Annotated in this window: 105 protein-coding genes, 1 tRNA gene and 1 pseudogene (1 of these 107 cut by a window edge); 49 read left to right on the forward strand and 58 right to left on the reverse strand. The window is 62.7% G+C overall.

What is annotated here, in order from left to right:
- The 6 genes from ACTIFK_RS01780 to ACTIFK_RS01805 form a co-directional block, all read left to right on the forward strand.
- On the forward strand, nt 1-68 hold the 3' end of the coding sequence (locus ACTIFK_RS01780; RefSeq protein ID WP_439541319.1) for a LysR family transcriptional regulator. The gene continues 853 nt to the left of window position 1, outside the view; only the last 68 of its 921 coding nucleotides appear in the window; its start codon lies beyond the left edge, outside the window; its stop codon occupies nt 66-68.
- A gap of 258 nt (nt 69-326) precedes the next feature.
- Nucleotides 327-1,526, forward strand: a complete 1,200-nt coding sequence (locus ACTIFK_RS01785) for an NAD-dependent formate dehydrogenase (protein WP_439541320.1) — start codon at nt 327-329, stop codon at nt 1,524-1,526.
- Between the two features lie 55 nt (nt 1,527-1,581).
- Entirely contained in the window at nt 1,582-2,094 is a 513-nt protein-coding gene (locus tag ACTIFK_RS01790; protein ID WP_439541321.1) for an HPP family protein, read from the forward strand.
- Nucleotides 2,095-2,219: 125 nt separating this feature from the next.
- The gene (locus ACTIFK_RS01795) at nt 2,220-3,599 is read left to right on the forward strand and encodes a sensor histidine kinase (protein WP_439541322.1); all 1,380 of its coding nucleotides are present in this window, start codon (nt 2,220-2,222) and stop codon (nt 3,597-3,599) included.
- Nucleotides 3,596-4,264 carry a response regulator gene (locus ACTIFK_RS01800; protein ID WP_439541323.1) on the forward strand — a complete coding sequence of 223 codons (669 nt, stop codon included), beginning with the start codon at nt 3,596-3,598 and terminating at the stop codon, nt 4,262-4,264. Before ACTIFK_RS01795 ends, ACTIFK_RS01800 begins: the two co-directional genes overlap by 4 nt.
- Nucleotides 4,265-4,570: 306 nt before the next feature.
- The gene (locus ACTIFK_RS01805) at nt 4,571-5,593 is read left to right on the forward strand and encodes a phenylacetaldoxime dehydratase family protein (protein WP_439541324.1); all 1,023 of its coding nucleotides are present in this window, start codon (nt 4,571-4,573) and stop codon (nt 5,591-5,593) included.
- A 128-nt stretch (nt 5,594-5,721) separates the two neighbouring features.
- Here the strand turns inward: ACTIFK_RS01805 and ACTIFK_RS01810 are convergent, their stop codons facing one another.
- The 10 genes from ACTIFK_RS01810 to metB form a co-directional block, all read right to left on the reverse strand.
- Complete coding sequence (locus tag ACTIFK_RS01810; protein WP_439541325.1) at nt 5,722-6,624, reverse strand: RlpA-like double-psi beta-barrel domain-containing protein; 903 nt, start codon at nt 6,622-6,624, stop codon at nt 5,722-5,724.
- 213 nt (nt 6,625-6,837) lie between these two features.
- A complete protein-coding gene (locus tag ACTIFK_RS01815) occupies nt 6,838-8,145 on the reverse strand; it encodes a porin (RefSeq protein ID WP_439541326.1) in 1,308 nt (435 codons plus the stop codon).
- 31 nt (nt 8,146-8,176) lie between these two features.
- A complete protein-coding gene (locus ACTIFK_RS01820; RefSeq protein ID WP_439541327.1) occupies nt 8,177-10,861 on the reverse strand; it encodes a nitrate reductase in 2,685 nt (894 codons plus the stop codon).
- A 3-nt stretch (nt 10,862-10,864) separates the two neighbouring features.
- Nucleotides 10,865-11,191, reverse strand: a complete 327-nt coding sequence (gene nirD, locus ACTIFK_RS01825; protein ID WP_439541328.1) for a nitrite reductase small subunit NirD — start codon at nt 11,189-11,191, stop codon at nt 10,865-10,867.
- Nucleotides 11,192-11,195: 4 nt separating this feature from the next.
- The gene (gene nirB / locus ACTIFK_RS01830; protein WP_439541329.1) at nt 11,196-13,646 is read right to left on the reverse strand and encodes a nitrite reductase large subunit NirB; all 2,451 of its coding nucleotides are present in this window, start codon (nt 13,644-13,646) and stop codon (nt 11,196-11,198) included.
- Nucleotides 13,647-13,667: 21 nt separating this feature from the next.
- Nucleotides 13,668-14,960: an MFS transporter gene (locus tag ACTIFK_RS01835; RefSeq protein ID WP_439541330.1), complete on the reverse strand. Its 1,293-nt coding sequence runs from the start codon at nt 14,958-14,960 to the stop codon at nt 13,668-13,670.
- A gap of 277 nt (nt 14,961-15,237) precedes the next feature.
- The gene (locus ACTIFK_RS01840) at nt 15,238-16,467 is read right to left on the reverse strand and encodes a CmpA/NrtA family ABC transporter substrate-binding protein (RefSeq protein WP_439541331.1); all 1,230 of its coding nucleotides are present in this window, start codon (nt 16,465-16,467) and stop codon (nt 15,238-15,240) included.
- Complete coding sequence (locus tag ACTIFK_RS01845) at nt 16,464-17,072, reverse strand: ANTAR domain-containing response regulator (protein ID WP_439541332.1); 609 nt, start codon at nt 17,070-17,072, stop codon at nt 16,464-16,466. Before ACTIFK_RS01845 ends, ACTIFK_RS01840 begins: the two co-directional genes overlap by 4 nt.
- Nucleotides 17,073-17,264: 192 nt before the next feature.
- A complete protein-coding gene (locus ACTIFK_RS01850; RefSeq protein WP_439541333.1) occupies nt 17,265-17,405 on the reverse strand; it encodes a hypothetical protein in 141 nt (46 codons plus the stop codon).
- A 37-nt stretch (nt 17,406-17,442) separates the two neighbouring features.
- Nucleotides 17,443-18,624 carry a cystathionine gamma-synthase gene (metB, locus tag ACTIFK_RS01855; protein ID WP_439541334.1) on the reverse strand — a complete coding sequence of 394 codons (1,182 nt, stop codon included), beginning with the start codon at nt 18,622-18,624 and terminating at the stop codon, nt 17,443-17,445.
- A 104-nt stretch (nt 18,625-18,728) separates the two neighbouring features.
- On the opposite strand from metB, the gene ACTIFK_RS01860 reads away from it, so the two are divergent.
- Both ACTIFK_RS01860 and ACTIFK_RS01865 read left to right on the forward strand, forming a co-directional pair.
- Complete coding sequence (locus ACTIFK_RS01860) at nt 18,729-19,211, forward strand: MarR family winged helix-turn-helix transcriptional regulator (protein ID WP_439541335.1); 483 nt, start codon at nt 18,729-18,731, stop codon at nt 19,209-19,211.
- Nucleotides 19,212-19,263: 52 nt separating this feature from the next.
- Nucleotides 19,264-20,181, forward strand: a complete 918-nt coding sequence (locus ACTIFK_RS01865; protein WP_439541336.1) for a ketopantoate reductase family protein — start codon at nt 19,264-19,266, stop codon at nt 20,179-20,181.
- Here ACTIFK_RS01865 and ACTIFK_RS01870 read toward each other — a convergent pair.
- The 8 genes from ACTIFK_RS01870 to ACTIFK_RS01905 form a co-directional block, all read right to left on the reverse strand.
- The gene (locus ACTIFK_RS01870; protein ID WP_439541337.1) at nt 20,160-21,704 is read right to left on the reverse strand and encodes an FAD-dependent oxidoreductase; all 1,545 of its coding nucleotides are present in this window, start codon (nt 21,702-21,704) and stop codon (nt 20,160-20,162) included. The genes ACTIFK_RS01865 and ACTIFK_RS01870 overlap by 22 nt on opposite strands.
- Nucleotides 21,705-21,740: 36 nt before the next feature.
- Complete coding sequence (gene folE, locus ACTIFK_RS01875) at nt 21,741-22,364, reverse strand: GTP cyclohydrolase I FolE (RefSeq protein ID WP_439541338.1); 624 nt, start codon at nt 22,362-22,364, stop codon at nt 21,741-21,743.
- Complete coding sequence (locus tag ACTIFK_RS01880) at nt 22,348-22,671, reverse strand: plastocyanin/azurin family copper-binding protein (protein ID WP_439541339.1); 324 nt, start codon at nt 22,669-22,671, stop codon at nt 22,348-22,350. Before ACTIFK_RS01880 ends, folE begins: the two co-directional genes overlap by 17 nt.
- A gap of 11 nt (nt 22,672-22,682) precedes the next feature.
- The gene (locus tag ACTIFK_RS01885) at nt 22,683-23,204 is read right to left on the reverse strand and encodes a DUF4142 domain-containing protein (RefSeq protein WP_439541340.1); all 522 of its coding nucleotides are present in this window, start codon (nt 23,202-23,204) and stop codon (nt 22,683-22,685) included.
- Between the two features lie 79 nt (nt 23,205-23,283).
- Entirely contained in the window at nt 23,284-23,973 is a 690-nt protein-coding gene (locus ACTIFK_RS01890; RefSeq protein WP_439541341.1) for an RNA polymerase sigma factor, read from the reverse strand.
- A 203-nt stretch (nt 23,974-24,176) separates the two neighbouring features.
- Nucleotides 24,177-24,449, reverse strand: a complete 273-nt coding sequence (locus ACTIFK_RS01895) for a hypothetical protein (RefSeq protein WP_439541342.1) — start codon at nt 24,447-24,449, stop codon at nt 24,177-24,179.
- A 336-nt stretch (nt 24,450-24,785) separates the two neighbouring features.
- Nucleotides 24,786-25,322, reverse strand: coding sequence for a formaldehyde-activating enzyme (locus tag ACTIFK_RS01900; RefSeq protein WP_439541343.1), 537 nt, complete (start codon nt 25,320-25,322; stop codon nt 24,786-24,788).
- 54 nt (nt 25,323-25,376) lie between these two features.
- Entirely contained in the window at nt 25,377-27,254 is a 1,878-nt protein-coding gene (locus tag ACTIFK_RS01905; protein ID WP_439541344.1) for a DUF1989 domain-containing protein, read from the reverse strand.
- On the opposite strand from ACTIFK_RS01905, the gene ACTIFK_RS01910 reads away from it, so the two are divergent.
- On the forward strand, nt 27,228-27,707 hold the full coding sequence (locus ACTIFK_RS01910) for a hypothetical protein (RefSeq protein WP_439541345.1): 480 nt from the start codon (nt 27,228-27,230) through the stop codon (nt 27,705-27,707). The two genes, ACTIFK_RS01905 and ACTIFK_RS01910, sit on opposite strands and share 27 nt — an antisense overlap.
- Nucleotides 27,708-27,805: 98 nt before the next feature.
- On the opposite strand, the gene ACTIFK_RS01915 is transcribed toward ACTIFK_RS01910, so the two are convergent.
- From ACTIFK_RS01915 to ACTIFK_RS01925, 3 genes are all read right to left on the reverse strand, one after another.
- Entirely contained in the window at nt 27,806-29,170 is a 1,365-nt protein-coding gene (locus ACTIFK_RS01915) for an NAD(P)-binding domain-containing protein (RefSeq protein ID WP_439541346.1), read from the reverse strand.
- Between the two features lie 66 nt (nt 29,171-29,236).
- The gene (locus ACTIFK_RS01920; RefSeq protein WP_439541347.1) at nt 29,237-30,355 is read right to left on the reverse strand and encodes an aminomethyltransferase family protein; all 1,119 of its coding nucleotides are present in this window, start codon (nt 30,353-30,355) and stop codon (nt 29,237-29,239) included.
- Nucleotides 30,356-30,456: 101 nt separating this feature from the next.
- Nucleotides 30,457-32,250 carry an APC family permease gene (locus ACTIFK_RS01925; RefSeq protein ID WP_439541348.1) on the reverse strand — a complete coding sequence of 598 codons (1,794 nt, stop codon included), beginning with the start codon at nt 32,248-32,250 and terminating at the stop codon, nt 30,457-30,459.
- Nucleotides 32,251-32,595: 345 nt separating this feature from the next.
- Between ACTIFK_RS01925 and ACTIFK_RS01930 the strand changes: the two genes are divergently transcribed.
- Both ACTIFK_RS01930 and ACTIFK_RS01935 read left to right on the forward strand, forming a co-directional pair.
- Nucleotides 32,596-33,324: a hypothetical protein gene (locus ACTIFK_RS01930; protein WP_439541349.1), complete on the forward strand. Its 729-nt coding sequence runs from the start codon at nt 32,596-32,598 to the stop codon at nt 33,322-33,324.
- A 61-nt stretch (nt 33,325-33,385) separates the two neighbouring features.
- Complete coding sequence (locus tag ACTIFK_RS01935) at nt 33,386-34,099, forward strand: FadR/GntR family transcriptional regulator (RefSeq protein ID WP_439541350.1); 714 nt, start codon at nt 33,386-33,388, stop codon at nt 34,097-34,099.
- Between the two features lie 19 nt (nt 34,100-34,118).
- Here the strand turns inward: ACTIFK_RS01935 and ACTIFK_RS01940 are convergent, their stop codons facing one another.
- The 6 genes and pseudogenes from ACTIFK_RS01940 to ACTIFK_RS01965 all read right to left on the reverse strand — a co-directional run bounded on the left by ACTIFK_RS01940 (nt 34,119) and on the right by ACTIFK_RS01965 (nt 44,113).
- On the reverse strand, nt 34,119-35,474 hold the full coding sequence (locus tag ACTIFK_RS01940) for an ABC transporter substrate-binding protein (RefSeq protein WP_439541351.1): 1,356 nt from the start codon (nt 35,472-35,474) through the stop codon (nt 34,119-34,121).
- 184 nt (nt 35,475-35,658) lie between these two features.
- Nucleotides 35,659-36,705: a D-alanine--D-alanine ligase family protein gene (locus ACTIFK_RS01945; RefSeq protein ID WP_439541352.1), complete on the reverse strand. Its 1,047-nt coding sequence runs from the start codon at nt 36,703-36,705 to the stop codon at nt 35,659-35,661.
- Complete coding sequence (locus ACTIFK_RS01950) at nt 36,702-37,841, reverse strand: putative zinc-binding metallopeptidase (protein ID WP_439541353.1); 1,140 nt, start codon at nt 37,839-37,841, stop codon at nt 36,702-36,704. Before ACTIFK_RS01950 ends, ACTIFK_RS01945 begins: the two co-directional genes overlap by 4 nt.
- 354 nt (nt 37,842-38,195) lie before the next feature.
- A pseudogene (locus ACTIFK_RS01955) lies at nt 38,196-38,309 on the reverse strand (integrase); the annotation flags it as partial.
- Nucleotides 38,310-38,475: 166 nt separating this feature from the next.
- Nucleotides 38,476-39,849 (reverse strand): hypothetical protein, encoded by a 1,374-nt coding sequence (locus ACTIFK_RS01960; protein ID WP_439541354.1) that lies wholly within the window; start codon nt 39,847-39,849, stop codon nt 38,476-38,478.
- Nucleotides 39,850-40,378: 529 nt separating this feature from the next.
- Nucleotides 40,379-44,113, reverse strand: a complete 3,735-nt coding sequence (locus ACTIFK_RS01965; RefSeq protein WP_439541355.1) for a cadherin-like beta sandwich domain-containing protein — start codon at nt 44,111-44,113, stop codon at nt 40,379-40,381.
- Nucleotides 44,114-44,469: 356 nt separating this feature from the next.
- On the opposite strand from ACTIFK_RS01965, the gene ACTIFK_RS01970 reads away from it, so the two are divergent.
- Nucleotides 44,470-45,336 carry a hypothetical protein gene (locus tag ACTIFK_RS01970; protein ID WP_439541356.1) on the forward strand — a complete coding sequence of 289 codons (867 nt, stop codon included), beginning with the start codon at nt 44,470-44,472 and terminating at the stop codon, nt 45,334-45,336.
- Between the two features lie 386 nt (nt 45,337-45,722).
- Here ACTIFK_RS01970 and ACTIFK_RS01975 read toward each other — a convergent pair whose 3' ends face one another.
- A complete protein-coding gene (locus ACTIFK_RS01975) occupies nt 45,723-45,947 on the reverse strand; it encodes a hypothetical protein (RefSeq protein WP_439541357.1) in 225 nt (74 codons plus the stop codon).
- A 420-nt stretch (nt 45,948-46,367) separates the two neighbouring features.
- Between ACTIFK_RS01975 and ACTIFK_RS01980 the strand changes: the two genes are divergently transcribed.
- The 5 genes from ACTIFK_RS01980 to ACTIFK_RS02000 all read left to right on the forward strand — a co-directional run bounded on the left by ACTIFK_RS01980 (nt 46,368) and on the right by ACTIFK_RS02000 (nt 50,015).
- Nucleotides 46,368-46,730 carry a type II toxin-antitoxin system RelE/ParE family toxin gene (locus ACTIFK_RS01980; protein WP_439541358.1) on the forward strand — a complete coding sequence of 121 codons (363 nt, stop codon included), beginning with the start codon at nt 46,368-46,370 and terminating at the stop codon, nt 46,728-46,730.
- Nucleotides 46,727-47,023 carry a helix-turn-helix domain-containing protein gene (locus ACTIFK_RS01985; protein ID WP_439541359.1) on the forward strand — a complete coding sequence of 99 codons (297 nt, stop codon included), beginning with the start codon at nt 46,727-46,729 and terminating at the stop codon, nt 47,021-47,023. Before ACTIFK_RS01980 ends, ACTIFK_RS01985 begins: the two co-directional genes overlap by 4 nt.
- Before the next feature lie 252 nt (nt 47,024-47,275).
- Nucleotides 47,276-48,703, forward strand: coding sequence for a dihydrolipoyl dehydrogenase family protein (locus ACTIFK_RS01990; RefSeq protein ID WP_439541360.1), 1,428 nt, complete (start codon nt 47,276-47,278; stop codon nt 48,701-48,703).
- A gap of 17 nt (nt 48,704-48,720) precedes the next feature.
- Nucleotides 48,721-49,410 carry a TIGR04283 family arsenosugar biosynthesis glycosyltransferase gene (locus tag ACTIFK_RS01995; RefSeq protein WP_439541361.1) on the forward strand — a complete coding sequence of 230 codons (690 nt, stop codon included), beginning with the start codon at nt 48,721-48,723 and terminating at the stop codon, nt 49,408-49,410.
- On the forward strand, nt 49,407-50,015 hold the full coding sequence (locus ACTIFK_RS02000; protein ID WP_439541362.1) for a TIGR04282 family arsenosugar biosynthesis glycosyltransferase: 609 nt from the start codon (nt 49,407-49,409) through the stop codon (nt 50,013-50,015). Before ACTIFK_RS01995 ends, ACTIFK_RS02000 begins: the two co-directional genes overlap by 4 nt.
- Nucleotides 50,016-50,041: 26 nt before the next feature.
- On the opposite strand, the gene ACTIFK_RS02005 is transcribed toward ACTIFK_RS02000, so the two are convergent.
- The 8 genes from ACTIFK_RS02005 to ACTIFK_RS02040 form a co-directional block, all read right to left on the reverse strand.
- Nucleotides 50,042-50,905, reverse strand: a complete 864-nt coding sequence (locus ACTIFK_RS02005) for a phosphate ABC transporter ATP-binding protein (RefSeq protein ID WP_439541363.1) — start codon at nt 50,903-50,905, stop codon at nt 50,042-50,044.
- Nucleotides 50,902-51,795, reverse strand: coding sequence for a phosphate ABC transporter permease PstA (gene pstA, locus ACTIFK_RS02010; protein ID WP_439541364.1), 894 nt, complete (start codon nt 51,793-51,795; stop codon nt 50,902-50,904). Before pstA ends, ACTIFK_RS02005 begins: the two co-directional genes overlap by 4 nt.
- Complete coding sequence (gene pstC / locus ACTIFK_RS02015; RefSeq protein ID WP_439541365.1) at nt 51,788-52,657, reverse strand: phosphate ABC transporter permease subunit PstC; 870 nt, start codon at nt 52,655-52,657, stop codon at nt 51,788-51,790. Before pstC ends, pstA begins: the two co-directional genes overlap by 8 nt.
- A gap of 30 nt (nt 52,658-52,687) precedes the next feature.
- Entirely contained in the window at nt 52,688-53,527 is an 840-nt protein-coding gene (locus ACTIFK_RS02020) for a phosphate ABC transporter substrate-binding protein (RefSeq protein WP_439541366.1), read from the reverse strand.
- 2 nt (nt 53,528-53,529) lie between these two features.
- Entirely contained in the window at nt 53,530-53,826 is a 297-nt protein-coding gene (locus ACTIFK_RS02025) for an ArsR/SmtB family transcription factor (RefSeq protein WP_439541367.1), read from the reverse strand.
- 151 nt (nt 53,827-53,977) lie between these two features.
- Nucleotides 53,978-55,066, reverse strand: coding sequence for a hypothetical protein (locus ACTIFK_RS02030; RefSeq protein WP_439541368.1), 1,089 nt, complete (start codon nt 55,064-55,066; stop codon nt 53,978-53,980).
- 282 nt (nt 55,067-55,348) lie between these two features.
- Nucleotides 55,349-56,209 carry a DUF547 domain-containing protein gene (locus ACTIFK_RS02035; protein WP_439541369.1) on the reverse strand — a complete coding sequence of 287 codons (861 nt, stop codon included), beginning with the start codon at nt 56,207-56,209 and terminating at the stop codon, nt 55,349-55,351.
- Nucleotides 56,210-56,281: 72 nt separating this feature from the next.
- Complete coding sequence (locus ACTIFK_RS02040; protein WP_439541370.1) at nt 56,282-57,259, reverse strand: radical SAM protein; 978 nt, start codon at nt 57,257-57,259, stop codon at nt 56,282-56,284.
- A 434-nt stretch (nt 57,260-57,693) separates the two neighbouring features.
- Here ACTIFK_RS02040 and ACTIFK_RS02045 point away from each other — a divergent pair, with 434 nt between their 5' ends.
- From ACTIFK_RS02045 to ACTIFK_RS02105, 13 genes are all read left to right on the forward strand, one after another.
- A complete protein-coding gene (locus ACTIFK_RS02045; protein ID WP_439541371.1) occupies nt 57,694-57,900 on the forward strand; it encodes a hypothetical protein in 207 nt (68 codons plus the stop codon).
- A gap of 201 nt (nt 57,901-58,101) precedes the next feature.
- The gene (locus ACTIFK_RS02050) at nt 58,102-59,100 is read left to right on the forward strand and encodes a hypothetical protein (RefSeq protein ID WP_439541372.1); all 999 of its coding nucleotides are present in this window, start codon (nt 58,102-58,104) and stop codon (nt 59,098-59,100) included.
- A gap of 118 nt (nt 59,101-59,218) precedes the next feature.
- Nucleotides 59,219-60,088 (forward strand): glycosyltransferase family 2 protein, encoded by an 870-nt coding sequence (locus ACTIFK_RS02055; protein ID WP_439541373.1) that lies wholly within the window; start codon nt 59,219-59,221, stop codon nt 60,086-60,088.
- Nucleotides 60,085-60,630: a rhodanese-like domain-containing protein gene (locus ACTIFK_RS02060; protein WP_439541374.1), complete on the forward strand. Its 546-nt coding sequence runs from the start codon at nt 60,085-60,087 to the stop codon at nt 60,628-60,630. Before ACTIFK_RS02055 ends, ACTIFK_RS02060 begins: the two co-directional genes overlap by 4 nt.
- Nucleotides 60,631-60,689: 59 nt before the next feature.
- Nucleotides 60,690-61,739 carry a methyltransferase domain-containing protein gene (locus tag ACTIFK_RS02065; protein ID WP_439541375.1) on the forward strand — a complete coding sequence of 350 codons (1,050 nt, stop codon included), beginning with the start codon at nt 60,690-60,692 and terminating at the stop codon, nt 61,737-61,739.
- A 40-nt stretch (nt 61,740-61,779) separates the two neighbouring features.
- The gene (locus ACTIFK_RS02070) at nt 61,780-62,934 is read left to right on the forward strand and encodes an FAD-dependent oxidoreductase (RefSeq protein ID WP_439541376.1); all 1,155 of its coding nucleotides are present in this window, start codon (nt 61,780-61,782) and stop codon (nt 62,932-62,934) included.
- A complete protein-coding gene (locus ACTIFK_RS02075) occupies nt 62,931-63,755 on the forward strand; it encodes a TVP38/TMEM64 family protein (RefSeq protein WP_439541377.1) in 825 nt (274 codons plus the stop codon). Before ACTIFK_RS02070 ends, ACTIFK_RS02075 begins: the two co-directional genes overlap by 4 nt.
- A 906-nt stretch (nt 63,756-64,661) precedes the next feature.
- Nucleotides 64,662-65,873, forward strand: coding sequence for a tyrosine-type recombinase/integrase (locus ACTIFK_RS02080; RefSeq protein WP_439541378.1), 1,212 nt, complete (start codon nt 64,662-64,664; stop codon nt 65,871-65,873).
- 14 nt (nt 65,874-65,887) lie between these two features.
- Nucleotides 65,888-66,451: a hypothetical protein gene (locus ACTIFK_RS02085; protein ID WP_439541379.1), complete on the forward strand. Its 564-nt coding sequence runs from the start codon at nt 65,888-65,890 to the stop codon at nt 66,449-66,451.
- A gap of 151 nt (nt 66,452-66,602) precedes the next feature.
- The gene (locus tag ACTIFK_RS02090) at nt 66,603-67,058 is read left to right on the forward strand and encodes a helix-turn-helix transcriptional regulator (RefSeq protein WP_439541380.1); all 456 of its coding nucleotides are present in this window, start codon (nt 66,603-66,605) and stop codon (nt 67,056-67,058) included.
- A gap of 125 nt (nt 67,059-67,183) precedes the next feature.
- Nucleotides 67,184-68,383 carry an ABC-three component system protein gene (locus ACTIFK_RS02095; protein ID WP_439541381.1) on the forward strand — a complete coding sequence of 400 codons (1,200 nt, stop codon included), beginning with the start codon at nt 67,184-67,186 and terminating at the stop codon, nt 68,381-68,383.
- Entirely contained in the window at nt 68,376-68,903 is a 528-nt protein-coding gene (locus ACTIFK_RS02100) for a three component ABC system middle component (protein WP_439541382.1), read from the forward strand. Before ACTIFK_RS02095 ends, ACTIFK_RS02100 begins: the two co-directional genes overlap by 8 nt.
- On the forward strand, nt 68,903-70,888 hold the full coding sequence (locus ACTIFK_RS02105; protein WP_439541383.1) for a DUF3732 domain-containing protein: 1,986 nt from the start codon (nt 68,903-68,905) through the stop codon (nt 70,886-70,888). Before ACTIFK_RS02100 ends, ACTIFK_RS02105 begins: the two co-directional genes overlap by 1 nt.
- Nucleotides 70,889-70,919: 31 nt before the next feature.
- Here the strand turns inward: ACTIFK_RS02105 and ACTIFK_RS02110 are convergent, their stop codons facing one another.
- Complete coding sequence (locus ACTIFK_RS02110) at nt 70,920-71,597, reverse strand: hypothetical protein (RefSeq protein WP_439541384.1); 678 nt, start codon at nt 71,595-71,597, stop codon at nt 70,920-70,922.
- Nucleotides 71,598-71,817: 220 nt separating this feature from the next.
- Between ACTIFK_RS02110 and ACTIFK_RS02115 the strand changes: the two genes are divergently transcribed.
- From ACTIFK_RS02115 to ACTIFK_RS02125, 3 genes are all read left to right on the forward strand, one after another.
- Nucleotides 71,818-72,501: an AAA family ATPase gene (locus ACTIFK_RS02115; protein WP_439541385.1), complete on the forward strand. Its 684-nt coding sequence runs from the start codon at nt 71,818-71,820 to the stop codon at nt 72,499-72,501.
- 307 nt (nt 72,502-72,808) lie between these two features.
- Nucleotides 72,809-73,015 (forward strand): ribbon-helix-helix domain-containing protein, encoded by a 207-nt coding sequence (locus ACTIFK_RS02120; protein WP_439541386.1) that lies wholly within the window; start codon nt 72,809-72,811, stop codon nt 73,013-73,015.
- On the forward strand, nt 72,993-74,063 hold the full coding sequence (locus tag ACTIFK_RS02125) for a replication initiator protein A (protein ID WP_439541387.1): 1,071 nt from the start codon (nt 72,993-72,995) through the stop codon (nt 74,061-74,063). The genes ACTIFK_RS02120 and ACTIFK_RS02125 overlap by 23 nt, the downstream gene beginning before the upstream one ends.
- A gap of 750 nt (nt 74,064-74,813) precedes the next feature.
- Here ACTIFK_RS02125 and ACTIFK_RS02130 read toward each other — a convergent pair.
- The 3 genes from ACTIFK_RS02130 to ACTIFK_RS02140 all read right to left on the reverse strand — a co-directional run bounded on the left by ACTIFK_RS02130 (nt 74,814) and on the right by ACTIFK_RS02140 (nt 76,691).
- Complete coding sequence (locus tag ACTIFK_RS02130; RefSeq protein ID WP_439541388.1) at nt 74,814-75,134, reverse strand: hypothetical protein; 321 nt, start codon at nt 75,132-75,134, stop codon at nt 74,814-74,816.
- Between the two features lie 123 nt (nt 75,135-75,257).
- The gene (locus tag ACTIFK_RS02135) at nt 75,258-76,304 is read right to left on the reverse strand and encodes a DNA cytosine methyltransferase (protein WP_439541389.1); all 1,047 of its coding nucleotides are present in this window, start codon (nt 76,302-76,304) and stop codon (nt 75,258-75,260) included.
- Nucleotides 76,305-76,511: 207 nt separating this feature from the next.
- A complete protein-coding gene (locus ACTIFK_RS02140; protein WP_439541390.1) occupies nt 76,512-76,691 on the reverse strand; it encodes a hypothetical protein in 180 nt (59 codons plus the stop codon).
- Between the two features lie 333 nt (nt 76,692-77,024).
- On the opposite strand from ACTIFK_RS02140, the gene ACTIFK_RS02145 reads away from it, so the two are divergent.
- Together ACTIFK_RS02145 and ACTIFK_RS02150 are read left to right on the forward strand one after the other, a co-directional pair.
- Entirely contained in the window at nt 77,025-77,873 is an 849-nt protein-coding gene (locus tag ACTIFK_RS02145) for a type IV toxin-antitoxin system AbiEi family antitoxin domain-containing protein (protein WP_439541391.1), read from the forward strand.
- Nucleotides 77,863-78,783, forward strand: a complete 921-nt coding sequence (locus ACTIFK_RS02150; protein WP_439541392.1) for a nucleotidyl transferase AbiEii/AbiGii toxin family protein — start codon at nt 77,863-77,865, stop codon at nt 78,781-78,783. Before ACTIFK_RS02145 ends, ACTIFK_RS02150 begins: the two co-directional genes overlap by 11 nt.
- A 144-nt stretch (nt 78,784-78,927) precedes the next feature.
- On the opposite strand, the gene ACTIFK_RS02155 is transcribed toward ACTIFK_RS02150, so the two are convergent.
- From ACTIFK_RS02155 to ACTIFK_RS02190, 8 genes are all read right to left on the reverse strand, one after another.
- Nucleotides 78,928-79,005 (reverse strand) — tRNA-Pro (locus ACTIFK_RS02155).
- A 72-nt stretch (nt 79,006-79,077) separates the two neighbouring features.
- On the reverse strand, nt 79,078-79,803 hold the full coding sequence (locus ACTIFK_RS02160) for a 4'-phosphopantetheinyl transferase family protein (RefSeq protein ID WP_439541393.1): 726 nt from the start codon (nt 79,801-79,803) through the stop codon (nt 79,078-79,080).
- A 98-nt stretch (nt 79,804-79,901) separates the two neighbouring features.
- Nucleotides 79,902-80,438, reverse strand: a complete 537-nt coding sequence (locus ACTIFK_RS02165) for a MerR family transcriptional regulator (protein WP_439541394.1) — start codon at nt 80,436-80,438, stop codon at nt 79,902-79,904.
- Nucleotides 80,439-81,100: 662 nt separating this feature from the next.
- Nucleotides 81,101-81,424 (reverse strand): integration host factor subunit alpha, encoded by a 324-nt coding sequence (locus tag ACTIFK_RS02170; protein WP_439541395.1) that lies wholly within the window; start codon nt 81,422-81,424, stop codon nt 81,101-81,103.
- Nucleotides 81,425-81,612: 188 nt separating this feature from the next.
- The gene (locus ACTIFK_RS02175; protein ID WP_439541396.1) at nt 81,613-82,590 is read right to left on the reverse strand and encodes a beta-ketoacyl-ACP synthase III; all 978 of its coding nucleotides are present in this window, start codon (nt 82,588-82,590) and stop codon (nt 81,613-81,615) included.
- A gap of 29 nt (nt 82,591-82,619) precedes the next feature.
- Nucleotides 82,620-83,702, reverse strand: coding sequence for a phosphate acyltransferase PlsX (gene plsX, locus ACTIFK_RS02180; protein ID WP_439541397.1), 1,083 nt, complete (start codon nt 83,700-83,702; stop codon nt 82,620-82,622).
- A gap of 261 nt (nt 83,703-83,963) precedes the next feature.
- A complete protein-coding gene (locus tag ACTIFK_RS02185) occupies nt 83,964-84,494 on the reverse strand; it encodes a YceD family protein (RefSeq protein ID WP_439541398.1) in 531 nt (176 codons plus the stop codon).
- Nucleotides 84,491-85,066 (reverse strand): ubiquinol-cytochrome C chaperone family protein, encoded by a 576-nt coding sequence (locus ACTIFK_RS02190; RefSeq protein WP_439541399.1) that lies wholly within the window; start codon nt 85,064-85,066, stop codon nt 84,491-84,493. Before ACTIFK_RS02190 ends, ACTIFK_RS02185 begins: the two co-directional genes overlap by 4 nt.
- Before the next feature lie 128 nt (nt 85,067-85,194).
- On the opposite strand from ACTIFK_RS02190, the gene ACTIFK_RS02195 reads away from it, so the two are divergent.
- Complete coding sequence (locus ACTIFK_RS02195) at nt 85,195-85,761, forward strand: outer membrane protein assembly factor BamE (protein WP_439541400.1); 567 nt, start codon at nt 85,195-85,197, stop codon at nt 85,759-85,761.
- 147 nt (nt 85,762-85,908) lie between these two features.
- Here ACTIFK_RS02195 and ACTIFK_RS02200 read toward each other — a convergent pair whose 3' ends face one another.
- The 6 genes from ACTIFK_RS02200 to ACTIFK_RS02225 form a co-directional block, all read right to left on the reverse strand.
- Nucleotides 85,909-88,065 carry a sodium-translocating pyrophosphatase gene (locus tag ACTIFK_RS02200; protein ID WP_439541401.1) on the reverse strand — a complete coding sequence of 719 codons (2,157 nt, stop codon included), beginning with the start codon at nt 88,063-88,065 and terminating at the stop codon, nt 85,909-85,911.
- 359 nt (nt 88,066-88,424) lie between these two features.
- Nucleotides 88,425-88,763, reverse strand: coding sequence for a hypothetical protein (locus ACTIFK_RS02205; RefSeq protein ID WP_439541402.1), 339 nt, complete (start codon nt 88,761-88,763; stop codon nt 88,425-88,427).
- 172 nt (nt 88,764-88,935) lie between these two features.
- Complete coding sequence (locus tag ACTIFK_RS02210; protein ID WP_439541403.1) at nt 88,936-89,283, reverse strand: RidA family protein; 348 nt, start codon at nt 89,281-89,283, stop codon at nt 88,936-88,938.
- 153 nt (nt 89,284-89,436) lie between these two features.
- Entirely contained in the window at nt 89,437-90,009 is a 573-nt protein-coding gene (locus ACTIFK_RS02215; RefSeq protein ID WP_439541404.1) for a GDYXXLXY domain-containing protein, read from the reverse strand.
- Entirely contained in the window at nt 90,006-91,103 is a 1,098-nt protein-coding gene (locus ACTIFK_RS02220) for a DUF2157 domain-containing protein (RefSeq protein WP_439541405.1), read from the reverse strand. Before ACTIFK_RS02220 ends, ACTIFK_RS02215 begins: the two co-directional genes overlap by 4 nt.
- 288 nt (nt 91,104-91,391) lie before the next feature.
- A complete protein-coding gene (locus ACTIFK_RS02225) occupies nt 91,392-91,583 on the reverse strand; it encodes a hypothetical protein (protein ID WP_439541406.1) in 192 nt (63 codons plus the stop codon).
- A gap of 200 nt (nt 91,584-91,783) precedes the next feature.
- Between ACTIFK_RS02225 and ACTIFK_RS02230 the strand changes: the two genes are divergently transcribed.
- The 4 genes from ACTIFK_RS02230 to ACTIFK_RS02245 are packed head-to-tail and all read left to right on the forward strand — an operon-like array spanning nt 91,784 to nt 96,486.
- Nucleotides 91,784-93,181, forward strand: coding sequence for a cytochrome ubiquinol oxidase subunit I (locus tag ACTIFK_RS02230; RefSeq protein WP_439541407.1), 1,398 nt, complete (start codon nt 91,784-91,786; stop codon nt 93,179-93,181).
- A 3-nt stretch (nt 93,182-93,184) separates the two neighbouring features.
- Nucleotides 93,185-94,207, forward strand: a complete 1,023-nt coding sequence (gene cydB / locus ACTIFK_RS02235; RefSeq protein WP_439541408.1) for a cytochrome d ubiquinol oxidase subunit II — start codon at nt 93,185-93,187, stop codon at nt 94,205-94,207.
- A 30-nt stretch (nt 94,208-94,237) separates the two neighbouring features.
- Nucleotides 94,238-94,960 carry a hypothetical protein gene (locus tag ACTIFK_RS02240; protein WP_439541409.1) on the forward strand — a complete coding sequence of 241 codons (723 nt, stop codon included), beginning with the start codon at nt 94,238-94,240 and terminating at the stop codon, nt 94,958-94,960.
- Nucleotides 94,948-96,486: a sensor histidine kinase gene (locus ACTIFK_RS02245; protein WP_439541410.1), complete on the forward strand. Its 1,539-nt coding sequence runs from the start codon at nt 94,948-94,950 to the stop codon at nt 96,484-96,486. Before ACTIFK_RS02240 ends, ACTIFK_RS02245 begins: the two co-directional genes overlap by 13 nt.
- A 98-nt stretch (nt 96,487-96,584) precedes the next feature.
- On the opposite strand, the gene ACTIFK_RS02250 is transcribed toward ACTIFK_RS02245, so the two are convergent.
- A complete protein-coding gene (locus ACTIFK_RS02250; protein ID WP_439541411.1) occupies nt 96,585-96,947 on the reverse strand; it encodes a response regulator in 363 nt (120 codons plus the stop codon).
- 183 nt (nt 96,948-97,130) lie between these two features.
- On the opposite strand from ACTIFK_RS02250, the gene trmFO reads away from it, so the two are divergent.
- The 3 genes from trmFO (at nt 97,131) to ACTIFK_RS02265 (ending at nt 100,640) form a co-directional block, all read left to right on the forward strand.
- Nucleotides 97,131-98,561, forward strand: a complete 1,431-nt coding sequence (gene trmFO / locus ACTIFK_RS02255; RefSeq protein WP_439541412.1) for a methylenetetrahydrofolate--tRNA-(uracil(54)-C(5))-methyltransferase (FADH(2)-oxidizing) TrmFO — start codon at nt 97,131-97,133, stop codon at nt 98,559-98,561.
- Between the two features lie 382 nt (nt 98,562-98,943).
- Nucleotides 98,944-100,128 (forward strand): GNAT family N-acetyltransferase, encoded by a 1,185-nt coding sequence (locus tag ACTIFK_RS02260; protein WP_439541413.1) that lies wholly within the window; start codon nt 98,944-98,946, stop codon nt 100,126-100,128.
- A gap of 80 nt (nt 100,129-100,208) precedes the next feature.
- Nucleotides 100,209-100,640, forward strand: a complete 432-nt coding sequence (locus tag ACTIFK_RS02265) for an HIT family protein (protein WP_439541414.1) — start codon at nt 100,209-100,211, stop codon at nt 100,638-100,640.
- 37 nt (nt 100,641-100,677) lie between these two features.
- Here ACTIFK_RS02265 and ACTIFK_RS02270 read toward each other — a convergent pair whose 3' ends face one another.
- Complete coding sequence (locus ACTIFK_RS02270) at nt 100,678-101,202, reverse strand: hypothetical protein (protein ID WP_439541415.1); 525 nt, start codon at nt 101,200-101,202, stop codon at nt 100,678-100,680.
- 177 nt (nt 101,203-101,379) lie between these two features.
- Entirely contained in the window at nt 101,380-102,396 is a 1,017-nt protein-coding gene (locus ACTIFK_RS02275; protein WP_439541416.1) for an alpha/beta hydrolase, read from the reverse strand.
- A gap of 702 nt (nt 102,397-103,098) precedes the next feature.
- Between ACTIFK_RS02275 and ACTIFK_RS02280 the strand changes: the two genes are divergently transcribed.
- Entirely contained in the window at nt 103,099-103,743 is a 645-nt protein-coding gene (locus ACTIFK_RS02280) for a pyroglutamyl-peptidase I family protein (protein WP_439541417.1), read from the forward strand.
- A 46-nt stretch (nt 103,744-103,789) separates the two neighbouring features.
- A complete protein-coding gene (locus ACTIFK_RS02285; protein ID WP_439541418.1) occupies nt 103,790-105,145 on the forward strand; it encodes a TIGR03808 family TAT-translocated repetitive protein in 1,356 nt (451 codons plus the stop codon).
- A gap of 58 nt (nt 105,146-105,203) precedes the next feature.
- On the opposite strand, the gene ACTIFK_RS02290 is transcribed toward ACTIFK_RS02285, so the two are convergent.
- Nucleotides 105,204-105,875, reverse strand: a complete 672-nt coding sequence (locus ACTIFK_RS02290) for a hypothetical protein (protein WP_439541419.1) — start codon at nt 105,873-105,875, stop codon at nt 105,204-105,206.
- A 367-nt stretch (nt 105,876-106,242) separates the two neighbouring features.
- Here ACTIFK_RS02290 and ACTIFK_RS02295 point away from each other — a divergent pair, with 367 nt between their 5' ends.
- The 4 genes from ACTIFK_RS02295 (at nt 106,243) to ACTIFK_RS02310 (ending at nt 115,235) form a co-directional block, all read left to right on the forward strand.
- On the forward strand, nt 106,243-108,360 hold the full coding sequence (locus ACTIFK_RS02295) for an AsmA family protein (RefSeq protein WP_439541420.1): 2,118 nt from the start codon (nt 106,243-106,245) through the stop codon (nt 108,358-108,360).
- Nucleotides 108,361-108,565: 205 nt separating this feature from the next.
- On the forward strand, nt 108,566-110,086 hold the full coding sequence (locus tag ACTIFK_RS02300; RefSeq protein WP_439541421.1) for a M23 family metallopeptidase: 1,521 nt from the start codon (nt 108,566-108,568) through the stop codon (nt 110,084-110,086).
- A 55-nt stretch (nt 110,087-110,141) separates the two neighbouring features.
- Nucleotides 110,142-114,194 carry a M4 family metallopeptidase gene (locus tag ACTIFK_RS02305; protein WP_439541422.1) on the forward strand — a complete coding sequence of 1,351 codons (4,053 nt, stop codon included), beginning with the start codon at nt 110,142-110,144 and terminating at the stop codon, nt 114,192-114,194.
- Between the two features lie 51 nt (nt 114,195-114,245).
- Nucleotides 114,246-115,235, forward strand: a complete 990-nt coding sequence (locus tag ACTIFK_RS02310; RefSeq protein WP_439541423.1) for a hypothetical protein — start codon at nt 114,246-114,248, stop codon at nt 115,233-115,235.
- The last annotated feature ends 108 nt before the right edge of the window (nt 115,236-115,343 follow it).

The following is a 115,343-nucleotide window of genomic DNA, read 5'->3' on the forward strand; positions in this document are numbered from 1 at the left end:
TCATGGCGAGCGCGACACGCCTCAATCTTGAACGCGACTTCGGCAGCGCCAAGCTCGAACCTGCCTGATTGATCCGCTCAATCACGCCGTTAAGCAGATCAATTTGACCTGCCGGGCCGCAGATCTCACACATGCCGCGTCGCAACGGTCCGTTTCAGCAGAAAAAAATCAACCGTTGCGGTGAGGAAGCGCGAGGAGCGACGCACGAGCGGCCTGAACGAACGGCCTGATCGCGCATTCGTCCTTTAGACATCGTTCGATTCGATCGACCGGCACCCGCCGGCCGAAACGCTGCCTCTTGGCCCATGTCATGATGGAGAACCTCAATGGCTAAAATCGTATGTGTGCTCTACGACGATCCCGTCACCGGGCATCCCAAGTCCTACGCCCGCGATGATATTCCCAAGATCACCAAATATCCCGACGGACAGACGACGCCCACCCCATCGGCGATTGACTTCAAGCCCGGCGAGTTGCTTGGCAGCGTCTCGGGCGAACTCGGCCTTCGCAAATTTCTGGAGAAGGCGGGCCATACTCTGGTCGTCACCTCCGACAAGGACGGCGCAAACTCGAAGCTCGACCAGGAGCTGCACGATGCCGAGATCGTCATCTCGCAGCCGTTCTGGCCGGCGTACATGACGGCGGAGCGGATCGCCAAGGCGCCCAAGCTCAAGATGATCGTGACCGCCGGCATCGGCTCGGATCACACCGATCTGCAGGCTGCCATGGATCGCGGCATCACGGTCGCGGAGGTCACCTACTGCAATTCGAACAGCGTGGCCGAGCATGTCGTGATGCAGATGGTCTCGCTCGTGCGCAACTACATCCCGTCCTACAACTGGGTCATCAAGGGCGGCTGGAACATCGCCGACTGCGTGGCGCGGTCCTATGACATCGAAGGCATGCATGTCGGCACGGTCGCCGCTGGCCGCATCGGCCTGCGCGTTCTCCGCCTCTTGAAGCCTTACGATGTCCATCAGCACTACATGGATCGTCACAAGCTGCCGGATGCGGTGGAGAAGGAGCTGAACCTCACCTATCACTCCAGCCTCGAAAGCCTGACCAAGGTTTGCGATGTCGTGACGTTGAACTGCCCGCTCCACCCGGAGACGGAACACATGATCAACGACAAGTCCTTGAAGAACTTCAAGCGCGGCGCGTACCTCGTGAACACCGCGCGCGGCAAGCTCTGCGATCGTGACGCCATCGTGCGCGCGCTCGAAAGCGGCCAACTCGCGGGCTATGCCGGCGACGTCTGGTTCCCGCAACCGGCGCCGCAGGACCATCCGTGGCGGTCGATGCCGCACCACGGCATGACCCCGCACATTTCGGGCACCTCGCTCTCTGCCCAGGCCCGGTATGCGGCTGGTACGCGCGAGATCCTCGAGTGCTACTTCGCGGGCACGCCGATCCGCAACGAGTACCTCGTTGTGCAGGGTGGCAAGCTGGCGGGCGTCGGCGCCCATTCCTACAGCGCCGGCAACGCAACCGGCGGCTCGGAAGAGGCGGCCAAGTTCAAGCGCTAGAACCCAAGCCGGCGGGCGGGCATTCCACCTGCCGGCTTTTCTCTCCGAGGGCATGATGACGAGTGTTGATCAACCGCTACAGGGGCGGCGGAGCACGACCCGCATTGCAGCGTGGCTTGCGGTGCGCCCATGGCGAAACGCGATCATGGCTGGCGTGGGTGGCGCGCTTGCCATCGGAGCGCTGGCTCTCGCGAACGACGCCGCGGTACTTTCGCTCCTTATTCCGCCCTTCGGCGCGAGTTGCGTGCTGGTCTTCGGGGCGCCAGCCAGCCCCTTCGCACGTGCACGCAATGTCATCGGCGGGCACCTCGTTTCGGCGGCGGTGGGTTTGCTGATGGTTGCTCTTTTTGGCGCCGGTCCCCTGGGGCTCGCTCTCGGCGTCGGACTGGCCATTGCGGCCATGATGCTGAGCGACACGGTTCATCCCCCGGCGGGGGCCAATCCTGTCGTGGTTGCGCTTCTCAATCCCGGTTGGACGTTCCTACTTGCGCCAATCCTCATTGGCGCGACGACGATCGTGGTCCTCGGATTGGCCTATAATCACCTGCGATCGCGCATCACGATCTGAACCGCGCTCGCCGAGCCAAGCCGTACTTTCCCAGCCGGTCTACCGGGCATTTTGCCCGCAGAGAGGCCGGAGACCTTCTCATCCGCGATGGATATGCCACAATCCCTCAAAACCGGAGGGAACAGATGCGCCTTCTGCCGCTGTTGATTTTGCGCCTGATGGGCGTGGTTCTTCTTTGCCTGGCCCTGGCCATCGGCTGCCTGATCTACGATGCGCATCGCTCGATCGAAAGCGACGTCTCGGCGACCGCGGCGCGCGTCAACAGCCAACTGCAGGGTCTGTACTGGCACCGTTTGCTCTTGCGCAACGGCATGGAGGGCGGAAATCTGATGCCGCTGCCCGAATGGAAGTCGGTCTCGACGCAAAGCATCATCTCTCCCGGCGTTTGTGTGACGTTCGCGCCTCCTGGTTCAGATCAACAAACGCTTTGCAGCCAAGTCGAAGTGCTAGGCCCGCCGGCGCCGCAGTGGTTCGCAACGGCGTATCTCGGTCTGCTCGGGCGGCACGAAGCCATCGCGCAGCCGCTCTCCCTTCGCGATGCGACGGCCGGCGTTGTTGCGACGAGCGCCGAACCGGATGCGGCGCTGCGTAGGGCCTGGCGGGAAGTTTCAACGGTGGTCAAAATTTCGGCGATGATGGCTGGGGGCATAGCCATCCTGGCGGCCTTCATCGTCGGTCACGCCCTGTTGCCGGCTCGCGCCATCATCGATGCACTTCGCAGGCTTGAGGAAGGACAACTCGCGCTGCGGCTTACAAGGTTCAGAAGCACGGAGTTCAATCATATCGCGAACGCGGTCAATCGGCTGGCCGCGACGCTGTTCCAGACCCACTCGGAGCGCTTGGCCCTGACGAACCGGCTCTTCCAGGTCCAAGAGGACGAACGTCGAGCGCTCGCGCGCGATTTGCACGATGAGTTCGGTCAGGCCCTCACGGCCACATCGGCGCTTGCAACGCTGATAGAAAGCGGCGCACCGGCTGACCGGCCCGATATCGCGAAGGACGCGCGCTCCATTGCAAAAGCGCAATCGCATATGATGGATGCGCTGCGCTCCACCCTCGTGCGGTTGAGATCTCAAAGCATCGAGGAGGTCGGCTTGGAGGCGAGCCTCCGGCAGCTCATCAACGACTTCAATGCGCAGTCGAACACCGGCACCGTGTTCAAGTTGCAGATGTCGGGCAGCATTGCCGATCTGCACAAGCGCATCGCGGTCGATCTCTACCGGATCGTGCAGGAATGTTTGACGAACGCGTCGAAGCACGGCCGGCCTACCGAAGTGAGCGTCCGCCTCGAGCATGTCATGGATCGTGCGCCGCACGTCTCCTTGACCGTCGAAGACAACGGCGGCGGCGACGTCAGCAAGGTTCGGACCTCGTCGGGACACGGGATTCTCGGAATACGCGAAAGGCTTGCGGGACTCGGAGGAGCCCTCTCGATCGGTAATGCCCCGCGTGGACTTCGCATCCTCGCGATCGTGCCTGTTGGGCCGCCGGCTGCATTCGCATGAGCGGCGTATCCATCCTGCTTGTCGACGATCATCCGGTGGTTCGCGAGGGCTATCGCCGCCTGCTCGAGCGTCGTCCGCAATTTTCGGTGTGTGCCGAAGCCGAGGATGTGACGGCAGCGTATGCCGCCTACAAAGCGCACAAGCCCGACGTCGTCGTTATGGATTTGACTTTGCAAGGCGCGAGCGGGCTCGAAGCCGTGCGCCGCATCCGCGATTGGGACAAGGACGCGCGGATCCTCGTGTTCACCATGCATGCCGGTTCGGCCTATGCGCTGAAATCCTTCGAAGCCGGTGCGAGCGGCTACATCACCAAGAGCAGCCCTCCCGGCGATCTGATCAAGGCCGTCGAGGTCGTGGCCCGCGGGGGCCGCGCGTTGAGCGATGACATTTGCCAGGCGCTCGCGGCGGATCAATTGAGCGGCGCGAACCCCGCGATTGGAGAACTGTCGCCGCGCGAGACGGAAATTCTCAGACTTCTGGCCACAGGCCTGAGCAGCGACGCGATTGCCCAGCTTCTCAATCTAAGCCAGAAAACCGTCCGTAATCACCATTACACGATCAAGGCAAAAATCGGCGCCGAGAATGATGCGCATCTCGTGTGGCTGGCTCTCAGCGCAGGACTGATCAGTCCCGATATGCTCGCGGGAATGACCACGCAGCAATGAGCGGGCAAATTGCCTAGCTGGGCCGGGCACGCTGCTCTGGTGCGCTTTCTCAATTTCGCCAAATATTGGACGTGGGCCTCAGTCCACGCATTCGGCCGAGCCGGTGCCCGACACTGGCTGCCCGACACTGGCATGCCCATGCGATGGGCGATCGACGAACCGCTGGAAGGAGGCGCGCTCACTAAGCTCACAACAAGACGACGCGCTATATTCGCTGGTATATGACGTGTTGCCGCCATCAACCGGCGGTCAAAAAAACAAATCGGGAGGACGACAATGCCTTTGGACTCTTCAATCCCCAGTCACTTGAGATGCCCACGTAGCCGCCACCGTCGCGTCAGCGACACGTGGAAACCGCCCTACCCCGCATTTTCGGCGCTGGTCGATCCGTCCGTCGAGCAGATCGTGATGGCCTACTTCGGCGTTCAGTCGAAGGGCGACGACATGCGCGCGAAGACCTGCGCTGCCTTTCAGACAATCCGAGACAGCCTGAAGCTGACTGACGGACCTGAACGTCACGACCTCGTGCAGTTCGTCGACGCAGACGGCTACTTGAACCTGATCGTCGTCGCCTATTGGCAAGATCCAAAGAAGCATCAGAACTGGACCAACTCGCCCGACATCGCCGGTTGGTGGGCCTCCGACGACCGGCTTAACGAGGGCGTCGGTTACTTCCGGGAAGTCCTCAGCCCCCGCATGGAGCAGTTCGAGACGATCTACACGCACGACAACGGACCCTTCGAAGGCGTCAGCATTCTCTTCGGCAATATGAGCCAACCGATCTTCGAGCACGGGTACTGGGGTTCTATGCGCGATCGCCTGCCGGTCTCACAGAACGACACCATGGAGCCGACCGGCCAACTGACGGTATCGCAAGGCCAACCGAAAGCCGGAGGCCGCGTCGTCATCCGTGGCCACCAGAATTTGTGCTTGATCCGATCAGGCGAGGATTGGAGCCGAACGAAGGACGAGGAGCGCCGCGTTTGGTACGAGGACATCGAACCCGTGCTGCACCAGGGTATGAACTTTCTCCGGGACGACGGCCTCGAGGTCGGCTGCTACACCAACCGCTACTGCCATCACATGGATGAGGATGGCAATCTGCTGGAAAAGGGGTTTGGCGTCAGCCTTTGGAACTCCCTCGCCGCTCTCGAGCACTGGGGTGAGTCCCATCCCACCCATCTGCAAATTTTCGTAACGTTCATGCGCAACGTGCACAAGTTCACCGATCTCACGCTCTATCACGAGGTCTCGGTGTTCGACGCGGCCAACCAGCATTTCGAATACATCAACTGCCATCCGAAGACCGGCGTGCTTCGCGCGGTCTAGTGTGAGAAGCGAAGAGCGGCGTCGCTCGCAATGAGCGGCGCCGTTTTCAAGCACAAGACTCTAATTTATGCGGCAGGACGCGATCCGGACGCAGCCTCCGCTACGCAATAGGAGGCCGGCGTCAAACACTACCGATCCTGAGTGGACACCTGACGGCCGTCCGCTTCGCTCGTCGCGCCGCCGGTCGAAGCAAGTGACCGCTGGGCCCTGAAGGTGGCTCGGGTCACGAGACGTGGGCCCTGCACAAGTCGCACGCCCCGATTCATCAATCGCGGAGGGGAGCGCAACATCACCAGCTCGCGGGCGAGCGAGGGTGAGACCGCGAGCTGCGGTTTGGGCACGAGGCCATTCTCCAGCGCGGCCGTTTCCATATTCTCGCCGTCCTCACGGACGTCGAAGCGCCCCTGAGCCGCCTCGAGCGCGATGTCGACGGTCTCGAACCTGCCTAGGTAGCCCGGAACCGGTGGGTACTCACGCTTGCGCACGTAGCTCGCCTCGCCCTTCGTCGGCGATTGCAGGACATTGATGACAAGTGCCGCCACACCCTGCTTGCGGAAGCCGAGCTTCTCCGCGGCGGCGCGCGATACGTCGAGCTTGCGCTTTCCGCTGTAGGGGCCGGCGTTGGTGACCCGCAGCACGGAGGCGTCGCCGGTCTTTGGATTGTAGGCGAGGATGACGGTGCCGTCCGGCAGCAGCGGGCTCGCGGCGTTATCGGGGAGATCGGGGCGGAACACGGCGCCTGAGCTTGTCAGTCCGCAGGGATTCAGGCGGTCGAGACGGCAACTGTCGTAATAGGAGGCGAGCACATAGCCGCGCCAGCCGACGAGCGTATCGGTCTGCGCCAGCGTCCCGACGCGATGGCAAAACCCATGGAAGCAGTAGCGGGCGCCGGGAGACTTTGCCTCCGCAGTCGGCACGGCCGCCCCGCCAACGACGAGGACCGCGCCAGCGCTGACAAGGGCCGGCAGCGCAAGCCGCCACCCAGTGGCAAACGAGGCTGCAGCACGCAGCGGATACTTCTTTCGTGACATATGACGCGAGCCGATTCGCTAAGATCAGTTTTCCGACTTGCGGGACAACCGTGGCAAATGTTTGAGCAGACTCGCTCAAGCACGGTAAACGCACACTTAATGACCCGTGCGAAATGGCGTTCGCACATCGCCCTAAGTGGCCTCTAAATTGGCGAGATCTCGTCTCGCGAGGGCGAGGCGAGACGTCAATCCGCGGGAGCGGAGCGCTCTCCCTCAAAAATTGATCATGGCGCCGGTCGACACGGTGCGCAGATCCTCAAGCTGGCCTATCGCTCCGGCACCCGTGATGTCGGCGCTCTGCTGGCGGAATTTGATCCAGAGCGACATCGACGCCGCATCGAGTTCCTGCACGACGCCGCCGCCCACGCTTTCGAGTTCGCTCGACGTGATGGCGAGCGCAAGCGCGGCCGGTCCGAGCTGATCGCGATACCGGCCGTAGTCGCCGTAGAGAACAGTCGCGCCGAGAGCGGTCCATTTCTTCCTGACGCCAGCCTTGACGTACCAGTGCTCGCCGTCGGGTGGCGTCACATTGCCTGCGAGGATCGTGCCGCCATTGTCCTCATGGCCGTAGGCGCCATGGAGGAACAGTCCGCTCGCCAGGTGCTCGGCGTAACCGCCGGCCTGGACGTAGCTGGTATCTTTCTTGAGGATGCTTGCGACAGGGACCGTCAGGCCCTCGTCCGTGCTTTCGGAATAGCCGACGCCGAAAAGAACCTTGAACCCGGCGAACTCGCCCGCGTAGCGGCCGGCAAGCTGCCAATCATCGTCCTCGCCCCAACTCGCGGATGCGCTGAAGCCCGCCATGACAGGCGTGTCGTAGCGCACCGCGTTCATGACCAGGCCATCGCAGTCGCCGCCGAGCGGCGCGTTCTGCGCATAGCAGTAGCTCAGCTGTCCCCACGTGAGGGATGCTGGCGCCAGATCGCCGCCTCTGCGCACGATGAACTGCGGGAAGCCCGAAAGAAACGTCTCGTTGTCGATGACCTGCGTACCCGATTTGTCGGTGAACATGGCCGCGCTTTTGGCCGCCGGTGCGAGCTTGCCGACGCTTACCGTGCCGAGCGCCTTGCTCTGGACGTACCAGTAGGACATCTGCAGGTTCAGCCCCTGGCTGAAGTTGGCGTTGTTCTGGTCAAGCGCCGCCGTGCCGCTGCGGCCGAACGGATTGTCCTGCAGATTCTGAATGCGCATCATATAGCCGGCCGTCCAGCCCGGCGCGATCACCGCCTCGCCGTTGAGCTTGACGTGGCTCGCCTGTGTGGGGCCGAGCCCATGCAGGTAGACGTTGCTTTCGCCGCCATCGTCCCACCACGTGATCTCCTGCGCCACATAGCCGGAGATCGCCAGCTTCACTTTGCGCGTGCCTTTGCGCGCTGTGGTCGCCTCGAGCTCCGCGATCCGCTCCTCGAGGTCGGCGCAGCAATCCCCGCCGAGGTCGGCCGCCTTCGCGCTCCCCGCGACGGCGCAGAACGACAAGGCGATGACGAGCATCGACATCGGAGGTGCAGACGGTCTGGTCATTCGGGATATCCACATCGGCTTTCAGGTGCTCTCAGTTGGCGGTGGCGATCAGTGGCCGGCTGGCGGCCGCCCGCTGTTCGTGAATGATCCTGTTGATCTCGGGGCGGCAGGATCCGCAGTTGGTGCCGGCCTGGGTGGCCTCGCCCACAGCCGCGACGGTGCAGCAGCCGCTGGCGGCGGCGCTACGAATTTCGTGCGCCCCGATGCCGAAACAGGCGCACACAATTGCACCTCGATCGACGCTGCCGGCGCCCGGGCGGCCTGCGAGAACTGCAGTGCGCTTGCCGAGCGCCGGATCGGCTGCTGCGAGCTGCGCAACGGCCCAATCGCGGGAGACGGCCACCGGCTCGGGCGCCAGGAACAGTAGCCCCGTGAGGTGGCCGTTGTCGTAGGCCGCGAAACGCATGCGGCCGGTCTCGGCGTCGTGGTAGACGACGGGCTCGCTCAAGCGGCCGAAAAGCTCACGGGCATACGCTGACCAGTCTGCGGGATTGCTCGCGAAAGCAAGCTCGGCACGCCAGCCGCCGCTGCACTTGGCCGTCGCCCAGTACTCGGCAGAAATCTTGGCCGGCCTGCGCCGAAACACAGCGAAGCCGTATGTCGCCGCAACGAAGCGCTCGATGCGCGCGGGGACATTCTTCGACGCCGGCTGGCCGGAGACCGGATCGGCGATGCCGGGGACCAGGCAGTTGATGCGCGCGCTCGACGCGAACTGGTCGTTCCAGTGCATCGGCACGAAAATCGAACCCGCCTGCTGACGCGAGGTCAGAAGAGCGCGGACGAGCACCGAGCCACCGAGCCCCGTCGACACGCGCACGAGATCGGCGTCACCGACGCGGGACCGCGCGGCATCGCCGGGATGAATTTCCACGAACGGCTCGGCGTAATGCTGAGACAGGCGCTGGCTTTTGCCGGTGCGGGTCATCGTGTGCCAGTGGTCGCGAATGCGCCCCGTATTGAGGGTCAGGGGGAAGCCCGGCGGCGGCGGCTCGCGGTCTGCAAGCTGGACAGGGATCAAGCGGGCCTTGCCGTCGGGAGTGAAGTAGCGGCCATCGGCAAACATGCGTTGGGCTCCAGCGCGGCCTGCCGGCCGCGGCCACTGGAACGGCGCGAGATCCTCGTAGGCGGCGGGGCTCAGGGTTGTGCATGCGCCGATGTCGAAATCGCGCGAGCCGTCGTTTTCGAACGCCGACAGCGCGGCATGCTCGGCAAAGATTTCGTCCGGCTCGGCGTAGGAAAACGCATCGCGATGACCCATGCGCTTGGCCACCTCGGAGATGATCCACCAATCGGGACGTGCCCCGCCCGGCGCACGAAGAAAGCTGCGCTGGCGCGAAATCCGCCGTTCCGAGTTCGTGACGGTGCCGCTCTTTTCGCCCCATGCGAGCGCGGGGAGCAGCACGCCGGCGTGCCGGCAGGTGTCGGTATCGGCCGTCACGTCGGACACGACGACGAACGGACAGGCCGCGATGGCATCCTTGACGTTGCCGGCTTCGGGCATCGACACGACAGGGTTGGTCGCCATGATCCACAGCGCTTTGATACGGCCGTCGGCCACGGCGCGAAACATGTCGACGGCTTTGAGACCCGGCCTCGTCGCGATCGTCGGCGCGCGCCAGAAGCGCTGCACGCGGTCGCGATCTTCAGCCACCTCGATCGCCATGTGGGCCGCAAGCATGTTGGCGAGGCCACCGACCTCACGCCCTCCCATCGCGTTCGGCTGTCCGGTGACCGAAAACGGCCCCATGCCCGGCTGACCGATGCGGCCCGTCGCCAGATGGCAATTGATGATCGCGTTGACCTTGTCGGTGCCTGACGACGACTGATTGACGCCCTGGCTGTAAACGGTGACCGTGCGGCCGGTGGCGGCAAACAGGCGGTAGAACTCTTCCAACGCGGTCAGGGACAATCCTGTGCGTTGCACCACAGTGTAAGGATCGAGCAAATCGGCGGCGCGCAGGGCGTCGGCAATGCCCGACGTGTTCTCGGTGATGTAGGTCGCGTCAAGCGACCGGAAACGCCCCATGTAACTCAGCAGCCCGAGAAACAGCGCGACGTCGCCGTCCGGCTTGATGGCGAGATGCAGGTCGGCGATGTCGGCCGCGGCCGTGCGGCGCGGATCGATGAGGACGACCTTCATCTCCGGCCGCTTCTCCTTTGCCGCCGCGATCCGCTGATGGAGCACCGGGTGGCACCAGGCGAGGTTGGAGCCGACGAGCACGATCAGGTCGGCCAGCTCCAGATCCTCGTAGCAGCCGGGCACCGTGTCCGAGCCGAACGCGCGGCGATGCCCGGCGACGGACGAGGCCATGCAGAGGCGCGAATTCGTATCGATGTTGGCCGAGCCGATGAAGCCTTTCATCAGCTTGTTGGCGACGTAGTAGTCTTCGGTGAGGAGCTGGCCGGAGACATAGAAGGCGACCGAATCCGGGCCGTGCTCGCGGATCGTCTCGTTGAACCGCGCGGCCACGAGATCGAGCGCTGCGTCCCAGCTCGTTCGCTCGCCGGAGACTTCCGGGTAGAGTAAGCGTCCCTCGAGGCCGATCGTTTCGGCGAGCGCCGAGCCCTTCGAGCAGAGCCGCCCGAAGTTCGCGGGATGGTCCGGATCGCCGCGCACGCTGACTGCGCCACCTGCGTCGACGTCCGCCAGCACGCCGCAACCGACGCCGCAATAAGGGCACGTCGTCTTCACGCAGATCGGAGCGGCCATGTCCATGGGTCAGGCGGCCTCTACGGCGACATTGCTCGCAATGTAGATCTGGCCGCCTTCGACCTTGAGCGGAATGGTGCGCACGCAGCCTTCGTCCGCGCCCTGCGCCTTGCCCGTTTCGAGCGAGATGACCCAGTTGTGCAGCGGGCACGTCACGGATGCGCCATGCACGATGCCCTGGCTCAACGGACCGCCCTTGTGCGGGCAGCGGTCGTCGATCGCGAAGACGCGGTCATCCCCCGTGCGGAAGACGGCGACCTTCCCGGCCGGCGTTTCAATGCAGCGCGCGCCGCGCTGCGGGATATCGGCGATCTGCCCAATCGAGACCCAGTGCATGATGTCACTCCGCTGCCTGAGGGAGCCCGACCGCCGCGAGCGGCCGGAACTCGTGCTTGTGGAGACCCGAGACGCGCTCCGACCAGGGGTCGACCTGGGCGAACTTCTGCGAGTAGACGAAGCGGTCGAAATAGGCGCGGCGGCGCTCCTGGTCGTCGAGGATCTGACGGCGGATCTCGTCCGAACCGACACGCTTGGCCCACTTGTAGATGCGCTCGAGGTAGCGCCCCTGCTCGCGGTACATCTGCGTGAGGGCGACGATGACCTCCAGGGCCTCATCCTCGGTTTTGACGAGGCCGAGCACCTCGGTGCCCTTGATGTCGAGGCCGGCCGCGCCGGCAAAATGAATCTCGTAACCACTGTCGACGCACACGACGCCGATATCCTTGCAGGTCGCTTCGGCGCAGTTTCTCGGGCAGCCCGAGACAGCCATCTTGAGCTTGGCGGGCGTCCATGAGCCCCACATAAACTTCTCGATGCGCACGCCGAAGCCGGTCGAATCCTGCGTGCCGAAGCGGCACCAGTCGCTCCCGACGCAGGTTTTCACCGTGCGCAGGCCCTTGGCGTAGGCGTGACCCGAGACGAAGCCGGCCTTGCCGAGGTCGGACCAGACGGACGGCAGATCCTCCTTTCGGATTCCTAGCATGTCGATGCGCTGGCCGCCGGTGACCTTCACGGTCGGGATCTGGAACTTGTCCACGACGTCCGCGATCGCGCGCAGCTCCTTGGCGTTGGTCACGCCCCCCCACATGCGCGGCACCACGGAATAGGTGCCGTCCTTCTGGATGTTGGCGTGCACGCGTTCGTTGATGAAGCGCGACTGGTAGTCGTCGGCGTACTCACCGGGCCAATCGCAGACCAGATAGTAGTTGAGCGCCGGGCGACACTTGGCGCAGCCGCACGAGGTTTTCCACTCGAGCTCCTGCATGACGGCATCGATGCTTTTGAGCCCCTTGGCCTTGATCAGGCGTCGCACGTCGTCGTGTCCGAAGGACGTGCATGCGCACATCGGCTGGACGGCGACGGGATTGTAGGCATCGCCGAGCGTGCACTTCATGACCTGCTCGACGAGGCCCGTGCACGAGCCGCACGAGGCCGATGCTTTCGTGTGCGCCCGCACGTCGTCGAGCGTGGTCAGGCCCTTTTGCTGGATCGTCTCGGTGATCTTGCCCTTACATACGCCGTTGCAGCCGCAGATTTCTGCGTCATCGGGCAACGCTGCAACGGCCGCCATAGGGTCCAGCGGCGAACCGCCCTGATAGGCTTGGCCGAAAATCAAAGTGTCGCGCATCTCCGAGATGTCGACGGCCTTCTTCTTAAGATCGTTGAACCACGCGCCGTCAGCCGTCTCGCCGTAGAGCACGGTGCCGACGATGCGGTTGTCCTTGAGCACGAGACGCTTGTAGACACCTGCCGCCGCATCGCGCAGCACGATCTCCTGCCGGTCGTCACCGTCCGCGAAATCGCCGAGAGAGAACACGTCGATGCCGGTGACCTTGAGCTTGGTGGGGGTGTCGCTGTGGACGAAGCCTGGCACCGTTTCACCGGCCAGCTTGGCGGCTGCGACCCGCGCCATCTCGTAGAGGGGCGCGACGAGGCCGTAGACGTGGCCGCCGACTTCAGCGCATTCGCCGAGGGCGAGAATGTCGGGATCGGACGTTTGCATGTGGTCGTCGACGACGATGCCGCGATTGGTGTCGAGGCCAGTCTCCTTAGCCATCCACGCATTGGGCCGGATGCCCGCAGCCATGACGACCAGCGTCGCCGGGATAACGCAGCCGTCCGCAAGCGCGACGCCTTCCACCCTGCGCTCGCCGAGGATTGCCTTGGTCGATGCCTTCGTGATGACCTTGATGCCGCGGTTCTCAAGCTCGCGTTCGAGCATGTAGCCCGCCGCCGGATCGAGCTGACGCTCCATCAGGCTTGGCATGAGATGCAGCACGGTCACGTCCATGTCGCGAGCCGCGAGACCGGCCGCGGCTTCCAGGCCGAGCAGGCCGCCGCCGATGACGACGGCCTTGGCCCGCGATTGGGCGGCAAGCAGCATGGCGTTGACGTCGTCGAGATCGCGATAGGAGAGCACGCCGGGAAGCGTGTTGCCCGGCACGGGAAGAATGAACGGCTCCGAACCGGTCGCAATGACCAGCTTGTCGTAGGGCGCCGTCACCCCCTTGTCGGAGACAATCGTCCGCGCCGCGCGATCGATGGCGACGACCTTGTGGCCCTTGTAGAGGGTGATGCCGTTCTTGATGTACCAGCCGTCACCGTGAATGATGATCTGCTCATAGTCCTTTTCGCCGGACAGCACGGGCGACAGCATGATGCGGTCATAGTTCACGCGCGGCTCGGCGTTGAAGATGGTGATTTCGTAACGGCTCGGGGCTTTCTCGAGCAGGTGCTCGAGCATGCGTCCCGGCGCCATGCCGTTGCCGATGATGACGAGCTTTTCGTTCATGGTGCGGTGCCTCCTTGCTCGCTATTCGGCTGCGACGACGGATTGACGCGACAGGCTTTGTTCCGCCCTGGAGCCGCCCGGCTGCAGGCGGCGGACGGTGACGTCCATCCACACCAGCAGGCCCGCAACAATGACGAACAGGAGCATGAAGCAGCTCGACCAGACGCCCGTGAGATCGTTGAGCGCACCGAAAGCGATCGGCAGCACGAAGCCACCCAGCCCGCCGATCATTCCGACGAGGCCGCCGACCGCACCGACGTTGTTGGGGTAATAGGAGGCGATGTGCTTGAACACCGCGGCCTTGCCGAGGCTCATGAAGAAGCCGAGCACGAAGGTCGCGACGATGAAGGCGCCGACACCGATCTCGAAGTGCGAAGAGATATCGCCCTTGATGCCCCGCACGACGTAGCTGGTCGGCGGCAGAGACAGGACGAGGGTCGCGACCGCCGAGACGGCCAGGCTCCAGTACATCACGCTGCGCGCGCCGATACGGTCGGAGAGCACGCCGCCATAGGCCCGGAAGACGCTTGCCGGGATCGAATAGAGAGCGCCAATCATGCCGGCCGTGGCGATATCGAAGCCGTAGACGCCGATCAAATAGCGCGGCAGCCAGAGCGCGAGGGCGACGAACGCCCCGAACACGAAGAAGTAGTAGAACGCGAAGCGCCAGACACGCGGATCGCGCAACGCGGACAGCTCGAGCATGAACGGCTTCGCGGCCGCACCCGATTGACGCCGTTCGAGAAGCACCGGATCATCCACAGTGGTGACGAAGAACGTCAGCGCCATGACGGCCAGCACGACGGCCCAGATCACGGCGACCGTCTGCCAGCCCCATGCGAGGAGGACGAACGGCGCGGCGAATTTGGTGACAGCGGCGCCGACGTTGCCGACGCCGAAGATGCCGAGCGCCGTGCCCTGCTGCTGCTGCGGGTAAAAGCGTGACACGTAGGCGACGCCGATGGCAAACGACCCGCCGGCGAGTCCGACGCCGAGGGCTGCCACCAGCATTTGAGAATACGTGGTGGCGAATGCCAGCAGCAGGGTCGCCGCGCTTGTGGCGAGCATCGTGACGGTGAAGACGACGCGGCCGCCGAAGCGGTCGGTCCAGATGCCGAGAAAAATGCGTGACAGCGAACCGGACAGGATCGGCGTGCCGATCAGCAATCCGAATTCGGTTTCGGACAGTCCCAACTCGTCCTTGATGCGCACGCCAATGATCGAAAAGATCGTCCACACGGCAAAACACACCGTGAAAGCCAGGGTCGACATCCACAAAGCGCGTCCCTCCGCGCTCGACATCCCCAGTTGCATCGATCGGCCTCCTGCTGAAACAGCCAAAAAAAAAGCTGCCGGCCAAACCCCTGCGCAGTGCGCAATGGCTTGAACGGCAGCTTTGCCTGATGGGCGCCCATCGTTGGGCACCGGAGCCGTTCCTGAGCCGCCCGCGCCAATCTTTGGCGCTGCAGCATTTCTCAGAAACGACCTGATATCGGAGTCTTACGCGCGCCGACGGATCATCGGCAAGTCCAAAGAATAGACAAAACACGCTTCAGCGGCACAAAATTTGTGCAGCGCACGCAGAGGCCCCTCAGCGCTTCTGGGCGTCGATGTAGGCGTCGAGCCGGTCGGGATCGAACAGCGCGCCATCGAAGAATCCATCCGGGCCGAGCATCAGACTTGCTCCCGCCGAACCGACCGGCGTTGGCGCGACGAGCGCGCCTTCCACTTTGGCGTTCGCCGCGGGAAGCGCGATGCCGAGCGGCTTCAAGGCGCTGCGGTAGACGTCCGGCCGATACGTTTCGCGCGTGATCGCGACGTTCTCAGGCGTGTGCGCGACCTGTCCCCACCGCACCATCTGCGAATAGAACCAGAGCGCGTGGCTCTTCCAGGGAAACGTCGCCGCCTTGGCGAACGGCACGAAGAAGTCCTGCACCTGCTGGATTTCTCCGCCGCCGACATCGAGCGCGCCCGAGAGGCCGTGCAGCATCCACTCAGCGGTACGGTCGATGACCGCCCGCGCGGCCAGGATCTCCGCAAGCTCGCGATGGTTCTGGGTCGCACCGCACCACTGCGCGGAGCGGCACAGGGCGCGCAGCAATGCGGCGAGAGCGTCCGGCTCGCGTTCGGCCCAATTGGCCGCGACACCCAGCACCTTCTCCGGGCTCGAGCGCCAGAGCGCAGCCTTGACGGTCACGATGTGGCCGATGCTCGCCTTTGTCGCGGCGGTGCTCCAGGGCTCACCGACGCAATAGCCATCGATCGAACCGCTCGCGAGCGCGTCGGCCATCAGAGGCGGCGGCACGAACACGATCTCGACGTCCCGCTCGGGGTCGATTCCGCAGGCTGCAAGCCAATAGCGGAGTTCGTAGTTGTGTCCGGAGAAGGGATGGACGACGGCGAAGCGCAAGGCCGCTTCCCGCGTGCCCTCCTGGTTCGTGATCACGCCTCGCAAAGCGCGCCCCGCAACAGCGGGGTCGAGCCCGGCTTCGGCACCCTGCGCGCACATGCGGCCCCACAGCGCATTCGAAACCGTGATTGCGTTGCCACCGAGACCGAGCGCGATCGGCGCGATCGTCTTCGTCGCGAGCGGTGCGAGGCCGAGGTTCGCCGCAATCGGCATAGGAGCCAGCATGTGCGCGACTTGGAAATGCCCGACAGCCATGCGGTCGCGGATGTTGGCCCACGAGGTTTCGCGCACGAGTGTGAGATCGATTCCTTCCGTGGCCGCGAAACCCTTCTCCTTCGCGACAACCAGAACTGCGCTGTCGAGCAATGGCATGAAGCCGGCGACGACCTCGTATGAACGGCGCTCGCTCATGTGTCCTCCGGCGGAGCCAACAGGCCGGCGGCCGTGATCAAGCTCTCGGCAATCTCGGAAATCTTGCGGTTCTGATTCATGGCCGTCTTGCGCAGAAGCGCGTAGGCTTCCGCTTCCGGCAAGCCGCGCGTCTTCATCAGGATGCCCTTGGCGCGGTCGACGAGCTTACGGCTCTCGAGCTGGGATCGCGCCTCTTCCAACTCGCGCGACATGCGCGCGAATGCATTGAAGCGGCTGATGGCCATGTCGAGGATCGGCTTGACGCGCTCGCGCTTCAGTCCGTCGACGACGTAGGCCGAGACGCCCGCCTCCACCGCCGCTTCGATCGCCGCCTGGTCGGAGCGGTCGACGAACATCGCAATAGGCCGCTTCACGACGCGCGAAAGCTGGAACATGCTCTCCAACACGTCGCGATTGGGGTTCTCGAGATCGATGACGATGACGTCCGGCGAGAGGTCGGCAATGCGGCGCGCAATGCCGGCGACGTCATGCACGATGGTCAGCTTTGTGTAGCCCGCGTCGCGCAGCCCATCCTCGATGACCGCGGCGCGCAACCGGTTCTCATCGATTATGAGAATGGACAGTGTGATTTCTGCTTCGGACATCCGGTCGCTCTATCAGAGGCGCAGCGCCTTAGCATGAAACATCGCCGCGCAGCAAATCCTCAGCGTGGAGCCCAATCCTTGCAGCTTCCCGGTCGTTAGCTGATTTGCCCTCCAGAATGACACGTCGATCCACAACCAACGAAGGACCGGCATCGATTTCTTCGCGCACCTCAGGCTTTAGACGCCTGCTCACTACCACAACGGTGCAACACCAAAATGCACGGCCAGGAAACCGGCAACGAGGATGCCGTGGAAAATGAGCACTTTGACGGGCTCGATCTCGGACGCTCCGGCTTTGCGTTCAAGATCTTGTTTGCTGGGGTCGAATAGCATGATCGTCCTCCTCCTTCTCAGCCGCTCCATGTCCCCCCTACGAGGCATGTGCTTCTCTCGCTTCCGCCGCGGCGTCGAGCGCACCTTCTAGATCTTCGATCAGGTCGCTTTCCGCCTCGAGGCCCACCGAAATCCGCAAAAGGCCGTCGGTGATGCCGGCGGAGCGTCGCGCATCCGCATCCATGCCTGCGTGAGTCATCGTCGCGGGGTGCGCCACGAGGCTCTCCACCCCGCCGAGCGACTCGGCGAGCGTGAATACCTGCACCGCCTCCACGAAACGGCGGACGGGTTCTATCCCGCCGGTGAGCTCGAAGCTCAGCATCGCGCCGAAGCCGCTTTGCTGGGCCTTGGCAATAGCGTGCCCTGAATGAGACGGCAGCCCGGGGTAGTGAACCTTCGCGACCGCCGGGCAACCTTCGAGGTACTTGGCAATGGCGAGCGCGGTCTGCTGCTGTTGCGCCACGCGCGGAAAAAGCGTCCTGATCCCCCGAATGGTCAGATAGGAGTCGAACGCGGAGCCCGTGACCCCGACCATATTCGCCCATGCAGCCAGGACATCGGCATCCGCCTTATCCTGGCAAACAACCGCACCTCCCACGACATCCGAATGCCCATTGAGGTACTTTGTCGTCGAATGGACGACGTAGTGCGCGCCCAGAAGAAGAGGCCGTTGCAGCGCGGGGGACAGGAAGGTGTTGTCCACTACGACTTTTGCCCCGCTCTCCCGGGCGCGTTTGGTGATGTGCCGGATATCGACCACCCGCATCAAGGGATTGCTGGGCGTCTCGATCAGCACCATGGTAGGCGACGCGGCGAAGGCCGCATCCAATTGCTCTGGATCTCCCAGGTCGGCGAACATCACGTCGAAATGCTTGAGGTCGCGGCGCGCGGAGAGGAGGCGGTGCGTTCCTCCGTAGCAATCATGCGGTGCGACGAGAAGGTCATGGGACCTGAGCTGACTGAACGCGAGATCGACCGCCGCCATTCCCGACGAGACGACAACCGCCCCCTGCCCGCCTTCCAGCTCCGCCAGAGTCTCGGCCAAGAGCGATCGCGTCGGATTTGAGGTGCGGGAATAGTCGTGGGCGCGCGCGCGCTCGAAGCCTTCGAAGGAATAGGTCGTCGAAAGGTAGATCGGCGGGACCACCGCGCCGAAGGCGGTATCCGACGCAATTCCATTTCGCGCCGCGACCGTTTGTGGATCTTTCCGTTTTGTCATATGCGTCGCATCTCACGTCAGCCGCAAACGAAGCCGACCGCCAGTCGGCGATGGATCCGCCGCGCAGGATACTATATCGTAACACGATAGATCAAGAGGGCACCATGGCGAAAGCCGCTGCACAGGGCAAGTTTGCAAGGACTAGCTATGAGGCCCTCGCAGACTTCCGCCACGCGCTGAGACGTTTTTTCGCTTTCAGCGAGCAGGCTGCGGGTGGTGCCGGTCTCAGCCCACAGCAATATCAGGCGCTGCTGGCAATCATGGGCGCCCGGAATGACCTCGGTATTGGCGACATCGCCGAGCGGTTGATGATCCGGCACCACACCGCCGTTGAGCTCGTCAATCGTCTTGAGAAAAATGACTTCGTGACCCGGATCAAGGACCCGCGAGATGCGCGGCGCGTTTGCGTGAAGCCCACGGCCACGGCGGAGCGGCTCATGAAAGGCCTCGCGTCAGCGCACCTTCAGGAGTTGAAAGGGATACGCCCGGTTCTGCAGCAGTTGCTCGACCAGTTCGAGCCAGCGCCGGCGGAACCCGAAAAACGCACGACGGGCGGCCCGCGCTCGCGGAGAGGCATGACACCATGACGAAACCGCAGCCTCACCACGGGGCCGATGACCCGGCCTCGCTCCCCCCGCCATGAAGATCCTCATTCTGGGCGCGGGCGCGGTTGGGGGGTACGTCGGGGCCAAACTCCAGACGGCCGGTGCCGACGTCGTGTTTCTGGCTCGCGGGCGACGGCTGGACCGCCTGTCGGAGCAGGGTTTGATCATCGACAGCCCGCTCGGCAGTTTCTCGACGCCGGCGCGAACGACAAGCGCACCCCATCGCGGTCCTCCACCGGACCTCATCGTCATCGCATGCAAATCCCCGGCGCTGGACGACGCCCTTGAGGCGATCGCGCCGGCCGTCGGCCCCGCGACCCGCATTCTCTCGTTCCTGAATGGTGTCGCGCAACTTGAGACCATGCATCGGCGGTTTCCCGACGCGGAGCTGCTTGGCGGGGTCGCACACGGCGCGCTCACGCTCCGCGACGATGGGACCATCGCGCATCTCTCGCCGTTCTTTTCCGCGATTGTCGGGCCCGTGTCCGGGCATTCGGATCCGGTGGCGGAAAGCCTGATCGCGCTCTTAAGCAAAGCCGAGACCGACGCCCGGCTGAGCCACGACATCCGGCAGGACCTGTGGAACAAGTTCGTGTTCCTGACCACGCTGGCCGGCGCGACATGCCTGATGCGCGCCAGCATCGGGACCATCCTGGCGTGCGCGGATGGGGAGCGCTTCATCGTCCAGCTGCTGGACGAATGCCTGGCCGTGGCGCGCGCGGAAGGTTTTGCGCCCGACGAAGCCTCGATGACCGCCTACAGAAAAACGCTGACCGAGCCGGGGTCGACGCAGACGTCCTCGATGTTCCGTGATGTCCAGAGCGGGCGGCAGACCGAGGCCGATCACATCCTGGGCGATATGTTGCGCCGGGCTACGCACCACGGCATCGACGCGCCGCTCCTCAAGATCGTCAACGTCCATCTTCAATGCTACGAAGCGACGGTGGCGTAGGACCGATCGGCGCGCTCGAGTGCGAGCTCAGCCTTCAGGCATTCCAGATCGCGGTTGATCGACGCGACTGCGAGCGTGCGGCCGTTGCTGCGATAGCGCACGATGCAATCCTTGGCACCGATGTCGCCATCGACCGAGAGTTCGTCCCAGTGCTCGGCGTGGCCGACATAATTGATCTGCATATCGTAATGCTGACTCCAGAAGAACGGTACGGCATCGAAGGCCTGCCGCTCCCCCAGCATATTGAGGGCCGCCGTCTGCCCCTGGCGTTCGGCGACGACCCAATGCTCGACCCGAATGTTCTGCCCCGTATGCGGATCCGGCCAACGCGCGATATCGCCGGCGGCAAAGATGCCGGCGATGCTCGTTTCGAGGTATGCATTCACGAGCACGCCGCGATCGACGACAAGGCCTCCGCCTTCGGCCAACGAAAGACGCGGGCGAACGCCGACGCCAGCGACAATCACGTCGGCTTGCAGCTTGACGCCGCTTTTCAGCATCGCACCGCCGGCATCGAATTCGACGGCGGTATCCTCAAGATGAAAAATGACGCCGTGCTGCTCGTGAATGTCGCGCACAAGTCGGCCGATCTCGGAACCCAGGATTTTCTGCATGGGGATCTTGTCGGGTGCCACGACATGCACCTCTAGCCCGCGCGCGCGCAGGCTCGCGGCGACCTCGAGACCGATAAAGCTGGCACCGACGACGACGACGCGCTTCGCTGTCTTGGCGTGCTCGATGATGGCGCGGCAATCGGACAAACTGCGCAGCGTGTGGACGTGGGGCAGGTCCGCGCCGGGGATCGTGAGCCGGACAGGCTCAGCGCCCGTCGTAAGCAAAAGGCGGTCGTAGGGAACCGCCGCGCCCTCCGCAAGGACGACCTCACGCGTCCCCGTTCGCAGTCCGGTCACTTTCGCCCCAAGGCGCAAATCGATGCGAGCATCGGCATAGAAATTGTCGGGCCGCAGCGGCAGCCAATCCTCTTCAGCCGAACCCGCGAGGTAATCCTTGGAGAGGTTCGGGCGATCGACGGGCGGAGCGGTGTCGTCGCTGAGCATGACGATGCTGCCGGCAAATCCGCGTCGCCGCAGCATCTCGGCCGCGGCGAAACCGGCGGCTCCCCCGCCGATGATGACGATCCGGGCGGGGGTATCGGTCGCGACTTGCCGGATTTGCGGGGCGCGCTCGTGCTTGTCCTTCACGACGATGCGGCCGTCGCGCTGGTCCACGATCCAGCAGGACAACGGGCTGAAGGCCGGGGCGTGCACGGCCTCGCCGGTCCGCACGTCGAAACAGGCGTGATGCCAGGGGCACCGGATTTGCGCGCCGACCACGAGGCCGTCGCCGAGGGGCGCCTGATAGTGCGTGCAGTGGGCATCGACCGCATAGACGGCGCCGTCGACATGCACGACGAGAACGTCCTGCTCTCCGACATGGCCAACCAGCTTGCCATCGACGAGGTCCGTGACGGCGACGCCAAGCGTCAAATCTGGCCCCGAGGGCGCTCCGTTCTGGCTGGACATGTGATGCTCCGTCGTGGCGGTTGCACGCTCGCGGTATCAGGTGGCGAGCGCGAGGAACTCCTGGCGCACTTGCGGGTCGTCGCGGAAGCTCCCCAGCATACGCGTCGTGACGAGCTCCGTCCCGGGCTTGTGCACGCCGCGCGTCGTCATGCATTCGTGGGTTGCGCGGATGACGACCCCCACTCCTCTGGGCCGCAGGACCTCGTCGAGCGTATTGGCGATCTGCGCCGTCATTTTTTCCTGGATTTGCAGGCGCTTCGAAAACGCATCGACGACGCGCGCGAGTTTGCTGATGCCGACCACACGGCCGTCCGGTATGTAGCCGACCCATGCGCGGCCGATGATCGGGGCGAGATGGTGCTCGCAATGGCTTTCGAAGCGAACGGCGCGCAAGACGATCATCTCGTCGTAACCGTCGATCTCGTCGAAGGTCTTGCGCAAGATGGCCGCCGGGTCGAGCGCGTAGCCCGAGAAGAACTCTTCGAATGCTCTCGTGACGCGGGCGGGCGTCTCGAGCAATCCGGGGCGCACGGGATCGTCGCCCGCCCACCGGATGATCGTTCGGAACGCGGCCTCGGCCTCGTTGCGGGTGGGCTTGGCAAAACCCGAGGTCACGGTCTCGCATTTGTCGGCGGTTCGTCTGCTATTTGGCGATGACATGAACGGTTCCCGTCATTCCTGGATGGATCCGGCAGTAGTAGGAGAAGGTTCCGGCGCGCGGGAATTGGAGTTGGGCCGATTTCTCAGCGGGAATGGCCACGTCCCAGGCTTCGGACGTCTCCGTTGCCGTGTGATCGATGAAATCCTCGTTGACCCATTCGACCGTATCGCCGGGCTGCACAGTGATGTCCGCAGGCACGAAGGCGAGGTTCGTTATTTTCACCCGGACCAATTCACCGCCCTGAGATGGGAAAACCAGCGCCAGCTGGAACAGTCCGGCGAGTGTCGCGCCCATGGCTCCACGCATGTGTCCCTCCCCTAATGGCTTGCGCGCGCCAGCATCTCGGCGTGCTGGAGGTGTCCCTCGAAAATCTTGAGACCGGTTTCCAGCAAGCTCTTGAGCTCAGCGTTGCCGGACGATGGGATGAGCGTCGTCTTGAGCGCCTCGTTGACCGTCTTGTGATAAGCGACCTCGTTGGCGACGTAAGCCTTGTCGAACGCCGCGCCCGAAAGCTTGACAAGTTCGCCGTGCTTTGTTTCGGCTTGCGTGACCAGCGCCTTGCTCGTGTCGTTGTCCTCGGGCGTGACGCCCAGCTTCTTGACGAGGGCCAGCGCCTTGTCGTTCACGGCCTGGTGGTCGCGCACCATGTCGCTTGCAAAGGCGCGCACTGTCTCGCTCTTGGATTTTTCGAGCGCGAGCTTCGCGGCCTTGATATCGAGATCGCCGGCCGTATAGGCGATGTGGGCGATCTGCGGATCTGAGGGTTTGTCGGCTGCGGTGGCGATTGCCGTCGACAGGACGAGACCGGCAGCCAGGCCGACCATCTGGAATCTCAGCATTGTTGTTCTCCGTGCGTTGGGCCCGCGGCCCTGTTGCATTCACGGAGCATTGGATGGGAGTTGCGGAGAAAGGTTCCCGCTAGAAGCCGAGGCGGCACACGACGGCATCCGTAATTCGCTCGCAGCGCTTTCCGTCGAATGGGAAAACGTCGCCGAAGTGCGGTCCAAGGTGTTCCGCGAGCGCGTCCTTGAGAAGCTTGCGCGCACGATGCAGGCGGGTCTTCACGGTTTCCGGCAAAAGATCGAAGGCCGCTGCCGTTTCCTCGACGCTCATTCCCTCGACCACGCGTGCGACGAGCACGGCGCGGAAATCTTGCGGCAGCGCATCGATGGCGCTTTCGACAATGCGGCAAAGCTCTGTTTGCGCCATGGCGCGCTCCGGATCAATTGCTGGGCGGGACGAAGCCGGAAACGGAATGACATCCGCCATCTGCATCTGGCGGCCATCGCGGCCAATGGCGGAAATCGGCATGTCGATGCGGCGGCGCACGCGCTGGAACGCCTCGTTGAGAACGATGCGGGTCAGCCACGTCGCCAATGTGGACTCGGCGCGGAACGTGCCGAGTGCCGCGAAGGCTCGCAGGTATGCCTCCTGCAGGACGTCTTCGGCCTCGCTGTCATCCGCGACGATGCTGCGCGCCGCACGATAGAGACGCCGGTTGTAGCGTTGTATGAGGGTCCGCACGGCCAATTGATCGCGCGCGAGCGCCCTGGAAACAAGTTCGGCGTCGGACGCCGTTTCGAGCGGCTCTGGCTTATGCTTGTGCATGGGGTGCACTCCGGACGATGATAATTCATAGCCCGATTGGATGCAGACCGGTCGAAAAGGTTCCCGGTAACCGGCGCGACCTCGCACGAGATGTCGCGATGCCGGTCTCGGGATGCTGGCCTGGGATGGCAAACAGCGCGCTTAGAGTTGTCGAGCGCGGGTTCAACGCGCTCGGCCAGATGCATGGCGGCAGATCAACGGTCTCACCGGACCGCGCCTTTTTGTGTATCCAACATCCGGTAGATGATGCCGGGCGGCAAAACAAATTCGCCGTCTTGCAGCATCGTCGGATCGTAGGATCCATTGTTCGGGGCGGTTACACCGGCATAGCAATACGATCTGCCCCACTCGTCGCGGACAATCTCGCGGACGGGGGTGTCCGCGTAGTTGGCTATGACGGGGCCTGCTGGCGTCACGTTGCGCAAAATGAGGGGCTCAACGAACGCCAAGTCATTGAAATAAACGCTATGCGGCATGGCTCACCTCCCGAACGGGTGAGCGCGCCGTCTCGTGAGACACGCGATGCCGATCAACCAAATTCGCAGAGAACGAGTGGTGCGGTGTCGTGGGGTTGTCGATGCGCATGGCTGCCACCTCCAAATGAGATGGGGCCGTCCCCTTTTGAGCCTTAGCGCAGGTCGTCCAGCGCCCACCCATTCTATCTAAGCGGGGATCGCTGGCAATCAAGCTCTCGGGTATCTCCGCCGCCGCCAATCGCGCATTTGTGCAGCGCCGAAGAAAAAAACGAGAGCGGCGAGGGGGGAGGAGTTCGCCGCTCTCTAGGCGCACGTGCTGGGAGGTTCCGTGCGCCGTTAGTCGAGGACGCCCTCAAGGGCGTAGTGGGAGATTTTGGTCCGGTTGGCGATCAGTTCCTCGACAGTCGGCTCTCCCTTCATGGCACGGCCGATGGCAATCTTTGCCGCCGTGTAGTTCGTGCGGTAGAGATCCTTCTTGTCGAGGTTCTTGTCGTCGGCGCAACGCGGATCGAGCCAAACGGTGATGATCATACAGACATCGTTGGCGATCTCGGCCGGGAGAATGCCCTCCTTGAGGCAATCGACGATCGCATCGCCGATCGCGGCCTGAACGACGCCGCCGAATAGTCCGATGTAGGCCTCGCTCGTGATCGTGACCTTGGAGGTCATCATTGTCGCCGGCCGGACCATCTGGTTGAGATCACGGATCACGAAAAACCGCGTGTGACCGACGGTCTGTCCCATCATCGACGCGAACGCTGTGCCAACCGGCCCCTTGACGGAGCCGATCACGATTTCAGGCATCGCGTCGGTGACTTGACCCTCGGCGGCCAATACCGTCGCTTCGCCGGCGCGGAACCAAATATCCGTCATGTTATCCTCGTTACTTCCTGCTGTGTGTTGGACTGAATGGACGGGTGTCCAAACCTACATGCGCACCCGCTTCTTCTCGGGGTCGTAGAACGGGAATGGCACGACGGTCGCCTTCAACCGCTTTTGCATGCCATCGAGCCGCCCGACTTCCAGCGCGCCACCCATTTCTGAATGGGCAACATCGACCCGACCGAAAGCCAAGGTCTTTTTCAGGAGCGGCGATCGAATCGCGCTGGTGACGATACCGACCATTGCGCGCCCGACGTAAACGGGGTCGCCGTGCGACGGCTTTTCATTGCCGGCGATCTCCAGGCCGACGAGCTTGCGCAGCGGATTGGCGCGACGCTTCTCCAGCGCCGCCTTGCCGATGTAGTCCTCCTCCTTCTTCTGCGGCACCGTGAAGGCAATTCCCGCTTCGAAGGGATCGGTGGTGGAGTCGAAATCGTGGCCGCCAAAGACAAGGCCGGATTCGATGCGAACCATGTCGAGCGCGTCGAATCCGAAGGGCTGAATACCCATCGGCTGCCCCGCCGCCATGACCGCGTCCCACACCGTCGCTGCATCTTTGGGATGGCAGAACAGCTCATAACCCAGCTCTCCGGTGTAGCCGGTCCGCGAGATCAGCACGGGCGTGCCCGCGTGCCCGCCGATACGCCCCGTTGTGAAGCGAAACAGTCCGAGTTCCTGGATGGTGGGCCGGCCGGGCGGGGTCTGGATGATCTCCAGCAGGATTTCACGGGAGCGCGGCCCCTGAACCGCCACGTTGTGGATCTCAGACGTCGCGGTTTTCAGATGGACGTTGAAATTGGACTTGGCCGCCTGTTCCTTCAACCAGATCAAGCTGGCGTCATCGCCGCCAATCCAACGGAAGTTGTTGTCGCCCAATCGGAACAAGGTGCCGTCATCCACCATGCCGCCATGCGGGTAGCACATCGTCGTGTAGAACACCTGACCGACCGACAGCTTGCGGACATCGCGCGTCACAAGGCCTTGCAGGAACTCCTCGGCGTCCGGGCCCAGCACCTCCATCTTGCGCAGGGCCGAGAGGTCCATAATGACGGCGCGTTCACGGCATGCCCAGTATTCCTCGATGGCCCCGGCGTTGGCGAAGCAGTGCGGCACCCAGAAGCCGCGGTATTCGCCGAAGTTGCGCGTCAATGCCGACGTGCGGGAATGGAAACCGGATTCGCGGGTGAATTGGACGGCGGCATCAGCTGTCATTCTGTATCCGATCGAACGTTTGAAGGTTGCGTCTTTGGGGTAGACCCGGACCTGGATTTCCGTCAGGCGCCAGCCATTGGAAGGATCGATGTCGGAGGGACACGATGAGGCCGCGCAAACGAGATCGGCGAGCGCGCGCATGACGACATAATCGCCAGCCCGGGACCACGGCTCGTCCGACCAGATGTTGTTATGGGCGTCGACGTTGGTGTTGTAGAAGAAGTTGATTGCCGGCCAGCCCGCGTGGTCGCCGATCGAATAGTTCCTCAACTGCACATTGAAGTTTTCCGTACAGTTGGGATGGCCGAAATAGCCCATATCCTCGTAATAGCGGGTGGTGCACGCGAGATTGAACGTGTCGTGGCGGCCGACCGTATCCTGCACGATCTCGACCAGCGGATTGCGATCCTGGTCGTAGAATTTGGAGTGGAGGCCCGGCTTGGGATAGGCGGCGCCGGTGAGGGTGCGCGTCGTGACGGCATCGAGCCCTTGCGTGCGCCCTTCATCGAGCGCCTTGCGATTGAAGGCCAGGAAGTCCGAACACTGGCGGCCCTGCACGTCGATAATTTGGATGAACTCGCCCTCGAAGACTTCAAACTTCTCGGCGCTGGCAACGTTCACGCGAATGTCCAAACGGGGCTCGGCGATCGGATCGGGCAAGCTGACGTCACCGAGCATGCGCGGATGGGCGCGCTGAATGAAGACCAGCACGTCCGTCGCGGGGGACTGGTCCCAAACAACCATCGGCGTGGCGGGCGCGCCAAGAACGACAAACACGGATTTCTCGGCTTGAAATCTGACCAGATCGCCTACGACGGACTCCGGACCCAGAACCGTCGCGGCATGAGCGCGGCCGATATCCAGTCCACGGCGATACAGTCCGAAGCGAACGCGTGCGGCGTCTTCGCTGTCGCCTTGAAGGCATTGTTGAATGCCGGTCGCCTTCGCTTTCCCCGCCAAGCCAAGGGCGGCGAGGTCGCTCTTGCCGCCGCTACCGAAGACAACCACCTCGACGGATTGGCCGCCTTCGAGCGGGCTGAGTTCGATGCGATCGCCTTTGTCGAGTTCAAAGCCGGCTGTTCCGCCTCCCTTCAGCACGAAACGTTCAACACCCGGATCGAGAGAGGGACTGCCGGCCACGAAGACCTTCGGCCGGGCGCGTGAGGTGAGAATGGCGTCAGTCATTTGTCCTGATCTCCAGCACAATAGGTACGCTGGCCGCGCCACGCGGCGCGGCCAGATCGAAGCGGTGAACCGTGCAACTATTCGGCCGCCGCGGCCTTGCTCGGCTGGTCGAGGAACGTCTCCAGCGAGTCATCGAGCGCACTGAGCCACGGCGTGTGGTGCACGGGCGCCAACGTACCGGTCAGAGTCGATTTGAACGCCTGGTCGCGGTAGGTGAGGATGTTGTCCGACTTGTGGTGTTCCCACACCTTGAACATCCTTGCCACCTCGTCGACATCGAGGCGCGGATAGTCCGTCTCCTTCAGGAGATCGCGAACGAACTCGGTCTGAAAATCGATCGCCTCGAAAGCGTCTTTGACGCTCTCCTCGGAGGCGATCCATTTCTGGATGTCGTCCATCATGACGCCGGGGTTCGGAAGCTGGATCCGCCCAAGCACGACGTCACGTGCGTACCACGCTTCCGCGTCGAACATGTTGAACGTGTAGTACTGATCCTGAATGCCGATATACATGCACTTCGGATTGTTCCACCAGAAAATGCCCTTGTAGAGGTTCGGCGGATAGAGGCGATTGCGCGACTTCAAGCGCAACGCATCATCCAGGAACGGGAAGTGATTGGAGTAGCCGGTGCAAAGGATGATGGCGTCGAAATCTTTCTTCGTGCCGTCCTTGAAGTAGCAGGTCTTGCCTTCGACTTTTTCGAGGAGCTCGCGCTCGTCAAGCGACTCTGGCCACTTGAACCCCATCGGCTTCGTGCGCCAGCAGAACGTGACGGACTTAGCGCCGTACTTGTAGCACTGAATGCCGATGTCCTCGGACGAATAACTCGAACCGATGCACAAGACATCCTTGCCGGTGAATTCGTCGGCGGAGCGGAAGTCATGGGAATGGAGCGTACGCCCCAGGAATTTGTTGAGACCCGGAAACTCCGGCGTGATGGGCGTCGAATAATGACCGCATGCCACGAAGACGTAGTCGAATTCCGAGGTCGACAGTTCGTCCGTCGTCAGGTCCTTGACCGCGACCGAGAACTTTTCGCTGTCGGCGTCGTACGTCACCCAACGCACTGCGTGGTTGAGCTGAATGTAGTGCGTGATCCCGCTGCGATCGATGCGGCCCTTGATGTAGTCATGGAGAACGGCACGCGGCGGATACGATGGGATCGGCCGGCCGAAATGCTCCTCGAAAGAGTAGTCGGCGAACTCAAGGCATTCCTTGGGACCGTTCGACCAGAGATAACGGTACATGCTGCCGTGAACAGGCTCGCCGAACGTATCGATGCCCGTGCGCCACGTGTAATTCCACAAGCCGCCGTAGTCGCTCTGCCGCTCGTAGCAGACGATCTCTGGAATCTCCGCCCCTTTTTTGCGGGCGCTTTCGAACGCACGGAGAACAGCGAGGCCGCTTGGTCCTGCACCGATGATTGCAATGCGTTGTCTCATAATATTTCCCTTTCGCTCGGATTTATCGAGTGCACTTCACGTCTTGTGTTGTGGCGCGAGGCGGGTTTACGCGGATGCGCCTTCGGGATGCGTGCGGCGGCGCAGTGGATCGTAGAACGGCATCTGCACCACGGTTGCGGACCACTCGCGGTCGTCGGCAATCTTGAGCTCGGTGCCGATCCTGGTATGGGACGGCTCGATCTGGGCCATCGCCAGCGACTTCATCAGGTGCTGGCTGTACGTGGTGCTGGTAATGACCCCGACCTGCTTGCCGCCGGCCATGACTTTCGCGCCGGGCGCGATGGCCTTGTCGGCGATGACTTCCAGGCCGGTGATGAGGGAGCGTTCCTTGCCCTTCTTGGCGGCGAGCGCGCTCTTGCCGATGAAGTCCGGCTTCTTGAGATCGATGCTCCAGTCGGCGCGGACCTCCCATGGCGTCGTGTCGCCGTGGGTCATGTCGTAGGGGAAAAAGAGCAGGCCGCCCTCGACGCGAACGATGTCGAGACACGCCCACGACACCGGCATGACACCTTTGTCCTTGCCCACTTTCAGAATCTCGTCCCACAGGAACGGCGCGTCCTTCGACGAGCAGAACACCTCATAGCCACGCTCGGCCGAGTAGCCGCCCCGGGCGAGACGAACGTCCTTGCCGAACAGCTTCGACTTGGCATGATGGAAATAGGGTAGCGCCGACAGATCGAGCGGCGTATGCGGCGCCAGGATTTCCAGGGACAGCGGACCCTGCAGCGAGAGGATATGAACGTCGTTGTCGGCCTCGACCTTGACCTCGTACTTGCCGGCTTCGGCCGCGAAGGCTTTATCGAGATTGCCGCCGCCATGCGAAATCCGGAACTCGGCCGGTCCATCGACATAGACGATGACGTCGTCGATCAACGCGCCGTTCTCGTCGACGATGTTGGAGATGTGCGAGTCACCGGGCTTCGCTTTGGAAATGTCCGATGTCAGCACGTGATTGAGGAAGGCGAGTGCATCCTTTCCCGACACGTTGATCATCCGCAGCGCGGAGACATCGAACAAGCCGGCGCGATAGCGCACTGCCGCCGTCTCATCATAAGGATCGGTGCGATAGTTCTGGGGAATCGGCATTCCATTCCACGAAACGACGCCTAGGTCGGCACCCAAGGCAATGTGGCGATCGTTGAGGGCGGACTGTCTCTTACTCATGTGAGTTTTCCATTTTCGCTAGCACGAACGTGTTTTGGCTGAACGTTTTGCTTACTGGGCGGACCGAGGCCGTTGCCTCGGTCCGCCCAGTGGCCTGGCGGCTACGCGGGAAGCTGGAAGAACCAGTTCGAAATCAGCACCACAGCAAGTCCGGCGATGAGCGTGAGGTAGGGCAGCATGCCCGCCTTGCGGCGACCGACGTCGGCCTGGGTCAGCCCGAGATCGCTCAGCATGTGCGCCGGGAAAACACCCTTGTCCTGCACGTAGTGGCGGAACAAGAACACCGGGATGATGAGCGCTGCCGTTCCAAGCCCGGCCCAAAGCGCAATCGGATTCCAGACCTTGGCGCCCGCACCCATGAACACTGCGTTCACGAACGCCAGGATCGTTCCGGCGGCAAGCACCCACGTCGGCGCCCGCCACGGACGGGGAACATCCGCGTTGTCGATGCGGTGGATCCAGCCCGAGTTCAGATTGAGGAAGTTGAAGATGATGTAGCCGCAGTTGGAAACGGCGAGGATGAAGAAGAAGCTCGTCGCGTCAGCGCAAGCGATCGCGAGGATCCCCAAGTTGACGAGCAAATCCGTCCACATGGCTGCCGTGGGTGCGCCATGTGAATTGACGTGGCTCAGGTACTTCGGCAACCAGCCGTCGCGCGAGCCCTGATACAGCGTGCGCGATGAGCCTGCCATGGCGGTCATCAGGCACAGCATCAACGCCAGGATCATCATCATGACGAGGAGACTGGTGATCCAGCCGCCGTGACCGACCATGGTGCCCATGGCTTCAGCCACACCCGATCCATCGACAATGGACGGCGCGAGCATGCCTTCGAGGCCCAGCACACCTTGGAAGGTGAAGGGGACGAGCGTGAACAGAGCGAGGCACAGCAGGCCCGAATAGAAGATGGCCTTGAAGGTATCGCGGCCCGGGTCACGGAACTCGCTGGTGTAGCAGATCGCCGTTTCAAAGCCGTACGTCGACCAGGCGGCGATAAACATGGCGCCGAGGATCAGCGTCCAGCCCGCGACATCCCATGCACCCATCTCGGGGGCGTAGGCCGCCTTGAGTGGCGTCAGCGGCGTATAGTTCGACCAATCGATCTGGCCTGTGAGGATGGGAACGATCCCGACGATGAACATAGGGATGATCACGGCGAGGCCGATGAACTTTTGAACGCTCGCGGTGCCGAGAATGCCGCGATGCTGAATGGCGAAGGTGACCAGCATGAGCACCGCGCCGATGAAGAAGGCGGCATTGAACGAGAACGCTACCGGTCCCAGCGTCCCATGGAACAGAGTCCAGTTGCGGACGGCGGGCGTCAGCGCGGCGATCGCGTCAGCCGACAAAAGCGCGCCGATGGCATCTGCCGCGGCTTTGCCCTGGTTGGCGGTGAGCCACTCAGCGACGCGGGGAGAGTCCGCGGCGATAGACGAGGCATGAGCACTGATCCATGCCGCGACTTGCGCGGAATCGGCCGGCGGCACCGGTGCAAGCGCGTTGAGGATATAGGCCGCGGCAATGGAACACCCGAGCGACAGCACGGGTGTCCAAGCAAACCAATTACACCACACGGATAGCGGGGCGATAATCTTGGAGTAGCGCACCCAAGCCGCCGCGCCGTAGATCGAGGCGCCGCCGGACTTGTTCGGGAACAGACCGGCGATCTCGGCGTAGGTGAAGGACTGGATCAGTCCCATGATCATCGAAACGAACCAGACGAGAAAGGCGAGCTTTCCCGCCACGCCGGCGATCCCGCCGATGGAAAAGAGGACAAGGGCGGGAACGCCGCTGGCGACCCAGAATGCTCCCCTCCAATCGATTGCCCTGATGAGTTGACTGGAAGAGGCGGCGTCTGCCCTCCCATCCACTGCAAGCGTTCCCGGTACGGCCATCGGCGCAGCTCCTGAAAAATGCGGCTTCTCGTTCTCCGTGTCGTTCGCTCCGTTGCGGTCCCCCACAACCAAGTCCCCGGATGAACCAGTTTGAACCAATATAAACCACCGGTTTCCAGATGTGTCCATTTTACGCAGGCCTGCTATGCGAGCAAGCCCGAAAATTTGGCCAGTCCGCCCAATTTGTGGGCTGAAATACGGAAAAAAACGTTATTTTATAGGCTTACGCAGTATGCTGCATTGCGAGACTACTTTGGTTTTAATTGGTTTGAATAGGTTGAAATATAAATTTGTTCTGATACATTCGGATCTTACGGGCTTGGCCGTTCGACGTGGAAAATCGCCATGGAAGCCACGAAATGTGAGCGGCTGACGCATGTCTGGGCAGGCACGACGCTCGATGCCTTCTGTTTCATGGCCAAGGGACAGAGCGAAGCCGCCGCCCGGACTTGGGTCGAGGCGTGCGATCTGCTTGGCGAGCACCCGCATGGCGACGCGGTAGCTGCTGTTGCGCTCTCCAACGCGGCTGTGGGCAACGTTCTCTTGCATCGCTCCGCTGCCGCCCGGGCCGCTTTCCTCGCGTCCGAAGACTGTTGGCGCGCTGTGGCTGCGACGATCGAAACGCGAGAGCTGCCCGTCGCGACGACGAGTTCATCGTTCCACTTCAGACTTGCCGCGCGCGATACGGAGTCCTTCACGCGGCTCCGGCGCAAACGCTACGTGCAGCTGTGCCAAGCGGGACGGGAGATTGCCCGTTTCAATAGTCTTCAGGCGGGCTTGAACCTCAGCACGGCCGTGCTTGCGGATCGCATTCGGGACCTTCGAACCTGTCTCACGCAGGCCTTTGGCGCGTCCTGCGCGGAGATGGCTCTCCTATCAGAACGCGATGAAGACTCTGGGATTGCGCGCGCGTCGCTCCATGAAGCGAAGACAAAGACATTCAACCGGATCGTCGAGGCAGCAAAACCACCCCTGGATTTCTGGACACGACTCGACTGCGCAGTGAGACTGGCAGCGCTGTTGGCACCGCCTTGTGCGGGTCACTCAATCTCCCAGGCGGCCCACAGACGCTAAGGCGAACAAAGGATCGAGCATGCAGCTACCCTGGCTCACAGATGTCACGAGACACCCCTTCGTGCCTCTTCAGGTGAAGGAGATCGCGACCAAAATCTTCGATCGAATTGCCTTGTCGCAGTACCCCTACGGAACGCGCATTCCCGCCGAACGCGACCTCGCCGAAGAGTTCAAGCAATCGCGCGCGACCATTCGGCATGCCCTCGACTTTCTTGCGGCCTACGATGTGGTCGTACGAAAGCCGGGCAGCGGGACATTCGTCAGCTACCAAGCGCCCGCGCCTGCGGAGGCCGTCGCTGCCTCCACCGTGACGTCCGCCGGATATCCAACGATAAGCCAGCTGGCCGAAACAGCATCGCCGTTCGCGATGAACATCGCCGGCTCGATCATCGAGCCGGAGATGGTGCGGCTGGCCACCATCTACATGTCGTCACGCGATATCGCCGAGCTGGCGCAGCAGGTCGCCATGCTCGAGACGGTGGTGACTGAGGCGGACACCTTCGCGGCGCTCGAGGAAGGGTTCATGATGATCATCGCCCGCGGCACGCACAATTCTCTGATCGTCGCGATGTACGCCATTTTGCACGAGGTTCGGCGGCACCCGCAGTGGGCCGCAAGCCGCCGCGAGATGCTGACGCCGGCAAGGATCCGCAACAACCAGCACCTGTTTCGCTCGCTGTACAATGCGATCGAACGCAGAAACGTCGAGACGGCCGTTGAGCTGATCACGCTGCATGTCTCGAGCACGCATGAGACGATGATCTACGAGTCGTGATCGGAAGACGCGGCCAGCCCTACGTCGACGACGCAAGGGATTCGCGCTGATCCCACATCAAATCGAGGGAGCGCAGGTGTCTGACCAGCACCGCTTTGTGCTTCGCCCACCAATCCTGCATCGATACAAAATCTTGGATGCGCGCACGTCCGTCCACGATGGCCACGACGGGCCAATCGCCGACGAGGGCATTGTCGATGCCGAAGAGGTCCTTGCCCCACCATATCGCCTCGCCGAAGGCATGGTGGCCAACTCCGCCCACCTTCATCATCGACAGCACGGAGAACGGCTCGAACGTTCGAGCCCGCTGTACGGCTGATTTCCAGAGTTCGAGGGTGGAGGCATATTCCCAGGACACGGCGCTCCACGAGCCCGGGAAGCGCCTGCAGAATTCATCGTAGAAGGCGTTGGGGTCATCAAAATTGATTTGCGGCTCGTTGAGGCGCTGATCGTCGAAATCCGGGAATTGAAATACAAACCCTTCCATGAAGGACGGGCTGGTTCGCTCGATGAGCTCCGGGTAGTTGTCGCACGTACAGGAGAGCAGCTGACCTTTGAAGCCGCGGTTGAACGCTTCGATCGTGAGGGCGTGAACGAACGGCTCGTACACGGTGTCCCAACAGAGGATGTCGGGTGAAGCGGCCATCAACCGCTCCACAATTGTCCCGAAGTCTTCCATGTCGGGGTCGAACAGGCATTCCGCCACAAGCTCGATTCCCGCCGCCTCGAAGGCCGCGCGATAGGTTGCAATCGACGGCAACCCCAACAAATCGCGTTGGGCGCACATCGCTGCCGTCTTCAGATGGGGCTTGGTGCGGCGAAGCCAGTCCACGCCGGTGACGTTGTAAAGAGGATGCACCTCGCTCGGCGCAACCAGGGTCGGGCTATCCGGCGAGAGGTCGCTCGGCAGTAGCGTGGCGACCAGCATCCGATATTGGCTGACGAGCCTTCGCACCTCGGGGGAAATATCGTCACCGCCGATCATCAGCAGCAACTTCACCCCGTCTTCGAGAATGAGCTTGCGCGCGCCTTGCAGAGCCAGCTTCGGTTGATACATCGTGTCGAACTGAATGAGTTCGATCATGTACTTCCGGTTGCCGACTTTCAGACCTCCGGTGCTGTTGATGCGATCGATCCAGATCATCGCACCGTTGAGGCCCGGAACCGCCCAAGACTTCAGCGCACCCGTCAGGGGCGCCAGGAAGCCGATGCGAATCACCGTTTTGGAACTGAGACCGACGTCTCGCATGGCAACCGCGAGAGCTGATGCGACCGCACTTCTGGGCTTTAGGACCATAGACAGTTCTCTGCAAGGATAGGCCGGCGGGCGGTTGCGGGCACCGATGATATACCCGATCGTCCCGGAAACGGTCATCCCCCATCTCCGTCGGGATGCATTCGCGCCAACCCCGACGGCTCAGGTCTCCGGCTTGAGACGCCCGATTTGCGGTTTCAGGCGCTGTTCGCGCGGGCTTTGGTCATCGCGGATGTCTGCACATGGGACCTTAGCGACCCGAGCGCTGCGCCACGGACAACCCGCGCGGCCGATGCCACTTTTATCAAATGATCATGCGTTCGGGATCGTAGCTCATTCCGAAGCGAATAAGCCGTTCGATCAACTCAGGGTATTCGATGCCCGCGGCCTCCGCCGCACTGGCGAAGTCCTCGTCCGAGGCGATCTGCGGATTGGGGTTGGCTTCGAGAAGATAAGCCTCCTCGCCATCCGTGACGCGAAAGTCCAGCCGCGCGTAACCGCTGAGGCCAAGCAGCCGATAGATGTCGCGCGACAGCTTCTGCAATTTCGCGGCAAGTTTTTCACTGATCTCGGCCGGGCCTGTCATCACGCCAGCCTGATCCTGATAGTCCGGATCCCATTTGCCGCGGCCCGTCGCGATTAACGGTGATCCCGCAGGCCGGTTCTCGACGAAGAACTCCCACGGTGGCAATACCGTCACGCGCTCGTTGCCCATCATGCTGACATAGATTTCCCGGCCTTCGATGTACTCCTCGGCCAGCGCCGCCGATGATGCGGTGCGATGTATGAAGTCCACGCGCTCCATCAGTTTGACGTCGTCGCGCACGATCGACGCCCCCGAGATCCCGATCGAGCCCTCTTCTGTCAGCGACTTGACGAAGAGCGGAAACGCCAAGGTGCTGGGACGCTTTGTGGTGCGCCTCATGGGGAAGATGGCGAACTCCGGCACCTTCATCCCGTCGTAGGCGAGGATTTTCTTGGTCAGGGCCTTGTCGCGGGCGAGCGTGAGGCCGCGAGGGTTGCAGCCGGTGTAAGGCTGACGAAGCATCTCCAGGAAGCTGACGACGTGCTGATCGAAGTGCCCGACGTGGTTGAACTCCTCGGCGAGGTTGAAAACGATATCCGGTTTGTGGGCTTCGAGTGCGTTGGTGATCGTCGAGAGATCATTCGAGATCCCAACCAGCACGAGAGTATGACCGAGCGACTCAATGGCTTGTTTGACGTCGTATTCGGTTTTCCGCAGCATCCGCTCTTTGCCGCTGAGGTCGTTCATGTCCCCGTTCGGCAGCAATCGCTCGTCGGCCAGAAGAACGACCGTCAGCTTTTTCTTGGATCTCTTGATCGTAATCATAGCGGTAGTCTCGGGCTGTTCCGAATTATAGAGACGGTCGCGCGGGAAACGAGTCGCAAAACCCTCCTGACCGTTTCCGCCTTCGGACGCGTCTGTCTCAGCTTCAAAATGCGCGCTCGATGAGCGAGTTGGCGCAACACCTGATCGACGACGTAGGCCGGAACCCCGAGCGGCTTCGCTGTACGCCTGCGCAGCCGCGTCCGGTGTTCTGCCAGCAGGGCCGCTGCCGACATGTTCCCGCGCGCGCGACTTCCGGTGCCGCTCGCCTCGAAGATCCGCTGTAGCACGCCATCGAATTCGTCTTCGGCGTCTATGGCGTAAAACTCCCGCTTTTCTTCATAGTGCTCGGCGAGCGTCCGCGTGGATTCCTTCAATTCGTTCGCAATCCGCCGTGGCTTTATCTGAGGTTCGACGTCACGGAGATCGCGCATCCATGCATCGACCGCGCACAATTTCTCATAAGCCGGCCAATCGCGGTACTTCCGGCGCCAGCCGTTCTTGGAGCGAAGCCACACGGCGAACGTCTCGGCAAAATCCTCGACCGGGTGCGACTGCGCGTACCACGCGTTGAGATGCTGGACGAAATCGCGGCTATCCGAGTCCGCAACGTAGTCCGTCGGATACGCCCGTTTTGGCGAACCGAACACCTTGCGATATTCGCTCATTTTGCGAAGCTGAAACGCCTCGTCTACCGCATGTCCGGTTTCATGCCGTACGATGCTTAGTGCATCCTCCAGAGACGCACCTTCGGCTTCCAGCATCATCTTGCGCTCGAGGCGGATCAAACGCGGATGCAGCAGATAGAACGGCACGGCGAACCCAACGACCTCGTCGGGATTGTACCATTGCTCGGAGATCCAGAGGGTGGGGCGGAAGCGGATGCCGCGCGCGGACAGATCGTCGAACACAGAGTGCGCCCGTTGCTCGATCACGGAACCCTTCAGCCGGAGCGGCAAGTCGCAGAACCGCAGACGCAGCAGTTCGCTATCTGGCATACGATCTAGGCGCGATGCTCGTGTGGTCATGCTGCTCCAAGAAAAATGGCTCTGGCCGCCAGGGCGACCATAGAATGCGGATGCTCCCGAGTCGTTAGACCACGGCACACACCTGCAACACAAAAAAAATGATGCCGCCACGTGAAAAATGCAATCTGCGTCAATGAATTAGCCTTCGCGAGCCGAACGCGACGGCAATCCAGGAAAAAATTGCAACACAATAACATCGCACACATCGCTGGCGGCGTGTCGGGCCGGCCAGGCGTTTGGTGTCCATTTGTATCGGTAAGCGAACTTCACGGGAAGGCGCTGTAATTGCGCGATGGGATCGAGCGGTATTGCTAGTGCAGGCAGCGTCTTCTTCGTCTGCTAATGGCCCTTCACAGACATGGCCGCTTAGACGGTTCGTCCCAAAAGCCGACATTGGTGCCTTGGCCGGTCGGCGCCCCCCCGTGCACTCGCCGACCAAGTCTGCTTATGAGGGTAGCGCTGCCGTCAGATTTCGATCTTCTCAGCAATCTCGATTGCATCGTCGACCTCGATGCCGAGGTACCTTACCGTGCTCTCGATCTTTGAATGCCCGAGCAAGAGCTGGACGGCGCGAAGATCCGTCGGGTGGTTACCAACCGACGATTGTGACCCTGAGCGGACTTCAGCACTTCACTTGAGAACGGCTTCCTGGTCGGCGCTCTTCGCGTTCTGCTCCTGCATATGAAGCACAGGACGTGCGAGAGGATCAACGTCGGGCTTTTTCAGCGCGACCGCTCGACGTGTCTCAGTCCAGCGCCGAGGCTCGCTGCTCTGTTCTCAGCGTGCGGCGCACGAAATCATCGAGTGCGTTGTCGCTTTGGGTCGTGGTCACGGTGTTCGAAGGGGCGTACCACCCCTGGGTCGTCAGCACGGGTGGCATGACCGGCTTCCGGTAGAACTCCCGATACCAGGCGCCGATCAGCGTGCTGTTGCCGGGCGTCACGTGGCGGAGCTCGAAGGGACCGCCGTCACCCCAGTAAATTTGGCGATCCTTGGCGAAGGAGCTTCCGCGTCCGACGATCAGATGCAGGTATTCGGCCGGCAACTCCGTCACCTCGGTGAACTCGCGTGTTCCATGCTGCTGCTTGCCCGCGTAAAGCATGAGGCGCCGGTCGCCGTTCTCCCTGAGGATGACGCGCTTAGCTCCTGTCAGTTCGAGAATGCGCTCCAATCGGGCGCGCGTGCGGTCCTCGTAGAGGATGGTATCGGGCGTAGGATGGGGCGGCGCAACTTTCGCGATGGCTGCCAGCTCCGTCCGCTCCCGAGGGTCATGCTCCTTCGCCGCTTCGTAGGCGGCGAGCCACAACGCAAATGGTCCGAGCGCGAGCACGACGAGGGCGGCCGTTGCGATATTTGGGCGGGAGACAAGCCTCCATAACGCCAGGATCGGCATCGTGTAGAGCACGTACGTCGGCAGAACTATCCACGTAAACGTGACGATGAAGCCGATCGGCGAGAGCGCCTTCTCCGGGCCTTCCCCGAAGAGAAGCGCGAGGCCTGTTACGATCGTGCCGGCGAGGAAACACCATTGGAGCCCGGGTGGGGTCGATCTCTGCTCGCCGGTCTCGATCTCTTCCGCTCCGCTCTCGAATCCCATTTGCGGGGCGCTGCGGGCTCGAACGACGACGAACGACGCAACAGCGAGGAAGGCCGCCATCAGATACGGCGCCAGACCCACGAACTGCATCACGGTCTGAAATCCGGGAGCGTGCACCGCGATGATGAAAAACGTCGGGACGGTCCGGATCATGTGCAGGATCGCGCAAAGGCAAAGCAGCGCCGCGAGCACCGTGAGCGCAACGAGCTCGGCGCGCGATCGCTTGTCAGCCCTCCAAGAACACAAGGGAGCCGACGGCATAAGCGACAGCAGCGCGATGCACAGCAGCGTGAAAATCGCGTAGAGCGGTCCGGGGATGCCCCAGATGGCTCCGCCCGAGAAGCGATAGCTGAACGGGGTCGCGCCGAGCACCCCGAAGGCGCTGTCGCCAACCATCATGATGGGAATGAAGAGGCCCGCGATAGCCGGAAGTCCTGCATCGCGGGCACGGCGCAGCGATATGCCGGCGAGTGACGCGACGAATATCAAAAAAACGAATGGCTTGAAAACAATCACGGTCACGACGCCCAAGGCATCGCAGCCGCCGGGAGTGCTGCCGCACCCCGTTATCCACGCTAGGCCCCAAAGTAGAAAGGGCAGCCCGACAATCGAAGCGAAGAACAATCCGATCCGCCACGCGGCCGCGCGCCGAAAAGACGTGGGTTCGAGCCGTCCATGCAGTTGAAACATGTGTATTCCCTCAGCTCCGCCTACGCTAGCAGACTGCCGTAAGGACCAATTTTAAGCTCTCGCTCAAATTCGAGATTGGTTGTTCAGCATCTGTTAGGGATGCAAGCTTCCCCGGGATCAGGAGGGCGCCGGGCAAACGTCAAAGCGGGGTCAGCGATATCAGGCCGATCAGCATGGCGAGTGCTTTGCATGACGAGATTAGCGCCTGATCCAAGACAGCATCGGTCTTGCGCAGCCAGATGTCACGCGTCGGACCCTCGCGCTTGCGACCACTCTTGGCCCGATCATGCTCCGAAAAGAACGCGACCTTAGATCGCTGCTGCTAAGATCGCTAGAGACCCGAATCGGACGTTGGAAAATTTCAGAATCGGACGGTGCCGCCGAGCTTGCCGCCGGTCGCCACCTGCCCCTCGCTTTCGAGGCTGAGCAGCAGCGCCGCATCGAGATCCCAGCTCATTCCATCCGATAGGGAGAAGCCCGTCGTCAGCGAGCCGAACAAGCCGCTGTTGTCGAGCGAGGCGACACCGGCCGTAACACCGAGACGCGGAACGAGCACGAGACCACTTTCGAGCAGGTATTGCTTCTCGAAGTCAGCACCGACGCTGACACGGATCTGCTCCTCCGTGAAACCTGCAATCAATAGCCGGTCGCCCGCCGGGCTTCCTATGCCATAGTCCTCGACCTGCTCGTTCAAGTAGACGGCGCCCAACTTCGGCGTGACCAGCGTTGTCTCGTCTGCTCTCCATTGGCCCGCGATCTTGGCCGACCACATCCAGCGGTTGGTTTCGAACGTGCCGTTGAAGAACGCGGTGCCGATGTCATTCGAGGAGCCTCCATAGAGGAGGTTGGTATCGATAATGACGCCTTGAACGATCTCGAGCGAAACGTAAGGACCGGCGAGCCAGCCTGTGCCTCGAAGTACGGACTCGTCATCGGAGGGGTCGGTCATGCGGTCGACATGAAGCGAGATGCCGATCAGCGTGGCGGGCGTGAGCAGGTAGTCGGCGCCCACCGAAAACATGCCAAAGCTGCCCCATCCACCGTCGGTCTCATCGCGCTTCTGGGCCATCAGCGTGCCGTCGATCCAGACGTTCAGCGGTTGCATCGCTCCGGCGCCGTTGTTCCTGGCCGCGCGTAGCCCGACAAGGCTCGTCGCGATGCCGAGGTTGACGCCTTCTTCCCCGGAAGGTGTCACGCGTGTCTCGACACTTCTGGACGCCTTGGTCATGCGGCGGCGCTCGAGAAGCCCAGGCGTCTTTGCGTTGGTGGCGATCAGGTTTTGCCGCGCCTTCACGAAGTCGCGCACCTTGCCGTCGAAGTCGACAGCAACGGCGCCGGGATCGTAGGCTACGTTGTATGTGACGATGCCGACGTTGGAGGTCCCGAGCGCGCTGGTCAGAACAAAGCTGACTTTGGCCTGTCCTTTGAAGCCAGGCGTGGGCTTGAACTTCAGATAGTAGCCGAACGGCCCGGAGGGAGTGGCCGCCGCCAGCTCCCCCTGGATGATCGTTGCGGTTCCGGAATTCTCGGGTGAGACAGCGACGATCTTCGCGTCGGTGAACGGGCCACCCGTTGCGTCGCTATTGAGATAGACGTTCGGCGGCGGGGGACCCGCAGGTACCGATTGGGTCTTGTCGGTCACCGTTATGGCGCGCGGCATTACCCTCAGCGTGTAAGAGGCTGATCCGGAACCGCCGGCCGAGTCCGTGACCGAGATCGTGAAGCTGTAATTACCTTGGCTGATAGTCGCGAGTGGACCTGTGAGCTCGCCGGTCGACACGTTGAGCGTCAGACCGGGAGGCAATGCGCCGGCCGAAATGGAGAAGATCGGAGTGTTGTTGGAGTTCGCGGTCGTCGTGATGCCGGCCGCGTAAGCCTCGCTGGCCATGGCATCGGGCAGCGCGCTGCCTGCCGGCGTGAATGTGATGGACACCGGTGGGGCGGCACGCGTTACGGTAACTGTGTAGGTCTTCGTGGAACCGTTCTCCGCCGTAGCGACGGTGGCAATCGTATTCGCACCCACGTTAAGGGAAATCGCGCCCGACGGACTGCCGGACGCGACCGTGTTGCCATTGACCTTCACCGTCGCATTTGCATCGTCGAGCGTCGGTGTGAGGGTGAGCGAGGCAACGCCGTTGGCGACGGTCGTGGCATAACTGATGGTGTTCGCGGCAAACGACGGCGTCAGCGTGCCGGCGCTTAGGCCGAGACCGGACAGATCGGCATTGGCGGATGCCGCCCCGGACTGCCGTGTCACAGCGACCGTGTACGTCTTCGTTGTCGTTCCGTCCTGGGCGGTCACCTCAGTGGTAATCGTATTGTTTCCCACGTTGAGTGGGATCGCGCCCGACGGACTTCCGGACGCGACCGTGTTGCCATTGACCTTCACGGCCGCATTTGCATCGTCGAGCGTCGGTGTGAGGGTGAGCGAAGCAACGCCGTTGGCGACAGTCGTGGTATAACTGATGGTGTTCGCGGCAAACGACGGCGTCAGCGTGCCGGCGCTTAAGCCAATGCCGGACAGATCGGCATTACCGGACGCCGCCCCGGGCTGCCGTGTCACAGCAACCGTGTAGGTTTTGGTGTTACTTCCGCTGCGGGCCCTGACGACGACCGAAATGGAGTTTTGCCCGACAGCAAGCGCAATGGGAGCGGAGGCTGCGCCGGAAGCCACGACGCTGCCGTTGACGGTCACTTGGTTCAGTGTTGCCGCCGTGGGCGTAACGGTCAGCGACGTCACGTTATTCGCGACGGAAGACGTATAGCTTGAGACGCCTTGGTCGTAGGCGGGAGACAACGCACCGTCGCTGAGGCTGATACCGGTCAGTGTTGGAATGAGATAGGTCGCAGTTATCGTGACCGTATAAGTTTTAGGCGTCCCATTTTCCGCAGCCACCCTGAAGTTGACAACGGTCGTCCCACTGGACGAGAGGGATTGATTGAATTGGGCTCCCGATGCGCGGCCTGTCCCGTTGACTGTCAGCGAGGCGTTGGCATCCGACAGCGTCGGCGTAAACCGGATTACCGACGTATTGGTCACGGTCGCCGTATAACTTGTGATATTGCGGTCGAATGCAGGTGAAAGCGTGGTGCTCGTCACGGCAAGGTTGGACAGATCGTTGTCGCCCGCCCCGGCATTCGGTTGGCGCGTGAGAACCGACGTGTAGGTCTTTGTCGTGGTTCGATCCTGAGCCGTGACGACCGTGGTGATCGTGTTCGGTCCGTACTCGAGCGACATGGTCGTCGATTGTCCCGGTGCGATGGGGCTGCCGTTGACTGTCACCGTGGCACTGGCGTCGTCAGCCGTTGGCGTCACCGTCACCGTCGACACCCCGTTCGCCACCGACTGTGCGTAGCTCGTCGTGCCGGAAGAGAAACCGGGCGTCAGTGCGCCCGTGCTCAGACTAAGATTCGACAGGTTCGCATTTGTCGCCGGGGCCGTCGCCTGCCGGGACAGGGTCAGAGTGTACGTCCTGGTCGCTAAGCCCGAAGCCGAGGTGACGACGATCGTGATCGTATTGGCGCCAATCGCCAATGGGACAGCAATCGACGGTCCGGTTACGGTCGTGCCGTTGACAGTGACGGTGGCCGCCGGTTCATCAGTGGTGGGTGTCAGCGTGATCGACGAGACCGAATTCGGAACCGACGCCGTGTAGTTGGCGGTGAGATAGGAAAACGAGGGAACGAGAACGCCGTTGTTTGGTGTCAAGCTCCAGAGATAGGTATTGTTGAGGGGTTGGAGACACTGGATCGCAACCGTCATGGGTTCGATCCGAAGTGAGACCGTGCCCAAGCCGGTCACCGTTGTCATGCCCTGACCGGACGTCGTGTCGACGGGCGTGTCGACAGTTCCGAACACCTTCAGCGATCCCCCTCCGGGGGATGTGATGTCATAGGCTAGCCTTTCTCCGGGCTTGAAATTTGAAGGGTCATAGACGAACGTACCGCCACTCTGCGTGTACCCGGCGCTGAACGAGGCGTTGACATAGTCACACGTCGTCGACGGCGTCTGAGCCAAGGCCGATGCCGACGATCCGGACGCCGCAACGAGCGCCAGCAGCGCACCAAAGACGAACCTCAATGCCCGCGCGCTCATGCGTCCCCAAAAGCCGCTTCGTGCATTGCGGGCGAAGCCTCCCCGTCGCCGCGAACACAGGTTCCGCGGCGTACTTCTCGAATGTCGATCTGGATGTCACCCTGCAGCACCGTAGCGACTGCGGGGATGACGACGCGGACGCGCGCGGCGGCCCTCGATGGGCACACTGCGGTGAGCTGACAGTTGATCAGCAATCGATTCGCTGCGCGGTCAGAAACGCACCTGATCCGTTTTTCGTCGATTGACAGGATCTGATGGTCCGTAGGGCCGCACCCCTTGCCTCCCGCACCCGAATAGCCGTAGACAGAGCGTCGTGGCTGCACACCTCTTTCCTGTGTGCGATTCCTGACAGCCGAGTGGATCAGATCAGCGCAAACACCGCCGCTCCGAAGACTAACGCCTTGCTTGCGGAGGCGGCCGCCTTGCGGGCATCGACGGCGTTTTACAGCGCCGTGCGCGCGTACACTGAAGGACTTGCGCGCTTCCGCGAGGCACCGCGCCTCGTCAACAAGATGATCTCATACGAGAAGCGCTTCCGCGTGCTCGGCTATCTCCTCTACCTGCAGGCCGATCGGGAAATCTTCGGTCCGACTGGCGGGGCAACTTACGCTCGCCTCCTTGAGCTGTGCACGCGTCGCAACGAGGTGAGCCCGCGCGTGCTCAAGACGACGCTGGCCATGTTGCGTCTAACGCGCTTCATCGAGACCGTAAAAAGTCCGACAGACTCGCGCTCGAAGTACTATCGCCCGACGGCCAACATGCTGGCATTTATCGACAGCTGGCTTGGCTATGCCGTGGGCGCACTCGATGCGCTGCAGCCGTCTGCCCGGCGGGCTGAAGCCATGCGCGACGATCCGACCTTCGCCGACCGCTTTTTCGTGTCAGGCGGCCGCGATCACATCGACGGCACGCCTCCTGCGGATCACATGCCGGAGTTCATCGGCTATTTCGGCTCGCGCGAGGGAGCCGCTGCCGTCGTTCTGGCGGTGATGCTGGCCCAGTTCGATGGCACGCCCGTGCTGAGCCGTGCTCAGATCGCAAAGCGGTTCGGCCTGTCCAAGACACAGGTCTCGAGCGTCATCGCGGAAGGGGCCGGGATCGGTTTTCTCTCGGTGGACGACTCCGGCGTCCCGGCGCCGACCGATTATCTGCGCGAGAGCTACGCCAATTGGATTTCGATCGAGCTCGCCTTCTATGCTCGCCACATGCAGCGCATCTCTTGAGCGTTCATGTCCGGGACTAGTGGAGGAGTGAAACGTTTTTCTGATCCGCACTGCCCTCTTCCGCTTTCTCGGCAAGTCCGACATAATTTCTCTCGAGATAGATACGCCAGACGCTTGCCCTTCTTCCTGATCTGCGCTGCATCCCAATCGACATCGGGCCATCTCAGCAGACACTCGCGCAGCCGCAATCCCGTCGCCTTGGCAAATTCCAAGAACGGCTCATAGTCATCTCGCGCAGCATCGTCGAGCTTATCGCCCTCCTTGCCGACGAGCTCGCGCACCCTCTCCTGTGACTCTTCCAGAAAATGCAATTGTTCGGTTCCTGGCGAAACTGCACACCCCACGCCTTCGCCCGCGTGAAGAGCTTCTTCAGAACCTCTGTGCTGCTACGATTGACCGTCGCGCTGGAGATATAAGGCGCCGTTTCCGGATCCGCGTTCTTGCTTCGCAAGATCTTGTGCCGACGCCACGGCGTCATCAGTCACTTCCGTCAGCAGCTTGGTTTCGCCGAAATAGCCCACAAGGCGCCTCAGGTCGCGCCAGGTGTTGTCCGCGCCCGAATGATACTGGCCAACTTCATTCCAATACCGATCGGCCGCATCGTTGATCAACAACGACGTTGAGGAGGTACGCCGCTCAGACAGACGCTGCTCCGGCGCTCGTCTCGCACTACCTCCTCGGCAGCACGCCGCGAGGTTCGTCTGGTTGAGCCAAAAACCGCTGCCCGTCTATCTGGAAGTCATACTGATAGAACCGGGAACCCCTCTGCCGGTAGGTTCAATGCCGATTGGGTGATCGACGAATTTACACGGCCGCACTGGATCAGTGAGCTTCCGCGATCACCTCCCCGCTCAAGGAATGCGGCGGATTCGCTACTCATTGGCAGTGATCGACGGGACAGGTGTGGTTCTCCGGAGAGTTGGTCGAGATACTGCGAGGGTGGACGGTCAGCGGCGATGGCGGCGTTTACGCAGTCGTGCCACCGGGGACGCGCTTGACGCAAGCGTACTATATATGGTACGGTCTCTTTAATGGTACGAGAGGTCGACCCAACACCGCGCAAGATCCCGCTTCGGTTCTTCCGCACAGGCACCGGAGCAGAGCCGGTTAAAGACTGGATCAAGGGCCTCGACGCCGCCGATCGCAAGGCGGTCGGAGTGGACCTCATGCAAGTCCAGTTCGGTTGGCCCGTCGGCATGCCGTTATGCCGATCGCTCGGCAGGGGACTTTGGGAAGTGCGCACCGATCTTAGCGACGACCGCATATCCCGGGTCATCTTCTGTTTTTCTGATGGCGAGTTGATTGCTCTCAACGGCTTCATAAAGAAGACACAGAAAACCCCGCCTGCAGAGATCGAGACGGCGCTGAAACGCAAGAAGGAGTACGAACGATGACGACAAAGGCAAAGAAGAACCCACACCGTGGATCAAGTCTCGACGACCTTCTCAAGGAAGAGGGCGTCTTCGAGGAGTTTCAGGCGGCCGCCATCAAGAACGTCATCGCCTTTCAACTTTCAAGGGCGATCGAGGACAAGCATCTGACAAAGACGCAAATGGCGTCCCGCATGAAAACTTCGCGGGCGCAGCTCAATCGACTGCTCGATCCCAAGGACGGCAATGTCACGCTCGAGACCTTGCAGAAGGCGGCCGCAATCCTAGGTCGCGAACTCAAGGTGGAGCTGATTTAGGAGCGCGCCCATGGCGCAGCGATCCTCGCCGCGAAGCCAAGCTTCGCGTCGTCTTCCCCACCCCGATGCGTCCGACGCCACAACTTGCGTTTCATATTCCCTATCTTGTCTGCTTTTGCAGACGGCGCATTCAAAGCTATTTGATAAATCCGTCGCACGCGTCGTACCTAGCGAGGCCGCGTGCGATCAACTAGCATTCCCTCGGGCCACTCGCTGGAGATTGGTCGTTCGTTGACCAGCCCGGGAGGCCACGTGTCAGAAAATCTGAAGGCAGACATTTGCGTCATCGGAGGCGGTTCGGCGGGCCTCTCCGTGGCAGCAGGCGCCGCGCAGATGGGCGCCCGCACGGTGCTTATTGAAGCTCATCGCATGGGCGGCGATTGTCTCAACACCGGCTGCGTACCGTCGAAGTCGCTGCTTGCGGCGGCCAAGGTGGCGCATACGGCGCGAAGTGGCCATCGCTATGGCCTTACCCTGCATGACGCGCAAATCGATTTCGCAACGACCAATCGCTACGTCCACAGCGTTATCCAGACAATCGCTCCGCACGACTCGGTCGAGCGCTTCACCGATCTCGGCTGCCGGGTCATCACATCACGCGCCTCGTTCATTGATCACCGCACAATTGGGGCCGGCGACGTCACAATCCGCGCTCGCCGCTTCGTGATCGCGACCGGCAGCGGCCCGTCCATTCCGCGTATCCCAGGCCTCGACAGTGTTCCGTATTTCACGAATGAGACCATCTTCGAGAACACCGTTCTGCCATCGCACCTGATTGTCATAGGTGCAGGTCCGATCGGGTGCGAGTTGGCCCAGGCGCATCGCCGCCTGGGAGCAGCGGTTACGCTCATCGACGCCGGCCGAATGCTGTCAACGGACGACCCAGAAGCCGTCGAAGTCATCCGCAAACAATTTGCGGCCGAGGACATCCCTACGTTTGAGGCGGCGGCAATCACGCGGATCGAAAAGACCGGCGAAGGCAACGCCGTCGTTCTGCAGCACGAGGGACGCGAGAAAACCATCCGAGGCTCCCATCTCCTGATCGCAACCGGGCGCCAGGTGACTATCGATGGGCTCGGTCTTGACAAGGCTGGCGTGGAGGCCACGCCCAAAGGCATCAAGGTCGACGCTCGCCTACGCACCACGAACAAGCGCGTGTTCGCCGCCGGAGACGTCATCGGGGGCCACCAGTTCACCCACGTTGCGGGCTATCACGCCGGCATCGTGCTGCGAAATGCGCTGTTCCGCCTGCCCGCCAAGAACGCTCCGAAAGCCTTGCCGTGGGTCACCTACACCGATCCTGAACTCGCTCAGGTCGGACAGACCGAAGCGGCCGCGCGCGAGATCCATGGAGACCAGGTCCGTATCCTGCGCGCGGACTTCGCCCACAGCGACCGGGCGCAAGCCGAAGGCCGCACGGACGGCTTCCTCAAAGTGGTCGTTGGAAAACGGGGGCGGATCCTCGGCGCGACACTGGTCGGCGCACATGCGGGCGAATTGCTCCTGCCATGGATCCTCGCGATTTCGAAGGATCACAAGATCGGCGACATCGCGTCCCTGATCGTGCCATACCCGACGCTCTCCGAGATCAGCAAACGCGCGGCGGGGAGCTACTTTACGCCGGCACTGTTCTCCGCGCGAACCAGGAGACTTGTTCGCTTCCTCGGATTGTTCGGATAAAGCACGGGACGCATTCTGTGGTGAATATCGGCACGCTCGACATCTCGGTCGTTATTCCGACCCTGGAAGCTGGAGCGACCCTTTCCGAGACGCTGGGAATGCTGGGCAGCGTGGAAGAAATCGTTGTTGTCGATGGCGGCTCCCGCGACGGCACGCAGGACGTTGCGATCCGACACGGCGCCCGCTTTGTCCGAGCTGCAAAGGGCCGCGGTTATCAGCTTGCAGCAGGAGCGGATCTGGCTCGCAGCGAGTGGCTACTTTTCCTCCATGCGGATACGCACCTGGAACCCGGCTGGAAATCCGCCGTCACCGACTTCATTGCCAGTCCTCCCAATAAGGAAAAGGCTGCCGCTTTCAGCTTCACGCTCGACGACATGTCTCCGCAGGCGCGGCGCTTGGAATGGATCGTCGCGCTGCGCGCGCGGACCCTGGGGCTTCCCTACGGAGACCAAGGATTGTTGATCCACCGGGATCTCTACAGGGCTGTGGGCGGCTATCCATCTTGGGAGCTCATGGAAGATGTCGATTTGGTCCGTCGCATCGGTCGCAAACGATTGGTGATCTTGCCGATCGCAGCGAATACCTCCGCCTTCCGCTGGAAGCAGGAGGGATGGTTCACGCGCAGCGCACGCAATCTGTTCTGTCTTTCGCTCTACTACCTCCATGTGCCGCCGCGGCTGATCGCGCGCATTTACGGTTCGTCATGAAGACCAACTGCCATCTGGTCATCTTCACGCGCTATCCTAGGCTTGGCACGGGAAAGCGTCGCCTCGCCGCTCAGACCGGCGCGGTCGAGGCGCTCCGATTCCAGCGCGTGAGCCTAGCCAACACTTTGCTGAAACTGGGCAACGACGCCAGATGGTCGACGTGGCTCGCGGTGACGCCAGATCATTCAGGCCCTTGGCCATCCCGATACGGCATCGTGCGGCAGGGCACGGGCGATCTCGGGCAGCGCCTGATGCGCGTGACCAATCGCCTGCCCACCGGGCCCGTGCTCATTATCGGCAGCGATGTGCCCGGCATCCCCCCCGACCTGATCGCAAAGGGCTTCAGCCTGCTGGAAGGCCAAGACGCCGTCTTCGGTCCTTCGAGCGATGGCGGCTACTGGGCCGTCGGGCTGCGGCGAAGACCAAACGCGCCAAATCCGTTTCATGATGTCCGCTGGTCGACCGCGCACGCACTCGCCGACACGATGCGAAACTTGCAGGGACGGAACGTCGCCCTCCTACCCAAGATCGACGACGTCGACGACATTGCATCTCTCGCACGCTATCCGAAGTGGGGCATGCTCCACGGCAGCCGTCCTGGCTGATGCGTCCCCTACGCAAATCGCCTCGGCTAGCCGCGTGCACCGCTCACATACGCTGCCGTACGTTCGTCCCGGGGAGACTCGAACAGCCGCTTACAGTGATCGAACTCGACCAGCGTGCCCGCTCGATCCTTGACCCAGAAGAACGCCGCGTAGTTCGCAATGCGACGCGCCTGCGCCAAATTGTGGGTGACGATCACGACCGTGTAGCGCCCCCTGAGGCTCTCAACGAGATCCTCCACCACGGCAGATGAGATTGGGTCGAGCGCACTGCAGGGCTCATCCATCAGCAGCACCGACGGCTCAAGCACCAGCGCGCGCGCAATACAAAGACGTTGCTGCTGGCCGCCGGACAACGCTTGTGCCGGCGCATCGAGCCGATCGGAGATCTCGTCCCAAAGGCCCACGTCCTTGAGCGAACGCTCGATGCGATCGTCGATTTCGCGAGCGTTGCGCAGGCCGTGCTCGCGAAGTGGCAGTGCGAGGTTGCGCCGGATCGACAAGGGGAAGGGGTTAGGCCGCTGGAAAATCATGCCGACGTCGCGCCGCAATGCGTGAACGTCGACGCCCGGCGCATGAATATCGCCGCCTTCGCGCAGAATGCGTCCCTGCACCTGGCAGCCGGGAACCAAATCCGTCAGCCGGTTGATGCTCGAAAGCAAACTCGTCTTGCCGCAGCCGGAAGGCCCGATTAGCGCCGTGATGCAGCCGCCGAAGATGTCGAGGCTGATGTTGCGTAGAACCTCGTTTTGCCCGTAGCTCAGCGACAGAGCCTCAATCCGAATCTGCGGAACGGGCTCGCAACAAGGCGGCCCCGTAACGAGCGGTCCCAGCGTAAAGGCCTCTCCGGCTTTGCTGTCCGGCACGAGATCGCCGACGAAGGATGTGTTCATGAGCGTGAGGGCTTTCGATCTAGGGCGCGATTGGCAAGCCACAGAGCGGCGCTGTTGATGACAATAAGGAGAGCGATGAGGACCAGCGCACTGCCGTACGCGTTCGGATCTCCTCCGGCGACATTCATGGTCAAGTCATAGATATGGACCGAGATCGCGCGGCCCGAGTCGAAGACCGATCGCGGCATCCGATCGACGTATCCGCTCGTGAAGATGAGAGCCGCCGTCTCGGCCATGGCCCGCCCGATCCCAAGCATCAAGCCCGCGACGAGCGCCGGCGCAGCCGCCGGGATCAAGATCCGCACGATGGTTGTGCTGCGGGAAACGCCGAGCGCCGCCGCACCAAGGCGCCATTCGTCCGGCACCATCCGCAGCCCCGACTCCGCGGTCCTGATGACGATCGGCAGGATCATGCACGCCAGCGTCAATCCGCCGGACAGGATCGAGAAACCGAGCCCCATCCAAACGCAGAAGAACGCGTTCCCGAACAATCCGAACACAATGGACGGCACGCCCGCAAGGACATCGAGGCTGAGACCGACGCCGCGAACTTTAGCGCCGCCCTGTCGAGCGTATTCGGACAGGAGCGCGGCGGTCGCGAGGCCCAACGGGAACGCGACGGCGATGGCGACGACGAGAATGAGCACCGTCGAGACGATGATGGGAGCGATGCCGCCGCTGCGGCCGGCACTCTTCGGCGCGCTCGTTAGAAACGCCCAATCGACACGGCTGGCGCCGCGCCACAGGATGTCGCCAAGTAGCCAGAGAAACACTCCGATGATGAGCAGCGATGCCAGCCAGACGAAGCTCTGGAGCGCGAGGTTCCTCCAGAAGAACGTCGGCGTCGACCCGGTCCGCGCCGAGCCCGGGTATATGATCGCATCAGGCATGGACGACCTGACCTCCGCTGCGCCGCGCCGCTGCCGCAAGTGCCAGCACGAGCAGCGTGAGAGCGAGACCGGATACGAAGAGCGAGGCTCTGTGCGTGCCGGTGGCGTACGCCATCTCAAGAGCAATGTTGGCCGTCAGCGTGCGCACGGGATCGAACAGGCTCGACGGCAACTGCACGACATTGCCGCTGACCATCAGAACGGCCATCGTTTCGCCGAGCGCTCGCGCAGAGGCAAGCAGCACTCCGGCCGTAATGCTGTTGCGCGCCGTTGGCAACGCGACGGCAAGAATGATCGCTTCACGCGACAGGCCAAGCGCGGAAGCTCCTGTCCAATACGACTGCGAGACCGACGTCAGCGCGGCCTCCGTCGTCAGGGCAATGGTCGGCAGGATCATCAGGGCGAGCACGACGCTGCCGGCGAGAAGGCTGGTGCCAGGCGCGCGCAGTTCGTTGATCAACGGAACAAGCGTCGTCAGTCCCCACAGGCCCAGCACGACCGACGGAATACCGGCTAAAAGCACGACAGCCCATCGGAAGAGGCGCGCGACCGGGCCCTTCGCATAGAAGCGGCAGAAAAGCGCCAGCGCGACACCGAGAGGGGCCGCAATAAGCACGGCGAGCGCGGACATCGCCACCGAAGCCGCCAACATCGGCGTCAGGCCGAATGTGCCTTCGAGCGGATGCCAGGAGCTGTCCACGACGAACGACGTGACGCCGACCGCGGACAAAACCGGCCAAGCTTCTTTGGCCAGAAAGAGCAGAATAAGGAGCAGCAATCCGGCGGCGATCGCGGCAGACAGCGAAAGCGTCCACAGCAGCCGCCGGTCGCGGACGTTGGGAGACAGCGTCTTGACCATCATACGATCGCGGTCGACACGAAGCCGCCACCACTACTGCAAAGGCACAAAGAACTGTTCCTTGACGAGATCGTGGACGTCCTTTGACTGCGCGAAGTCGATAAAGCTTTTGACCGTGCCTTCCGGCGCAGTTTTGACGACGAGATTAAGCGGACGCGCGAGAGAAAATGTCTCGTTGCGGACGTTCTCGACAGACGCAGCGACGCCCTTGAGCGGCAGCAGCTTGATTGGCGTACCCTGTCCTGCTTCGAACTCAGCCGTGCCGATCGAGACGTAGCCGATGGCATTGGGGTTGCCGGCCACGGTCTTGATCCCTTGCTGATTGTCGCCGATCACAACGCTGGCCTTGATGTCGCTGTTCTTCAGTTTGAAATAGTGGGTGAAGAGATCGAGCGTGGACCGGCCTTCGGCTTTGTTGACGACCGTGATGGGAGCGTCCTTTCCGCCGACGTCTTTCCAATTCGCGATCTTGCCGAGATAGATGTCGACGATCTGCTCGTCGGTCAGGACTGAGACCGGATTGTCCGTGTTGAGGATGATGCCGACGCCATCGCGCGCGATAGTGAAGGCCGTCAAATCCGTCTCGTCGTCTTTCAGCTTGCGCGACACGAGGCCGATCGCGGCAAGACCCGCGCGGACATCGGCGACGCCACGCGCCGACCCGCCGGTCTGCACATCGATCCGCAGATCAGGGTTCGTCTCTTCCAAGCGCTTGCCGATTTCCGATGCCAGCGGCGCAATGGTGCTGGCCCCAGTAATCGTCAGCTGGCCCGAGAGAGGCGCGGCGGTGCTGGGCTCTTCTGCGGCAAAAGCGGTGACAGCGAGCAGAGTCAGAGTTGCGAAAGACAAACCAAGGGCGGCTTCGCGGATCATAGTCACGAACCTTCAGATTTGATGTTGAAGCTGAGTGTGCAGCAACCGAAGTCGAGCACGGGACTGTTGTGGCCATTTCTGACCGCAGGTGACAGCGAGTAGACGATCGATTTTCCCTCGCGCCGCGTGACGACGATCCCCGCCTGCCGCAAGACGCGGAGATGATGGGAGAACAGCGTCGGCTCGAGGTTCAACTCGCTATTGATCTCGTTGACCCGGCGCGCACCGAAGAATAGTTGCTCCACAACGGCCAATCTCGTTTTGTCCGAAAGGGCTTTCATGATGTCGGCGCAGGACACAAGCGATCACCTGGAACTGGAGTGAGGGGTCAGTCGGGCCACGCACATGGTGCGGCCCTTAGTTGAACGCTAGTTCCATTGAACCGCGCTTTGTCCAACTAAGAATTCATGCAAAGCTTATTGGGACGACGACGCACAATGTGTAGCGGAATCACGCATCAACACGGATTTTCTGCCGGCTGCGGCGAGTGACGGCATAAGTCGCGAGCGCGACGCCGATCTCGAGCGGCCGCACCCAATCCGGATGATCGTGAAACCCCGGTCCGGTCAGTCCGAGAGCTCCTGCCGTCAGATACGAAATCGAGATCGCCGGCAGGATGGACCACGTGAGCGCGTTCGATCGCAGGCAAACCCAAGGGACGACCCAGAGCAGGTACCAAGGGTTGATGACCGGAGCAAAAAACAAAAGCGCCATCAGCCACAGATCCGCAGGCGGAACCGTCTCCGGCTCCTTGGCCCGCCAGCGTAGGGCAAGGGCCGTGGCCAAAGCAGCACCGAGCAGGAATCCGAGCGGTCGCGCAGCTGGATCTCCGAAGACCGCCTTTAGCCCCGCGAACCCGAACGAATTGAATTCCCACCAGCGCGAGAAGACCTGCAAGCCCTCGAACTCGGTGGCGCCGGCCACGACAAACGGCAAGTAAAGCGGTGCGAGCGCGACGCCCGCGCCGAGCGCGGCCAGATACCATTTCCTTTGCAGAAAACACGGCGCGACAATGATCGCAAAAGGCTTGCACGCCAGCGCCAGTCCGAGCACGGCTCCGCTCCCAAGCAAGCGCCCGCTCCTGACGAGCGCATAGCTGGCAAGCATCAATGCCACGCCGACGATGTCCGCATGCGCATTCATCGACACTTCAAAGATCACGAGCGGGCACAGCGCATACCGTAGACCGGCAGCTGGTCCCGCGATCCGCGCGATCATCGCCCAAATGGCGAGATCCGCAGCGATGAAGATCGCCTTAAGCGCGGTGAGGCTCGCCGGCGCCGCCCATGCCGCAAAGCCAAACACGTATTGCAGCGTCGGCGCGTAGATGGTGGGAACGGCAGGATTGTTGACCTGTGCGAGGATGGCCGTCCAGATGTCATCCAGGCTGGCGTCGTCGGAGTATGCTGCAGGGGCGTACCCATATGGCGTGCCGTCCTGCAGTAACCGGTATCCGTCCCAAAGGTATCGCGCCCAATCGTCTTCGTAGATCGGAACTGTCCAGAGGCCAACGACGCGAAGCACAAGTGCGCACAGCACACCAGCAGCCAATGTTGCCCGCGTTGGAACAATCGCAGCAAACCAGCCAAAGCCCAACCACGCGACGAATAGGCTGAGCGAAAAGCGCCAGGCTTCAACCGGTGGTGTTTGCGAAAGCCACGCAAGGCTTGCGAAGGCCGTAAGGATCAGCACAGGCGCAAACATTGCCCACTGGATTTGCCCGGCCGAAAGGAGCGGAAGGGATCGAGACGATGTTGAGGCGTGAGGCTGCACGATTACGCCGCGCGCAGACACGGCGGTGGCAACCGGGTCCCTCCCCCGCTAGCGGCCGACGTCATTCAGAGCCCAATCGTAGAAATGGTCATTGACCGCAGTTACCGTATTGAGCTGCGTCGCGAGCGGCTCAGCCGCGTACTTTTTGAGGTGAGCGATGACGCCGTCATCGTCTCCGCCGAAGTCTTCGATGAACCAGGAATAGATCGACGACACGCGCAGCTTGCCATCGGCGAGCCGGACACCGCGCGAATGATTGATGAACTCACGGGCCGCCGCATCGAGCTGCGTCTCCAGCTGCTCCCCGGTGAACGCCTCCGTGCGCAGGTTCGGACAGCCGATCGACGCGCAGTTCAAGGCGTAGTGCACACGCGGATCCTTGAAGATCGGCCTGAGCAGGCCGTGCTCGATATCGTCGAGGCTGATCGGCGTGCCGGAAATCTCGACAACCTTCTTTTTCCACGGCCCGCCGGTCACGACCGAAAGAACCGTTCCGCCGAGCGAAATGTCCTTGATCGAGGCGACGGGGTAGTGGTCGAGAACGATCTCGATCGTCTTCGCGTTGTACAAATTGGCAAGCAGTGCGAACTGCTCCGGCCGGTCGAGGGTCGCGGGATCCACGCGCGTGATCGCCGCGATGTAGGCGCGCAGCGGCGCAAGATCTGTCGCCCGGAAGCCCGCGTAATCGACCTCGTTGAGACCGCTGGCATTGCGCTTCACGTGCTTCGCGAGCAAGCCACTCCAAGCCGAATGATCGACCTTGATCGTAGAGCCCGCCGCCGCCGTCGCAAACAGGCCGTCCGGCTCTTGCGCCGCGGATGGCGTAGCGTTTGAGGCCATCACAAGCGTGGCCACCATGCACATCGCACGCATGCCCGGCGCGCGCCAAGTCTTTGCTTTACTCAGCACTGTCATCCCCCCAACACGTCCCTCTAGATCTGCGATTGAATCAAAAGTTTCAAACGGATGCGTCCGCAAGCATCAGCCATCGACGCGACACGACGCCTTGCCCAGCACGCAAAATCTCGAGCAGTGACGATGATTGAGCGTCACCGTCGTGCGCGCTTCCTCGAGTGTGGCTCCCACTTCGAAGGCCGCCGCGTACGGAATGAGCGTGCAGGCCACGACGGTCGGCTCCGCGCTGCCTTTCCGCTTGAGGACCATTCTCGACGACGCGCACATGACCTGCTGCGGCTTCATGCCGAGAATGTCCCAGCAGCCCTCGCTGATCTCGACGACATCGTCGTCGGCGGCCATCTCGGGAAAGAGCACCAACCGCGACGGATCGTTGGCGTCGATGCGCAGTCCGAGATCTGAGAACAATCGATCGTAGCCGCGCCGCGCTTCGGGTTCGTCAACGGTCCGTGCCTTGCGCGCCGCAACCGAAACGTCGAACCCGTTCTCGCCGAGCCACACGAGCCCGTCGAGCGCGCGCTGCCAGGTGTGCGGACCGCGAATGGCCTCATGTCCCTCCTGCTCGAAATGGTCGAGCGACACGCGGAGCGCCAACCTGTTCGGAAAACGCCCCCCGAGCGCCAGCAGCTTGTCCTGGAAGCGTTGCATTGGCCGCATCGCGTTGGTCAGCACCAGCACGCGGTATCCGAGCGACAGGCTGTCCTCCAGCATGGCCAGCAGATCGGGGTTCATGAACGGCTCGCCGCCGGTAAACCCGATCTGGCTCGGCTTGTCGGAAAACTGCGTGGCCTCCTGAAGAAAGCGCAGAACCTCGGCGCGCGAGAGATAGACGAGCTGGTCGTTTTTAGGCGACGAGTCGATGTAGCAGTTGACGCATTCGATGTTGCAAAGCGTGCCGGTGTTGAACCACACAGTGTCGTAACGCTCGAACGGCACCTTCGCGCGCGGCTGCGATTTGACAGTAAAATCAGGGTCCGAAAACTTGACCGGATCTGCGTGCTTCCTGGCGCCAATAGCGTCGGCCTTGACTGTTTGAAGCGTCATCTTTCCCTTACTTCCGTGGCAAGAGTATTCCCCTACGCGCGTGCCCCAGGAACCGTTTAGAATGACGCCGCCGAGCGGCAAAAGAAGAAAACTGAAAAAGCTTAGATGCATCCTGCGGCGCGGCAATGTACGCAGCCGTTCAATTGAACCAAAACTCAATTAAAACGTAGTGCTAGAAGTGTTGCAGTGGTGTTGCGTCATGGGAAAACCGCAATCGGAAATTTGGCGCAGATAGCAGAAGTTGATCGATGCATGTCTGTTATCATCGGCAATATGCTGCCTTAAGGGTCCAAATAATATAACGCGCACGGATTCTTCATATCTTTATCGAGAACCAGTATTTCGGCAGGCGCATTCAAGTGTTTAGAGGTCTTCTCCAGCAGGTCGCTGCGACTCCCCAAGGGTCGGGGCGACGGTCTTGAGGAGAAGAAACAATGCGAATTATTGCCAAGGCAGCTGTCGTTGCTTTCGCGAGCGTAGCCTTAGCGTCTACCAGCTTTGCATCCGGCGGATATACCGGTGGGTTCCGTCCGCCAGTGGTCAAGAAGCCCGCCAAGCCGGGGCAACCCTCTGAGACCCAGAGCCCGAAGAAAAAGAAGAAAACAGGCGAGCTTACCGTGCAGGCCGCACCGATCGGCTAGCGCGACACTCACCGCCGCGTAACACGACGCCAAGCGGCGACGAGATCTTCTCTCTTTCTCAAAAGCACCACCTGCAGCATCGCGAGCGCGCTCGCCGGTGAGCGGCTGGTCGCGCCGGCAAACCAGCATGGTTCGGCGCGAAGCGAGGAGAGAACACGAAGCACCAGGGGACTTTAGTTAAGAGTTTAACGGGGGACTACAATGAGGAACTACACTGTAGGGCGCATTGCCGAGAAGGTTTGGCTGAGGTCAGCTCTGGCGATCGCGCTGTCGCTGCCGGTTGCGGGCGCAGCCCACGCAACGAGCGCCTACCTGCCAGCCAAGGGCCAGCTGGAACTCTCGCTCGGCACGAAGTACGAGGATTACGATCGCGCTTGGCAGGGAACGACTTACAACAGGTACACGCGCGTCACGACGATCCAGGAATATCGCGCGGCGATTTCCTATGGCATTACCGACAGGCTGTCGCTTGATGCGAACGGCGGTTACGGCACGCTGACTGGCGGTCTCGGCGGCAGCGCCACTTGCGCCACCTTATCGTATGACACCCTGGCAGGCCGCGATTGCCAGAACCCGATTCCGCAAGGAACCCGCGATGGCTTCCTCGACACGCACATCGGACTTCGCTACGCGCTCCATACCGAAAATCCGGACCAAGTGAACAGCTTGCCGTCGGTGTCCATCTATGGCGGCGCGATCCTTGAAGGCGACTACTACCCGCGTCCGCAGGCCTTGGGCGATGGCAGCAGCGGCTGGGAAACCGGCGTCGGGCTCGGCCGCTATTGGTCCAACATCGGGTTCGGCCTCAACGCTGACCTGAACTACGCGAACGTCAGCGGCGTGGTCCCGGATTACATTTTTGGTTCGGTCGGTGCATTCAAAACGCTTGGGCAATTCTTTGTCACCGGCACCTATCGCTATCAGCACAGCCTGAGCGGTTGGGATTCGGGCAAGGGACCGTATGTCGTGCCGGCCGGCACGCCACCCAACAGCTTCGTCAGAGACAATATCCGCATCGTGAATGCGCTTGGCCGTCAGGAAAACTTCCAGACCTGGGAAGCCGGCCTCGGCTACATCTTCGAAAGCGGCACCTCGGTTCACGGCACATATGCCGAAGTGTTCGAAGGCCGCAACACGGCTCAGCGCGAGACGTACCAGCTGTTCGTCACAATCCCCACTCAGATCCTCGGCGGCAATTGAGACCAAGAGCCATAAAATAAGTCAGATCCGGCCTCCTCGAGCGCAATCGCTCGGGGCGGCCGGATCAATTGCATACAACGCCACTTCGTCAACAATTGGGTAGTCAGAGTTGTCAATTGTGCAGCCAAACAGCACCGCGTTTCGCCTGTCCGACTTCGCCGGCGCACCTATCGTCCGCGCCGAGACCGCCGAATATGCATCGGCCGAACGGCAGCAGTCCTCTTCGGCAGGGCGTGGTCTAATGCGGCCTACCATGACTGCCGCCCAGATTCTCGTCGTGATCCCGACGCTCAACGAAGCCAAGTCCATCGGACCGACAATCGAACGGCTTCGCCGTCAGGGTTGTGTTGACGTGCGCGTGATCGACAACGGATCTAGTGACAGTTCCGCCGATGCCGCCAGTGCCGCAGACGCCGAAGTGATCGCCGAGCCGGTGAAGGGCTACGGCATGGCCTGCTGGCGTGGTCTGCAAGACCTGCCGCACCACTCTCAATGGATTCTGTTTTGCGACGCCGACGGCTGCGACGACATCGAGGCGTTGCCGCGCTTCATTGAAGCAGCCAACAGCGGCGCCGATTTCGTTCTCGCCAACCGTTTGGCCACAAAGGCCGGGCGCAAGAACCTCACGCTGCCGCAGCGTTTTGGAAATCAGCTCGCGACAAAACTGATCCGCCTGATCTGGGCCGCGCGATTCCATGATCTGGGTCCGATGCGGCTAGTCCATCGCGCGCTGTTGGATGAAATCGCCATGCAGGATCGGGGCTTCGGCTGGACGGTCGAGATGCAAATTCGGGTCGCCCAGCTCGGTGCACCCTATGCCGAGATCCCCGTTGCCTATCACGCAAGGCAGCATGGCAAATCGAAAATTTCAGGCACCATCCGAGGCGTTGCCATGGCCGGCAGCGTCATCCTTTCGACGATCGCGTATCACGCGGTCTCACGACACCAGCGGACCAATTCTCAAAAGAGCGGCGGAGACACACGATGATCAAACCCATTTTTGCTGCGGCAGGCATCGCACTCGGTTTCGCGATCGCTTCTTACAGCCTTGGTATCGGCCCGATCGGCGCAAGCGATGAGCAGCTGGATCTCAACGAGCTTGTCGTCACGGTGAAAGAGGAATTCCCGGATGTCACCCACATCGACACGGATGGCGTCGTCAAGCTCGTGTCGAAGCAAGACGGCAACCCGGTCCAGATCATCGATGTTCGTGAGCCGGAGGAGTTTGCAGTCAGTCACCTTCCCGGCGCCATCAACATTCCGCCTGAGACCGAGGACGACGCGTTGATCGCCGCGGTCAAACCGGATCAGCCGGTCATCGTTTACTGCTCAGTCGGCTATAGGTCTTCAATCCTCGCGCAACGCTTGCAGGCGGCGGGCCGCACCAACGTCTCCAACTACATCGGTTCGATATTCGCTTGGGCCAATGCCGGTCAGCCCTTGCAGTCGGCGAGCGGAGACGCAAAAACCGTGCACCCCTATGATAGGAAATGGGGCCGCTATCTGAAGCCCGAGTATCGGAGCTTCTAGGCATCGTCTCGCGGAGGCACGCTGGTCTCGCGCAAACTCTCAGCGTTGGCAGGAACGACATGCACATCGATATCGTCAAAGATTACTACGGCAAAATTCTGCGCGGCACCGGAGACCTCCGGACGAAAGCCTGTTGCACGCCGGACTCGATGCCGGACAGCGTGAAGGAATTGCTGAAGAACGTCCACGACGAGGTGCTGGCGAAATTCTACGGCTGCGGCCTGGTTGTTCCTGAGCTTCTGCAAGGCCGCCGCGTGCTCGATCTCGGCTGCGGCTCCGGGCGGGATGTCTATGCCCTGGCCCAGCTTGTGGGCCCCGAGGGTGATGTCATCGGCGTCGACATGACACCCGAGCAACTGAAGACCGCCCGCGATCACGTCGGCTGGCACATGGAGCGCTTTGGGCACAAGCGGCGCAATGTCGAGTTTCTTCAGGGCTTCATCGAAGCACTGCCGGCGCTCGGACTCGAGCCCGGCTCCTTTGACGTGATCATCTCGAACTGCGTGGTGAACTTGTCGATCGACAAACCCGCTGTCCTGAAAGGCGTGCTGGATCTCCTGAAGCCCGGCGGCGAGTTCTATTTCGCCGATGTCTACGCCGATCGTCGTCTTCCCGATGACGTTCGCGACGATCCGGTCGTGTATGGAGAATGCCTCGGCGGCGCGCTTTATTGGGGCGACTTCCTGAGACTTGCAAAGAGTGCCGGCTTCAGGGATCCGCGCCTGGTCACCAGCCGCCCGATCGAGATCGACGATCCGAAGATCCAGGGCAAAGTCGGATCGGCGCGCTTCTACTCGGCGACGTACCGCCTCTTCAAGATTCCCGAGTTCGAGGAGACTTGTGAGGATTACGGCCAGGCCGTCACGTATCTGGGCGGCATTCCCGATGCACCGCACACATTCACGCTCGACGGACACCACGCCATTGAAAAGGGCCGGATCTTCCCGGTCTGCGGCAACACGTGGCACATCCTAAAGCAAAGCCGCTTTGAACCGCACTTCCGGTTCCACGGCGATTTCTCGACCCACTTCGGCATCTTTCCTGGCTGCGGAACGAACATCCCGTTTGTTGCGCGCACGTCCGCTGACGGCAGCATTCCGTGCTGCTGAGCGGCGGTGAGTGTCCAGGCGCAGAGACAATGAGCGACAAATGAAGAGACTTCTGTTGGTCGGCGCCGGGCACGCTAATGCTCAGGTGCTGCGATCTTTGGCAGACGCACCGTTGCCGGGTGTCGAAGTGACCGTCGTGACGCCGAACGTCCTCGCCCCGTACTCGGGAATGGTCCCGGGGTGGCTGAGCGGCGCCTATGACTTCTCCGAGATCTGCGTCGACTTCGGCCCGCTCGCGGCGGCCGCCGGAGCCAAGATCGTCGTTGGCGAACTCCGTGAGCTTGCCCCTGATCAGCGTCGCGCCACCTTGGCCAACGGCATGACGCTCGACTACGATGTGCTGTCTCTCAACGTCGGATCGACTCTCAATCCGCCCGATCTGTCCGGCAAGCTCGTCTTGTCGCTTCGCCCGCTTGGCCGACTGCGCCAATCCTGGGAGACGCTGCTCGCTGAGATCGCAAACCGGCCCGCCGAGTCGTCTTTCACAGTTACAGCCGTCGGCGGTGGCGCCGCCGGGGTCGAAGCGCTGCTCGGTTGCCTCGCCCGCCTCCGCGCGCTGCAGCCGAACCGCGAGATCAACGGCACGCTCGCCACGCGAGGAGAAACGCTTCTTCCGGGCCTTGCGCCCGGCGCAGTCCGAGCTGCACACAAAACGCTGACCAAGGCCGGCGTGACGGTTCTGCTCGGCAGCGAATTTAATGACAAAATTGCCGATGAAAGCGATCTCATCCTCTGGGCGACCGGCGCCCAAGCTCACAGTTGGCAGCGTGCGAGCGGGCTTGCCCTGAGCGAGCGCGGTTTCATCCGCGTGGATTCTGAGCTCCGCTCGGTATCCCATCCGGATGTGTATGCCGTCGGCGATTGCGCCGAATGGGATAAGCCGCTTCCAAAAGCCGGCGTCTACGCGGTTCGAATGGGGCCGTTTCTCGCGCGCAACCTACGTGCATCGCTGGGAGACGGCGTGAGCGAAACCTACAAGCCGCAACGAAATTTCCTCGTGTTGTTAGCCACGGGCAATCATCGCGCCATCGCCTCGCGTGGCGGATGGTCGGCGCACGGGGCCCTTCTTGGGCGCGCGCTTTGGCATTGGAAAGATCACATCGACCGGAAATTTCTAAATCGTTTCGTCTTTCGCGCGTCCCCAAAGGTGGCGCCTCACAGCCAAACAGAACGTATCCTCGAGGGGCAACAATGAGCGAGACGTCGACACAGAGCCCGGCGCTTCCTCCGCCGCCCGCGACACCTCGCTCAGCAATCGCCCGCTGGCTGCCGCTCCTGCTGCTCGTGACCGCCACCGTGCTGGTGTTCGCGATGGGATGGCACAAGCTGCTCTCGTTCAAAACGATCGGCCTCAACTACGAGGCGATCCGCTCGTACATCGACGGCAATCTTCTCTATGCCATTCTGATCTACGCCGCGATCTACATCGCCGTAATTTCCATGTCATTGCCGGGCGGGGCGATCCTCACGCTGTCGGGCGGTCTCCTGTTCGGCTGGCAGATCGCTGCTCCGGCAACCATCGTTGCTGCGACCATCGGAGCGACGATCATTTTCCTCGTGGCCCGCTATGCGGTCGGAGACTCCGCTGAGGCGAAGGCAGGCCCCTGGGTCGGGAAGCTCAGCGCGGGCTTTCGCGAGAATGCCTTCAACTATTTGCTGTTCCTGCGGCTCGTACCCGCATTCCCATTTGTCGTCGTCAACTTGGTCCCGGCGCTTCTCGGCGTTCCGCTCGCGACCTATGTCCTGGCGACGTTCTTCGGCATCATCCCGGCCACAACCGCCTTTTCCTTCTTGGGATCGGGGTTGGGCAGCGTCGTGGAAGCGCAGAACGCTCTTTACACGGCCTGTATCGCAAACAACGCCGCCAGCCCGGATGCGTGCGTCTACTCAATTGATACGCGAGCGCTTGTCACGCCGCAGTTGCTGATCGCGCTTGGCCTTCTCGCCGTCGTCGCCCTTATCCCGGTCGCCTACAAAGCCTGGTCAAATCGTGAGGCCTCAAGCGACCGAGCGTGACTGCACGGGATTTCTGAACCGGTGCAATCTGGCCCTAAGCGGACAACGAGCGCGACTTCGCCCAACGACTGCTTATGGCCCTTCTCGGAACTCAGCGATGTCCGAGATGTCGTCCGCTCTAAAAGTGCCAGCGGACGCATACGAAGGTTATTATAGATCACATCTTGGGCTGCGCCCCACGCGCTCGAAGGTGCCGATGCATGGGCTCCGGTAGTGATGCTCGAGCGGAACCCGGTGATCGTGATCGCGCATGCGAAGTTCTCTGCGGTCATCAAGCACACTGCGCTTCAAATCGTACGAGCCGGTCTTGCCGAGGAACTTGTCTTCTTCCCAGTTGGTCGCCGGCCCGGATCGTCCTCGACGTGACCCCTCCTCCGCATTGGGCGACCGGCGCGACTGATCACGCGCACTAGCTGGTCAAACCTTCGAGCCTCTCAGAGAGCGACGCAGATAACGGAACCGGAAGAGCGTTGATGTGGCCATAATCCGCTTTCGTTACAAATGCAGGCTCGGGGACGCACTCAGCGGCCCGACCGCGCGTACGGCCGTCGAGACATCGAAGACACCATGGTCCCGCTAGACTCGCTTGACAGATTTTTTGTTTCGGCTTAGCGCGAACAAATCATGATCAAACGGCGAGAAATTACGTTAGTTCGCCGATTCTGAACACTCTGGCCTAAGTGTTGGTCGGAGCGAGAGGATTTGAACCTCCGACCCCCAGTCCCCCAGACTGAAAATTGCAGATACCAGGGCGATTCACGCGCTCGCAACGTCAAGATTAACTTATTGAAATTACGAAATTAATATCAACATAGCTGCTCATGCGTTCAACTCGCAGCGCTGCCACATTTGCGTCCCATATGCGTCCCACGCTGACCCTCAGTCATTTGCCACGAGGGTCAGAAAATGGCTGGCAAAGCTCAGCTCAACGACATCTTCGTGCGCAATATCCCTGTCCCGGCGGACGGCCGGGTCCAGTACCCGGATGGCAAGCTGCCGGGCTTTGGTGTGCGCGTGTCTTCGAATGGCCTCAAGGTCTTTTATCTGACCTATCGGATCGCAGGTCAGAGCCGCCGCATGATCCTCGGCCGCTATCCCTACAAGACGCTCGCCGCTGCCCGTGCCGAGGCACACACCGCCATCGGTCAGATCGCCAACGGCATCGACCCGCAGACAACGATCAATGACAAGGAAGCGCCCGTTGGCAGGGCACTGACATTTGCCAAGACCCTCGATCAGTTCGTTCAGCTCTACTGCTCGCAGCACAATCGTCCATCGACAGCCGCCGAAACCGAGAGAGTTCTTCGGTCGGTGTTTCTGCCGGACTGGGAGAACCGGGATGTCAGGACGATCTCACGTCAGGACGTTCTGGGCATACTTGACGCGATCGTGGCACGGGGCGCGCCCAGCGCCGCCATCCACGCCTATGCCGCCATCCGCAAGTTCTTCACGTGGTGCGTCGAGCGCGATCTTATTGAGGCCAGCCCGTGTCTTCATCTTAAGCCGCCTGCCAAGAAGCAGTCGCGCGAACGCGTTCTGAGTGATGACGAGATCGTCACGCTGTGGAAAGCGAGCCTCGCGCAGGGATATCCATTCGGGACGATCTATCAGCTGCTGCTTCTAACGGGACAGCGTCGCGGCGAAGTTGTCGGCATGCGTTGGGCCGAACTCGATCTCAAGCTCGGCGTGTGGACGATCCCCGGCGCCCGCACCAAGAACGGCAAGGCCCACAGCGTTCCTCTTACCCCGCGTGTGCGGTCGATCCTCAAGTCCCTGCCGCGCTTTGAATCCGAGTTTGTCTTCCCTGCCCGCGGCAAGCCGAAGCAGTCCTATTCCGGCTATTCGAAGGGAAAGCGCGAGCTCGATGCGGCGGCAGACCTGTATGACTGGACGCTGCACGATCTGCGGCGCACGGCTGCGACTGGTATGGCAGAGCTGGGCGTGCCGCCCCACGTGGTCGAAAAGATTCTCAACCACAGCACGGGGACGTTCGCCGGCGTGGCCGGCGTCTACAATCGGTTTGAGTATCGACAGGAAATGCGCAACGCGCTTCGCTTTTGGGCAGCACATCTCAAAAAGCGGATTAAAGGAAACAGGCCTGATGGCATGCCCAGATAAAATGGCAGGTGACCATGCAGAACGCGGTGGCAGATCGAGACGAGGTCAAAGCCAGGTGGGGCTACAGCGAGCTGTTCTCTCAACGGTTCGCGAGTGACTATAGTTCGGTCAATCTCTCTGCCGCCCTCCGAGACAAAGCATCAAAAAAGGCGGACTTTTCAGAGCTGCTTCCGAGTGAGCGCGCAGAACTTGTAGTGATGCTGTCGGGCGGCCCGCGAAATGGACTGGCTGCCAGCCTTGATGCCATCGAGACATTCCAGTGCTCTGCTTGGTCAAAGGAGGAGTTGGGACGCGTCTGGGCCATCTCCGCGTTCGATCCCAACGGCAAACAGCACATCATTCCCTATCTGTCGTTTCTGGCTGGACCTCGCCTTTCCAACGATCCCAATGATCCAAGATCGGCTGCTGACCAGGTCACGACGACGACTCCATTCAAGCAGGACACGCCCGGCATTGCAACGTCTCTGAGTTCCGTTCCGGTTCTGGTCGATGGCTACTGCCGAAGCGTCCTATTTATGCGTTCCGAGAATACGCTTGAGCGGTTTCTCGTCTGGGTTCCTCTGACCTTCATGCCTTAACGGTGGCCCCTTGGCCGCTACGGCTTGCCGCCACGCGGCGCGACTTGCTCTTGGGGGAACAGCTTTCCCCTGCGCAAACCGCCCTCCATCGACGATGCGTTGGTCAGACGGTGCCGCAGGCATCGATTGACCCATCGTGATGGAGCGTCTCTTGGAACGCATTTCCGATCTTGCTCATACCCCCGCGCACGCCGCTGACATAAGCCGCACTGCTGACCGTCTCATCAATGCCAAGCAGCTTCGGCACCGGGTCCTGTTCTCGCAACAACACATCAACCGGCTGGAGGCAGACGGCGCGTTTCCGCGTCGCATCCGCCTCGGCGCAGCCCGCGTGGCCTGGTCTTCCAATGAAGTTACGGCCTGGATGCAGTCGAAGCTCGATGCCCGCGGCCCCTGTTCATTTTCTGGCGATGTACCGGTGTTGAACGGGCTGGACCGCTTTGTCGGCAAAAAGGAGCTGCGCGAGCTGATCGTCTACAGTCCGCAGCACGTCCGGCTGCTGGAGCTGGAGCGTCGTTTCCCGGCTCGCGTGTGGATTGGCGAAAACCGCGTGGCCTGGCTGGAGCGGGAAATTCTGCACTGGCGCGAGATGAAGCGAATGCGCTGACTGCGCCACAGCTTCGTCCGCGCGACGCCAGACCCACTTCGGAGGAAAACATCGCTGTAGATAACTCTCAAACCTCTTGACACCGCTTCGGACTCTGATCGGCGAATCATGTCCAATTCAAACCCATGGCGACTATTGATAAGCAGCTGGACAGCAAGACTTCGGGTGCCGGTACGGCCCCCGGCCCCTATCTTGGCTTCAGTTTGCAGCCGGTCCGGCTTTGCGCCCGATTGCTTTCAGCACCTGCAGGCGACTCTGCTTCAACTGAAAGCTTGGATGATGTCGCAATCCACCGTGCTGATGGCACCCATCTGCTGGAGCAGGACAAAAGCGCACTGAGCCACAATCCTATATCGGACTGGGCCCCCGACCTCTGGAAAACCTTCGCCAACTGGCTTGAGACCACGAAGCGGCTGCAGCTCGATCCGGCCAAGACTGATTACGTTCTCTACGTTACGCCCGTAAAGGCCGGCGCGATAGTCACCGCCCTGCATCAGGCGCGGACCACCGAACAGGTTGAAGAGATTGTCGCCACGCTGAAGGCAGCATTTGCCGCCCGAACAGCGGAACCTGCTTGCGCACAGGACCTCGCGGCATTTTTGAATGCCGATCCAGCAATGCGCGTGGCTATCGTCGCCAACTTTACCCTGATCTCTCAAAGCGACCCGCTGCTGGAAATCCGCAACCATCTCCAACGATACGTGTCTCCTGCCGTTCTCGATGACATTTGCGCTGCGGCAATCGGATGGGTGGTCAAGACAGCCGATGCCCAGCTGAGAAGCGGGTCGCGTGCCATCATTGCCGTTTCCGACTTCAGCGCGCGCCTGCGCGCGATCATTAAACGCCAGGACCGGGATCACGTCCTCAACAGTGTGGCGACCGAGCCCGATCCGGCGGCCATCGACGCGGAAGTGCAGCGGAGTATCTATATTCGCCAGATGGAACTCATCGAATGCGAAAGCGATGAAAAGCTGCGGGCTGCCTCGGATTTTCTGCGCGCCGCGACCGACCGCACGCATTGGAGCGATCGTGGACAGGTCGATGAACAATCCCTCTCCGAATTTGATGATCGCCTGGAGCGTCGCTGGACGAGTACGAAGCGGTCCGTTTCGCTTCAATCGAAGTCCCTTTCCGAGGCGGAGCACGGTCAGCTGCTGCTGTCAGAATGCGTCAAGCCGTCCGGCGATCGCCTGCAGGGAATGGATGTTCCGCCGCACTTTCCTCCCGGTTCCGTACATGCGCTTGCGGACAGGCTCAACATCGGCTGGCACCCGCGCTACAGGGATCTGTTGAAGAAGCCAGACGAGGAGGACTCCAATGCCTGAGATGACACTTGGGCCCCTCCCAGCCAGACCAGATATTGTCTTAAACGAAGCTCAGCTGGTTCAGAACACCGCTCTGGGGGCGGTGCTGATCTGGCTCTTTGTACGCGCCTATAACAGCACCGCAACACGGCCCTGCCCTTTGCCCCTTTGCTTTACGGTGCTCCCAATTCTCTTTCACCACGTCACGCGCAAAGAAGCAGAATCGACCTCTCCCAACTCGTCCCTGTCAAAATTCGCCGAGAAATTCGAGCCGAACCGCGATCAGCTGCTCGCCGTTCATGACCGCATGCTGGTCATGCGTCCTCTGACACTGCGGTCTCTCCAGCTCGCGTCCGTCAGAGGTTTGATTGCAGTTGCCATAGAGGATGCGGCCGTTCTGACACTGCGGTCGCAGGCCCTGCCGGATCGTCAGAAGCCTGAGCGCCTGCGTGCCATGCTGCGGGCAGGCGAAAAGCTCGGCATCTGGTACGCGCCACATTCCATTCCAAATATTTCCGGCATTCTGCGGGTGTTCTTCTAATGAAGCTCGATATTCTCGAAATCATTCTCTGGTCAAAAGGCGGACATGCCCCGCGGCGGGTCGCGTTCAAGCCCGGCATGGTCAACATCATCAGCGGCGACTCAAAAACCGGCAAGTCGGCCATAATTCCAATCATCGACTATTGCCTCGGCGCGAGAAGCTGCGCCATTCCCACGGGGACAATACGCGATGCGTGCGCATGGTTCGGGATGCTGATTGATACCGCCGAAGGGAAAAAGCTGCTTGCACGGCAGGAGCCAGGCGGCCGCCAATCGACGGACAATATGCTTCTTCTTGAAGGTGATGCCGTGGGCGTGCCCGAACGCATCGAAAGTCATAACGCAAATGCCACTCAGATTCGCGCGCTTCTCAACCGCATCTCGGGCACGTCCAATCTGGATCTTGACCCTGAAAGCCAAGCGATTGGCTCATCACGGCCCAGCATTCGGGACTTTATGGCGTTCGTGTTTCAGCCTCAGAACGTGGTGGCTAATCCCGACGTGTTCTTCTTCAAGGCCGACACGACCGAACACCGAGAGAAGCTGAAGTCCGTTTTTCCATATGTTCTCGGCGCCCTTGACGCTCAAACGCTGGTTGACCGCGCCCGGCTCGAAAGGCTCTCCAAAGAGCTTAAGCGCAAAGAGCGCGAGCTTGGCAATATCCGCAACGTCTCGGCGCGCTGGCAGGCCGAAGCGCGGTCATGGCTGGACCGCGCGCGTGAGCTCGGTTTGATGCCGGAGGGCCAAAGTATCCCGTCAGACTGGCCGCAGCTGCTGGGTCTGCTGCGCGATCTTGCATCCCGGTCATTCGAGGATGTCCGGCCGAGCGCCGCAGCTGTCGATCTGGCGCTGCAGCAGACACTGGAGCTATTCGGCGAAGAGCGCCGCGTTTCTAGCGAGGCTTTTGAGCTTCGCCAGCGCTACAATGAACTCAAATCTCTTAAAGACACCGCGGACGCTCATGGCGGCGCGCTGCAGATTCAAAAAGACCGCCTGTCGCTGTCGACATGGCTCAAAGACCTGACCGGGGAGGACAGCGGTCAGGTTCTAGTTGATCCCCGCCTCGCCTCAACCGCAGAGCTTGACCTGTTATGCCGCGCGCTCGCTTTGATCGAGGCCGATGCCCGCCGCCGCCCTGCTTCAACGGAAACGATCGATCGCGAACTTGCGCGGGTGCAGGGATTTCTCAGCCACAAGCTTGAAGAGCTTCAGGCTGTCCGTGCCCGGCTCCGGGTCAGCGAAGATCTCCGACAGACCACAGAGCCGGCATACTCGATTCCGAATATCGAACGGTACCTGGGCCAGCTGCAGAACGCCGTTGAAACTTACGATACCATCGGATCAGACAGCGATCTGGCCGATGAAGTAGAAGGCCTGCGGGAGGAGGTTCAGCTTCTGCAGGAGCGCGTTGCAGAACATCAAATTCGCCGTCGTACCGAGCATGCGCTGCAGATTGTGCAAAAGATCGCTGCCGAGATCGTGCCCAAGCTGGACTGTGAGTTTGAAGACCTGCCGATCGAGCTGTCGATCAGCGAACTTTCCATCAGGGTCGTCGGTCCTGACCGGAAGGACTGGCTGTGGGAGATTGGGAGCGGAGCCAACTGGCTTGCCTACCACATTGCGGTTACGGCAGCGCTCCAGCGGTTCTTCCTAAAGAGCGTTCCTCATCCAGTTCCCCACCTGCTCGTATACGATCAGCCCAGCCAAGTGTATTTTCCGCGCAAGCTGGCCGACGATCGCTCTGAGGCCGGCGCAGAAAAAAGTCAGCGCCCTCTTGCCGACAAGGACGTTGAAGCGGTCCGCAAGGTCTTCGCCGCGCTGTCGGACGAAGTCGATGCGGCCAAAGGCAATCTCCAGGTGATCGTGCTGGATCACGCCGGCGACGAGGTCTGGGGGACTGTCAAGAACGCCAGCCTCGTTGAAGAATGGCGAGAAGGAAGGAAGCTCGTTCCCCTCGATTGGATTTCCTCGCCGGGCACTGACTAGGTACTGCTTCACAGCGGACCGTTGAGGAGCGCTACTCTGTTACGGTAGTACGCCACTCTTCGACGATGACCTTGTATGTGCGCGGCTTCATGCGTTCCAGATCGAACAGGCTTAGCGTTTCGTCTCTGAGGCTCACGATGTCGCCCGGCTGCACGACTTCCTCACTGGAATCAAACGCGAGGATGACGATTGTGGTTTCCTCGGCTCCTAGCAGGTCTGAGGTAATGCGGTTCCTCCACCCGGTCCGTTCGACCGCGGTCACGCACAGCAACACCCAGCCATCCTCGTTGTCATCCGGTGCCTGATGGCCCTCAAAGCCTGCAGCGACTTTCTGTGCAGCTTCCAGCAGCTCCAGTGACAGGCCGCGCCTGCGCCGTTCGGGTCGAGCGCACTGCGCTGAGACTTTCGTTGTTGCGCTCCTGCGGTCTGTGCAGTCGTGCTTGGGCCATGGCGGGCCCAGATGGTCGAAAAAGACACGGCTTCCGTGAACGTTTTCGTAATAGAAAACCTGAACCCCGCACACCGGACATTTGGCATTGGGATTGACAAAACAGGCTGAGATGTAGCGCCTGACCCCATGCTCACCAAGAAAGCGGCGAGCCGAATAGAGGTCGGCTGAGAGCAGCGCGGCAGATGTTCTAAATCGGTTGCGTGCATATTGTACGCACCAGCCGCAGGTGCATGAGGCGTAGTGATTATGCCCTGGCATCCCCTCCTCCGTGACCGGCGGCTCCGGCATCCGCCGGACCGCGCTCTACGGGCACAGCCCGCCGAGCCGCGCGCGATTCCACAACGTCGAAACGATAGTCCGCGTCTCGGCCCGTGCGGGTGACGATCGCTGCCGCGCAGTGCGTCAGATCATGTTTGTTGTGGATAGTTTTCGGCGATGCGAGAATTGAGTTTGCAGTGACAGACTGTTGAAAAGGATAATGAAAATAAAAGAAGAGAACATGAGAATTATTGCTCTTATATCGCAAAAAGGCGGAGTCGGAAAAACAACACTGGCCATCAATCTGGCGGCTGCCGCGCATCAGCGCGGCAAGGGCGTGATCATCGCTGACACCGACCCACAGCAGTCGACCTACCGCTGGTATCTGGCCCGCAAAGACACAACCCCCCTGCCCTATGCGGCGTCCGTGTTTGCCGACACTCTGCCCTCATTCCTCGACAAGGCGCGCGCCAACAAGGCGGACTTCGTTTTTATCGACACGTCGCCGAACTCGACCGAAGAAAGCCTCGCCATCGCCGACCAGTCCGGTCTGGTGATCGTGCCGTGCGGACCGTCGTTCATTGATCTTCGCGCCCTCAAGCGCACCGAGAATGTTGTGGGCCTGTCCGGCAGGCCGGCTCTTGCCGTACTCAATCTCTGCCCGGCCTACGGCAACGAGGCCGAACAGGCTGCGGAAGCTTTGAAGACTTTAGGCCTGCCAGTCTGCCCGCACCGCATCACCAACCGCGCTTCCGCCCGCCGAGCCTACGCCCTGAACCAGAGTGTGTTCGACTACGAGCCCGGCGGCAAATGCGCCCGCGAGTTTGATGATGTGTTTCGGTTTGTGTGTTCTCAGGAGAACATGAGCACTTTCTCTCATGAGAAAGTGAGGGCGAATGTCTAAACCGCCGCCCGTCAATCTCGCTGCTGCCATGGAAGCTGACCTTCAGGCTCATGATCCTATGAGCACCCGTACTCATGCTCCTGTGGGGCTGTCTGCTCATGCGCCGGTGAGTACAGCATCTCAGCAGACCATGAGAAACGCTGCTCATGTTCTCCTGTCGCCGGGTTCTCATGACGCTGTGAGCCACAATGCTCATGTTCTCATATCTGATCGGAAGGATACGCCAGTTTCTCATGAGGCCAGGAGTGCCCGTGATCTTGATCTCTTGGCCTCAGATGATGAGGTCGGAGGAGGGGCTCCCGCCTACGTGCCGCCATCGCGCGCCGGCATGAAGCGCATCCAGGGCTATTTCAGCCCGCGCGTGAAACGCCAGTTCCGCCTGCTTGCCATCAATTCAGATCTGACCGAGGAAGACCTCGTCGGACGCGCACTCAATCTGCTGTTCAAGGCGGAAGGCCTGCCTGAGATCGCCTTCGACAGAGGAGGGGCTCATGAAGCGGGCCCGTTCCGATGACCGATCCCAGATCGATCTCTTTGCGCCCTACGTGTCGGATCTTCCTCTGCGCGACCAGCGTGAGGTGATGGAGCGCCCGTTCTTCTCACTCGCTAAGAAAAAGCGCATGAAGCCGATCGACTATGTCAGCCCCGACGGCAACATCTTCGTCCGCGTCACGGCCAATGCTGACTTCGGCATGGCCACCATCTGGGATGCCGACATCCTGATCTGGGCCGCCTCGATGATCCAGCAGCTCCGCGCTCGCGGCAAGAACGACATCCCGCGCACGCTCTCGTTTCATCCCTATGACCTCCTCAAGACCATTGACCGACATACGGGCGGAGCCGAATACCGCTCTCTGCGGGAAGCACTGGCGCGGCTTCAGTCGACAACGATTGTCACCAACATACGCGCGCCCAAGGGCAAGAAGCACCGTCAGTTCAGCTGGATCGAATCCTGGACGGACGATGTCGACGATGAGCGCCAGTTCAGCCGCGGCATGAGCATCACGCTCGCTGACTGGTTCTATGAAGGCATCATCATGGATGGCGGCCTTCTGTCCATCGATCCGGCCTATTTCGCTATCACCGGAGGACGCGAGCGCTGGCTCTACCGTGTCGCACGCAAGCATGCCGGCGGGGCAGGGCCCGATGGCTTTGCCATCTCATTCTCGACGCTGTTTTCGAAGTCAGGCGCCGAAGGCACATCGCGCCGCTTCAAGTTCGAGATTCTCAAGATCGCGCGCGAGAACGCTCTGCCCGATTACTATCTCCGCATCGAGAACGAGGGCTCACCCGATCCGCTGCTGCGGATGATCCGGCGCGATGCGATCGGCATGTTTCAGGCCAGCGTCACTCCAGCAGTGCCCGCCGAGAAGGATAGAGTGTTCATGCCGCTCTCCAAGGACACCATCAGCGCATTCCGTAAGGAGTTTCCTGACGAGAACGTATTCGCCTTCAATGGTCGCTTTGCCCGCTGGCTGAAGGAGCGCTCGCTCTCGCCGGACGACTACCAGGCTGCCTTTCTGGAGTTCGCGCGCTCGCAGATCGCAGACGCTCTGGCTTGAGAACCGCAACGCCGTGGCCGCGCTGCTTTCCGAGCGTTCCTAATCTCCCGATGTTTGCGGCCTGCTGATGCTTCGCGGGCGCAGCCTAGGACTCGCCGCGAGTCGTCATGCGCCTGTATGACTCTCCGCTGCACCAGTCTTTCGGGTTATCGGGAACACCCCATCGGGTTTTCAGGAACGCTATCGGGGGATCAGGAACGGCCCGCCCGCAATCGCGCGGAAATCCTCGCCTGCTGAGTGCCGGGGTATCAGGAACACCTTCGGGAGAACAGGAACGCGTCGTCGGGGTTTCAGGGACAGATCATCGGGCGATCAGGAACAAAACTTCGGGGTATCGGGAACGGAGAGCCGCTGGGATATGGCCGCTGCTGCTGCATTGCACAGCTTTCGACCCGCTTAACTTACTTAACTGAATCTACCCCTTTAACTTACGCCTGCTCTCACACAGCAAGCTATGTAGAATCGGAGTTCTCGCCTGACGGCTCGAACAACCATATGTGAAACCCCCACGCTCCGCGTGCCCGTTTCACACTTCCCCGCCCAAAAGGGCTGACAGGCTTGGTGTGCGGATGGCTTGGCTTTGACTGTCCACACTCGTGCATGCCGAAAGCCTGGAAGAGGGCGCTTCGCTCGAACTCACCACAGGGACTGACCTCGCCGTCCGCTCCGCCGTCGCCGCCCGCCACGGCCGGGCAAGCGAGCGACGACGGCTCCGCAGGGACGGCTAAATAGCAGGGCGCAAACTGACCGCTAGAAGCGTTCCTGATCGAAGTCGCGTTTCAGAATCGAGCGGCCTTCCCGCTCCTCGCCCCGCACGCGCGCTTTCAGATCTTCGGTATAGCTGAGCTTCTCAGGGCTGCGCTCCGGCTTCAGATCGTTGGCTGGTTCCGGCCACAGCGCCCGGCGCGCAGCCGTCATGCCGGGCGGGTTGTAGGCCGGAGCAGGGGCCTCGGGCTTCTGAGGCGCTGGCGGTTCAATCTGCTGAGGCGCAGGCATGGCCGCGCTCCGGCTCCACATCTGAAGGATTCGCTTGCGCAGCCCCTTTGGGCCCGGATAGATGCCGTCTGCCATGGATCAACCACCTCGCTCTGGTTTCGCAGAGGTGGTGGCTTGAGACAGACGATCAAGAAGCTAAAGCAGTCCGGACACTTTGGTCTTCTGGTATGTGAAAGAAACAGGTTTGGACCGTTGCTCTCAAGCGGCGGTGAGAGCTTTGCTCGCAGCAAGCGACAATGCGATTGCCTGCATCAGGCAGTCAGCCAGCTTCTTCGCCAGAAGCGGTGGCACGGCGTTGCCAATCTGGCGGTACGCAGGATTCATTGTGCCGCAGAACCGGAAACCGTCCGGGAACGACTGCAGTCTCGCCGCCTCCCGCACACTGACAACCCGAGCCTGCGATGAATCGTAATGTATGTGGCTGTAGGTATCCTTTCCCATATGCGCCATGAGCGTGCGCGAGGGAAAATCAGGACGGAGTTTCCACCAGCGGTTTGGGAAAGAGTTCAATGGATACGGCGGCACTATTGAACGCTTGAGGCTCTCGCGCTCTTTTTCGGAGAGTTTTTCACCCTGCCGGTTCTCAAGCTTCCGCATCCGGCGCTGCCAAATAGCGACGGCTGTTGCATGGGCCTGCGGATACTCCGCTCCGTTCGGCATTTCACGGAATGTGTCCGCGTCGCGCGGAAGGCAACGGATAACATGATCCCAGATCCCCGAAGCATTTTCGAAGCCCGGCCAGTTTCTCATGAGCTTCGCGTAGCCACCCAGCCGCCGTCTGTCCTGAGGTGGGTATTCGACGAACTGATCGAGTCGTCGCGCGCCACGCCGCAGTCCTCCTTCAAGATGCAGAGTGATCCGGGGCAGGTCACCAAGCGCTTCCTCGCAGGTGACCGGCCCCGGAAGCCGGGACGATCCATAATCGCTGGGAACAAAAAGTCCGCCGTCAAAAAGGTCGATATTCTTAAGCGCAACTGACCGCGTACCGCTGTAGCCTGGCGGCAAGCTCATGTGATGGCTTGCCCTGGGAAAGATGACATCAACATCCAGATCGTTGTGAAGCGCGATGAGGAATGCGCGGTCTCTCATCTGTGGCACGCCGTGAAAGGCCGCGTTGATAAGTGTGTAGCGTGCACGATAGCCAAGTGCTGTAAGCGCCTCGGCCATCTCGGCGATGACGTTGTGACCGCCATAGTTCAGCGCGTCCGGGACGTTTTCGACGAGGATGGCAAGCTGCGTGCGCAATGGTCAGCCCTTCGACAAGACCGCACCGAGGCGTATGCGCAGCTGCGCGCTTCGCACGAGCATCGAGAGTCGTTCAAACAGGCGGCAAGCGGCGAGAGCTATTTTGAAAAGCTTAAGGCTATGGCAAAAGCCCAGCGTGAGAAGGCCGCCGAGCAGAGCAATGAACGTGATCGCGGGCGGGAGCAGGAGCGCGACTAGACGGCGGGACTAGATGCCCCGCCGCGGTTGTGCCTGCTCTGCGCGCACAGCCTCGATTGAGGCGTGGCAGCAGCGCTGACTGCTTTCATCGCATGCGTCATTGGCCAGATCGTTGAACAGAACTCTCAGAAAAGAGTGCAGTTCGCTGTCGGTGCAGGACGCCGCTTTGTTGCGTGAGATGATGAGCATGGTTGTTTCCTCCATTTTCAAAGGAGGCCCCGACCATCGGAGCCTTTCGGGCTCGCGCCGCCACCATGCCCCGAGGGAAGGCTTCCGGTGGGTGGTCGGCTTTTGAAAACGGAGGACGCAAGCGTGTTCGGCAGGGCCAGCGCATAGCGGCTCCCGCAGCTGGCGACCTGGCAAGATCCAAGGCGCAGCTTGGGTTTCGCGCCAGGACGATCCTGTTTTGTTCTTTTTGATATACTTTACATATAGACAATTTTGTACGTTCAAGGCGTACAATTTCTTGTTTTTGTAAAGAAGCTATGGCGGTCACTTTGAAGACGTGCTATATTGTCCGTCATGAGCGAACAAAAGGACGAACGGCTAAAGAGCCTTCTTCAGACCGTGCCTCCCGGCTTCTTAGTCGATTCCCGTTGGCTGGCGGCTCGCAAAATCCGGCGATCGTCCGTCCACGACTACGCCAAACGCGGATGGCTGGAACACGTCACCCATGGTCTCTACCGGCGCCCCACCCACACAGAGGCTGCTGCCGGGTCCGAACTGCAGGACTGGAGAATACTGGTTCTCTCCCTTCAGAAGGTCATGGACTACTCAATCCACGTTGGTGGCATGACAGCCCTGCAACAACGGGGATATTCGCACTATCTGCGGCTCGGCGGCAGCGAGCCTGTCTTCCTGTACGGCGAGCGTATCCCGTCATGGATCAAGAAAGCGCCCACGAGCGCACGGCTCTCGCTTCGGAGCCTCAAGCTTTTTGACGGCTCAACCTTAGGCGTGGACCGCGAGCCGAACTTTGAAGCTGAAACACCATCAACTCTTACGCCGTGGTGGAACTGGCCGCTCCAGACCTCGTCTCCCGAACGCGCAATTCTCGAAGCTCTCGATGAATTGCCGGAGCACGAAAGCTTTCACTCAATCGATGTTGCCTTTGAGAGCCTGACCACACTCAGCCCCAAAAAACTTTCTGCACTCCTAGCGCAATGCAAATCCGTAAAGGTGAAAAGGCTTTTCTTCGTCTTTGCTGATCGTCATGCGCACACATGGCGCAAGCATGTGCAGCCGAAGTCGGTCGATCTTGGTGCAGGGGATCGCTCGCTGGTCAAGGGAGGAAAGCTGCACACGCAGTATCGCATCACAGTGCCGCCCGAATATGCGGCTCCGAGACAGGAGGCAGGTAGTGGCACGTGAACGCTACGAAGAACAGGTACGGCTGCTCGTTCAAATTATTCCTATCGTCGCCGAGGAAACCTCCTTTGCTCTAAAAGGAGGCACCGCGATCAATCTCTTTTACAGAGATATGCCTCGCCTCTCGGTCGATATCGATCTGACCTTCCTGCCAGTGAAAGATCGGGCTGAAAGCCTCAAGGACATCGACGACGCCCTTGAACGCATCCGGGGAAAAATTGAAGGCAAACTCCCAAAAACACGCGCTCAACGGATTGCCGGTGGCGGCGGTGGTGAAACCCGTGTGCTGGCAAGACGCGGTGGAGCCGAAGTCAAGATCGAGACGTCCCCGGTCACTCGCGGCGTTGTGAACGATCCCGCAATTCGCACGGTCACTGCAGCCGTGGAAGAACGCTTCGGGTTTGCCGAGACGCTTGTCGTGTCATTTGAAGATCTGTTCGGCGGCAAGCTTCACGCTGCCCTAGACCGACAACATCCTCGCGACCTTTACGATGTGAAGCTGCTTTATGAAAATGAGGGACTGACCGACGCTCTCTTCAAAACATTCCTCGTCTATATCGCGAGTTCCGGGCGTCCGCCCCACGAGCTGCTGAAGCCGACACTCGCGCAGCTTGACGCACCGTATGCCGCCGAATTCGAAGGCATGACAAATGTAGCGGTGCCCCTGGCTGATCTCATCGCCACCAGAGCGCGTCTCCTCGCAGACATCCAGGTCCGGCTTGACGAACCCGCGCGAAAGTTCCTGCTGTCGCTTCACGACGCTGAACCCGAGTTTTCACTCATAGGGCTGCCGCAAGCAGCAGACTTGCCGGCGGTAAAATGGAAGCTTCAAAATCTTGAACGGCTCAAGCGGGAGAACCCGGACAAACACGCTGAGCAGCGAATCGCGCTTAAAGGGGTTTGGGCTGCCTGAGTCTCTCGACCCGCCTTCGGCCCATCTTATCCCCTGCACATACAGACTCAGGCGATCGCAAAGCTGCGTACGGGCTTTGCGTCCCATGTGCGTCCCAGGCGATTTTTCGAGGATGAGGGGTTTGGCCTAAGCCTTTGAAGTAATTGGTCGGAGCGAGAGGATTTGAACCTCCGACCCCCAGTCCCCCAGACTGGTGCGCTAACCAGGCTGCGCTACGCTCCGACTTCGGCCCCCCTTATGTCCGGCAATGGGGCCGCGGTCAACGCTTCGTTCCCGGGTGGCGGCAACTCGATCCTAACCGGGCCGGGTCAAGGCTTCGATGGCGTCGGCATCGACCGGAAACCGCGCCAGTCGAGGCGGCGGGCCCGAACCCGAATAGGCCACGGCGGCATAGGTGCCGAGTGCGGTTGCGAGGTCGTGGACCTGGACCGCCAGGGCGTCGGCCGAGGCCGCCAAATCGGGAGCCGGAGCCTGCCCACCAGCGCTTCGTGGACGCACGGTTTCGAGCAATGGGCCCACACCCGTACCGCGCGCCTTGGCGACCGCCTCAATGCGCACCCAGGCGCGTAGAAAACGTTCATCGGCATCGCGTCCGCCGAGCGGGGCGCCAGCCGCGAGACGGATCGCCTCCGCCTCGATCGGCGCACGGCGCAGCGCGGGCATGCGGACGATGCGCGATTTCTCGATATCGATACCGATCGGCCCAGCGTCAGAAATCGCGATGACCGCGAGACCGGGCGTGTGGGCGATGCTGAAGCTCGCGTTGCGATCGGGGAGGCTTGGCTCTCCGCTTGTGCTCCGCGCAAAGGCGATGCCGCGCACACTTGGTCCGAGCTTGCGTTCGAGTGCGATGCGAAGCGCGATATGCGTGAGCCGCCGGTCACGGCGTGCGTCCGCCAAGGCCATGGTGGCCAGCTGGCATTCGCAAGCCTCGCTCAGGCGAGGCGTTGCGGCCTCGACGTGCTCGAGCGCCGCGGCGCAGGCCTGCAGATCGACGAGCCAAAGCTCCATCTCACGCATTGCGAGCCCTCGCACTGCAAAGGCTCGCTTCCTCACGGATCATGCGACGCACGCTCGGCCGCAAGACGGGCAGGGCCGTCGCCAAGGCGCCTCTCGCTCTAGGCACCAACGGCGCGTGCACGCCGCGCGGGACGCGCTTGCTCGGTCTTGCCCATGGTTTCGAGCAAGAGCGACCGGCACTCCTCGAGTTCCTTGATGGCCGCTTCGATGGCCGCGAGGTGGCTGACCGCGCTGGTGCGTCCACGCGCGCCACGACGCGCGGGAACCGGAGCCGGCGTGCGGGCCGCCACGGCCACGTTGGCTGGCAGCGCGCGCGCATCGGGAGTGGTTCCGCGCAACACGGCACGCGTTTCGGTGTCGCCCGGCTCGCGCCCATGCTGCTTCACATGATCGATGCCTTGCTCGCGCAGGATCTTCTGCACACCCTTGATGGTGTAGCCCTCTGCGTGCAGCAAATGACGAATGCCACGCAGCAACTCCATGTCTTCCGGACGATAGTAGCGCCGGCCGCCGCCACGCTTCATCGGACGGACTTGCGGAAAGCGCGCTTCCCAGAATCTCAGGACATGCTTCTGGACATCCAGCTCGTCAGCGACCTCACTGATCGTGCGAAATGCTTCTGCTGCCTTGCTCATCGTTACCCCTCGATGCCTTGGCTCAGTTTTACGGACGGCCGCGCCCGACCTTGCACCCGCACCGCTGAGGCGCGCCGCCCCACATCAACTCCGCGGTCTGGACCCTGACACTTCCGGTAGGCTTCGACCGAAGATGAACAAACGCCCAACGCTACAGCTTTGTGTTGGCAATGATACCTGCAACGTTTGGCGCCGTCTCGATCAATTCGTTAATATAGCCACAGCTTTTTTCTCAACGCGACGATGCGCGTTCGCCCTGACGGCGCGCGCGAAATCCGATTAGTCGATGGAGGATGCTGGCTTGCGTGCGACGCATTCGCGCGTCTCGCCGGCGTGCGGCAATCGTGTGATGCGAGCGGATGGTGTGAGGACGGGCGCGCACGAGAATTGCTGCGGGAGGTTGCAGCGTCTTGGGCCGAGCTTTTGGGGCCGAGCTTACGGTGAGGCGCGAAAGCGATTGGCGAGAGCGGGGCCGCAGCCAGCTCGCCGGGGGCGGTGCGTGAGGGTCCGCGCACGACGCCCAGCGCAATATTGCTCCGCGATTACTCCGCGGCCTTCGGACGGCATTACTCCGCGGCCTTCGGACGGCATTACTCCGCGGCCTTCGGACGGCATTACTCCGCGGCCTTCGGCTGGCATTACTCCGCGGCCTTCGGCTGGCATTACTCCGCGGCCTTCGGCCGACGCGAGCGCCCGGAGTTGATCCGGTCCTTCATGATGTTGCTGGGCCGGAAGACGAGCACGCGACGCGGCGTGATCGGCACTTCTTTTCCGGTCTTCGGATTGCGTCCGATGCGTTCGCCCTTCTTGCGAATGCCGAACGAGCCGAATGACGACAGCTTCACCTGTTCGCCACGAGCCAGGCTGTCCGAAATCTCGTTGAGAACGAGCTCGACGAGCTCCTGGGATTCGTTTCTCGGAAGGCCGACCTTGCGGACCACTGCCTCTGCGAGATCGGCACGTGTCAATGTCTTGCCGCCGCTCATACTTCTGGGCCTCCCCGTAGCTAGGTATTTTTCCTTATGCTACCGGCAGTGTAACGGGCGGTCAATAACAGATCTCAAACAAGCAACTGATATCGCAGGGGGATTTAGTCATCCCTTACACGGCCTAATTTTGGGCCGTCTGCCGTCTGATTTGTGCGCTGCAGCGTCGCGATTTCGCTTTTGCGAGATTACCAGCGGGCGAGCACCGCACCCCAAGTAAATCCGCCTCCCATGGCCTCCATGAGCACCAGGCTGCCCTCTTTCAGACGGTGCTCCTCGAAGGCCTGATTGAGCGCCAGCGGGATGGAGGCAGCTGACGTGTTGCCGTGCCTCTCGAGCGTCTTAACGATTTTATTCGGGTCGACGCCCAGCTTTTTAGCGATGCCGTCGAGGATGCGGACGTTGGCCTGGTGGGGGATGAACAGATCGATTTCGTCCGCGGCATAGCCGGTGGCGACGAGCGTTTCCTCGATCACGCCCGAGATCTTCTGGACCGCATGGCGGAACACCTCGCGGCCGTTCATGCGCAGATGGCCGACCGTCTTGGTGGAACCGGGGCCGCCGTCGACGTAGAGAAGATCCTCGAAGCGCCCATCGGAGCGAAGCAGCGTCGACAGGATGCCACGATCCTCGCGCCCGTTGTGCTGAGGCTGCGCCTCCAGGACGACAGCGCCCGCGCCATCGCCGAACAGCACGCAGGTCGACCGGTCGTTCCAGTCCAGAATACGGGAGAAGGTTTCGGCGCCGATGACGAGCGCGCGGATCGACTGGCCCGTCTTGATGAAGTTGTCGGCGATCGTCATCGCATAAACGAAACCGGAGCATACGGCCTGCACGTCGAAGGCGGCGCCTTTGGTGATGCCGAGGCCAGCCTGAATGCGGACCGCCGTCGACGGGAACGTGCGGTCGGGCGTGGCGGTCGCGCAGATGACAAGATCGATCTCGACGGGGTCGATACCGGCGCGCACCAGCGCCTGCCGGCCGGCACCGATCCCGAGCGTCGATGTCAGCTCGTCATCGTCGGCGATGTGGCGCGCGCGTATGCCGCTTCTCTCGACGATCCATTCGTCGGTCGTGTCGACGATCTTCGCCAGATCGGCATTGGTCATGATGCGCCTGGGAAGATGCGCACCCACGCCGCGGATGACCGATCGAATTACTGCCAAGGTGTCCTCGTCCTATCCAGCCGCTGGGGCTATCCTGCCTCTTGTGGGCCAAGCGGAGCGGATTGCGCCTCGGGGGTCGTCGCGCTCTTGCCAAGGCGATGGTGGAACGCCTCAAGATCCGCGGCCAGGCGCTCGAGCAGCCCGCTCACCGACATCTCGTAACCGAGATCGACCGCGCTCGCAAAGCCCAGTGCGTCCGTACCGCCGTGGCTCTTCACGGCAATTCCGTTCAACCCGAGGAAAGTCCCGCCATTTACACGGCGCGGATCCATTTTCTCCTTCAGCACGCGGAAGCCGCCGCGGGCGAGAAACGCGCCGATTTTGGACAGCGTCGTACGCATCATCGCGTCCTTGAGATACTGGCCGATCTGGCGCGCGGTGCCTTCGGCCGTCTTCAGGGCGATGTTGCCGGCGAAGCCTTCCACCACCACGACGTCGACCCGGCCCTGGCCGATCTCGTTGCCCTCGATGAAGCCGTGGTAATCGAGCGGCAGTTCGACGGCCTTCAGAAGCGCGTTCGCCTCCTTGACCTCTTCGGCGCCCTTGATCTCCTCGACGCCGACGTTCAGGAGGCCGGCCGTCGGGCGTTCGATGTGGAACAGCGCGCGCGCCATCGCCGCGCCCATCAGTGTGAAATCGCATAGCTGGCGCGCCGTGGCGCCGATGTTGGCGCCGACATCGAGCACGATGCATTCGGCGGTGATGGTCGGCCAGAGCGCGGCGATGGCCGGGCGCTCGATGCCCGCCATCGGGCGCAGGATCAATTTGGCCATGGCCATCAAGGCGCCGGTGTTGCCGGCCGAGACGGCCGCGTCTGCTTCACCCTTTTTGACGGCCTCGAGCGTCAGCCACATGCTGGAGCCCTTGCCGCGGCGGAGCGCCTGGCTGGGCTTCTCGTGCATGGAGACGACTTGCAACGTATGGACGACCCGCGACTTGGCCGCGAGCGCCGGGCGTTCCGCAAGCAACGGGGCAATGCGCGCCTCGTCACCGAAAAAGATGAAGCTCAGCGCCGGGTGGCGCTCGAGCGAGAGCGCCGCCCCTGGAACCACGACTTCGGGGCCGTGGTCTCCCCCCATGGCGTCGAGCGCTAGTGTTCGCGGCAAAGCCATGTGGCGATCTTCAACCTGTCGAACGAACTGGGCCTGATCTTCTGCATTAAGGCGACGGCTCGTGCCCGGCGCGGCGCTGAAGCCGGCGGCCCGCATTCACCGCGCCAAAAGCCTCCCGCGGCCCCCAAGGCAAAGCCAGCGGGAAAATACAAGTTTGCCTCTTCGAGACAACCTCTTTCCGCGGTTGCGAACATGCACGACGAATATGTCTCAGACGCCACGGGGCGCGGGACCGTCACGGCCGGAAGCGTTTTTTGTGCGTCAGGGCTTGGGCTTGAGCTTGGCCAGCGCCGCAAATGGATTGGCGGCTTCCGGCTCGGCCTTGATCTTGGGGTCGACCCAGTCGAATTCAGCGTCCGGCGAGCGCGGATAGGGATCGAGCGCCGCTGAAATCATGCCGAAAACCATGGTTCCGACGTCGATCCGTCCGTCTTCGATCGGCTCGACGTCGGGCATGCTTAGGATCTCGCGGTCGCCCGCGGGCGGAGCCTTGTCGTCGAGCGCCTCCGGTGGTCCCAGTTCGATCGAAAACGTCTCGGAGATGCGCGCGAGAACGGGCTCAAGACTGACGACACACGCCTGGGCGACACTCGCTTCCAGTGTGCCGGAGAAGCGATAGCGGTCTTTTCCCAGGGATTTGATGGTGTAATCGACGCCGACGCTCTCGCAGGCGAGGATGTCGAGTTCGCGCGCCAGTTCAATGCACTCCTCGGGCGTGGCCTTGCGGCTGCGGCTCAGCGTGCGGTCGCCGATTTCGGCCGTCTCGTGCGTCCAGTCGCGCAGTGCGGTCATGCGGGTCTCCCGGAATTTGCGGCGCGGGGCGGCGGGGCCACCACGGTATCGGCGAACTCCGCGATGCCGGTGGTCAGCCGGTCGAGCGGCACGGCGCTAAGGTGATCATTCAGCTTCACTATCCGGCGCGCAAGGGCATCCGCGCCCTGCGGACTGGCCTCGAGGCCGGGCACGGAGGTGGCAAGTTCGGCGCTCAATTCGGCTACGGGATCGGCAGCCTGCACGGCGCGGCGATAGGCCAGACAGCGCTCCCCCAGCGCCTGCGCGGCGCGCTTGACCTTTTTGGGCACGGACATGTCGCCGACGCCCATCTCGCGCAGCGTGTCATCGACGTCGGTGACGAACGTTTCGCTCAGGTATCTGGCGACGCGCGCGGTTCGGCGTCCGTCCGCCCCAAGACGTTCAAGCACCGGAAACATGAGGGCAATGATCATCGCCGTCCGGCCTTCTGGCGTATCTGAGACACCCTGGCTGCCAAAAAACGCCGGCTGCCTGGCCTGGGTCACGACCGCGCCATAAAGGTCGACTGCTGTGCGACGGTCTTGGGCTCGGCTTTTCAACCAGGTGAACACGCAGGTTATTCCGTCTCGTAAGAAAGGGGATGGGGAGGGCCGCGCAGTTGCCTTGTGCCCGTCTTTTAAGCTAAGGGCGGGGCTATGAGCGCAGGGAAATCATGAGTCTCCAAGGGGGTCGTTGCAGCATGCGCCGTTCGGACGCATCGCGCCAGGGCGCGTCAGGCCAAATGCGCCAGGGCGCGTCGGACACTCCGCACCACGGTGCCGAGCACCGCAGAAGCTGCGCGGAGGGCCGCGGTCACGCCGGCATGGCGCGCCGTGCACTCATCCCCGTCCTGATCGCGCTCAGCGTCGCGGTCTCCGCCTGCAGCGAGCAAATCACCAAGCACGGCCACCTGTTCCGCGAGACGGACATCGCCCAGGTCCAGCCCGGCATGGGACAAGAGCAGGTTCGCCTCGTTCTCGGAACGCCGACGACGACGACCACCACCGGCTCGGGCCAAGTCTACTATTACATTTCGAGCACCGAAAAGAAGACCGCGTTCCTCAAGCCTGACGAGGTGGATCGGCAAGTGCTCGCGGTCTATTTCACGCCAACGCTGACGGTCGACAGGATCGCGAATTACGGCCTCAAGGACGGCAAGGTGTTCGATTTCGTGTCGCGCACGACGCCGGCCCCAGGCGGCAAGGAAGACGGCATCATCAAGCAGCTCTTCCGCAACCTCGGCGCCAAGCAGATCTTCGGCGAATAAGGACGGCTTCGACGCACGCACTGGCTATCTGGAGCGGATGTGGCTCCGCGCCGCGCAAACCGACCAGACATAGGCGACAGCTCTGACGAAATGAAAAAGCCCCGGAGCACATGCTCCGGGGCTTCGTCGTGTGGCGTGTGTTCGCTTTTAGCTGTGGGACAGAACGGCCAACAGCAGCAGCGCAACGATGTTGGTGATCTTGATGGCCGGGTTCACAGCGGGGCCAGCGGTGTCCTTGTAGGGATCGCCGACGGTGTCGCCGGTCACCGAGGCCTTGTGAGCCTCAGAGCCCTTCTGATGCTTGACGCCGTCCTTGTCGACGAAGCCGTCCTCGAACGCCTTCTTGGCGTTGTCCCAGGCGCCGCCGCCCGAGGTCATCGAGATGGCGACGAAGAGGCCGGTGACGATGACGCCGAGCAACATCGCGCCAACCGCCGAGAACGCCGCGCCGCGGCCGCCGATAGCCTCGATGGCGAAGTACAGCACGATGGGCGAGAGCACGGGCAGCAGCGAGGGGATCACCATTTCCTTGATCGCGGACTTGGTGAGGATGTCCACCGCGCGCGCGTAGTCCGGACGCTCGGTGCCCTTCATGATGCCGGGCTTGGCCTTGAACTGACGGCGCACCTCTTCGACGATCGAGCCCGCGCAGCGGCCGACGGCCGTCATGGCGATGCCGCCGAACAGGTACGGGATCAGACCGCCGAGCAGCAGGCCGACGACGACGTACGGGTTGTCGAGACCGAAGTTGATTTCGACGCCCTTGAAGTACTGGAAGGACGTGGAACCGGCCTCGTTGGCCTTGGCGATGAAGTACTGCAGATCGTAGTTGTAGGCGGCGAACAGAACGAGCGCGCCGAGACCGGCCGAGCCAATGGCGTAGCCCTTGGTGACGGCCTTGGTGGTGTTGCCGACTGCGTCGAGCGCGTCCGTCGAGCGGCGAACGTCCTTCGGCATGCCCGCCATTTCGGCGATGCCGCCTGCGTTGTCGGTGACGGGGCCGAAGGCGTCGAGCGCGACGATCATGCCGGCCAGGCCGAGCATGGTGGTCGTTGCGATCGCGGTGCCGAACAGACCCGCAATGTTGTAGGTCGCGAGAATGGCGGCGACGATGGCGAGCGTCGGGAGCGCGGTCGCTTCGAGCGAAACGGCGAGGCCCTGGATGACGTTCGTGCCGTGGCCGGTGACCGACGCCTGGCTGATCGAGCGCACGGGGCGATAGCCGATGCCCGTGTAGTACTCGGTGACCCAGACGATGGCGCCCGTCAGCGCGAGGCCGATGAGGCCGCACAGGAACAGCGACTGTCCGGTGATCGAAACGCCGTTGGCCGTGCCGACTTCACCGAAGCCGCCGAGCACGTACTCGGTGGCGCCGTAGAGGCCCGCGATGGACAGAACGCCCGATGCGATCACACCCTTGTAGAGCGCGCCCATGATCGAGTTGTTGGCGCCGAGCTTGACGAAGTAGGTGCCGATGATCGACGTCACAATGCACGCAGCGCAGATAGCAAGCGGATAGACCATCAGGGCGGCGAGGTTGGCCTGGCCGGCGAAGAAGATGGCGGCGAGCACCATGGTCGCGACCACGGTCACGGCGTAGGTCTCGAACAGGTCGGCGGCCATGCCGGCGCAATCGCCGACGTTGTCGCCCACGTTGTCGGCGATGGTCGCCGGGTTGCGGGGATCGTCTTCCGGGATGCCGGCTTCGACCTTGCCGACGAGATCGCCGCCGACGTCCGCACCCTTGGTGAAGATACCGCCGCCGAGACGGGCGAAGATCGAGATCAGCGATGCGCCGAAGCCGAGGGCGACGAGCGCGTCGATGACGACGCGGTCAGCGGGGGCGTAGCCCAGCGCTTCGGTCAGCACGAAATAATAGATGGAGACGCCGAGGAGCGCGAGGCCAGCGACAAGCATGCCGGTCACGGCGCCGGCCTTGAACGCGATGTCCAGGCCCTTGGCGAGAGAGACGGTGGCGGCCTGCGCGGTGCGGACGTTGGCGCGCACAGAGACGTTCATGCCGATGTAGCCGGCCAGGCCGGACAGCACGGCGCCGATCAGGAAGCCGACAGCCACGAGGGCGCCGAGCAGAACCCAGGCCAGCACGAAAATGGCAACGCCGACCACAGCGATGGTCTGATACTGGCGATTGAGGTAGGCGCTCGCGCCTTCACGGATGGCGCCCGCGATTTCCTGCATCTTTGCATTGCCGGCATCGGCCTTCATGACCGACTGAACGGTCACGGCCGCGTAGACAATCGAGAGTGCGCCGCACGCGACGATCCCCCAGAGAATCTCTGTCATTGAAGTGTTTCCCCTGTTTGGTCAGCTCGTTGGCTGCGACGTCGCACGAAGCCGGTGTGCGCGACAACAGAAACCCGCCTGATTTGGTCGCCCCGGACGAATTCGCAGGGCGCGCGCGGGACCATGCCAAAAGACCCAGACCGTTGCAATACAAGCACAACAGCCCCGCACCGCCCCAGGCGGCCGGGACAGGCTAGCCTTCAATGCGGTTTTATTGCGTTATTTCAAAATACTAAGCGGGCGGCTCATGAGCCGCCCGCTTGCAAGATCTCGTCCATCCTTTAGACCAAGGATCCGCTATCGCCCTCTAATGCGACGGCGTTGCGCCTTGAAACCGGCCGGGCCGAATCGAATTCGGCCTACTTGCAGGGACGCGCTTCGATCTGGCAATCGACGCCGCCGGTGCCGCCCGAGCACTTCATGCTCTTGCCTGCCGCACGCGAGAAGCGCGCCCAGTCGCTGCCGTATTCGAAGTCGGTAAAGCTCGACCACGACCCGATTGCCGCCTTCTGCGCGACGGCCTTGTTCGCACCGGTGCCACTGCCGTAGTGGAAGTGGTCGGTGAAGCAGGTGCGCCCGCCTTCCTTACGCAGGTCGTGCATATAGGCAAAGCCCGAGTCATCCGCGAACGCAGGCGCGGCGACCGCCAAAACCAGGACCGCCGCCGCTACAGCTTTAATCTTCCGAAGTGCCGACATTTCCGCCTCTTCGCCTTTATCTGACGTCTGCCCGTGAGGCGCGGAGTTTGCCTGATTCACGGAATCGTCTCGATAGACCTTACGTAGTGGCCGCGCGAATAGGCTTCTTCCGAGGCAAAGTCGCCACAGGATCGTGACCGGCGTTTTGGAGGGGCGTGGCGCCCCGGCGGGACTACTTGGCGGCAACGACGCTGATTTCGACCAGCATGCGCGGATCCACCAGCTTGGCTTCGACGCAGGCGCGCACGGGCGTATCCTTGCCGCCGGTCCAGGCCTTGTAGGCTTCGTTCATCGCTTCGCGGTGGCGGATGTCGTTCAACCAGATCGTGGCCTGGACGACGTTCGACTTCGTGGTTCCGGCCAGAGCCAACAGCCGGTCGATCTCGCGCAGGACTTCCTCGGTCTGTCCCTTGACGTCGCGCGAGAGATCGGACGGCACAATGCCTGCCGTGAAGACAAATCCATTCGCCTCGGCGGCCTTGGAATAGATCTCGGTCTGCTCGTGGCGCGTGATGGTCATGACTGGCATTGCTCCGGTTGCGTGAATTCGGCCCGACCGCTTAGCAAAGGATGGGGGCGAGCGCCAGAGCCTCCGGCGCGGAGGCCGTCCGGCGAAGCGCTGCCCTCGGACGAGGCCACCGAGACCAGGGCCCCGGTGGCGGATCCGGCCGGCTTAAAGGAGCGGTTCCTCGTGGATACGTTTGCCGTCCACGGAGAGCGCCTTGATGGCGACGTCTCCAGAGCTGCCGACGGCTAGGATTGCCGAGATTTTCTTGTCGCGCACCTGCTGTTCGAGCGCGAGGCCCGTGCCTTCAGGCACGAAATAGCTTTCGATGCCGTAGCGGACGGACGCTTTTGGTGGCTCGGTGGTGGTGGCAGGCGTGCTCACGTAGGAGACGATACCCTTCATCACGACGTGGGTCGGATCACCAGGCGGGTCGAGCGTCGCGGAGGTGCCGACGACCTCCCACTGGTCCGACCCGGCCGGTTTCAACGTCACGTAGACCTTGTCGCCCTGCACCGTCCCGGCAGGCACCGGAATTTCGCGGCCGCCAAAGGTGTAGCCGAGGACGACATAGTCACCGCGGAAGAGATCCCGGGGATCGACCGGGATCACCTCGGCCACGATTTCGCGGCCGTCCCGCAGCAGGCTCACGCGGCCGTAGACCATCCAGGCCAGCGCGGCCGTCTGAAGGACGGCGACGAGTGTGATGGCCACCCACGATGTTGGCGACAACTTGATCATGACGCGCCTCCCTGAAGCTGCGGTTCGGCGCGTGAGTGTATCCGGTAGGCGAGGGCGGCCAGCGCGGAGACGATGAGGCCGGCGACGAGAAAGAAGAGCGACGTGTTGAGCAGCGTGCCGATCGTCTTGACGTAGATGGCGAGGATCTCGACCGAGAAGCCGATGTAGCCGAGCCAGAGCGCGCCGCTGTTGCCCGATTGCAGGCCCCAGAAGATCGACGCGATCAGCAGCGCCATCGCCAGCACGGCCAGCAAGGTGAACACGTCGAGTTCGGGCGACTTGTAGAATTGCAGCGCCCAAAGCCCGGCCATCGTGATGACGAGACCATAGTTGAATGTGCCGGACCAAAGAGCCGGCAACTCCGGCTTCAGCCGCTCGCCCGCAATCGCGGCGGCCATGACGCCGAGACCGGCAGCGGTGACGAGGCCGTGGGCGTCGCCACCGTTCAAGCGATAGCCGAGGCTGACGATGAAGCCCGTCAGCGCGATGCCGGACAGATGCAGACCGGGCCGCCAGCGTTGCCAATAGAAGGCCGCCGACACGATCGCCCACGGGACGAGGAACGGCCAGAAGACCGTGTCGAGCCGGAGCGCTTCGGCGATGCCCCAGTAGGTGACGAGGATCATGGCCAATGCGAGCGCGGGGTTGGAGCGCAAGCCGACGCCGGCGACGAAGGCGCCGGCAGCCCACAGCAGCACCGCGTCCGCAGGGTTGCCGTCCATGTGATACATCTGCGAAATCAGCATGATGCTGCCGCCGAAAATGCCGATGCCCATCAGCACGGCGGCATGGGCAAAGCCCTCCATGCCGCGCCGCGCGAGCAAGCCCGCGAGTGCGTACGACGTCCACAAGCTGGCGAGGAGAAGGCCCATGCGCAGGATGCGCGGCATCTCCTGCCAGTTCGAGGCGACGAAGCTCATGACCGCGAAGCCGATCAGCACGGCCGAGAGAATGGCGAGCGCGTTGGCGAGACCGAGCGTGCGGATGCCTTTCTCGACATCGACGCGGATCGCCGCCTCGCCTTCGGGCGTAATCCAGCCCGCCTCGCGCCAGCGAACGAGGTCGCGGTCGATACGTTTGCGATAGCTCCACATGGGATAGGTGCCTTGAATGTTCGGTCCGGGCTCGGACAGCGGAAGGAGGTGCCGGTGGTTGCCAACCGATGGCTAACCCGGCACGAGCCCGACCGCATACTGATCACCGGAGCATTATGTCGTGAGAATGGCCGAGCGCCAGCGCTCCCTGCTCCGGGCCCGGACTGACAGCCGTCAAGCTTAATGTCCGGTGTCGCGCGTGCCGTTGTCCAGCCATGCTGCACCGCACCGCAAAACGGCGCGGCGGCGATGTCGAGACTGATACGGCCTATCCCCCGACGGGCGAGTTTACGGCTGAGGCGGCGTCGGTGCGGGAGGCGTGGGAGCAGGCGTCGGAGCGGGCGTCGTGGAGTCGCTCGTGGCCGGCGGTGCGGGTGCCGCGCCGGGCGCTGCCAAATCCGGCGCAGGTGTCAATGCGGTGTAGGCGATGACGGCCAAGGCGATGGCCGCAGCGATTGCAACAACGACTTTTGTGTCCATAGCGTTTCCTCCGTGTTCCAAAGCAACACGAGCGCCTTTCATACCACGCTTTGTCTGCACTCGCCATAAACCGGGCGCCTCGCGTCCGCCCGCGAACCCGTACGGAAAGGCTCGACGGAGGAGGCGACACAAGCCACAATGCCGCCACCGGTACACCCGGCAATCGTGCTGTGCTTCCAACCGCTTCCGAGATGGCGCCCATGGACCTCGACGCAACCTTTTTGGCGCGCATCCAGTTCGCCTTTACGGTCTCATTCCACATTATTTTTCCCAGCTTCACGATCGGGCTCGCGGCCTTCATCGCGACGCTGCTGGTGCGCTGGCGCATGACCGGCCAGGATCACCTGCACCGCCTCGCCCGCTTCTGGACCAAGATTTTCGCGGTCAGCTTCGCCATGGGCGTCGTCTCCGGCATCGTGCTTTCGTACGAGTTCGGGACCAACTGGAGCCGCTTCTCCGTGGTGGCGGGTAACGTCACCGGGCCGCTGCTCGGCTACGAGGTGCTGACCGCGTTCTTCCTCGAAGCGTCGTTCCTCGGCATCATGCTGTTCGGCTGGAACCGCGTGTCGCCCAACCTGCACGTCACGGCGGCGGTGCTGGTGGCGATCGGCACGTCTCTGTCGGCGTTCTGGATTCTGGCCGCCAACAGCTGGATGCAAACACCGGCCGGGCACGAGGTCATCAACGGCATCGCCTATCCCGTGAGCTGGCTCGAAATCATCTTCAACCCCAGCTTCCCTTACCGTTTCTCGCACATGTTCACGGCGGCCTATCTCACGACGTCGCTCGTGGTTGCGGCGGTGGGCGCGCGGTACCTGTTGGCCGGCCGGTTTGTCGAGGAATCCAAGACCATGCTGCGCATGGGCATCGGCATGGTCGCGCTGCTCGCGCCGTTGCAGCTCGTGATCGGCGACGCGCACGGCCTCAACACGGCCAAGCATCAGCCGGCCAAGGTCGCCGCCATGGAAGCGCATTGGGACGGCAGCAAGCCCGCCGACCTCGTGCTGTTCGCCTGGCCCAACGAAAAAGAAGAACGGAACGACTTCGAGATCTCGATCCCGAACATCGCCAGCTTCATCATTACCCACGATCTGAACGGCCTCTTCAAGGGACTGAAGGACTTCGCGCCCCAGGACCGGCCGCCGGTGAAGCCGGTGTTTTTCGCCTTCCGCGTCATGGTCGGGCTCGGGATGCTGATGATCGCCGCGGGTCTCGTCGGCGCGTTCCTGTGGTGGCGCGGACTTCTGTTCGATGCGCGCTGGTATCTCTGGCCGCTGTCGCTGACGTGGCCGGCGGGCTTTATCGCCATTCTGGCCGGCTGGTGGGTGACGGAGACCGGACGCCAGCCGTGGCTCGTGTACGGCATCCTGCGAACGAAGGACGCTGCATCGCCCGTTTCAGGCGGGGCGGTCCTGACCACGCTCATCGCGTTCGTGATCGTTTACTCGATCGTGTTCTCGATGGGCATCTATTACATCAACCGGCTGATCGAGAAGGGGCCTACCGGCGCCTCCGTCAAGCCGCCGGACGGCGTGCCGTCTCGCCCGCTGTCGGCCGCCGAAGAAGCCGCACACGAAGCAATCGAAAAGAAGGGCTGAGGCATGGAGAGCTTGGAGGGCATGGCCTATTGGCTGCCGCTGATATGGCTCGTCGTGCTCGGCGTCGCGGTGGCGCTTTACGTGGTGCTCGACGGGTTCGACCTCGGCATCGGCATTCTTTTTCCGGCGAGCCCGGAGGAGGCGCATCGCGACCAGATGATGAACTCCGTCGCGCCCTTCTGGGACGGTAACGAGACCTGGCTGGTGCTCGGCGGCGGCGGGCTGCTGGTCGCCTTTCCGATGGCCTACGGCATTCTGATGCCGGCGGTCTATCTGCCGGTGATGTTCATGCTGCTCGCGCTCGTGTTTCGCGGGGTCGCGTTCGAGTTCCGCTGGGTCGCGAAACCGCATCACCAGATGTGGGACATCGCCTTTGCCGGCGGCTCTATCGTCGCGTCGTTCATGCAAGGGCTCATTCTCGGCGCGTTGCTCGAAGGCATCGAGGTGCGGGACGGAGCCTACGCGGGCGGCACCTTCGACTGGCTGTCGCCGTTCTCGCTGCTGACCGGCGTCGCGGTGGTGGCGGGCTACGCGCTGATCGGCGCGACGTGGCTTGTGATGAAGACGGATGGCGCGGTTCAGGAGAAAGCGCGCGAGCAAGCCAAATTTCTGCTGCCCGTGGTTCTGGCCGCGCTGCTGATCGTCAGCCTCTGGACCCCATTCGCCGTTCCGCGCATCTATGAGCGCTGGTTCAGCCTGCCCAACTTCTTCCTGCTTTCGCCGGTGCCGCTGCTGACTGCCTATGCCGCCTGGTCCTGCTGGTCCGGGCTGCACAGCGGCCACGACACGCGCCCGTTCGTTTCGACCATCGCGCTGTTCCTGCTCGGCTTCCTGGGCCTCGCCGTCTCCAATCTCCCGCTGGTCATCCCGCCCTCGGTGGACGTCTGGCAGGCCGCGGCGCATCCCTCGTCGCAGCTGTTCATGCTGATCGGAGTCCTGATCCTGGTGCCGGTCATTCTGGCCTACACTGTCTTCGTTTATTACACCTTCCGCGGGAAGGTGCGGGCTGGCGAGGGCTACCACTGACGGCCGGCGGGCGTTGGAGCGGGAATTCATATGGGCTTTGAGCTTTTCAAGCTCACGAATGTGCGGCGAGGCGTCGTGTTCGCGCTCGTCCTCGGTGTCGCCGCCCCGCCTGCTTTTTCGGACCAGCTCGCGAGCGTCGTGGCCGAAAGCGGCAACATCGTTCTGATCTTGGGCAGTGTCCGCAAGACGCTGACCAACAAGGGCCTCGACAGCCAACCGGCCCTGACACCCGATGGGCAATGGGTCGTCTACACGCGCAGCGCAAAGCCGCCGCCCGATCCATCCGACGACGCGCTCGTCGACTGCGCCTCACTCAGCCAAGCCGACGAGTTGCGGCAGGTGAAGAGCGACGGCAGCGGAGATCTGCTTCTTATGCGGGGGCGCAGCGGAGCCGAACCGAGCCAGGCGCTCTGCGGCTTTCACAACAAGCAGTTCTCGTCAGACGGCAACACGATCTACTTCCTGTCGCCGGCCTGGACGACGTCATCGGGTTTGCACATCTATTCGCGGGAGACGCAAACGGCGCGCTTCGTGATGCCGTCGAACGATTACGTGGTTCTGTCGTGGTGCACGTCCGACCTCAAGGACGCGATCATCGCGCAGCAGCATCGCTACTTCAAATTCGGCGGCAGCTTCGACTGGTACTGGCTGTTCGACCCGAGCGGTAAAACGGAGACCGCGCCAGTGGGCGAATTCGATTCCGTCGAGGCTATCAAAAGCGATCTCGACGCCAGCGGCCAATGCCAGGGTTGACCGAACACGCGAGCCCGGAAAGCGGCGCGCCGTCGCGGGCGCGGCAGGCGGTCAGCTTCTTGTCGATCGCTTTGCTGATGGCTGTCACCTACTACCTCGCCGCGCGCGCCGGTCTCGCCATGCTGGACGATGCCGGCGTGGCCGTCTTCTGGCCCGCATCAGGCATAGCGGTCGGAGTGCTGCTGGCGGCGGGGCGGACCAGCATCGGGCCTGTGGCGCTCGGCGTGGCTGCGGCCACGATCACCGCCAACGTCGTTGCGGGGCGACCTCATTTCCTGTCGTTCTCTTTCGCCATCGCAAACGCAGTCGAGTGCTCGACGGTTGCCTGGCTCGTGCACTCCTTTCTTGGCGCGCGGCTTCAATTCGACAGCCTGCTGCGTGTGCTCTGCGTGTTTCTGGCGGCCATCATCGGCAGCGGTCTCGGAAGCGCACTCGCCACGCTGGCGCTCTACCTCACCGATCGCTCCTGGACATCCTGGGGCGACGACTGGCACGTCTGGTTCCGGTCGGACCTCATCGGCATCGTCGCGCTTTCGCCCCTCATCGTCGGCCTGCGCACGCTCTTCACGACACGCGCGACATGGCAGGATAACCTGGAGGGCGTCGCGCTAACCGGATTCTTGGTTGCAACGGCTTATGTCATCGGGCCGAGCGGCTTTCAAATGTCCGCCTCGGGTTTCAACCTTCCGATCGCGCTCATATTCCCGCCATTACTGCTGCTCGCGATCCGCCATCCCCTCACCTATTCCCCCATCGGCGCATCGGCGGTCGCGCTGGTCTTCGTCGGGTCCATCATCGCAGAGCAAGTCGGGACCGCCTCGTTTCGCATTTTCAACGCGCAGCTCACGATTTTTTCGCTCATTGGCTGCTCCCTCTCGCTCAGCGCGCTCATCGCCGAGCGGCGGACGGCAGAGACCCGGCAGACCCTGATGGTGCGCGAGCTCAACCACAGAGTGAAAAACGCGCTGACCGTGGTGCAGGCGGTCGTGGAGCGATCACGCGAAGGCACGTCCTCCATGGGCGATTTCTATGCCGCGCTCGGCGGCCGTATCCGGTCGATGGCCCGCACACACTCGCTTCTCAGCCGCGAGCGCTGGCATGGGCTCGAGCTGGAGGAGCTGGTGGCGGCGGAGCTGGCACCCTTCCAAGTGTCCGACGCCCACACGGTGCACGGTCCGCGGGTCATGCTCGGGCCTTCGCTCGCCCAGTCTCTCAACCTCGTGTTGCACGAGCTTTCGACCAACGCGGCGAAATATGGCGCGCTGTCGCAACCGGGAGGGACCGTCGCCGTGACCTGGGCGGTGGAGGAGACCGGACCCAACGTGGCAGATACGCTCGTCATCACATGGAAAGAGACGTGTCCCGCGGCCCTGCGCGACATTGGCCCCGAGGGTTTCGGCCTTGCGACCATTCGCGAGCTGCTTCAGTACGAGACCGAGGGAACGGTCGATCTGACATTCCCGCCGACGGGCGCGCTGTGCGTCATCCGCCTGCCGCTGTCGGAGCCGGGCGTTTCGCTTGCCTAGTCCGGGGAGGCTGGCCTAGTCCGGGGAGGCTGGCCTAATCCGGGGAGGCTGGCCTAATCCGGAGAGGCTGGCCTAGTCCGTCCGGGACGCCCGGACCATCAGGCTATATCCGCCCCGTTTTTCGTAAAGCGAGCGATCAGCGCCGAGATGCGTTCGTGGTCGAGCGGCTTGTTCATGCGATCGATCGCGGCGCGATCGGCATTCGTCGGCAATGCATCGTAGGCCGTGATGATGGCATACGGGATGTTGCGGGCGATCAGAACATCGACAAGTGGATCGGCGAAGCAATCCCTAAGGTTCATATCGACGAGGGCCAGCGAGATCGGTTGGGTTTCAACCACCCGCAGGGCTTCCCGCACGGTCGGCACCGGGCCGATGGCGTGTGCGCCGGCCTGCTCGACGATCGATTTGAGCGAAAGCGCAACGTTCCAGGAATCTTCAACAATCAGAACCCCAACCACCGGACTTCCGGCTCGCATCGTCTCGTTTCGCGGGACAATTGACATCGACGTTCCGACTCTCGTTCGCGCTACGCCTAATGACTACGGTGTCCCAAGCGATTGGAGCAAGCTTATAATCACCGTTCAGTTTCTTCAACTTCCAGGGTTGACGCAGCCCTATCCGGCCTGTGATAGCGTCACCTTATGACATCACAACCCATTCATGTGGTCGGTGGCGGACTCGCCGGCTCGGAAGCGGCTTGGCAGATCGCCGAGCAGGGCCTTCCCGTTGTCCTTCACGAGATGCGTCCCGTACGCACAACGGAAGCCCACAAGACCGACGGGCTGGCGGAACTCGTGTGCTCGAATTCGTTCCGGTCGGACGATTGGGAGACCAACGCCGTCGGCCTGCTGCACGCGGAGATGCGGCGCGCGGGATCGCTCATTCTCGCGGCAGGCGACCAGCACAAGCTTCCGGCTGGCGGGGCGCTCGCGGTCGATCGAGATGCCTTCTCGGCCGAGGTCACGGCGCGCCTCACGTCGCATCCCCGCGTGACGATCGCGCGCGGAGAGATCGAAGGGCTTCCCCCGGCCGACTGGGACAACGTCGTGGTCGCGACCGGGCCGCTGACATCGCCGTCGCTCAGCAGCGCCGTGCGGGGCCTGACCGGCGAAGCCGAACTCGCCTTCTTCGACGCCATTGCGCCGGTGGTGCACATCGAGTCCGTGGACGAAACCATCGCGTGGCGCCAATCGCGCTACGACAAGGCCGGGCCTGCGGGCACGGGCGCGGACTACATCAACTGCCCGTTCTCGAAGGACGAGTACGAAGCCTTCATCGACGCGATGCTGGCCGGCGAGAAGACCGTCTTCAAGGAATGGGAAGCGAACACACCCTATTTCAACGGCTGCCTGCCGGCCGAGGTGATGGCGGAGCGTGGCCGCGAGACCTTGCGTTTCGGGCCGATGAAGCCGGTCGGCCTGACGGATCCCCGCACCGGGCGGCGGCCGTATGCCGTCGTGCAGCTGCGGCAGGACAATGCACTCGGCACGCTCTGGAATATCGTCGGGTTTCAAACGAAGCTCAAACATGCCGAGCAGGTGCGGGTGTTCCGCATGATTCCCGGCCTCGGGGAGGCGGATTTCGCCCGCCTCGGCGGACTGCATCGCAATACGTTCCTCAACTCGCCGAAGCTGCTCGACGCGGAGCTGCGGCTCAAGGCGCAGCCGCGCCTGCGTTTCGCCGGACAGATCACGGGCGTCGAGGGCTACGTGGAAAGCGCGGCCATCGGGCTTTTGGCCGGGCGGTTCGCGGCTGCCGAGCGGCTCGGGAGCGCGCTGCCACCGCCGCCTGCGACGACGGCGCTCGGCGCGCTGCTCGCGCACATCACGGGCGGGCATCTCCTCGATGCCGAGGCGAGCGGCGCCTCGTCGTTCCAGCCGATGAACATCAATTACGGCCTGCTGCCGCCGTTGGAGACGGCTCCGGCCGCCGGTTCGGACGGCCGCAAGCTCAAGGGCAAGGAGCGCGGGGCCGAGAAAAAGCGCGTCATGTCGCGGCGCGCGCTGGCCGACCTCGACGCCTGGATCGAGACAACAGGGCGGGCGGACGCAACGGGCCACATTTTGGCTTAGGGCGACGCGGCTTCGCGCATCATCGGCTTAGAGCGACGCGGCTTCGCGCGTCTGGGTCGAGTGATGGGCAGCCGAGACCGAGGCGACGCGTCGCGGGCTCGGACGATTGATTACGATGCCGCCGCGGTGCTCTCATAGAACGCGTCAGGTTCACTCGTGGAGGCGCAGATCTTCGATGGATTGCGCGGGTCGTTCAGTCACGCTGGCGGTTTCCCCTCCCCCTTGTGGGGAGGGGTTAGGGGTGGGGGGACCCCCGACGGCTGGCGTTCTGGATACCCCCCCTCCTAGCCTCCCCCACAAGGGGGGAGGGACAGCGTTGCGTGGAGGTGGCCGGTCCCACGGCTGAGAGGACTTGGCGGCACACTCGTTCGTGGAGACGCATTTGGGCGACGCCGAGGCGAGGATTGTAAAGATCGTCGCGAGCATCGACGCCATCGGCGCCGCTGACTGGGATGCGTGCGCCAATCCGGACCCGTCGACGTTCAATCCCTTTCTCGCGCACGCCTTTCTCAAGGCGCTGGAAGACTCCGGCGCAGTCGGACCCGGCACGGGCTGGACACCGCATCACCTCGCCCTCGAGGACGCCGACGGCGCGGTTTCCGGCGTGATGGCGCTCTACGGCAAGACCCACAGCCAAGGCGAATACGTGTTCGACCATGCCTGGGCGGAAGCACTGCATCGGGCCGGCGGCCACTACTATCCGAAACTCCAAGCCGCGGTGCCGTTCACGCCTGTCCCGGGCCGTCGCATCCTGGCGCGACCTGGTCCCCGGGAGGCGGAAACGGAGCGCCTTCTCGCGCTCGCCGCGCGCGCGGTCGCGGCCCGGATCGGCGCGTCGTCCGTGCATCTCACCTTCCTCACCAAAGGCGAATGGGAGCGCCTCGCTGGCGAAGATTTCCTGCAGCGGACGGGCCAACAGTTTCATTGGCACAACGCCGGGTATCGGTCGTTCGACGACTTCCTCGCGACGCTGGCCTCGCGCAAGCGCAAGGCCATCCGCAAGGAGCGCGCCGAAGCGCAGTCGTCCGTCGAGATCTTCAGCGTCACCGGCAGTGAGATCACGGACGCGCACTGGGATGCGTTCTTCGGCTTCTATCTCGACACCGGATCGCGCAAGTGGGGGCGTCCGTACCTCAACCGCGACTTCTTCTCGAAGCTTGGCGCGGCGATGGCCGATCGCTGCCTGCTCGTGTTCGCGCGGGACGGCGACGATCTGGTCGCCGGGGCCCTGCACCTGATCGGCGGCGATTGCCTGTACGGCCGGTACTGGGGCTCGTCGGCCTATCATCCGGCGCTGCATTTCGAGCTCTGCTATTATCAGGCTATCGACTACGCCATCGCGCATGGGCTCGCGCGGGCGGAGGCCGGAGCACAGGGCGAGCACAAGCTCGCGCGCGGCTATCTTCCGGAGACGACCTATTCGTCCCACTGGCTGGCCGATCCGCGCCTCGAAGCCGCCGTCGCGCGCTACCTCGCCGAAGAGCGCGACGACATCGCCGAAGTCAACGCGCTGCTGCGGGAGCATGGCCCATTTCGCAAGGATGGCGGTTCGGCCGGTGAGGGCTAGGCGGATCACAGACGGGCCGGGGGACTTGCGGAGCACGGACGGCGATGCTCTTAAGGGGCAGCAGTCCCACCCGAGAGAGCATGCGCGCCATGGCCTATGACACCAGCAACGTCTTCGCGAAAATTCTGCGCGGCGAGATTCCGGCTCACAAGGTGTTCGAGGACGACGACGTGGTCGTTTTCATGGATGTGATGCCGCAAGCGCCGGGCCATACGCTGGTGGTGCCAAAGGCCGCCTCGCGCAACCTGCTCGACGCGGACGACGCGGTACTCGCCAAGCTGATGCCCGTCGCCGCCAAGGTCGCGCGCGCCGTCAAGACCGCGTTCGCGGCCGACGGGGTCAGCGTCTTTCAGTACAACGAACCGGCCGGCGGGCAGAGCGTCTTCCACCTGCACATTCACGTCGTGCCGCGCCACGACGGCGTGGCGCTCAAGCCGCACACGGGCGGCATGGAGGACGGCGCGGTGCTCGCCGCAAACGCAGAGAAGATCAAGGCGGCGCTCGCGAGCTGACACTCGGTCGCTCGGTCGCTGGCTCAACGTCGCGCGATCAGCGGATGGGAGAGAGCTTGTCCCGCAGCGGGGCAGCAGGTGCGTGCTTGTCGGGCGCGGCTGCGGCCGGTACGACGGACGCCGTCCAGGGCGAAGGCGCTTCCTCCCGCGTCTCCGCGGCGGCGGTTTTGTCGTAGCAGCCCGCAATGCAGGCCAGATTGCTTTCGGCGGCATCGGCCGGATTCGGGTTCGCCTCGGAGGATGTGGGGATCATCTCGCCCTGCGTGGCGGCCTTGGGCTGCTCGGCCTCGCGCCGCGCAAAAACAATTTCCGGGGTCTGGCCGACGGGGCAACCCGCCTCGCAGATGACGACTTCGAAACCCGGATGGGCCGCGGCAAGCGGATGAGCTTTCGCCGCGTTCTTCTTTTCAGCCTGGATGACGCTTTCCGCGCGGCGCGTGTAGTAGTCGGCCTGCGGAGCGGCCGAAGCCGAAGACGCCTCGTCCGCCGAGAGTGCCGGGGCGGCTCCGCCCGCACACACGAGAACGCTCAGAATCGCAACGCCGATGCTAGGGCCACGCATGTCACGCTCCGCTGGGCAACAGATCCAACAACGGGGCACTGTCGCAAAGCGGAGTTAACGAATTGCTGCGCGGCGCGGGCTAGAGCGTTTTCCGATCCGATGAAATCGGATCGAACGCTCTAGTCTTCTGTTTCGTCGCATTTTCTGACGACGAACCGGTGTTCGTCGGAAAATGCTCTAGGGCCTCTTGGCGGGATAACGCCAATAAGCGCCACGATCGGTCGCGATTTCGTCGAGCAAGGGCGTCCGCAGCTTGGGCGGCCGCGTGCCCGTCGCGATCAGCGCGCCGATGTCGGTCAGCAGCGCGTTGTTCTCGGCGTAGCCCGAATGGTTGAGGCTGAAGCTGTCCGTGCTCGCCGCCGAGACGTCGATGGTATCGATACCCGGCAGAATAAGCGGTCCCGTCGCAGGGACGTCGCCCGCACGCGGAATGCCGCCGTAGAAATTGCGCGAGACGCGCAGCGCCCGGTCGTTGCCGGCGGCATAGAGCGTCACGCCGTTCGCCAGGCCCTGGATCTCGGCCACGATGTTCTCGAAGTTGTCGCGGTCGACGTCGGGCGCGGCGAGGATAATCTGGCTGATCTGCACATGATCCGGCTTCGAGCGGCGCAGGTCGCGCAACACCTGGAGCGTCGGCTGGTTGCCCATACTGTGGGCAATGATGCTGACCGACTTCGCGCCGGACTTGTTGATCACCATCTCCATGAACTTCTTCAGGTAGGGCTCGGACTGCCCGGAGCTTTCGCGGTCGTACGTGTAGCTCGCGAGACCGCCTCCCGACGGCCAACTGTAGGCGAACGGGGCGCCATCGAACTTGAGGTCGTAGGCGATCTGGGCCGTGCGGTAGAGCGCGTAGTCGAAGGTCGTGTTGTAGCCGTGGATGAAGATGAAGGCGTGATCCTTGTAGCGCTGCGAGGCGGCGAGGCGCTCGCGCACTTGCGCCAGCAGCTCGTCCTCCGTCATTGCCTTGATCTCCTTCATCGTGAAGTGGCGGTCGGGGTCCTCGGCCTCCTGGTAGAGCGTGATGTTGAAGACCTTGATCGCCCAGGGGCGCTCAACGTTCGGCACCTTGTGAGCCTTCGGCACCGTGACAAGAGCACGGCCCAATTCGAGGCGACGGCCACGCTCGCTGCCGTAATCGAGGCGGTTCTCGTTCGGCGCCTGCGTGCGGTCCGTTCCGTAGTAGACGGGCACGACGTCCCATTCTCCGGCTTCGGTTTTGGCTGCGTCGGCGGCAGGCGGCGGTGGCGCGGGTGCAGGAGGCGGAGCGCCCTGCCCGAAACTTTCCGGCGGTGCCGAGCCTCCCGCGGGCGGTGGCCCTGATCCCCCAACCGGTTCGGGCGGAGCTGCGCCGCCTGCGGGCGCTTGGGTCTCGAACGAGGGCGCTTCCGATCCGACAGGAGGAGGCGCGGCTGATCTCGGAAGCGAGGGCTGCTCGGTTTCGATCTCTCCTTGGTCGGCGGAATCGGGTTCGGACCGGTAAGGCTTAGGCGCAGAAGATTCAGGCGCGGCCGCGCCGGGAGCCGGCTCCGAATCCGGGTTGGCAGGCGTTATTTCTCTTCCGGCGGAACGTTCCGCGCCTTCGGAGGATTTTTCAGGTGCGTTCGCCTTCTGTGGCGCCTCGCCGCATGACCCGAGAGCAAAGGCCAAAAAGCAAAGCAACCCAATGCCGATTTTACGCAAATGCGCCTCCCCCACACGTCCGACACGCCGATTGCCATTGAAGGATCGCAGTCGGGTGCCCAATTGCCTAAATACGGACCGCCAGATGCGGCGGAGCGTAGAACCGATCCAAATCGAGATCAATGCGATCACACTTGGCCTCCTTGCTGTCCGCAGGTGGCCATTTGATTGGTCGTTTCATGGAGCGTGATGCGGCGGCGAGACACTATTCTCTTGACGGGATTCGGTCCTTTCCCTGGCGTTGACGAAAATGCCAGCGAACGGTTCGTACCCAAGCTCGCGCATCTTGCGGCGCGCCGCTTCAGTGCGCACCGTGTCGTGGCGCGCATTCTGCCCACCGAATGGGAACGCGGGCCGGCGCGGCTGGCGACGCTCTATCAGCGCGAGCGGCCGAAACTCGTGCTTCATTTCGGCGTGTCTGCGAACGCGAGTTCGTATGTCGTGGAAACGCGGGCTCGCAACACCTGCGCACAGCGTGAGGACGCGACAGGCGCGCTGCCGAGCGACACCGTGCTCGCGCGGAACGGCCCGGAGACGCGCGACGTGGCCCTTCCGGCGGCCGACATCGTGGCCAGGCTAGCAGCGCTCAGAATTCCGGCGACGACATCCGACGATGCGGGCAGCTACCTCTGCAATGCCGTGCTCTATCGCTCGCTCGAACTCGCCGAGGAGCAGGACATCGACGGCGTCGGCTTTTTCCATATTCCGCGCGTCATCCCGCCAGCCCTGCTGAAATCGAAAACGGAACGGCGCGAGATGCGCTTCGACTGGGGCTCGGCGCTGCTCGGCGGGCTCGAAATCGTCCGCACCTGCCTCGGGCGGCCGCCTCCTTCGCGCCGACACGTTAAGTTCCTTTAACTCCCGTCTAACTCCTGTCCGGCATGATGCGGCCCAGGAGGCCACCATGCCGCTCGACCGCCGCACCCTGATCTCGACCGGACTCGTGTCCGCCGGCCTCGCCACGGCCGCCGCGGCTGCGGGTCCGCGCGAACGCGTGCCGGCGTCTCAGCCTTCGCTCGATTTCACATTGTCGCCCGACGGTCACGGCGACCAGACCGCGCGTCTCCAAGCGGCGATCGACGACGCCGCGCGGCGCGGCGCGCCGCTGATGCTCGGCGCGGGGCTCTTCCGCGTCGGCCACATTACGCTGCGTCCGAACACGCGATTGATCGGCGCGGCCCGCCAGTCGGTGCTCGAGTTCACCGGTGGCGTCGCCTTCATCACGGCGAACGAGGCGCCGGGCGTGCGGCTCGAAAGCCTCGTCGTGGACGGCAGCCTGCTCGGCATGGATGCCGCCCTCGGCACCGGGCTGATTTCGATCTTCAACAGCGACGGCATTTCGCTCGTTGATCTGGACGTGCGGCGCGGCCTCATGAACGGCATCGCGCTCACTGAATGTTCGGGCCGCATCGGCGATTGCGAGGTGCGGGACATGTCGCAAGCGGGGATCTTCAGCCTCGATGCGCGCGGCCTCGATGTCGCCCACAACGCCGTCGTGGATTGTGGCAACAACGGCATCCAGATCTGGCGCAGTGCAGCAGGCGAAGACGGGACGACGGTGGTCGGCAACCGGATCGCGCGAATTGCGGCGAAAGCCGGCGGTACAGGCCAGAACGGGAACGGCATCAACGTGTTCCGCGCCGGCGGCGTGCTGGCTGCCTCGAACCGCATCGAAGCGTGCGCCTATTCCGCCATCCGCGGCAACAGCGCGGAAAACATCCAGATGGTCGGCAACGCCTGCCGCAAGCTGGGGGAAGTCGCGCTCTACGCAGAGTTCTCGTTTTCGGGCGCGCTGATCGCGAGCAACGTCATCGACGAGGCCGCCAACGGGATTGCCGTCACCAATTTCAACGAAGGCGGGCGGCTCGCTGTCGTGCAGGGCAACCTGGTTCGCAATCTCTTCCGGCGTGAGCAGGAGCCCGTCGACAAGCGCGGTATCGGCATCGGCATCGAGGCGGATGCGGCGGTGACCGGCAACGTGGTGGAAGACGCGCCGACGGCCGGCATCTCGGCGGGATGGGGGCCGCATCTGCGCGATGTCGCGATCACCGGCAATGTCATCCGCAAGGCCGGGATCGGCATCATGGTTTCGTCCGATCCGAAGGCGGGAGCGTGCCTGATCAGCCAGAACATGATTTCGAACACGCGCGACGGCGCCATCCGCGCCATGGATCACGGGCAACCGCATGGGCCAGATCTCGCGTCGACGGATGCCCCATCGGGAAGCCGCCTCGTCATCAGCGGCAATCTGGCGGTTTGAACCGTCTTTTGAGCGTGCTTCTTACCGGAAAACCGCTGCACACTTTTCCGGAAGCACGCTATGGCTTTGGCGGTGTTGCCCGGATCAGCTTCAGCAGCTCGCTGTCCTTCGAAATCTGGCCGGTGTCACGGCATTCGTTCTTGGCTTCCTGCGTGCACTCGACCGTGACGGTGTACGGCACGCCGAACCGCATGATCGTGTATTCGGCCAACAGGCCTTCCTCGCCGCCTTCGTTGCGGTCGTCGAAGACGGAGACGGCCGGACCGGCGGCCGGTGCGGCGCCGGGGCTCTTGTTCTCGTAAATCGGGAATTTATCCGGCGCGAACTCGTGCTGCACGCGAAGGTCGGCCGAGACCGAGACCGTCACGTCGCCGTAGCGCTCGACAATCTGGTACCAGACGGGATTGTCCTCATCGACGACGACGTCGCGCTCGGTCGCCGGGCGAGGCCCGAGCCGGAACGTGCTTTCGACCACGCCGGGCGTCGCCCCGAAGGCGAGCACGGGCAGCTTCAGCTTGGCCAGCTTGTCGTCTTCCGTGGGGCCGAGCGAACGGGCCGAAGCGCCGGAATTTGCAGAGACAAAGCTCGCGATTTCAGGATCGGACCATTGTACCGCGATCAGTTTGTCGGCGGCGGATACGGCGGCTGGCGCGGCCGTCCACGCCATCAAGGCTGCGCATCCGCCGGCCAAACTGTGGACGATCCGAAGCGACAAGCGATTGATCGGCATGCGGACACATCCTTGTTTTATCAACCGAAGTCGTTTGACCGACCGTACTCCTGCTGGCTCTGGCCGGTTTGAGCCGAACTCGTTTGGTCCGAACCTGGCCCGAGCTGGCCTGAGCGCGCGCGGCGGCGAGCTTACCCGGCGGTGGCAGTCACGATCAAGACAATCCCGGATAGCGTCTCCCGCGCGCCACGCACACGCGCCTTGGTGGCGGCTGCCGGTTGAATGCGTCGGCTGCACAGAGTATTCGCATGGGACCACGCTCCCTGGGGGGAGCGCCGCAATCGATGCTGCACGCCGGTTCGCGCACGCGCGCTTTCCCCGGATGCAGCGCTGCCGGTTGCGGTCTGAGTTGTGCGTGGAGTGCCCAATGGCCTGGCGAATTTTCCGGACCGTACTCGTCGGTGCTGTCGTGTCGGCCGCTCTGCTGATCGCGTTTCCGCCGACCGGCCTGCTCAAGGATCACTTGGCGGCCACGATCGGGACCACGCTCGGACGCAAAGTCACGATCGGCGACCTGCGGCTCAGCGTACCGCTGAAGCTCGAAAGGCCGCGCCTCAACGTCGAGCTGGACCAGGTTACGATCGCCAACCCGGAAGGAATGCCCGTCCGCGATCTGTTCACCGGACCGACCGTCAAGACGACGGTGGACCTGCTGCCGCTGCTCAAGGGCCGCGTGCGGATGGAGGCTCTCGCCTTCGTCCAGCCCACACTTGCGCTTGAGGAAGATGCGGCCGGCAACCGCAACTGGGTCTTCGCCGCCAGCCAACGCCCCGCCGCGACAGCGACCGCATCCGCTCCCGTGTCCGACTTCACGCTGCCGCCGGCGATCACGATCGACAATGGCGCCGCGACTTACCAAAGCTCGCTGACGGGCTCCAAGGCGGCGGCGAGCGCCATCACCTCGGTGCAGACGCTCGATGCGGTCTCGGGCGCGGTCACGTCGAAGGGGCAACTCGCGGCCGGGGGCGAGACGGTGACCTTCGACGTCGCGCTCGGCGACTATTCGGCGTTGACCACAGTCAAGACCACTACGCTCGTCGCACGGATGGACGCACGCCCGCTCACGGCCAGCATTTCCGGCGACGCTTCGTTTTCCACGATGGCCGAATTCAAGGGCAACGTGGTGGCGTCCACGCCTTCGCTCGTTAGCTTGGCGCAGTGGGCCGGCTCTGACGCAACGGCGTCGGGCGAGCCGCTCAGAACATCGCTCGAGGGCAAGATCGCCGCGGCAGGCGATGTCATCGCCTTCACGGAAACGGACGTGATGGTCAACACGACCAGCGGACGCTTCGACGGCACGCTCGATCTCGCGGGCGAGCGCCCGAAAATCGCAGGCGCGATTTCCAGCGACCACATCGATCTTCAGCGCCTCGCCGGCACGGCGCGGCGGCCGTCTCTCGCGCCGGAAGCGATCCAGGAGGATTTCGAACCGCTGGTGAGGCCGTCGTGGGAGCAACTGCTCAACGACCTCAACACGCTCGAGGCCGGTCCGCAGGCGGCCGCGGTAGCGGAAGCTGCTCCTTCCGCCGCGGTCAGCTCTTCGTCCGGTTGGAGCGATCAGCCCTTCAATCTCAAATCGCTGCGCACGGTCGACATGGACGTCGAGATCCGCGCGGCGGAGATTTCCTACGGCCAGCTCGATCTCAAGCAGGGGCGCGTGAAGGCCGGGCTGACCGACGGCGTGCTCGACGCCACAATCGAAGAGCTGGCGGTCGGCGAGGGCTCGGCCAAGGGAACGATCAACATCGACAGCCGCGCTTCGCCGCCGCGCGCGAAGGTGGCGCTCAATCTTTCGAAGGTCGCCGCCGAGCCGATCGTGACGGAGCTGACCGGCAAGCCGCTGCTCTCCGGCACCTCGGACGTCGTCATCAACGCGTCGGCGGCTGGCCAGAACCAGGCTCAGCTCACCTCCACACTCGACGGCAAAGCGCATTTCCAGATGGGTCGCGGCGCGCTGCGCGGATTCGACGTGCGGCGCATGATCTTCGAATGGTGGAAGAGCTGGAAGTTCGATCTCGCCATGAAGACCGGCTTCGAGCGGCTCGATGCCCAGTACGACATCAAGAAGGGGATCATGCGCAGCGAGCCCGGGTTCTCGATGGGCGGGCCCGAGGTCGAGATCAATTCGACCGGCTCGGTCAACGTGCCGGCGCGGAAGCTCAACCAGGAAATTCGCGTCAAGGCCATTCCGCCGCCGACGGCGTTTCCGATCCCCGTGCGCATTTCAGGCGATTGGTCCAAGCCGTCCGTCGGCATCGACTGGGGCGGACTGTTTTCGTCGGCGCCGGGATTGGGCGGGCCGCAGGCACTCGCCGCGTCACCTGAGCCGGCGCCCGCCAACGTGCAAGCGGCGATCCGGCGCGTACTCGCGGCCGATATCCCGCCGGAACGGCTTACGCCCGAGGCACGGCAGATGTTGCAATGGCTGCTGCCCGCGGAGGGCGCCGCACCTGAAAGCTCGACACCTGAAGGCACCACTCCGTAGTTTCACGAAGGGGCGCGCGACGCGCTCGGAAGATATTCGTCTTGATTGTGACTTAGTCGTTGGCGATCCACTTATTTTTTATGTTTCACGAACGATTCAGCGCACCGGATGCACCCGCGGTTGCGTTGCCAGAACCAGACAGTTTGGGGCATAATCGACCAGGGATCCGGATGCGTGTTTCGGCATTGGGAACGGGGGATGTCGCGTGAGAGTGGTTCGTAAGTTTGCGCTGTGCGCCGTTCCCGCATGCGCGGGGCTTCTCCTTCTCGTTCCGGGCCGCGCGCCGGCTGAAGTGAAACCCGATCTCTCGTCACGTTCGATCGACATGGCAACGCGCGCGCTCGTTGGCCGCGATCTCAGGACGTATGCCCTCGTTCAAAGCCTCGCAGGGGCGGCAACCGGAACCGGCTTCGGCGTGATGCGCGGCGGCGACGGCTCCTGCTATGGGCGGGATGCGAGTGGCAGCCTCGTTCAGCTCGCGCGTTGCAGCTTGCTGCCGCCAGAAGGCACGCCACCGGCTCCGACGCCCACCCCAACGCCGCCCGAGACGGGCGAAGGTCCGGTCACGCCGCCGGCACCGACGCCCGGCGAGCCGCCAGCACCGACGCCGCCAGAGAAAGCCGGCTTCGCCTACTATCCGCCGGGTGCACTCTACGAGCGCGACCAAGGCCGCGGGCGCGTCGACCGCTTCGTCTACATGCCGGACATGCTGTTCCCGCTGAAGCTCGCCGAAGGCCAGTACCCGCACATGAATTCCCAGATCTGGGGGTATGGCGGCGGCGGCTGGAACGGCAAGGGCGCGGCCGGCGGCAGCGACAGCGATCCGCGCAACTACGACCCGATGAAGCAGCGCGACAACTATTGCGAAGTGCGCGGCTGGGACATGCCGATGTGCCCGGGCGGTGCAGGACACCAAGGGCAGGACATCCGTCCGCCGTCCTACAAGGACAACTACTGGGAAGCCGTGGCCGCTGCCGATGGTCAGATCGTCAACGTGACGAGCAACACGACCGTGCAGCTCAAGGCCACCGACGGCACGGACTATTACTATCTCCACATGCATCCCAAATCGATCACCGTGAAGACGGGTGCGAAGGTCAAGAAGGGCCAGACGCTCGGCCGCGTCTCGCGCTACATGGGCGGCACGGTCTCGACCAGCCTGCATCTGCATTTGCAGGTGCGCCAGCGCGTCAAGGTCGGCGACAAGACGCTGCAGGTTTACGTGCCGACGTTCACGTCGCTCGTCGCCGCGCTGCGTCGCTCCAAAGGTCTGGATGCCGGCATCGACGCGGCCGGCAATCTGATCGTCGACGCCGGCCTCGAGATCGGCGCGCCGCAACCGCCGCCCACGCCGCCTGCTCCTGCGCCAGAACCCACGCCTGCGCCGACGCCTTCGCCAACACCCACGCCTCCTCCAGCGCCGGCTCCAACACCCGCGCCGGAACCCACGCCCGCGCCGCAGCCAGAACCCGCTCCGCAACCCGTGCCCGAGCCGCCTGCTCCGCAGCCGGAGCCTGCACCTGTTCCGGAACCGACGCCTGCACCGCAGCCAGAGCCACCAGCGCCTGCGCCGGAGCCCGCTCCGACACCGACGCCGGAACCGAAGCCCGCACCGCAGCCTTCGCCGGCTCCCGCACCGGCACCGGCACCCGCTCCTGAAAAGGGCTGGTGGCAATCGAGCAAAGACAATTGGAACGCTTGGTGGAACTGGGCCACGGGCCCCTGATCCGCGACGACGATCCACGACGACGCCGTTTAACGTTGAGCTAGGAGTCGCATAGATGCCGAGACATACGCCAGCTGCTGCCGTGGCGATGCTCATCGCGATTGCCGCGCCGCTTGCCGCCGCCGAAGCGCAATTGCCGCCGTCGAAGTACGACCGGCTGCAGCGCTCGCTCGAAGAGAAGTTCGCGCCGAAAAAGACGCCGCAGCCGAAGCCCTCGCAATCGGGTGGAAGCTCGAAGTCGGACGATTTCATCTACATCGAGCCCACCGACAAGGAGAAGAAGCCGACCGACCAGAAGCGCTCCGACGCCTCGTGGGGGGAACGGATCTTTGCGCTGTTCGCGTCGAAGGAGCCTGCGGCCGCAGCTGAACCCAAGGGGGCGTTCAGCCAGCAGACGGCGGAAGCCGACTCGGCGCGCGAGCCGTCGTTCTTCCGCTCGCTCTATCCGCGGAAATCACGCTCGCGTCGCGAGGCAGAGCGCGGAGAACGGCGTGTGCCCGTCGCCAAGCCGAACAGCTACGTCGTCCAGCTCAGCCCAAACGCCACCGACAAGGACATCGAGGATCTCCTCAAAAAGTATCACCTCAAGATCACCAAGATGATCGCGCCGCTCGGCGTGATCACAGTCGAGGTCGACGAAAGCGCGGCGCCCCCCGCGCCCGTGACGTCGCCCGCGCCGGGCGCCGCGCCCGAGGACAGCAAGGCTCAGCTTCAGAACGTGCTCGAGCCGCCGCTGATCCGCGACCTGCGCGACGAAAAGGTCGTCGACGGCGCGTTCGTCAACTCGACCATGCAGGCCAAGCACCTGCCGAAGAGCAAGGGCGCATCGATCGCCGTCGGCGACGAGGTGTTCTCGTGGCGCTGGCAGGCCGGCGACACCTTCGACGGCAACTGGGGCCTGAAGGCCATTCGCCTGCCGCCGGTCTGGACCATTCTCGATCGCTATCGCAAGGCGAACCCACAGGCCGTGCGGCCGAAGATCGGCATCATCGACGGCGGCTTCGCGGCGAACACGATGGTGCCGTTCGCCTCGATGCAGAACGTCAATCCGCTGGTGTTCCATACCGCGAGCTGCGGCACGCATCACGGCATGCACGTCGCCGGCATCATCGGCGCCAACCCCGGCGATCAGCCCGGCATCAACGGCATCGTGCCCGGCGCGCGCATGGACGCGATCGCGGTCGACGACAAGATCGTGGGCGACTCGGGACAGGCCGGCGTGGACGAAGGCTGGGAGGTGCACGCTCTGCTGTTCGACGACGTGCTCGCGAAGACGCTCGACTACGTCTACGCCAACCTGATGCAGCCCGACGGACTGCGCGTCATCAACGTCAGCCTCGGCTACAATTTCGTGGCGAGCGATCTGCTCGGCGACGCCAACCCGGAAGATGTGCCGGGTCTCGCCTTGCATGTCACGCATCAGGCCAATCTCATCCGGCTGATGGCCAGCCGCGTGCAAGAGCATGTGCTGTTCGTCGTCGCGGCCGGCAACGATTCCGAAGGCCGGACGACGCCGATCGACGCGAAGTGGGCCTCTCCCTTCGCCTGGGCCGGCACGCAAAAATCCGCGCAAGGGGACTCTCCGCCCAACATCGTGGTCGTCGAAGCCGTCGACCGGGACGGCCTGCGCGCGGACTTCTCCAACACCGGCGGACAGGTCGCGGCGCCCGGCGTCGATATCATGAGCACGCTCGCAGCCGACAAGGTGCCCTTCGCCGTGTGCAGCGGCACGTCCCAGGCGGCGCCGCACGTGGCCGCGCTGGCTGCGATCCTGTTCGAACTCGCGCCCGACAAGAAGCCGGCCGAGATCGCTGCCGTGCTGCGCAAGAGCGCGACGCCGCCACCCGCAGGCGCAAAGCAAGCGGCCACGATCGACGCCCTCGAAGCGGTGTACGAAGTGGCTCCGCAGGCGGCGCGGATGGTCGCGGATCTCGACGGCGACGGCGTGGTCGGGCCGAGCGACCTGGCGCTGTTCTCGCGCCAGATCGCGTCGCTCGCGGGCGCGGCGACGACCAACGCCGCATTCACCGAAGATCTCAACGGCGACGGCGTGATCGACGACAACGAATGCTTCTGGCCGCAGATCGACCTCAACGGCAGCGGACAGGGCGCGCTGACGCCGCGAGACGCGCGTCCACTCAACGGCTCAAAGCGGACGGATCTCGCCGCGATGGACTTCCTGTGGTCGGACGCCGCGACGCCGTTTGTCACGGCCATGGCGACTGCCGGCCTTTCGACGCCGCCCGAGATCTACGCGGTCGCTGAATCCGCGCCGGAGCCGGTGACGCAGTGCCGGCGTCTCGTCAATTCGACCGTTGTCGCCACTGGCCCCACTCAACCCACAGGCACGGGCGGCGGTACGCCGATCGCGGCAACGGCCGGCACGACGCCCGGCGCCGACACGAGCGACGCGAAGGCCGTGCGCAGCGAAGTCGAGGCGGCGATTGCCGAGCTCCGCAAGACGCATCCGAACCTGCACGTCACGATCAATCCGGCAACCGGATTGCCGAGCACCGTGATGGGGCTCTCGCCGCAGCCCGGAGGCACGGCCGGGCTTGGCGCGGCCAGCGGCTCGGGTGAGCTTTCCGAAGAAGAAACCAAGCGCGCCGTCGAAAGCTATTTCGGCACCGGAGGCCTCGGCACGCTGTTTCCGGCCAAGAACAAGAGCGCCAAGCAGCAGTACGTCGACCGCCGCAAGGATCCCGATTTTCCGGATCGCTATGTGGCTGAGGTGGAGCAGCGCATCGAGGGCGTGCCGGTGTTCGGATCGTCGGCCAAGCTCACGGTCTCGCGTTCGCTCGGCGTGACGAAGTACAGCGGCACGACGTCCAACGCCGCCGTCGAAACCACGACGCCGAAGATCGCCGAGGGTGAAGCGGTGGCGGCGGCGCGCGCCAAGCTCAGCGACGTCCTGCGCAGCGCACCGGACGCCTCGCGGGCGTTCCCGCTTGCGCCCGATCCGCAAAAGGCCGAGGTCGCGAAGCCTGAGCTGACCGTGTTCGACCCCGCGCTCGTCGGCAAGGCGAAGGCCGGCCCGACGCGGCTGGCGTGGCTCGTCACCATCGACTCGTTCCGCATCTTCGTCGATGCGGCGACGGGCGAGGCCTTCTACTACTACCGCGACCAGCCGTCGGGCATGCTGCGCCGGATTTACGATCTGGCGCAGACGACCACCTTCCCGGGCACGATGGGCATCGACGAGGACGCCCGCACGCGCGCCGAGAAGCTTTCCCCCGAAACGCTGATCGCGTTTCGCAACTCGGGCATCGTGCGCGACTACTTTTTCCTGACGTTCGGCCGTAACAGCTTCGACGACCGGGACGGGTCGGGCGGATCGCCGCTCGAAGCCTACGTGCAGCATGGGCGCACGCAGAACGCCTACTGGTGCACGACGAAGTCCTACGACTGCCCCAAAGGCAACGTGATGGTCTACGGGCCGGGCTACGCGGGGGCGCTCGATATCGTCGCGCACGAGATGACCCACGGCATCATCGCGCACGAAAAGAACCTGCTCTATCTCAACGAGCCCGGTGCAGTGAATGAATCCTTGGCCGACATCTTTGGCGCGCTCATCGAGCTCGACGCGAAGGGAGACGGCGGCAACTGGCTGATCGGCGAAGCCTCGCCGGGCTTCTCCGTGACGGCGCCGCTGCGCAGCCTGGCCGACCCGAACCTCAAGGACGCCAACGGCCTCTCGATGTTCAATCGCGCGGCGCGCTTTTCGCTCGCTAACCGCGGCCAGCCGGATCACTACGCCGATGTGCTCACGCCTGACGACGCCCAGTGCGGCTCGACGGCGTACCAGGACAACGGCTGCGTGCACTTCAACAGCGGCATCCTGAACAAGTTCGCCTACCTGATCTCGGAGGGCGGCACGCATCGCGCCATGACGGTGCGCGGCATCGGCCGTTACAAGCTCGCGCGCATCACCTATCGCGCCATGACGGTCGGCATGAACCAGAGCTCCACGCTCGCGCACGCGGCGAACGCCTTCGTCGAGGGCTGCTTCGAACTCGCGAGCGGGGAGATCGGCGGACTGATCCCGACCGACTGCGAGCAGGTGATCGCGTCGCAGCGCGCTGTCGGGCTCGAGATGCCGTCCTCGTGAGGGGCCAGGTTGCAGATGTCGCGGACGCTTGAGAAGCACGAGGGAGTGAGCATGACACGGGTCAATCTCGACCGCCGCCAGATCGCCGCGGGGCTTGCCGCAGCGCTGGCCGCGCCGTTCGCGCCTTGCCTCGGCCTCTCGCCCGCACTCGCGCAAACGAGCCGGGGAACATGGTCCGAGCTGACGCGGCTCGCCGAGGAAGCGCAGCGGCTCGGCCTTTCGGTTCCGCGCATGGGGCTCGCGCCATCTTCCGGAGGCGACGACTTCTCCGAGATCCAACCCGCGCTGGTGGACTTCATGGACGGTGTCAGCGCGTCCGCGCCGGATGCCCCGGGGGCGACATCCGCCGACGTCGACAGCCTGATCGACCGCGCGTCCGAGCTTCTGCGCACGAGCCGCAACGCCGAGCGCGTGCCGCGCGACATTCCGGAAGGGCCGCAGGCGACTGCCGTCACGGCGCCCAAGTTCGAGGACATCGCCGCCAGCTATCGCCAGCTGTTCGACACCTGCGTGATCCGCCCGGAAAAGCGGTCCGAGGTGATGTGGTACGTGTCGAAGATCGCCGACCCGACGCGGCGCAAAGCCTACGAGCAGGTGTTCGAGGAAACCTGCGTGCCCTGGTACGTGGTAGCGATCATTCACGGCATGGAATGCTCGTTCGATATGAACTCGCATCTCCACAACGGCGACTCGATCAAGGCGAAGACCAAGCAGGTTCCGGCCGGCCGGCCCAATCCGTGGCTTCCGCCGTCCGACTGGGTGTCGAGCGCAGTCGATGCGCTCAAGTACGACAAGCTGCACGAGCAGGCCGATTGGAGCCTGCCGCGCATCCTCTATCGCTGGGAAGGCTACAACGGCTGGCGCAGCCGGCTGCTCTACAAGATCAACACGCCGTATCTGTGGAGCTTCTCGAACCACTACACGAAGGGCAAGTTCGTGGCGGACAACGTGTGGGATTCGAACGCCGTGTCGAAGCAATGTGGCGCGGCCGTGATGCTCAAGGGGCTCGTCGAAGGCGGGCATATCGCAACGCCGGCTTAGGGGGCGCAGGACTACTCGCGCGGCGCGTTGGCCACAACAGTTCGCCTCACGCGGAAGATCGAAGCGCTTGGCGTCGTCTCAAAACAACATCCCGCTCGCCTAGCTGAA

It is taken from the genome of Hyphomicrobium sp., assembly GCF_051860585.1.
GTDB lineage: Bacteria > Pseudomonadota > Alphaproteobacteria > Rhizobiales > Hyphomicrobiaceae > Hyphomicrobium_C.

Bases quoted from the DNA above. Each gene is read 5' to 3' on its own strand.
- ACTIFK_RS01785 (WP_439541320.1), top strand. From the start codon at position 327: ATGGCTAAAATCGTATGTGTGCTCTACGACGATCCCGTCACCGGGCAT.
- ACTIFK_RS01790 (WP_439541321.1), top strand. From the start codon at position 1,582: ATGACGAGTGTTGATCAACCGCTACAGGGGCGGCGGAGCACGACCCGC.
- ACTIFK_RS01795 (WP_439541322.1), top strand. From the start codon at position 2,220: ATGCGCCTTCTGCCGCTGTTGATTTTGCGCCTGATGGGCGTGGTTCTT.
- ACTIFK_RS01800 (WP_439541323.1), top strand. From the start codon at position 3,596: ATGAGCGGCGTATCCATCCTGCTTGTCGACGATCATCCGGTGGTTCGC.
- ACTIFK_RS01810 (WP_439541325.1), bottom strand. From the start codon at position 6,624: ATGTCACGAAAGAAGTATCCGCTGCGTGCTGCAGCCTCGTTTGCCACT.
- ACTIFK_RS01815 (WP_439541326.1), bottom strand. From the start codon at position 8,145: ATGACCAGACCGTCTGCACCTCCGATGTCGATGCTCGTCATCGCCTTG.
- ACTIFK_RS01820 (WP_439541327.1), bottom strand. From the start codon at position 10,861: ATGGACATGGCCGCTCCGATCTGCGTGAAGACGACGTGCCCTTATTGC.
- nirD (WP_439541328.1), bottom strand. From the start codon at position 11,191: ATGCACTGGGTCTCGATTGGGCAGATCGCCGATATCCCGCAGCGCGGC.
- nirB (WP_439541329.1), bottom strand. From the start codon at position 13,646: ATGAACGAAAAGCTCGTCATCATCGGCAACGGCATGGCGCCGGGACGC.
- ACTIFK_RS01835 (WP_439541330.1), bottom strand. From the start codon at position 14,960: ATGCAACTGGGGATGTCGAGCGCGGAGGGACGCGCTTTGTGGATGTCG.
- ACTIFK_RS01840 (WP_439541331.1), bottom strand. From the start codon at position 16,467: ATGAGCGAGCGCCGTTCATACGAGGTCGTCGCCGGCTTCATGCCATTG.
- ACTIFK_RS01845 (WP_439541332.1), bottom strand. From the start codon at position 17,072: ATGTCCGAAGCAGAAATCACACTGTCCATTCTCATAATCGATGAGAAC.
- ACTIFK_RS01850 (WP_439541333.1), bottom strand. From the start codon at position 17,405: ATGCTATTCGACCCCAGCAAACAAGATCTTGAACGCAAAGCCGGAGCG.
- metB (WP_439541334.1), bottom strand. From the start codon at position 18,624: ATGACAAAACGGAAAGATCCACAAACGGTCGCGGCGCGAAATGGAATT.
- ACTIFK_RS01860 (WP_439541335.1), top strand. From the start codon at position 18,729: ATGGCGAAAGCCGCTGCACAGGGCAAGTTTGCAAGGACTAGCTATGAG.
- ACTIFK_RS01865 (WP_439541336.1), top strand. From the start codon at position 19,264: ATGAAGATCCTCATTCTGGGCGCGGGCGCGGTTGGGGGGTACGTCGGG.
- ACTIFK_RS01870 (WP_439541337.1), bottom strand. From the start codon at position 21,704: ATGTCCAGCCAGAACGGAGCGCCCTCGGGGCCAGATTTGACGCTTGGC.
- folE (WP_439541338.1), bottom strand. From the start codon at position 22,364: ATGTCATCGCCAAATAGCAGACGAACCGCCGACAAATGCGAGACCGTG.
- ACTIFK_RS01880 (WP_439541339.1), bottom strand. From the start codon at position 22,671: ATGCGTGGAGCCATGGGCGCGACACTCGCCGGACTGTTCCAGCTGGCG.
- ACTIFK_RS01885 (WP_439541340.1), bottom strand. From the start codon at position 23,204: ATGCTGAGATTCCAGATGGTCGGCCTGGCTGCCGGTCTCGTCCTGTCG.
- ACTIFK_RS01890 (WP_439541341.1), bottom strand. From the start codon at position 23,973: ATGCACAAGCATAAGCCAGAGCCGCTCGAAACGGCGTCCGACGCCGAA.
- ACTIFK_RS01895 (WP_439541342.1), bottom strand. From the start codon at position 24,449: ATGCCGCATAGCGTTTATTTCAATGACTTGGCGTTCGTTGAGCCCCTC.
- ACTIFK_RS01900 (WP_439541343.1), bottom strand. From the start codon at position 25,322: ATGACGGATATTTGGTTCCGCGCCGGCGAAGCGACGGTATTGGCCGCC.
- ACTIFK_RS01910 (WP_439541345.1), top strand. From the start codon at position 27,228: ATGGGCGCGCTGAATGAAGACCAGCACGTCCGTCGCGGGGGACTGGTC.
- ACTIFK_RS01915 (WP_439541346.1), bottom strand. From the start codon at position 29,170: ATGAGACAACGCATTGCAATCATCGGTGCAGGACCAAGCGGCCTCGCT.
- ACTIFK_RS01920 (WP_439541347.1), bottom strand. From the start codon at position 30,355: ATGAGTAAGAGACAGTCCGCCCTCAACGATCGCCACATTGCCTTGGGT.
- ACTIFK_RS01925 (WP_439541348.1), bottom strand. From the start codon at position 32,250: ATGGCCGTACCGGGAACGCTTGCAGTGGATGGGAGGGCAGACGCCGCC.
- ACTIFK_RS01930 (WP_439541349.1), top strand. From the start codon at position 32,596: ATGGAAGCCACGAAATGTGAGCGGCTGACGCATGTCTGGGCAGGCACG.
- ACTIFK_RS01940 (WP_439541351.1), bottom strand. From the start codon at position 35,474: ATGACCGTTTCCGGGACGATCGGGTATATCATCGGTGCCCGCAACCGC.
- ACTIFK_RS01945 (WP_439541352.1), bottom strand. From the start codon at position 36,705: ATGATTACGATCAAGAGATCCAAGAAAAAGCTGACGGTCGTTCTTCTG.
- ACTIFK_RS01965 (WP_439541355.1), bottom strand. From the start codon at position 44,113: ATGAGCGCGCGGGCATTGAGGTTCGTCTTTGGTGCGCTGCTGGCGCTC.
- ACTIFK_RS01980 (WP_439541358.1), top strand. From the start codon at position 46,368: ATGGTACGAGAGGTCGACCCAACACCGCGCAAGATCCCGCTTCGGTTC.
- ACTIFK_RS01985 (WP_439541359.1), top strand. From the start codon at position 46,727: ATGACGACAAAGGCAAAGAAGAACCCACACCGTGGATCAAGTCTCGAC.
- ACTIFK_RS02000 (WP_439541362.1), top strand. From the start codon at position 49,407: ATGAAGACCAACTGCCATCTGGTCATCTTCACGCGCTATCCTAGGCTT.
- ACTIFK_RS02005 (WP_439541363.1), bottom strand. From the start codon at position 50,905: ATGAACACATCCTTCGTCGGCGATCTCGTGCCGGACAGCAAAGCCGGA.
- pstA (WP_439541364.1), bottom strand. From the start codon at position 51,795: ATGCCTGATGCGATCATATACCCGGGCTCGGCGCGGACCGGGTCGACG.
- pstC (WP_439541365.1), bottom strand. From the start codon at position 52,657: ATGATGGTCAAGACGCTGTCTCCCAACGTCCGCGACCGGCGGCTGCTG.
- ACTIFK_RS02020 (WP_439541366.1), bottom strand. From the start codon at position 53,527: ATGATCCGCGAAGCCGCCCTTGGTTTGTCTTTCGCAACTCTGACTCTG.
- ACTIFK_RS02040 (WP_439541370.1), bottom strand. From the start codon at position 57,259: ATGACGCTTCAAACAGTCAAGGCCGACGCTATTGGCGCCAGGAAGCAC.
- ACTIFK_RS02045 (WP_439541371.1), top strand. From the start codon at position 57,694: ATGCGAATTATTGCCAAGGCAGCTGTCGTTGCTTTCGCGAGCGTAGCC.
- ACTIFK_RS02050 (WP_439541372.1), top strand. From the start codon at position 58,102: ATGAGGAACTACACTGTAGGGCGCATTGCCGAGAAGGTTTGGCTGAGG.
- ACTIFK_RS02060 (WP_439541374.1), top strand. From the start codon at position 60,085: ATGATCAAACCCATTTTTGCTGCGGCAGGCATCGCACTCGGTTTCGCG.
- ACTIFK_RS02065 (WP_439541375.1), top strand. From the start codon at position 60,690: ATGCACATCGATATCGTCAAAGATTACTACGGCAAAATTCTGCGCGGC.
- ACTIFK_RS02070 (WP_439541376.1), top strand. From the start codon at position 61,780: ATGAAGAGACTTCTGTTGGTCGGCGCCGGGCACGCTAATGCTCAGGTG.
- ACTIFK_RS02075 (WP_439541377.1), top strand. From the start codon at position 62,931: ATGAGCGAGACGTCGACACAGAGCCCGGCGCTTCCTCCGCCGCCCGCG.
- ACTIFK_RS02080 (WP_439541378.1), top strand. From the start codon at position 64,662: ATGGCTGGCAAAGCTCAGCTCAACGACATCTTCGTGCGCAATATCCCT.
- ACTIFK_RS02085 (WP_439541379.1), top strand. From the start codon at position 65,888: ATGCAGAACGCGGTGGCAGATCGAGACGAGGTCAAAGCCAGGTGGGGC.
- ACTIFK_RS02095 (WP_439541381.1), top strand. From the start codon at position 67,184: ATGGCGACTATTGATAAGCAGCTGGACAGCAAGACTTCGGGTGCCGGT.
- ACTIFK_RS02100 (WP_439541382.1), top strand. From the start codon at position 68,376: ATGCCTGAGATGACACTTGGGCCCCTCCCAGCCAGACCAGATATTGTC.
- ACTIFK_RS02105 (WP_439541383.1), top strand. From the start codon at position 68,903: ATGAAGCTCGATATTCTCGAAATCATTCTCTGGTCAAAAGGCGGACAT.
- ACTIFK_RS02110 (WP_439541384.1), bottom strand. From the start codon at position 71,597: ATGCCAGGGCATAATCACTACGCCTCATGCACCTGCGGCTGGTGCGTA.
- ACTIFK_RS02115 (WP_439541385.1), top strand. From the start codon at position 71,818: ATGAAAATAAAAGAAGAGAACATGAGAATTATTGCTCTTATATCGCAA.
- ACTIFK_RS02125 (WP_439541387.1), top strand. From the start codon at position 72,993: ATGAAGCGGGCCCGTTCCGATGACCGATCCCAGATCGATCTCTTTGCG.
- ACTIFK_RS02130 (WP_439541388.1), bottom strand. From the start codon at position 75,134: ATGGCAGACGGCATCTATCCGGGCCCAAAGGGGCTGCGCAAGCGAATC.
- ACTIFK_RS02140 (WP_439541390.1), bottom strand. From the start codon at position 76,691: ATGCTCATCATCTCACGCAACAAAGCGGCGTCCTGCACCGACAGCGAA.
- ACTIFK_RS02145 (WP_439541391.1), top strand. From the start codon at position 77,025: ATGAGCGAACAAAAGGACGAACGGCTAAAGAGCCTTCTTCAGACCGTG.
- ACTIFK_RS02160 (WP_439541393.1), bottom strand. From the start codon at position 79,803: ATGCGTGAGATGGAGCTTTGGCTCGTCGATCTGCAGGCCTGCGCCGCG.
- ACTIFK_RS02165 (WP_439541394.1), bottom strand. From the start codon at position 80,438: ATGAGCAAGGCAGCAGAAGCATTTCGCACGATCAGTGAGGTCGCTGAC.
- ACTIFK_RS02170 (WP_439541395.1), bottom strand. From the start codon at position 81,424: ATGAGCGGCGGCAAGACATTGACACGTGCCGATCTCGCAGAGGCAGTG.
- plsX (WP_439541397.1), bottom strand. From the start codon at position 83,702: ATGGCTTTGCCGCGAACACTAGCGCTCGACGCCATGGGGGGAGACCAC.
- ACTIFK_RS02185 (WP_439541398.1), bottom strand. From the start codon at position 84,494: ATGACCGCACTGCGCGACTGGACGCACGAGACGGCCGAAATCGGCGAC.
- ACTIFK_RS02195 (WP_439541400.1), top strand. From the start codon at position 85,195: ATGCGCCGTTCGGACGCATCGCGCCAGGGCGCGTCAGGCCAAATGCGC.
- ACTIFK_RS02200 (WP_439541401.1), bottom strand. From the start codon at position 88,065: ATGACAGAGATTCTCTGGGGGATCGTCGCGTGCGGCGCACTCTCGATT.
- ACTIFK_RS02205 (WP_439541402.1), bottom strand. From the start codon at position 88,763: ATGTCGGCACTTCGGAAGATTAAAGCTGTAGCGGCGGCGGTCCTGGTT.
- ACTIFK_RS02210 (WP_439541403.1), bottom strand. From the start codon at position 89,283: ATGACCATCACGCGCCACGAGCAGACCGAGATCTATTCCAAGGCCGCC.
- ACTIFK_RS02215 (WP_439541404.1), bottom strand. From the start codon at position 90,009: ATGATCAAGTTGTCGCCAACATCGTGGGTGGCCATCACACTCGTCGCC.
- ACTIFK_RS02220 (WP_439541405.1), bottom strand. From the start codon at position 91,103: ATGTGGAGCTATCGCAAACGTATCGACCGCGACCTCGTTCGCTGGCGC.
- ACTIFK_RS02225 (WP_439541406.1), bottom strand. From the start codon at position 91,583: ATGGACACAAAAGTCGTTGTTGCAATCGCTGCGGCCATCGCCTTGGCC.
- ACTIFK_RS02230 (WP_439541407.1), top strand. From the start codon at position 91,784: ATGGACCTCGACGCAACCTTTTTGGCGCGCATCCAGTTCGCCTTTACG.
- cydB (WP_439541408.1), top strand. From the start codon at position 93,185: ATGGAGAGCTTGGAGGGCATGGCCTATTGGCTGCCGCTGATATGGCTC.
- ACTIFK_RS02240 (WP_439541409.1), top strand. From the start codon at position 94,238: ATGGGCTTTGAGCTTTTCAAGCTCACGAATGTGCGGCGAGGCGTCGTG.
- ACTIFK_RS02245 (WP_439541410.1), top strand. From the start codon at position 94,948: ATGCCAGGGTTGACCGAACACGCGAGCCCGGAAAGCGGCGCGCCGTCG.
- trmFO (WP_439541412.1), top strand. From the start codon at position 97,131: ATGACATCACAACCCATTCATGTGGTCGGTGGCGGACTCGCCGGCTCG.
- ACTIFK_RS02265 (WP_439541414.1), top strand. From the start codon at position 100,209: ATGCGCGCCATGGCCTATGACACCAGCAACGTCTTCGCGAAAATTCTG.
- ACTIFK_RS02270 (WP_439541415.1), bottom strand. From the start codon at position 101,202: ATGCGTGGCCCTAGCATCGGCGTTGCGATTCTGAGCGTTCTCGTGTGT.
- ACTIFK_RS02285 (WP_439541418.1), top strand. From the start codon at position 103,790: ATGCCGCTCGACCGCCGCACCCTGATCTCGACCGGACTCGTGTCCGCC.
- ACTIFK_RS02290 (WP_439541419.1), bottom strand. From the start codon at position 105,875: ATGCCGATCAATCGCTTGTCGCTTCGGATCGTCCACAGTTTGGCCGGC.
- ACTIFK_RS02295 (WP_439541420.1), top strand. From the start codon at position 106,243: ATGGCCTGGCGAATTTTCCGGACCGTACTCGTCGGTGCTGTCGTGTCG.
- ACTIFK_RS02305 (WP_439541422.1), top strand. From the start codon at position 110,142: ATGCCGAGACATACGCCAGCTGCTGCCGTGGCGATGCTCATCGCGATT.
- ACTIFK_RS02310 (WP_439541423.1), top strand. From the start codon at position 114,246: ATGACACGGGTCAATCTCGACCGCCGCCAGATCGCCGCGGGGCTTGCC.